This is a genomic window from Pseudomonas sp. HN2 (assembly GCF_020736465.1).
Taxonomy (GTDB): Bacteria; Pseudomonadota; Gammaproteobacteria; order Pseudomonadales; family Pseudomonadaceae; genus Aquipseudomonas; species Aquipseudomonas moraviensis_A.
Genome location: NZ_CP085885.1, coordinates 5,507,024 through 5,622,366 on the forward strand (window position 1 = coordinate 5,507,024; position 115,343 = coordinate 5,622,366).

Consider the following 115,343-nt stretch of genomic DNA (forward strand, 5'->3'; position numbering starts at 1 on the left):
CGCAGAAGGAATACGACGATGAAGATTTGCTGTGGAAACCGCTAAGCGAACCGCGGGTGCCCCTGAAAGTCGGCCTGGTGTGTCGCGATGTTCAACGCCAACAGGCTTCGTTGGCCCTTTTGCGGACATTGCTTGAAGAGGTCATCGACCGCGAAGTGCAACGGCCGCTGGATCCGCTGGGCTGAGAACTTTTCTTCAGGCAAAAGAAAACCCCGCCGAAGCGGGGCTTTGCAGACTGTTTCCCTGACATCCATTTCACTCCGCCACCCTGGCAGAATCCTACGTGTCCGTGTTGTTTACTTTGCGCTTCCTGCGCGACGTCCATGAAATGTAGATTAGCCGTGGATCCAATGTACGCATATGGGAGAACAGCAGCACGTCACGTAAGCAAATGCTTACATGACGCGCGCGGGATCAGAACTGTGCAGCATCGAGCAGGAAAAGCGACTCGCTACCGGCTTTGACCGACGCGCTCAGCGAGTGAATACGCGGCAAAAGGCGGGCGAAATAGAAGCGTGCGGTGCCCAGCTTGCTCGCATAGAAATCGTCCTGCGCTTCCTTGCCCAGCGAGGCTTTGGCCATCAACGCCCACATGTAGGCGTAAGCGGTGTAGCCGAACGCTTGCAAATATTCGACCGAGGCCGCGCCGATTTCGTTCGGATTGTTTTTCGCCCTGTCGAGCAGCCACGCGGTCAGCTCGTCGAGGGTGTCGACGGCATCGTTCAGTGGCTTGGTGAACTCGCCGAGATCGGCGCTGGCGGTTGCGGTGAAATGACGAATCTCGTCAGCGAACAGCTGGTAGAAAGCGCCGCCACTGCCGACGATCTTGCGCCCGACCAGATCCAGCGCCTGAATGCCGTTGGTGCCTTCGTAGATCTGGGTGATGCGCACATCACGCACCAGTTGCTCCTGGCCCCACTCGCGGATGTAACCGTGGCCGCCGAAGATCTGCTGGCCGTGAACGGTGGTTTCCAGACCCAGGTCGGTCAGGAAGGCTTTTGCCACCGGCGTCAGCAACGCCACCAGATCTTCCGCGCGCTTGCGGGTGGTCGCGTCTTCGCTGAACTTGGCGGTATCGAGTTGCATCGCCACGTAAGTGGAAAACGCACGGCCGCCTTCGTTCGAGGCTTTCATGGTCAGCAGCATGCGCCGCACGTCCGGGTGGACGATGATCGGATCAGCGACTTTGTCCTTGTTCTGCGCGCCGGTCGGCGAACGGCTCTGCAGACGATCGCGCGCGTATTCAACCGCGTTCTGATAGGAGCGCTCGCCCGTGGCCAGACCCTGGATGCCTACGCCCAGACGCTCGTAGTTCATCATGGTGAACATCGCCGCCAGGCCTTTGTTCGGCTCGCCGACCAGATAGCCGACGGCTTCGTCGAAGTTCATCACGCAGGTCGCCGAGGCCTGGATGCCCATCTTGTGTTCGATCGAACCGCAGTTCGCCGGATTGCGCGCGCCGAGGCTGCCGTCGGCATTGACCAGGAACTTCGGCACCAGAAACAGCGAAATGCCTTTCGGCCCCGCCGGGGCGTCCGGCAGTTTCGCCAGCACCAGGTGGATGATGTTTTCAGTGAGGTCGTGTTCGCCACCGGTGATGAAGATCTTGGTGCCGCTGACCTTGTAGGAACCGTCGGCCTGAGGTTCGGCCTTGGTGCGAATGATCCCCAGGTCGGTGCCGGCGTGCGGCTCGGTCAGGCACATGGAACCAGCCCAGATCCCGGCGTACATGTTCGGCAGGTACGCGGCTTTCAGCTCTTCGCTGGCATGGGCATTGATCGACAGGCAGGCGCCAGCGGTCAGCATCGGGTACAGACCGAACGCCAGGCTGGCGGAGTTGACCATCTCTTCGACCTGCGCCGACACGGCTTTGGGCATGCCCATGCCACCGTAGGCCGGATCACCGCCAACGCCGACCCAACCGCCCTCAGCATATGTCTGATAAGCCTGTGGGAAACCGGCCGGCGTGGTGACGGCACCATCCGCCCAATGGCAACCTTCCTCGTCAGCGGCACGGCTCAGTGGCGCGATGCTTTTGCTGGTGACCTTGCCGGCCTCTTCGAGAATCGCTTCAACGGTTTCGGCGTCGACGGTCTCGGCCAGCGCCGGCAGCTCGGCCCAGAGTTTGGCGACTTCGAACACTTCATTGAGGACGAAGCGCATATCGCGCAGCGGCGCTTTGTAGTCAGCCATGGCAAACCTCGCAAGATCTAAACAGGTGGTTCGTGGAATGATGTTTTCGTTGATCCGGAGTGTAACCCAACAACTTTTGCGACACATAGGGTCAACCGGTGACTGATTTGTTATTTTTAGTCACCACAAAAAAGATCGCAGCCTTTAGCGTGTCCTACAGATAAAACGCGATCCGGTGTAGGAGCTGCCGAAGGCTGCGATCTTTTGATCTGCACTACAGTGCAAACGCCTGCGCCGGCAGATTCATCAAACAATCACTCCCCGCCTCGATCGCCGCCTGATGCGCAGCCGTACGCGGCAACAGGCGCTTGAAGTAAAACTCGCACGTCGCCAGTTTGCCCTTGAGGAAATCAGACTCCCCCTCGCCTGCGTCCAGCTGTGCCTGCGCGACCAGCGCCATGCGCAGCCACAGGTAGCCAAGGATGATGTAGCCGCTGTACATCAGGTAATCCACGGACGCGGCGCCGACTTCATCCGGGTTTTTCATGGCGGCCATGCCGACCTTCATGGTCAGGTCGCCCCACTGTTGATTGAGCCCGTTGAGTTGCGCGACGAAGCTGCCCAACTGCGCATGGTCGGCGTTCGCTGCGCAGAACTTGTGGACGATTTTGGTGAAGCCGCGCAGCAACTTGCCCTGGCTTCCCAGCACTTTGCGCCCGAGCAGGTCGAGCGCCTGAATGCCGTTGGTGCCTTCGTAGATCGGCGCGATCCGGCAATCGCGTACCAGTTGCTCCATGCCCCACTCACGAATGAAACCGTGGCCGCCAAACACCTGCATGCCGTGGTTGGTCACTTCCAGCCCGGTGTCGGTCATGAACGCTTTGCAGATCGGCGTGAGGAACGCCAACAAGTCTTCGGCCTCCTGACGTGCCTGGACGTCGCTGCTCAGGTGCGCGGCATCGAGCAGCTGAGCGGTGAAGTAGGTCAGCGCCCGATTGCCTTCGTTGAAGGCTTTCATGGTCAGCAACATGCGCCGCACGTCCGGGTGGACGATGATCGGGTCGGCAGGTTTATCTGGAGCTTTGGCGCCGGTCAGCGCACGCATTTGCAGGCGGTCGTTGGCGTATTTGATCGCGCCCTGAAAACTCGCTTCGCCCAGACACAGGCCCTGCATGCCGGTGCCAAGCCGCGCGTGGTTCATCATGGTGAACATGCAGTTGAGGCCCTTGTTCGGCTCGCCGATCAAGTAACCCGTGGCAGAATCGAAATTCAGCACGCAGGTGGCCGAGGCCTTGATGCCCATCTTGTGCTCGATCGAGCCGCAGGAAACGCCATTGCGCTCCCCCGCTTCGCCAGCTGCATCGGGGAGGAACTTGGGCACGATAAACAGGGAAATGCCTTTGGTCCCGGCGGGTGCGTCCGGCAGCTTGGCCAATACCAGATGGATGATGTTGTCGCTCAGGTCATGCTCGCCGGCGGAGATGAAAATCTTGCTGCCGGTGATCGCGAAGCTGCCGTCAGCCCGAGGCACCGCACGGGTCTTGATGATGCCCAGATCGGTGCCGCAGTGGGCTTCGGTCAGGCACATGGTGCCAGTCCACTGGCCAGCGGTGAGTTTGCTCAGGTAAGTGTCTTTCTGCTCGGCGGTGCCGTGGGCGTGGATCGCCGACATCGCGCCGTGAGTCAGGCCCGGGTACATGCCCCACGACGTGTTGCTGGAGCCGACCATCTCGCTGATCACCAGCCCCAGCGAACTCGGCAGACCTTGGCCGCCGTAAGCTGGATCGGCCGCCAACCCGTGCCAGCCGCCCTCGACATATTGTGCGAAGGCCTGCTTGAAGCCTGTAGGCGTTGTCACCACGCCATTGTCGAAATGGCAGCCCTCTTCGTCGCCGCTGCGATTGAGCGGGGCCAGAACGTTCTCGCAGAACTTCGCGCCTTCTTCGAGGATCGCGCTGATCATGTCCGGGCTGGCGTCGTGCGCGCCGAGACTGGCGTAGGTGGTGTGGAAGTCGAAGACGTGATCGATCAGAAAGCGCATGTCGCGCAGGGGGGCTTTGTACTCGGGCATGGTGGCTTCTCCGTCAGCAGATTTCACCAACCTACTGCCGGCCATCCCACCCGACAATCACTGTGCGGGCGCTGAATGCGCCGTCATCACTCAACCCGCAGCGGTGTCCATGCGCACCGCGCCACGACGGTTCTGTCCGAATGCCATGACGCAGTTACGCCCGGCGCCCTTGGCGCTGTACAACGCCTGGTCGGCGGACTTGAGCACTTCTTCCGGAGTACGCTGCTCCACGCGTTCGGCGACGCCGATGCTTACCGTCACCGACACGGCCGAGGCCCCGGAACCACTGCGCCGCTGGCGACCTTGCTGGTCGTCCTGCGGGCGGTTTTCCTGGTTGCGCAGCTGAATGCTGTAAGAGGCGATCGATTCACGGATCACTTCCAGGTGCGGCATGCATTCCTCAAGGGTCTTGCCTGCGAACACCAGGGCAAATTCCTCACCGCCATAGCGATACGCCCTACCGCCACCGCTGATTTTCGACAGCTTACTGGCGACCAGCCGCAGCACCTGATCACCGACATCGTGGCCGTGGGTGTCGTTGAATTTCTTGAAATGATCGACGTCGCTCATCGCCAGCACATAATTGCGTCCGAGGCGTTGCATACGTTCGTTGAGCGCGCGTCGACCCGGCAGACCGGTGAGTTCGTCGCGGAAGGCCATTTGATAGGCCTCATGCGCAACCGCGGCCGCGATCATCAGCATTACCTGGCTGCACATGATGTTGAGGGTGAACGGCAGAATGAACGTCTTCGGCAGCATCCAGAATACCCCGAGCAAGCCGACCAGTTGCGCCGCGTGCAATGGACGCGGGTTGCGCCAGTATTGCCAGGCCAGCAACAGGAAGGCCGAGATGAACACCGGGTAGGACAACTGGATCAGGCTCATCCATGCGCCGTGCAGCGCCGGCCAGCGGATCTCCGACAGCCACAGCAGCAGCGCCTGTGGGTAACTTTGTTCCAGGCCCAGCGCCACGCTGCCAAATGCCAGCAGCACAGCGAACCGCGCGACCATGTCCTGAAACAGATGGGTACGTTCCTGCCATGCCGCGAATAGCCCGAACAACAACGGCAGCAACAGGCAGACCAGATGGAACACCACCGCAGCGTCTTCGCGCACCTTGCCGTTGTCGCGGTAAAAATCGGTCTGGGTGTCGAGCAGGAAGTAGGCGATGTACACCGTCAGCATCAGGAACAGTTCGCGCTGACGCCGGTACACCGCGCAATACGCCCCGCCAAGCAGAAGAACCAGGGTCGGCAAGACGTTGAACAGGGACGTGAAGAACACGCTGAGGTCTTTGACGTACGCAGCCGCCAGCCCCGCGAGCAATAACAGCAGTGATGGCAGGAAATGGCTGAAACGTACAGCGGAAGAACGCGGCAAGGGTAAGCTCCGACCCGTCATAGCAAAGAGATGGCATTGTGCCTGCAAAGTGCGGCCAAGCCCATACAATGTGATCCAGATCACACACGGTCTCTGTAACGGCCGGAAGCTCGACTATCTGAGCGATCCGCAAACAAAAAAACCGCTGCCCCCTAGCGGGAACAGCGGTTTTGGCAGACTGCGGTAGGGCTTAGTAACCCAGTGCGAAGTCTTCTTCCTTCATGTCCATCAGATTGCCAGCGCCCGACAGCATAGTGGCCACGTGCGTACGGGTACGCGGCAGGATGCGCTGGAAGTAGAAGCGCGCGGTTTGCAGCTTGGCGGTGTAGAACGCCTCGTCCGTGGTGCCGGCAGCCAGTTTTTCCGCAGCCAGACGCGCCATGTCCGCCCAGAAGTAGGCCAGGCAGGCATAACCGGAGTACATCAGGTAGTCCACGGAGGCCGCGCCGACTTCTTCGCGATCTTTCATGGCGGCCATACCGACCTTCATGGTCAGCTCGCCCCATTCCTTGTTCAGTGCAGCCAGCGGCGCGACGAATTCCTGAACGGCTTCGTTGCCTTCGTTGGTCTGGCAGAACTTGTGGACGATCTTGGTGAAGCCTTTCAAAGCCTCGCCTTGAGTCATCAGCACTTTACGGCCGAGCAGGTCGAGGGCCTGGATACCGGTGGTGCCTTCGTACAGCATCGAAATGCGACTGTCGCGAACGTTCTGCTCCATGCCCCACTCGGCGATGAAGCCGTGGCCGCCGTAGATCTGCACGCCGTGGTTAGCGGCTTCGAAGCCGACTTCGGTCATGAACGCTTTGGCGATCGGAGTCATGAAAGCCAGCAGTGCGTCGGCCTTCTTCTTCTCTTCTTCATCGACGCCGTACTTGACGATGTCGACCTGTTTGGCGGTGAAGTACACCATCGCGCGGTTGCCTTCGGCGAACGCCTTCATGGTCAACAGCATGCGGCGCACGTCTGGGTGAACGATGATCGGGTCAGCCGCTTTGTCCGGCGCTTTCGGGCCAGTCAGCGAGCGCATTTGCAGGCGATCGCGAGCGTATTTCAGACCGCCCTGGAAGCCGATTTCGGCGTGGGCCAAGCCTTGCAACGCAGTGCCCAGACGAGCGGTGTTCATAAAGGTGAACATGCAGTTCAGGCCTTTGTTCGCCGGGCCGATCAGGTAACCGGTGGCGCCGTCGAAGTTCATCACGCAGGTAGCGTTGCCGTGGATACCCATCTTGTGTTCCAGCGAACCGCAGCTCACTGCGTTGCGCGCGCCGATGGTGCCATCGGCGTTCGGCAGGAATTTCGGCACGATGAACAGCGAGATGCCTTTGGTGCCAGCCGGTGCATCCGGCAGGCGCGCCAAAACGATGTGGACGATGTTGTCGGCCATGTCGTGCTCACCGGCCGAGATGAAGATCTTGGTGCCGGAGACTTTGTAGGAACCGTCGGCCTGAGGCTCGGCCTTGGTGCGCAGCATGCCCAGGTCGGTGCCGCAGTGCGGTTCGGTCAGGCACATGGTGCCGGTCCATTCGCCGGACACCAGTTTGGTCAGATAGGCTTCCTGCTGTTCCGGAGTGCCGTGCTCGGAGATGGTGTTCATCGCGCCGTGCGACAGGCCCGGGTACATGCCCCACGACCAGTTGGCTTCGCCAACCATTTCGCTGACTGCCAGGCCCAACGACTCAGGCAGACCTTGGCCGCCATGCTCAACGTCGTGCGCCAGGCTCGGCCAGCCGCCTTCGACGAATTGCTTGTACGCCTCTTTGAAGCCAGTCGGGGTTTTCACGCCGGACTCGCTCCAGGTGCAGCCTTCCAGATCGCCCACGCGGTTCAGCGGTGCCAGTACCTGCTCACAAAACTTGGCGCCTTCCTCGAGGATGGCGTCAACCATGTCCGGCGTGGCATCTGCGCACGCTGGCAGGCTCTGATAGTGCGCTTCGTAGCCGAGCAGCTCGTCACGAACGAAGCGAATATCACGCAAGGGGGCCTTGTAGTCAGGCATAGCGATAAACCTCTGCTGATGTAACCGGGAATGAACGACCGTGTTGAGTTGTTGTGACGGTCAAACAGTTGTTTGAAACATACGTTTACGCCGAAATCTTGTCAAGCGTGGATCTTTTGCCGTTCGTCATCAGCTTTTCCAAACGCCGGAAACGCAAAATCGCCGCGACTTGAAATAAGCCACAGGCGTTGAAGAAAAGATTAGTTGAGCAAGAAGGACTTAAACGAAAAACGCCGCGACAGGGCGCGGCGTTTCGAGGTTTACAGCAGATTCAGTCAGGCGAAGGTATCGATGATCGTCCCCAACACTTCGTCGGACGCCTTGGCCACCTTCACACCCAGCTCAGCTTGGGTCTTGCCCTGCGACAGCTCGACGATATTGCTGGTCAGATCCGACTCCTGTGCGCGATCCACTCCGCGCAGGCGATTGACCTGCACTTCGGACGACTGGCTGGTCACCGAACGTTCGATGGTGGTGTTGGCGATCTGGCTGGCGGCCTGATCTACGCGGTTCTGCCCCGACTGAATCGAGCTCAGCCCTGCATAAAAAGCCGTGTTGCCGGAGATTTCCATAGTCGTGCCCGTCCCTGCAAAGGATCAATGGTCGCCATTGAAGCAGACGCGCCAGCAAAACACCCGTCAAAAACACTAATGGCACAGTGCCTGTTCATAGGCAAAAACTTAGTCGAGCAAATCCAGCTGTAAAAACTCGGCCACCGCTTCGGCGCTCAACGCCTTGAGTTTCGGCACGCGGCCCAGGCACGGCGCGGGGATGCGTTCGGCCAGGGTCGCAAGGTTTTCCTCCAGCCGCGAAGTTTTCGGATCGATGATGTTCGCCACCCACCCCGCCAATTGCAGGCCATCGCGAGCGATCGCCTCGGCGGTCAGCAACGCGTGACTGATGCAGCCCAGCCTCACGCCCACCACCAGAATCACCGGCAGCTTCAGTGCAATCGCCAGATCCGAAATATTGTCCTGATCGGCCAACGGCACCCGCCAGCCACCCGCACCTTCGATCAGGGTGAAATCGGCGTTCATCGCCAGAATCCCGCGCATCGGCACCAGCAGCGATTGCACCGTCAGCGCCACACCTGCTTCGCGCGCTGCCAGATGCGGCGCGATCGCTGGCTCGAACGCCACCGGGTTGACCTGTTGATAAGTCAGTGGCAACGAACATTCGGCCAACAGCGCCAACGCATCAGCGTTGCGCAAGCCTTTGGGCGTGACGTCGCACCCGGAAGCCACCGGTTTGCCCGCCGCTGTGCTCAATCCTGCCGATCGCGCCGCGTGGAGCAATCCGGCAGCAACCGTGGTCTTGCCGACATCGGTGTCGGTTCCGGTGATGAAATAGGCTGCGCTCATAGAGGTTTCTCCAACACGGCGTAGACCACCTGATAGGTTGCCGGCAGCCCTGACGACTGACGGAACCGCTCATACGCTTCGATCAGCCCGAGAATCCGCGCCCGCCCGGTCAAACCGCCCGGCCGGCCGGGATTCAGATTGTGCGCGCCCAGCGCTTTCAGCTCGTGAGTCAGGCTGCGCACATCCGGGTAATGCAACACGTGCGGCCGATTCTCCAGAGCCACGATGCGCATGCAACTGGCAGCACATAACTGTACATAGCGGGCGAATTCGCGGAAGCGGTTGACGTGCACCAGCCCGTCGACCTGCTGCCAACTCTCACGCAGCTCCGACAGCGTCCCTGTACACAGACTAGCAAACGCAAATATTCCACCCGGTTTCAGCGCACGGAAGGCTTCACCGAGCACCGCTTCGAAGTCGGCGCACCACTGCACCGCGAGGCTGGAGAAAATCAGCTCTAAACTCGCATCCTGCAACGGCAGCCGCTCGGCATCGCCCGCAATGAAATGCTCAGCGCCACCCAACGGCCGTGCGTGATTGAGCATGCCCTCGGCAATGTCCAGCGCGACCCCGCTGCTGCGGCTAAAACGCGAGGCCAGCGCTCGGGTGAAATAGCCAGTCCCGCAACCGAGATCGAGCCACCGCGAGGGCACGAAACCTGCCGGCAAACGCTCGAGCAACTGCGTGCCGACATCGCGCTGCAATTCGGCGACGCTGTCGTAACTGGCCGCTGCGCGAGAAAAAGACGCCGCCACCTGGCGCTTGTCAGGCAAACCACCAGGCAGGACAAGAGAGGGGTCAGTCATCAGCGCACTCATGTAGAAACGCCTGGATCGCGCCCGCGACTCCATGCGGGTCCTCCAGCAGAAAAGCATGGCTGGCCTGTTCGATCAGGCCAATTTCGATATCCGGCAGCAGCGCAAACAACGCGCCCGCCGCTTCTGCCGGGACCAGAGCGTCCTGCCCGCCGAACAGATGAAACTGCGGCCCGCCAAATGCCTGCAGCGCCTGACGCGTGTCCAGTTGCGCGAGCAGTTCCAGCCCCGCCATCAGCGCGGTGGGCGCGGTGGCCGGCGCGCCACCCAGCAGCAAGCGCGACAAGCCACGGGGGTCAGTTGAGCCTTGCGTACACAACAAAGCGAAACGCTTGAGGGTGGGACGCGGGTCGGCTTGGCAACCGGCAAGAAAGGCATCGAAAGTCTCGGCGGGCATCGCGTTCGGCCACTGTTCATGGGCGACAAACGCAGGGTTGCTCGCCAGCGTCAGCACACCGCAGCACGCCTCGCCGCGGCGTGCCGCCAACTCAGAGGCGAGCATGCCGCCCAGCGACCAGCCACCGAGCCAGACTTCCTGAGCAATGCTTGCATCGAGTTCGTCGAGCCAGTCTTCAACGTTGGCGGAATCCAGCTCCGGCAGCGGCTCGATTTCGACCTGCAAATGTTCGTCGAGGCCACGCAACGCTGCGGCCAGCGGCTCCAGTGGTGATACGCCGAGGCCCCAGCCGGGCAGCAGAATCAGGCGATTACGCATGGCTTGGCTCCAACGACAATCGGGCAAAACAATCCGCCAGTCCTTCCAGCAAGCGTTGAACCTGCGCCTCACTGTGGGCGGCGGTCAGCGTCACCCGCAGTCGCGCACTCCCAGCAGGCACGGTCGGCGGGCGGATCGCCGTGACCATCAGCCCGCGCTCGCGCAGCATCTGCGACAACCGCACGGCGCGCGCGGCATCGCCGATCAGGATCGGCTGGATCGGCGTGAAGCTGTCCATCAGCTCCAACCCGATCTGCTCGGCGCCGTGGCGGAACTGGCGGATCAAGGTCCGCAGGTGTTCACGGCGCCAGTGTTCACTGCGCAACAGCTCCAGACTTTTCAGCGTCGCGCAGGCCAGCGCCGGTGGTTGGCTGGTGGTGTAGATGTAGGGGCGGGCGAACTGGATCAGGCTTTCGATCAATTCTTCGCTGCCGGCGACAAATGCCCCAGCGGTGCCGAAAGCTTTGCCGAGGGTGCCGACCAGCACCGGCACATCGTCCTGGCTCAAGCCAAAGTGCTCGACGATCCCGCCGCCGTTGGCGCCCAACGGGCCGAAGCCATGAGCGTCATCAACCATCAGCCACGCGCCTTTGGCCTTGGCCTCGCGGGCCAGCGCCGGCAGGTCGGCGATGTCACCGTCCATGCTGAACACGCCGTCGGTGACCACCAAAGTGTTGCCAGTGGCTTTCTCCAGGCGCTTGCCCAGGCTTTCGGCGTCGTTGTGCAGATAACGATTGAAACGCGCGCCGGACAACAGGCCCGCGTCCAGCAATGAAGCGTGATTGAGCCGGTCTTCGAGCACCGTATCGCCCTGCCCGACGAGCGCAGTGACTGCGCCGAGGTTGGCCATGTAACCGGTGGTGAACAGCAGCGCACGCGGCCGGCCGGTCAGATCGGCGAGTGCTTCCTCCAGCGCGTGATGCGGGCCACTGTGGCCGATGACCAGATGCGACGCACCACCGCCGACGCCCCAACGCTCAGCGCCGGCGCGCCAGGCTTCGATCACCTGCGGATGATTGGCCAGGCCCAGATAGTCGTTGTTGCAGAACGCGAGCAGCGACTGGCCGTCGACCACCACGTGCGGGCCTTGCGGAGACTCGAGCAGCGGGCGCTGGCGGTAGAGGTTTTCGGCCCGGCGGGCAGCAAGGCGTGCGGCGAGATCGAAAGACATGCAGGCCTCGATTTTTCAAATGACACAGATCCTTGTAGGAGTGAGCCTGCTCGCGATAGCGGTCGAACATTCAGCATTGATGTCGACTGAAACACCGTCATCGCGAGCAGGCTCACTCCTACAGGTTTTGCATTTCAACAGCAGTCAGACGGCGGCGTTATAGAACTGCTCGCTACTCTTCTGCTCCACCAGCGCCTGCTCGATCGCCGCCTGGTGAACCTCATCGGAATGCTCTTCGCGGGCTTCCGGCTGGATACCGAGGCGTGCGAACAACTGCATGTCCTTGTCCGCCTGCGGATTGGCGGTGGTGAGCAGTTTGTCGCCGTAGAAAATCGAGTTGGCGCCGGCAAAAAAGGCCAGGGCCTGCATCTGCTCGTTCATTGCTTCGCGCCCAGCCGACAAGCGCACGTGGGATTGCGGCATGAGAATGCGCGCGACGGCGAGCATGCGGATGAAATCGAACGGGTCGATGTCTTCGGCATTTTCCAGCGGCGTGCCGGCGACCTTCACCAGCATGTTGATCGGCACTGATTCCGGATGTTCGGGCAGGTTGGCCAACTGGATCAGCAGATTGGCGCGATCGTCCAGCGATTCGCCCATGCCGAGAATGCCGCCGGAGCAGATTTTCATCCCCGACTCGCGCACGTAGGCCAGCGTTTGCAGGCGCTCGCTGTAAGTGCGGGTGGTGATGATGCTGCCGTAGAACTCCGGCGAGGTGTCGAGGTTGTGGTTGTAGTAATCGAGGCCGGCCTTGGCCAGCGCTTCGGTCTGCTCCTGATCGAGGCGCCCGAGGGTCATGCAGGTTTCCAGGCCGAGGGCTTTCACGCCTTCAACCATCTTCAACACATACGGCATGTCTTTGGCCGATGGATGTTTCCACGCTGCGCCCATGCAGAACCGCGTCGAACCAATGGCTTTGGCCCGGGCCGCCTCTTCGAGGACCTTCTGCACTTCCATCAGTTTTTCTTTTTCCAGACCGGTGTTGTAGTGCCCGGACTGCGGGCAGTACTTGCAGTCCTCCGGGCAGGCACCGGTCTTGATCGACAGCAGTGTCGAGACCTGCACACGGTTGGCGTTGAAATGTGCGCGGTGCACCGTTTGCGCCTGGAACAGCAAGTCGTTGAATGGCTGTACGAAGAGTGCTTTGACTTCGGCCAGAGACCAATCGTGACGCAGGGTGGCGGCAGTGCTCGCGCTCATGGGCAATTCCTTGGTTATGCTTGGCTGGCGCCGGGGAAAACCGAATACCCACAGGCGCTACACGGATGTTCGGCATATTTAAGGAAGAGCGATGCGCTGTCAACCGCAATACCAAGGACAGGTTTACATCTGTTTAAAAAACGTACAGACCTGCTTGCTGTGCGATGAGCCTGCAGAAGCACAAATGCCAATGTGCGAGGCTTGCGAAACCGAGCTGCCCTGGCTCGGCAGCCAGTGCCAGAGCTGCGCTTTGCCACTGGCTGGAGATGGCCTGACCTGCGGTGATTGCGTGCTAGAGCCGCCGGCGTTCGAACAAGTCGCCGTGCCGTGGGTTTATGGCTTCCCGGTGGACAGCCTGATCACGCGCTTTAAACACAACGCGAAATGGCCGTTTGGCCACCTGCTCGCCGACGTTCTCGGCCAATACCTGCAACATCGTTTCGACGAGGATTTGCTCAGGCCTGATGTGCTGCTGCCGGTGCCGCTGGCGAATAAACGTCTTCGGCGACGAGGTTTCAATCAGGCGTCGATGCTTGCGCGCTGGTTGAGTGTTTCGCTGGATTTGCCGTGTGAAGAACGGATACTGCGGCGAATCATGGATACCGATGCCCAGCAAGATCTCGACGCCAAGGCGCGTAAACGCAATCTGCGTAATGCCTTCGCGCTGGCGCCTGAGGCGCAGGTAAGCGGCCGCCATTTCGCGCTGGTTGACGACGTCCTGACCACCGGTGCCACCGCTCAGGCGCTGGCGCGGATGTTGATGAATGCAGGTGCGGCGCGGGTCGATGTGTACTGCCTGGCCCGTACGCCGAAACCTGGAACCTGAGCCCAACACCATCCTTCTGTAGGAGTGAGCCTGCTCGCGATAGCGGTCGAACATTCAACATTGATGCTGGCTGGTCCACCGCTATCGCGAGCAGGCTCACTCCTACAGGTTGTGTGTTCGGCTTGACTCATGCGCTGCAAGTGGCCAACGTCCATTTCATCGCCCGAGCCAGAAGCGTTCTGCCATGTCCCTGCCCTCCCTGCTCTCCCAACACATCGTTCGCCGTCCGCAACGCATCGCCCTGCTGCAACACATCGCCGAGCAGGGCTCGATCACCCGAGCGGCGAAGAGCGCAGGGCTCAGTTACAAGGCGGCGTGGGATGCGATCGATGAGCTGAACAATCTCGCGCAGAAACCCTTGGTCGAGCGCGTGGTAGGCGGCAAGGGTGGTGGTGGCGCCCGACTGTCCAGCGAGGGCGAACGGGTCCTGCGTCTGTATCAGAAATTGCAGGCCTTGCAGGCGCAGGTGCTGGAAGCGGCGGAAGACGTCAGCGATCTCGATCTGCTCGGCCGGCTGATGCTCAGGACCAGCGCGCGCAATCAGCTGCATGGCACCGTCATCGCGATTGAGGCGCAAGGTCGCAATGATTTGATCCGGCTGGAACTGGCCGAAGGTATTTGTCTGGAAGCGCAGATCACCCACGACAGCACCGTGCATCTGGAATTGCAGATCGGCAGCGAAGTGATGGCGCTGATCAAGGCTGGCTGGCTTGAATTGCTCGGCGACGATCAGTCGGCAACGCCCGGACACAATGTCCTGCGCGGCACCATCGAAGCGATCCTCGACGCCGAGGACGGTCCCAGCGAAGTACGGATTTCCCTGCCCAACGGCCACACCCTCTGCGCCCTGGCCGAACCGTTGCACCTGCGCCGCCAGAGCCTGGGCGTCGGCGCTCCGGTGCAGGTGCAATGCGCGCCGTCCAACGTGCTGATCGGCACGCCGCTCTGATTCGCCTCTGCAACGAAAGCGTCATCGACCCGCATTAAGGTGTTGGCCATAAACCAAGCAGGGAGCCTGATGTGAGCCTATTAGAAGAAAACCAATCCACTGATCTGGAAAAAATGGTCGGCCTCAGCCGTCGCGGTTTCATCAGCGCCGGTGCGTTGTGCGGCGCGGCGATGTTCCTTGGCGGCAACCTGTTGACCCGCAGCGTCATGGCCGCCAGCGTCAACGCCGGCAACAGCCGTCTGCTCGGTTTCGAGAGCATTCCGGCCGCGACCACCGACGCCATCAGCCTGCCCAAGGGTTACAAGTCCTCGGTGCTGATCAGTTGGGGCCAGCCGCTGCACAAGAACGGTCCGGCCTTCGATCCGAGCGGCAATGGCACCGCCGCCGCACAGGAAGTGCAGTTCGGCGACAACAACGACGGCATGAGCCTGTTCGCCTTCCCCGACGACAAGAATCGCGCGTTGATGGCGATCAACAACGAATACACCAACTACCGCTATCTGTATCCCCACGGCGGCATGCCGCAGTCGGCCGAAGACGTGCGCAAGGCGCTGGCCTGTGAAGGCGTGTCGGTGATCGAAGTGCAGCGCAGGAACGGCCAGTGGCAGTTCGTCCAGGGCTCGCGCTACAACCGGCGCATCCACGGTAACTCGCCGCTGCGCATCAGTGGTCCGGCCCGCGGCCACGACTTGATGAAAACCGCCGCCGACAAGCACGGCAAGAAAGTTCTCGGCACTTTCCAGAACTGCGCCAACGGCAAGACGCCGTGGGGCACCTATCTGACCTGCGAGGAAAACTTCACCGACTGCTTCGGCAGCAGCAACGCCCAGCAACAGTTCGATGCCGCGCAGAAGCGCTACGGCGTCGTTGCCAGCAGCAAAGACATCAACTGGCACCCCCACGACCCGCGCTTCGACATGGCCAAGAACCCGAACGAACTCAACCGCCACGGCTGGGTGGTCGAGATCGATCCGTTCGACCCGCAATCGACCCCGGTCAAACGCACCGCGCTGGGCCGCTTCAAACATGAAAACGCCGCCCTGGCCGAGACCGACGACGGTCGCGCTGTGGTGTACATGGGCGACGACGAGCGTGGCGAGTTCATCTACAAATTCGTCAGCCGCGACCGCATCAACCACCGCAATCAGAAGGCCAACCGCAACATCCTCGACCACGGCACCTTGTACGTGGCGAAGTTCGATGCCGGTGACGGCAACCCTGACCACCCCAAAGGCCAGGGCCAGTGGATCGAACTTACCCACGGCAAGAACGGCATCGACGCCAGCAGCGGGTTTGCCGATCAGGCCGAAGTGCTGATCCACGCGCGCCTCGCCGCCAGCGTGGTTGGCGCAACACGCATGGACCGCCCGGAGTGGATCGTCGTCAGCCCCAAGGACGGCCAGGTTTATTGCACCCTGACCAACAACGCCAAGCGCGGCGAAGACGGGCAACCGGTGGGCGGGCCGAACCCGCGCGAGAAGAACGTCTATGGGCAGATTCTGCGCTGGCGCACCCACCGCGACGATCACGCCTCCAAGACGTTCGCCTGGGATCTGTTCGTGGTCGCCGGCAACCCGGGCGTGCATGCCGGAACCCCCAAGGGTGGCTCATCCAACATCACCCCGCAGAACATGTTCAACAGCCCCGACGGCCTGGGTTTCGACAAGGCCGGACGCCTGTGGATTCTCACCGACGGCGATTCGAGCAATGCCGGCGACTTCGCCGGGATGGGCAACAACCAAATGCTCTGCGCCGATCCTGCGACCGGTGAGATTCGCCGTTTCATGGTCGGGCCGGTGGGTTGCGAAGTGACCGGGATCAGCTTCTCGCCGGATCAGAAAACCCTGTTTGTCGGGATTCAGCATCCGGGCGAGAACGGCGGTTCGACCTTCCCGGAGCACCTGCCCAATGGCAAGCCGCGGTCTTCGGTGATGGCGATTACCCGCGAGGATGGCGGGATCGTCGGCGCCTGATAAACCGCTTTCGCGAGCAGGCTCGCTCCCACAGAGGATCGCATTTCAATGTGGGAGCGAGCCTGCTCGCGAATAGGCCAGACCAGACACCAACCACCTTCGCGCTGCCATCTGCGCTACCATGCCGAGCCGGACGCAGCAGCCTGCTGCGCGCAGGAGTCAGCATGGCCCACCCGTTTGAAACCCTCACCCCCGATCTTGTCCTGGATGCCGTTGAAAGCATCGGTTTCCTCAGCGACGCGCGCATTCTGGCGCTCAACAGCTACGAAAACCGTGTCTATCAGGTCGGTATCGAAGACTCCGAGCCGCTGATCGCCAAGTTCTACCGTCCGCAGCGCTGGACCAACGAGGCCATCCTCGAGGAACACCAGTTCACCTTCGAACTGGCCGACATCGACATCCCTGTGGTGGCGCCGCTGATCCACAACGGCGAAACCCTGCATGAGCACGCGGGTTTCCGCTTCACCCTGTTTCCGCGCCGGGGTGGGCGCGCGCCGGAGCCGGGCAACCTTGATCAGCTGTATCGCCTCGGCCAGTTGCTCGGGCGCATGCATGCGGTGGGCGGCACCAAGCCGTTCAAGCACCGCGAAGCCCTCGCCGTGGAGAACTTCGGCCATGCTTCGCTGAACACCCTGCTCGAAGGCAACTTCATCCCCAAAAGTTTGCTGCCGGCGTACGAGTCGGTTGCCCGCGACCTGCTCAAACGCGTGGAAGATGTCTACGCCGCCACGCCGCATCAGAACATTCGCATGCACGGCGATTGTCACCCCGGCAACATGATGTGCCGCGACGAGATGTTCCACATCGTCGACCTCGACGACTGCCGCATGGGCCCGGCGGTGCAGGACATCTGGATGATGCTCGCCGGCGATCGCCAGGAGTGCCTGGGGCAGTTGTCGGAATTGATGGACGGCTACAACGAATTCCACGATTTCGACCCGCGCGAACTGGCACTGATCGAACCGCTGCGCGCCCTGCGCCTGATGCACTACAGCGCCTGGCTGGCCCGGCGCTGGGATGACCCGGCGTTCCCGCACAGCTTTCCGTGGTTTGGCACGGAGCGGTATTGGGGCGACCAGGTGCTGGCCTTGCGTGAACAGTCGTCGGCGCTCAATGAAGAGCCGCTGAAACTCTTCTGATTCACCCCGCCCCCTGTAGGAGTGAGCCTGCTCGCGATAGCGTCGGGTCAGCCAACATCAATGTTGAATGTCCGTTCGCTATCGCGAGCAGGCTCACTCCTACATTTGTCCGGTGTTCACAAATTCACAACTCACTTGCAGACAAATCTCCTTACAATCCCTCCTTTGTCAGTTGCCTGAGCAAGGATTCTGCATGCAAGCCGCCAACCCGCGTCGCGGGTACATTCTGGGCCTGAGCGCCTACATCATCTGGGGCCTGTTCCCGATCTATTTCAAAGCCATCGCCGAAGTCCCGGCCGTCGAGATCATCATCCATCGGGTGCTGTGGTCGGCGTTGTTCGGTGCGTTGCTGCTGATGGTGTGGAAACACCCGGGCTGGCTGCGCGAGCTGCTCGACAACCCCAAGCGCCTGGCCATTCTGGCCTTGAGCGGCACGCTGATCGCGGCCAACTGGCTGACCTACGTCTGGTCGGTGAACAACGGCCGCATGCTTGAGGCGAGTCTGGGTTACTACATCAATCCGCTGGTCAACGTGCTGCTGGGCATGGTGATTCTCGGTGAGCGGCTGCGGCGCATGCAGTGGGTCGCGGTCGGGCTGGCTGCCATCGGTGTTGCGCAGCAGGTATGGCAGGTGGGCAGTCTGCCGTGGGTGTCGCTGGCACTGGCGCTGACCTTCGGTTTTTACGGCTTGATCCGTAAACAGGCGCCGGTCAAGGCGTTGCCGGGGTTGGTCGTGGAAACCTGGATGCTGGTGCCGATCGCGATTGCCTGGTTGCTGTTCAACCAGACGGCGACCAGCGTGCAGCCTGCCTTCTGGACTACGTCCGAGGCGTGGTGGCTGGTGGCCGCCGGCCCGGTCACGCTGGTACCGCTGGTATGTTTCAACGCCGCCACCCGCCATCTGCCCTACACCACCATTGGCTTCCTGCAATACATCGCGCCGACCCTGGTGCTGCTGCAAGCGGTGCTGCTGTTTGGCGAGCATTTGTCGTCCAGCACGCTGGTCGCGTTCATGTTTATCTGGGCCGGTCTGGCGGTTTATAGCGTTGATGCGTGGATAAGTCTGCGCCGGCGCGCCTGATCAAAAAACGCACAAACCTCCACAGGCCACGGTTACCGTGGCCTGCATCGTTCCTTCCCAAGCTTATCCACAGCGTGATCCCCGCCGTTTGTGCGCAAGTCACTGAATGTTGGCGGTTTTTTGATCAAGGGGCGCAAAGCCACGCCCCACGTGGCGTGGCGGTCTGTCTCTACAGGTTATCCACAGGCAGGTGCACGTTAAACCTGAATAACCTTCGCAGCGCTTAAACCTCTGTGCGTAACACCAGTTCGACCATCAGATCGTCAGCCAGGGTTTCCAGGCGCGCCTGCAACACATCCAGCGACAGGGTCAGCGGCACCGCCAGAATTGCCTCGGCGTGAAACAGCGGCTCGCTGCTCATTGGCGCCGGGCGCACCTCCGTCACCAGCCGTTCCAGATTCACGCCCTGCTCGCTCAACAGCCGGGTGATATCGCGGACGATACCCGGGCGATCATTACCGACCAGTTCCATGGCGATCGGTTTCCACGTGCAGGACTGCTCAACACCGCTTTCGGCAATCAACACACGAATGCCATGCGCCGACAACGCTTGCAGGGCATCGACCAATTCGTCGTAAGCCTCCGCCGGCACACCCACGCGCAGGATCCCGGCGAACTGCCCGGCCATCCGTGACATGCGACTTTCCAGCCAGTTGCCGCCGTGCTCGGCGATGCATTGGGCGATGCGCTCGACCTGCCCGGGCTTGTCCCGAGCGAAAACGGTGAGTACGAGATGGTCCATGGCGCAGCCCTCTTGTCATGACTTTTGTTATCGAAGGGCAAGTATAGGCAAGAGGATTGGTTTGGATGGGCCAACCGCTGCGCAGAATCTGTGGCGAGGCAGCCTGAGCAGCACTTATGTGTACAACTTTCGATATTTAGCTGGAACAATCCAATGCTTTTTTGAGAACATCCCGTTCCGCGACGTGACCGCAATGCGTCATGAGGTCGCAGAACGACGTAATTAGTCTGATTTTCACAAGCGCAACTCATCATGTAGTATGCCGCAGCGCGCACTACATAACGCTGGATCGATGTCTGCCCAAGGCCCTTCGCAACCCTGAAAGCCCCGTCAGCAAGGCCTCCAAGCCGTTGATTGGTCCTAGCCCAGCCGCCAGCAATGGCATGTACTGGTCGGCAGGTTTGTGGTTTAAATGGCCAGAAGCTTCATTGTTAAATTGACGAGCTGAAAAGCGAAATAGCTGAGCAGAGTGAGGCAAGCAATGACTGAACACGTTCAAGTCGGTGGCCTGCAGGTCGCCAAAGTCCTGTTCGACTTCGTGAACAACGAAGCCATTCCCGGTACCGGCCTCACCGCCGAACAATTCTGGGAAGGTGCCGACAAGGTCATTCACGACCTGGCGCCGAAGAACAAAGCCCTACTCGCCAAACGCGATGACTTCCAGGCGCGCATCGATGCCTGGCATCAGCAGCATGCCGGCCAGGCGCACGACGCCGTGGCCTACAAAGCTTTCCTGCAAGAGATCGGTTATCTGCTGCCAGAAGCGGCTGATTTCCAGGCCACGACGCAAAACGTCGATGATGAAATCGCCCGTACCGCCGGACCGCAACTGGTCGTGCCGGTGATGAATGCGCGCTTCGCCCTCAACGCCTCGAACGCCCGCTGGGGTTCGCTGTACGACGCCCTCTACGGCACCGACGCGATCAGCGAAGACGGCGGCGCGGAAAAAGGCAAAGGCTACAACAAGGTACGTGGCGACAAAGTCATCGCCTTCGCCCGTGCCTTCCTCGACGAAGCCGCGCCACTTGCCGCTGGCTCCCACGTCGACTCGACCGGCTACAAGATCGCTGACGGCAAACTCGTCGTGACGCTGAAGGGCGGCAGCAACAGCGGCCTGCGCGATGATGCTCAACTGATCGGCTTCCAGGGCGACGCCAACGCGCCGATCGCGGTGCTGCTCAAGCACAACGGCCTGCACTTCGAAATCCAGATCGACGGCAGCACTCCGGTCGGCCAGACCGATGCCGCAGGCGTCAAAGACATCCTCATGGAAGCGGCGCTGACCACGATCATGGACTGCGAAGACTCCGTGGCCGCCGTCGATGCCGACGACAAAGTGGTGATCTACCGCAACTGGCTCGGCCTGATGAAGGGCGATCTGTCGGAAGAAGTCGCCAAGGGCGGCCAGACCTTCACCCGTACCATGAACCCCGATCGCACCTACACCGCGCCGAATGGCGGTGAAGTGACCCTGCACGGTCGTTCGCTGTTGTTCGTGCGCAACGTCGGCCATCTGATGACCATCGACGCGATCCTCGACAGTCAAGGCAACGAAGTACCGGAAGGTATCCTCGATGGTCTGGTGACTTGTCTTGCGGCAATGCACAACCTCAATGGCAACACCTCGCGGCGCAACACCCGCACCGGTTCGGTGTACATCGTCAAACCGAAGATGCACGGCCCGGAAGAAGCAGCGTTCACCAACGAGTTGTTCGGGCGTGTCGAAGATGTCCTGCGCCTGCCGCGCAACACCCTGAAAGTCGGGATCATGGACGAGGAGCGCCGCACCACGGTCAACCTCAAGGCCTGCATCAAGGCCGCCAGCGAACGCGTGGTGTTCATCAACACTGGTTTCCTCGACCGCACCGGCGACGAAATCCACACCTCCATGGAAGCCGGCCCTGTAGTGCGCAAGGCTGACATGAAGGCCGAGAAGTGGATCGGCGCCTACGAAAACTGGAACGTCGATATCGGTCTGAGCACTGGCCTGCAGGGTCGTGCGCAAATCGGTAAGGGCATGTGGGCGATGCCGGATCTGATGGCCGCGATGCTCGAACAGAAAATCGCTCACCCGCTGGCCGGCGCCAACACTGCCTGGGTGCCGTCGCCGACCGCCGCTGCGCTGCACGCGCTGCACTACCACAAGGTCGACGTGTTTGCGCGTCAGGCCGAACTGGCCAAACGTGCCCGCGCCTCGGTGGACGACATTCTGACCATCCCGCTGGCGGTCAACCCGAGCTGGACGCCGGAGCAGATCAAGAACGAACTGGACAACAACGCCCAGGGCATTCTCGGTTACGTGGTGCGCTGGATCGACCAGGGTGTCGGCTGCTCGAAAGTGCCGGACATCAACGACGTCGGCCTGATGGAAGACCGTGCGACGCTGCGTATCTCCAGCCAGCACATCGCCAACTGGCTGCGCCACGGTATCGTCACCCAAGAGCAAGTGATGGAAAGCCTCAAGCGGATGGCGCCGGTGGTCGACCGCCAGAACGCCAACGACCCGCTGTATCGCCCGCTGGCACCGGACTTCGACAGCAACATCGCCTTCCAGGCGGCGGTCGAACTGGTGATCGAAGGCACCAAACAGCCCAATGGCTACACCGAGCCGGTGCTGCACCGTCGTCGTCGCGAGTTCAAGGCCAAGAATGGTCTGTAACTTGGGTTGATGGCTGAAATGAAAAAGGCCCTGATCGAGAGATCAGGGCCTTTTTTGTTTATGTGCTCGGCGTCGGCTTGGCGGAGCTGCGCAGATCCAACCCCCTCACCCCAGCCCTCTCCCCCAAGGGGGCGAGGGGGAAAGGGAGCCGATCTTTGTGCTTTTCAGAACCGGAGTTCGGCTGAGGAGTCTCAGGTCGGTGTACCACGAATATTCACCGCGGTCAGTCCCCTCTCCCTCCGGGAGAGGGTTAGGGTGAGGGGCTTCTAGGGTTCTATACCCAATTCGTGTTTCACCAAACCCAACAACTTCCCTGTATCAATCGGCTTGAGCAGAAAATCCACCACGCTCAGATGCATCGCCTCGATCGCGTCTTTCACGTCGGCATCGCCGGAGACAATGATGATCGGCATCGCCGCGCGCACCGATTCGCGCACCTGGCGGATCAGGTCGAGGCCATCGACATTGCCCATGCGCAGATCGGTAATCACCAGCCCGATCGAGGGCTTTTGCTCAAGCATTTTCAGCGCGGTTTCACCGCTGGCTGCGGTCATGCAATGAATGCCATCGAGCGCGAGAATCTCCGACAACAGCTCGCGGGCATCCTTGTCGTCGTCGACGATCAGGACACGCTGCGGCGGCAGATCGGGTTCGAGCATTACTGCGCTGAGCGCTTCACGCTCGGCGTCGCTCAAAATATCGTGGTCGGACATGGCGCTCTCTAAATGTTCAATCAATCCCTGGCAAGTCGTCAGACATCGCCGGACAGCGCTTCAATGTGCACTTCGTCGGATTTTTTTCCAAGGGGCTACGACGAGCTTTTCCGAGCTTTTGCGTAGGTTATTTCCGAAAATCGGCCGTTGGTGGCAAAACCTAGACTTACGTCCAATGGGCACCCTGCCCGTCGGGGTCGACCATGGCCGCAACGATCCGACAACAACAATTCGAAAAAGACTGCGGTAATGGTTATGAGCAAAGCGGACGCCTTCACCCAGGCAGGGAAAACCGCGGTTTTGCAGAATATTCAGGGCACCCTGCAATTCCTTCAGCGCTTCCCGCCCTTCAATCAGATGGAACACGCCCACCTCGCCTATCTGGTGGAGCAATGTCAGCTGCGTTTTTTTGCCCAGGGCGAGAGCATCATCAAACCGGCCGACGGCCCGGTCGAACACTTTCATATCGTCAAACAGGGTCGGGTGGTCGGCGAACGCCAGCACATCACCAGGCCCGGCACCGAGACCACGTTCGAAATCACCACCGGCGAATGCTTTCCGCTGGCTGCGCTGCTCGGTGAGCGCGCCACCCGCACCGAACATCTGGCGGGCGAAGACACCTTTTGCCTGCAACTGAACAAACTGGCGTTCATCAAACTGTTCGCCCTCTCCAGCACCTTCCGCGACTTCGCCCTGCGCGGAGTCAGCAGCCTGCTCGATCAGGTCAACCAGCAAGTCCAGCAAAAAGCCGTGGAGACCCTCGGCACCCAGTACTCGCTGAACACCCGCCTCGGTGAACTGGCGATGCGTCATCCGGTGACCTGCAGCGCCGATACGCCACTGCGTGAAGCGGTGAAGCTGATGCACGAGCAACAGGTCGGCAGCATCGTCGCGGTGGATGAGCAGAAGGTGCCGCTGGGGATTTTTACCCTGCGCGATTTGCGCCATGTGGTGGCCGAAGGTGTCGGCGATTTCAGCGACGCCATCGAACAGCACATGACCCGATCGCCGTTTTATCTGTCGCCGGATCACAGCGCATTCGATGCGGCGATCGCCATGACCGAGCGGCATATCGCGCATGTGTGTCTGGTCAAGGATCAGCGCCTGTGCGGGGTGGTTTCCGAGCGTGATCTGTTCTCCCTGCAACGGGTCGATCTGGTGCACCTGGCGCGAACCATCCGCAGTGCTCAGCGGGTCGAGCAACTGGTGACCCTGCGCGGCGAGATCGGTCAACTGGTCGAACGCATGCTCGCTCACGGCGCGTCGTCGACGCAGATCACCCACATCATTACGTTGCTCAACGATCACACGGTGTGCCGGGTCATCGAACTGACCCTGGCCGAGAAAGGCGACCCCGGCGTGCCGTTCAGTTGGCTGTGTTTCGGCAGCGAAGGCCGGCGCGAGCAGACGCTGCACACCGATCAGGACAACGGCATTCTGTTTGATGCCCGCGATGCGGCGCACGCGGCGGAAATTCGCGGCAAGCTGCTGCCGATCGCCCAGCAGATCAATCAGAGCCTGGCGCAGTGCGGCTTCGCCCTGTGCAAGGGCAACATCATGGCCGGCAATCCCGAGCTGTGTCTGTCGCGGGCCGAGTGGGCGCGGCGCTTTGCGGCATTCATCCGCGAAGCCACGCCGGAGAATCTGCTCGGCTCGAGCATTTATTTCGACCTGCGGGTGGTCTGGGGCGATGAGCAAGGCTGCGAGCAATTGCGCCGGGGCATTCTCGATCAGGTCGGTGACAACCGTTTGTTCCAGCGCATGCTGGCCGAGAACGCGTTGCGTAATCGCCCTCCCGTTGGGCGTTTCCGGGAATTTGTGCTGGCACGCAAGAACGGCGAGAAGGCTACGCTGGATCTGAAAATCCAGGGCCTGACGCCATTCGTCGACGGCGCCCGTCTGCTGGCGCTGGCCAACGGCATCGACGCCAACAACACCCTCGAACGCTTCCGCCAATTGGTCGATAAAGAAGTCATCGAACCGCTCGACGGCGCGGCGTATGAAGAGGCCTATCACTTCATTCAGCAAACGCGGATGCAGCAGCACCAGCTCCAGACCCGGGAGAACCAGCCGTACTCCAACCGCGTCGATCCCGATAGCCTCAATCACCTCGACCGACGCATCCTGCGCGAATCCCTGCGGCAGGCGCAGCGACTGCAAAGCAGCCTGACCTTGCGGTATCAGCTATGAGCCTGTTTTCCTGGCTGCGCCCCGCCAGTCCCGTAGTGCCGGCCGCATTTGCGCCGCGACTGGCGCAATTGCCGAACATCACCGAGCTGAGCGAATGCAGCCTGCGCGAGCAGCGCTGGGTGGTGCTGGACCTGGAAACCACCGGCCTCAACCTCAACAAGGACCGGGTGTTGTCGATCGGCGCCGTGGCAATCGAGGATGGCGCAATCGATTTCCGCCAGCAGTTCGAAAGGACCCTGCAATGTCGGGAATTGAAGCTCAGCCCCAGCGTGCTGATTCATGGCCTCGGGCCAAATGCGATCGCCGCAGGCAGCGACCCGGCCGAAGCGTTGCTGGAGTTGCTGGAATTTGTCGGCGACAGCCCGGTGCTGGCGTTTCATGCGCCGTTCGATCAGCACATGCTCGGGCGTGCGCTCAAGGAGCATCTGGGGCACAAGCTGCAACATGTGTTTCTGGATGTGGCGGATCTCGCCCCGCTGCTGTGTCCGCAGGCGCAGATTCGCGAGGCGGGGCTGGATGAGTGGATCGAGTGGTTCCGGCTTGAAGTGTTCGAACGGCATAATGCGAGTGCCGATGCGCTGGCCACGGCGGAACTGGTATTGATTCTGTTCAGCAGGGCGCGGGCGCAGCAGATATACAGTCCATTGAATCTGCAACAGCGGTTGAGTCAGTGGAAGCGAAGGCAGCAGGCGCCTTCTTTTTAGAAGCACCCTCACCCCAGCCCTCTCCCAGAGGGAGAGGGAGCCGACCGAAGGGTCTCGGGCTTTTCATTTACCTGAGAAATCGAGTCGATTATGGATTCACTGAAGATCGCTCAGGCCGGTGTACCTCCAGAATATCCCCCAATCAGTCCCCTCTCCCTCCGGGAGAGGGCTAGGGTGAGGGTCTGCCCTTGATTCACCACCTGACCAGTGGCCAATTGCTAACCATTCCCACCTCTGCCAGAATCGCGAACTATTCTCGTTAGTTAACATTTCCCAATCGGTGATGTCCGGTGTCGTCAGTGCCCAACCCCCACAGTGAGCTCGTCGGTGCGATGTATCGCGACCATCGCGGTTGGCTGCTGGCGTGGTTGCGGCGCAATGTGGCGTGTCCGCAGCGCGCCGAAGACTTGAGTCAGGACACTTTTGTACGCCTGCTCAACCGCGGCGAATTGCTGACGCCGCGCGAGCCGCGAGCGTTTCTGGTGGCGATCGCCAAAGGCCTGTTGTTCGACTACTTCCGCCGCGCCGCACTGGAACAGGCCTATCTCACCGAACTGATGCTGATCCCCGAGGGCGAACAGCCATCGGTGGAAGAACAGCAAATGATCCTCGACGACCTCAAGGCCATCGATCGCCTGCTCGGCAAGCTGTCGACCAAGGCTCGCGCAGCGTTTCTGTATAACCGCCTCGACGGCCTCAGCCACGCCGAGATCGCAGGCAAACTCGGCGTCTCGGTGCCGCGCGTGCGGCAGTATCTGGCCCAAGGCCTGCGCCAGTGTTACATCGCGCTTTACGGTGAGCCGACATGACCGCGGCCAGTTCGCGCCCGGTGCCGGCCCATGTGCTGGACGCGGCGATTGCCTGGCAATTGACCCTCGACTCGAGCACCGCGCTGGAACGCGAGGAGTTCGCCAAATGGCACGCGGCCCATGAAGAACACGCCCGCGCCTGGCGCCAGTTGGGCATGCTCGATCAGCGTTTCAGCGTCGCCAAGGGCCCGGCGCGCAGTGCGTTGCTGCAATCGCGCGAAGGCATTCGCCGGCGCGTGCGCAAACTCGGCAGCGGGCTGGCCAGTGTCGTGGCGGTGATCGGTCTGGGCCTGTTCGTGAGTGAGCGCTATCTGCCGCTTGATTACTGGCTCGCCGATCAGCGCACCGCCACCGGCGAACAGCGCACCGTGCGCCTGTCCGACGGCACCCTGCTCAACCTCAATACTCACAGCGCGGTCGACGTACGCTTCGATGACCAGCGCCGTTTGATCGTGCTGCAGGAAGGCGAAATCCTCGTCGAAACCGGGCATGGCGATGCGCGGCCCTTTATCGTCGAAACCCGCGAAGGCAGCATGCGCGCGCTGGGCACGCGGTTTCTGGTCAAGCGCGAGGATGACGGCACGCGCCTGAGCGTATTGCAGTCGGCGGTCGCGGCCCATGCCCAGGCGAACCCGCAAGAACAGATTCTGCGCGAGGGCCAGCAGGTGCTGCTGCGCAGTGACGGGCTTAGCTCGATTGCCGCCCTCGCCCCCGGCGCCGATGCCTGGACGCGCGGCATGCTGGTGGTCGACAACGCGCGACTGGGCGATCTGGTGCATGAGCTGGGGCGCTACCGCCGCGGGCATCTCGGCGTGACGCCGGAGGTGGCCGATCTGCGCATTACCGGCAGCTTTCCGTTGCACGACACCGACAAGGCGCTGAGCGCATTGCTGCCGACCCTGCCGGTGCAGATCGAGCGGCATACGCCGTATTGGGTCACCGTGGCGAAGGCTGAGGTTAAACCTTAAAAATTCGCCGTCTGTGAAAGGGCTATCGCGAGCAGGCTCACTCCTACAATTGGAATGCGTTCCCTTGTAGGAGTGAGCCTGCTCGCGATGACGGCATCAGCCCCAACACCATTTCCAGCAAAAAAAGAATTTTCATCCCGCCCTATCACTTTTCGATTTTCATCCGGCACACAGGCAATTGAGAAATATTTCCATTCAGGAGCCGCCGTATGTCCCGTTCGCCAGACACCTTGTTGCGCCCCAGTCTGCTGGCTTTTGCCATCGCTTTCGGCACGCCGCTGATCAGCACTGCGTTGCTCGCCGCTGAGCAAACGTCCAGCGTGCGCGCCTACAACCTGCCGGCGGCGCCGCTGTCGACCACGCTGAACCAGATCGCCAGCCAGGGCGGCCTCGCCCTGTCGCTCGATCCGGCACTGGCAGCAGGCAAGACCTCGGCGCCGGTCAACGGCCAGTACGACGCCGCCGGCGCCCTGCGCGCGGCTCTGCGCGGCAGCGGTCTGCAACTGGAGCAAAGCAGCGCCGGCACCTACACCCTGGTGGCGGTGCCTGAGGGCACGCTGGCCCTGCCGGAAACCTCGGTCATCGGCGTGGAAAATCTGGAAAGTGCCTGGGGTCCGGTCGAAGGCTACACCGCGACCCGCACCGCCGCCGGCACCAAGACCGACACCGCACTGGTCGAAGCACCGCGTTCGATCTCGGTGGCGACCCGTCAGCAGATGGACGATCGCAGCGTGCACAGCCTCGATGACGCGGTGCGCTACATGCCGGGCATCACCGCCAGCAGCTACGGCAGCGACACCCGCGCCGACTGGCTGCGCGTACGCGGTTTCGAGCCGACCCAGTTCCTCGATGGCCTGCCGCTGCCAAAAGGCGTGTACGCCAACCCGAAACAGGAAACCTGGAACCTCGACCGCCTCGCCCTGCTTCGTGGCCCGGCCTCGTCGGTGTACGGCCAGACCCCGCCGGGCGGTTTGCTCGACATGGTCAGCCGCCGCCCGAGTGCCGAGGCCAGCAACGAAATCCAGCTGCAGTACGGCAGCGACAACCACCGCCAGATCAACTTCGCCAGCACCGGCAAGATCGATGACGCCGGGCAGTTTCTCTATGGCCTCAGCGGCGTGGTGCGCGACAGCGGCACGCAGGTCGACCACGTCGACAACAAGCGCTACAACATTGCGCCGAGCCTGACCTGGAACATCGACGACGACACCCGATTCACCCTGCTGAGCCAGTTCACCCGTGACGACACGGGCATCACCAGCCAGTTTCTGCCGATCCAGGGCACGAAGATCAATTCGCCGTTCGGCGACATTTCCCATCACAAGAATCTCGGCGATCCGGATTGGGAATACTACGACCGCACCTACTATGCGCTGGGGTACGCCTTCGAACATCGGCTGAACGATGTCTGGCAGTTCAAGCAGAACCTGCGCTATACCAAGTCGGACCTGTCGTTCCAGTCGCTGACGCCCGGCTCCTACCCGTTCACCATCGTGGATGAACAGGGCAACGTCGGCCGCACCAGCACCAGCGTCGATGAAGACATCAGCCAGTTTGCCGTGGACAACAACTTCCAGGCCGACTTCGCCACCGGCGATATCCGCCACACCTTGCTGCTGGGTCTGGATCACCAGCGCAACAACACCAACTACACCTCGATTTTCGGTGATGGCCTGCCGACCAACGTGATTACGCCAATCTACGGCCAGCCGATCGTACGTCCGGCGCGCTCCACTGCGTTTTACGACTACAACCAGAAGACCTATCAGACCGGCCTCTACGTGCAGGACCAGATGGCCCTCGATCAGTGGCGTCTGACTCTTGGCGGTCGTGAAGACTGGGTGCACACCAGCACCAAGTTCATCAACCAGAGCGATGCGACCAATACCCAGCGCGACAAAAAATTCAGCGGCAACGCGGCGCTCAGCTACGTCTTCGACAACGGCTTCGTGCCGTACCTGTCCTACGCCGAGTCATTCCAGCCGACCACTGGCGCCGATGTCACCTCAACCGGCTCGCTCAAGCCGACCGAAGGCAAGCAGTGGGAACTGGGCATCAAATACCAGCCGCCGGGCAGCAAGACCCTGCTGACCGCCGCCGTGTATGACCTGACCCAGAAGAATGTCGCGGTGAGCACCTTCGTCAACAACGTCTCGGTGACCAGTCAAACGGGTGAAGTGAAGGTCAAAGGTCTGGAACTCGAAGCCGTGTCCGATGTGACCGATAACCTCAAGGTCATCGCCGCCTACACCCTGGCCAAGTCCGAAGTGCAGAAAGGCGTCGACAAGGGCAACCGCCTGCAACTGATGCCCAACCAGCAAGCCTCGCTGTGGACCGACTACACCTGGCACAGCGGCGTGCTTGACGGTTTCGGCGTTGGCGCCGGCGTGCGTTACACCGGCAACACCTACGGCGACAAGGCCAACACCTGGCTGGGCAAGGCCGATGCCTATACCGTGTTCGACGCCAGCGTGCATTATGATCTGGGCCGTCTGGACAACAGCCTTAAAGGTGCGTCGCTGGCAGTGAACGCGACCAACCTGTTCGACAAGGACTACATTTCCACCTGCGACAGCTTCTACTGCTACTACGGCGACCAGCGCAGCGTCGTCGCCAGCGCCACTTACAAGTGGTAAGCCGGTGAGCTGAAACAGGCCCTGTTACCAGGCCGTCCGCACCGGGCGGCTTTGGTGTTTTTGAAGGTCATGCAATGAAAAGTAAAACCATCCGCCGCTGGTCGTTCATCCACACCTGGACCAGCCTGATCTGCACGATGTTTCTGCTGATGCTGGCACTGACCGGTCTGCCGCTGATTTTCAGCCACGAGATCGATCATCTGCTGGGCAACGCCCCGCAGCTGCGCGAGATGCCGGCCGACACGCCGCAACTCAACCTGCAGCAACTGGTCGACGCCGCGCAGAAACATCGCCCGGGCGAAGTCATGCAGTACTTCGGCTATGACGACGAGGACCCGAATGCGGCGTTCGCGATCATGGCGAAAACTGCCGACACCGAGCCGAACGCTTCGCACACCTTCATGCTCGATGCGCGCACAGGCGAAGCGCTGGAAACCCCGTCGGCCAACGGTGGTTTGATGCTGTTCATCCTGCGCCTGCACGTCGACATGTTTGCCGGGCTGCCGGGCAAGCTGCTGCTGGCGTTCATGGGGCTGCTGTTCGTCGTGGCCATCGTCTCCGGCACGGTGCTGTACCTGCCGTTCATGCGCCGCTTGAAATTCGGCACCGTGCGCCAGGACAAGTCGACCAGGCTGCGCTGGCTCGATCTGCACAATATGATTGGCGTCGTGACCCTGACCTGGTGCCTGGTGGTGGGCGTGACGGGAGTGATCAGCGCCTGCGCCGACCTGCTCATTGCCGCGTGGCGCAACGACGCACTGACCACCCTGATCGCACCGTATCGCGACGCACCGCCGCTGACGCAACTGGCCCCGGCCACGCGCTTGCTCGACATCGCCGAGCAAGTCGCCCCGGGGATGAAGCCGGATTTCATCGCCTTCCCCGGCACACGCTTTTCCAGCGAGCATCATTACTCGGTGTTCATGAAGGGCGGCACGCACCTGACTTCGCACCTGCTGACACCGGTGCTGATCGATGCCACGACCTTGCAGGTCACCGCCGTGGCCGAACGGCCGTGGTACATGGACGCCATGGGCATGTCGCAGCCACTGCATTTTGGTGACTACGGCGGCATGCCGATGAAGATTCTCTGGGCGACGCTGGATGTGCTGACGATCATCGTTCTGGCCAGTGGTGTGTATCTGTGGGTGGTGCGGCGCAAGGCGAGCAAGCCTGTGCTGGAAACGGCGGAGGCCTCGGCATGAAGCCGCGTCAGTCGAGTTTCTGGAAAGTCTTCAGCACACCGATCGTCATCGCCCTGCTCAGTGCGGCAGGGCTGTTTGCGGCATTGCTGGGGGACGGGATCTGGGATGCGTTGAGCTGGGTCGGCCTTGGTGTGCCCGCATTTCTGGCCATAAGAGGCTTTCTGCCGCGAAGCTGAAATCCTTGTAGGAGCTGCGGAACGCTGCGATCTTTTGCTTTCAAAAGCAGAATCAAGATCAAAAGATCGCAGCGTTCCGCAGCTCCTACGGCTAATCTCCTGCTCTTCGCCGACCACCGAGGTTCATCCATGTCCGCCCCCAGCATGACCCTGTACCACAACATCCTGTCGCCCTTCGTCCGCAAGGTCATGGTGCTGCTGCACGAAACCGGTCAACAGGATCGTGTCGCGCTGCAGGACTGTGTGCTCAGCCCGGTCAGCCCGAACACGGCGCTGATCGCCGACAACCCTTTGAGCAAAATCCCCGCCCTGCGCCTGGCCGACGGCAATGTCATCCATGACAGCCGCGTCATCCTTGAGTACCTCGACCAGCAGCATGTCGGCAATCCGCTGATCCCCCGCGAAGGCGCGGCGCGCTGGCGGCGGTTGACCCTGGCGTCGATGGCCGACGGGATCATGGATGCCTCGGTGATGGTGCGTTATGAAACCGTCCTGCGCCCGGTGGAAAAACACTGGGACGAATGGCTCGACGCCCAGCGCGACAAGATCCGCCGTGCCCTCGCCGTGCTGGAGAGCGAGGCGATTGCCGAGCTGACCAGCCATTTCGATGTTGCGGCGATCAGCGTGGCCTGCGCACTGGGCTATCTGGACCTGCGCTTCCCGGACATGGACTGGCGCGCGGCCAACCCGCTACTGGCCAACTGGTATTTCGAAGTGAGTCAGCGGCCGTCCATGCTGGCGACGATGCCCAAGTCCTGAATTGGTGGCGCCTGTTCGGCCCCCATCGCGAGCAGGCTCGCTCCTACAATTGACCGCATTCCCCTGTAGGAGTGAGCCTGCTCGCGATGGCCCCTCCTCGGTTTCACAGGCAAAAGCCCGATAAGCCGCATCAGCAATCCATCCCTCCAAAGCTGATCCTCGCGCAAGCCCAACCCGCTCATCGCATCGCCTCCACATCAAACTCCAGCGGCTTGGCCGACTTCGCGCCAATCCCGTACCAGTCGAGTTTGCGCGTCAGCACCATGAACACCCCGAGCAGACCGAACAGCATCAGCGAGCCCATCAGCAGCGCGTAATCCTCGGCGCTGAGCAAGCCGTACAGCAGGCCATACAACGCCGCCAGCCCGGCCGAAAAACTCAATCCATGCCGCGCACTGCGCAGGACGTGGCTGACATAGAAGCCGATCAACAACACGCAACCACTGGCCGACAACAGATACGCCAGAGCAAAACCGATGTGTTCCGACAGCGACAACAGCAGCAGGTAAAAGAACGCCAGTGCGACACCGACCAAGGCATATTGCACCGGGTGCACCGCCAGGCTCTTGAGCACTTCGAAGAGGAAGAAACCGGCGAAGGTCAGGACGATGAACAACAGCGCGTATTTGATCGCCCGATCGCTTTTGAGGTACTGATCCACGGGATCGATGAAACTGACGCCGAAGCTGCGTCCGTTGAGTGCGTCACAGTCGCCAGCGACACAACGCTCCATTGCCTCTTGCAGGTTGGTGGAGAAGAACGAGGTCTGCCAGTCGGCGCTGAACCCCTGATCGGTGATCTCGCGCTTGGCCGGCAGGAAGTTGCCGACGAAGCTGGGGTGCGGCCAATTGGCAGCGAGGCTGACGCTGCTGGTCTTGCCCACCGGCACCACGCGCAGCGAACCGGTGCCTTGCAGGCGCAGGTCGAAGCCGAATGTCAGCTGCGTGGCTTTACTGGCGTCGAGGGCCGGGAGGGTCACATGCACGCCCTCACCAATCCAGGCCACTTCGCTGCCAGGCACGAAATCCAGCTGCTGGCCAGCGAACTCGAGTTTCAGCGCGTTTTCGATGCCGCGAATGTCGCTGATACCGACGGCGAGAAACGGTGCGTCGAATTGATAATCGGCAAAATTCTCCTTGATGCCCAACTGTGCCGGCAGGGAAAAATGCCCGTCGATACGGTTGTCGGCGTGGAACAGCCGCGCCTCGTAAATCCCACGTTTGCGCAACTCGGTCTGCACCTGGCCGTCGAGTTCGAAGCGCTCCGGCAGAAAGTACAGACGCCCGCGCGCCTCGCTGATGTCCTCGTAGCGCTTGTTGGTTTTTTCGTTGGTCTTCCAGGTGCGCACAATCTTGCGATAGGGCACCACCATCACCGGCCCGGTCAGTTGCTGGCTGTAACTGGAACTGCGGGCGATGTCTTCGAGCACACCGTCGCGCAGTTGCTGACGCTCATCGATGATGCCGTCGATCATCAGCAACGGGATCAGCAACAGCAGGATCAGCAGGGCAATCGCGCCGAGCTTGATGGTCAGATTCTTGTTCATGGGACTCTCCCTGTTTGGATGGGAGGAGTCTGGTGATGCGGTGTGGAGGGAATGTGTGGGGAATATGGAGATTGTGTGGAAACACATGCCCTGTGGCGAGGGAGCTTGCTCCCGCTCGGCGACGCAGTCGTCGCAACCGGTGTCGGTAATACACCGGAATAAACCGAGGTGTATGGATTGGGGGCTGCTTCGCAGCCCAGCGGGAGCAAGCTCCCTCGCCACATCGATCACTTCAAGGCAGGCGCAACGCTACCTCAACGCCATTTTCGACATTGCCAATGCGCATCGCCCCGCCATGCAACTTGACTACTTCCTCAACGAAGTTCAGCCCCAACCCGGTGCTCTTGCGCCCACTGTCCGGCCGCGGCAATGAGTAGAAGCGCTCGGTCAATCGCGGCAAGGCGTAATCGGGAATCGCCGTGGTCTGGTTGAACAGGCGAAACTCGACCTGCTCGCCAACCCGCTCGGCACTCAAGCGCAACAGGCCCTGCGCCGGGGTGAAATCCAGTGCGTTTTCCAGCAGGTTGCCCAAGGCCTGACGCAGCAGAAACGGCTCGCCAATCAGCAGCAGTTCCTCGCCGATCGTTTGCTCGATACGCAGGTGCCTGCCCTCGATTCGCGCCGCCTGCGCCTTGAGCAGTTCTGCGACCAACAGCGCCAGCGGCACTGCCACCCGTTCCTCCAGCCCTTGGCGCTGTTCGACCTGCGCCAGATTGAGCAGGCGCTCGATCAACTGCTGCATCCGCGCGCTTTCGCTGTCAATGTTGGCGACAAAACGCAAACGCTGGACGGGCGGCATATCACTTTGCAGCAACTCCGCCGCACCTCGAATCGCCGCCAGCGGACTTTTCAATTCATGGGTCAGGGTGTGCACATAGCGCTCGACGTAGGCCTTGCCTTCGAGCTGCGTGCGCATCTGCTCGACCGCCATCGCCAATTGCTCCAGTTCGCCGCCGCGATAGTGCGGCACTTCCACGCGTCGGCCTTCGCTCACCGCCTGGGCATAACCGGTCAACCGGTGCAGCGCACGACTCAGCCACCACGACAGCAACGCACCGAACAGCAGACCGAGGCCGATCAGCCCGGCGCCGTAAAACAACAAGCGCCGCTCGGTGCGATCGACATAGGGCTGCAGCGAGCTGTTGGGCTTGGCCACGGTAACCACGCCGATGATCTTGCCGTTGTCACGGATCGGCGCGCCGACGTGCATCACCGAGGAATTCGCGTCGTCAGGATCGCTACGGCTGGAGCGCGCGCCGTACTCGCCGCGCAGGGTCAGGTAGACGTCGTTCCAGCGCGAATAATCCTGGCCGACGGCGACGCCGCTGGAGTCGAGCACGACGATGCCCTTGGCGTCGGTAACGTAGATGCGATGGTTGACCTGATTCTTCGGCAAGCCCCAGATCATCGCTTGCGGCTGCCGCTCGCCATAGGCGCGGAGCAATTGCGGCCAGCGGTTCTCGCTGAGGGTGCCGGCCTTGAAATCGTCACGGAGGATTTCCGCCATCAGGTTGGCGGTATCCACCAGCGTCTCTTCGGTGGACTGACGTACGCCGGGGCGGATTTCTTCCATCACGGTGTTAAGGACGAAATAACCGGTCAGGCCGACAAACAGCACGTACACCAGAAAGATCCGCAGGCCCAACGACATCAGCTGTGCACCGGGCTGTAGCTGTAACCGAGGCCGCGATGGGTCTGGATCGGCTCAGCCTCGGCACGTACCAGACGCAACTTGGCACGAACGCTTTTGATGTGGCTGTCGATGCTGCGCTCGTAACCGGCATCAGCAGCCACGCCCAGTGCATCGAGCAATTGCTCGCGGCTGAACACGCGTTCGGGTTGTTCGAGCAGGCATTGCAGCAGACGGAATTCATGGCGGGTCAGGCTCAGCGGCTGGCCGCGATAGCTGATCTGCACGCGTTCGGGATCGATGCGAAACAGCGTTGCGCCTGCTTCCGGGGTCGGGCGCGGCGCCATGCGCTTGAGGATGGCTTTGACCCGCGCCGCCACTTCACGCGGGCTGAACGGTTTGACGACGTAATCGTCGGCGCCGATCTCGAGGCCGACCACACGGTCGATCTCGGCATCGCGGGCGCTGAGAAACAGCACCGGCACTTCAGTGAAGCGCCGCAGCTGCTTGCAGGTTTCGAAGCCGCTGATGTCCGGCAGGCCGATATCGAGAATGATCAGGTCGGCCGGGGTCTGCCGCTGATGCTCCAGCGCCGCCGCGCCGAGGCTCAGCCACGTGGTAGTGAAGCCCTCGCCCTGCAAGGCAAAAATCAGCGTGTCGGCAATCGCCGCTTCGTCTTCGACAATCAGGATGTGCGGCATGGCGTCCGAGCCCGTGGCAGTTGGTGCGCGAACGGTGCCCCAAGCCCGGGGTTACGTCAATCAGACCACTTAGCAGTCAGGCTTGTCGGCGGTGTAACGCCGCGCCGGATTGACCGCCGCGCCGAACTCGCGCAAGGCCTTGGCGCCGATCAGCAGCGGGTAGTTGAAGTGGCTGCGGTCGGTCAGGTTGACCTCCACGGTGCGCTTGACGTTGCCCAGGCACAGTTCCAGATCGACCACCGGGCGCTTGGCGACATCGCTGGCGTCGCGCTCGTCATCGTCCTCGTCGGAACGGCTTTTGATCTTGCTGATGCGCGCGACCTTGTGTTCGAAAACCTTGTTGCTGGCGTCCTTGGTGGCGAGGCGGAAACGCACCCAGTCTTCGCCATCGCGGGTGAAGGTCTCGATGTCCTTGGCCGACAGCGAGGCGGTCAGCGCACCGGTGTCCATCTTGGCCTTGAGCACTTCGCCGCCGATTTCCGGCAGCGCGATGTATTCGTAGCGACCGTACAGCGTCGGCTCGGCGGCCATGACCGGCAGCGCTACGAGGGCAAACAGAGCAAGGAGGGATTTCACGTAAGGGGCTTCCTGAAAGAGTGGGCTCAGCGCCAGATTCTAGACCGCGCAAATGTGCGGAAGTTGGAGTAGCGCCAACCTCTGTGGCGAGGGAGCTTGCTCCCGCTCGGCGACGCAGTCGTCGTAAAGCCTGATTTGCGACTCTACTGGCACACCGAAGCGCATGTGCCTGGGGCTGCTTCGCAGCCCAGCGGGAGCAAGCTCCCTCGCCACAGGGTTGCGCATCAGCGCTGAAGACTACGCTTTAAAAGTGAAACATTCGTCAGCGCCGATTTGGCCTGTCGCGCGAAGCTGCTTATCATGGCCCGCCCCTGCCACTTCATAGAGTTGCTTATGCGCCGCCTGCTCACCGGCTGTTTGGTCACCCTGCTGTTGTTGCTCAACACCCTGATTCTGATCGGGCCGTTGATGGTGTTTGCCCTGCTCAAGCTGATCGCGCCCGGGCGCTGGCGTGATTACGCATCGTGGGCGGTGATGTGGATTGCCGAGACCTGGGCCGAGATCGACAAGCTGATCTTCCGGCTGTGCATCCCGACCCAGTGGGACATTCGCGGCGGCGACGATCTGCGCCGCGACACGTCATATCTGGTGGTCAGCAACCATCAATCCTGGGTCGACATTCCGGCGCTGATCCAGACCCTCAACCGGCGCACGCCGTTTTTCAAGTTCTTCCTCAAGAAAGAGCTGATCTGGGTGCCGTTTCTTGGCCTGGCGTGGTGGGCGCTGGATTACCCGTTCATGAAGCGCTACACCAAGGCCTTTCTGGCGAAGAACCCGGAACTGGCGGGCAAGGATCTGGAAATCACCAAAGCCGCTTGCGAGCTGTTCAAGCGCCAGCCAGTGACGGTGGTGAATTATCTGGAAGGCACCCGCTACACCCTGGCGAAAAGCACCCAGCAGGACTCACCGTTCAGCCACCTGCTCAAACCCAAGGCCGGCGGTGTGGCGTTCGTGCTGGCGGCGATGGGCGAACAGCTCGACGCGATGCTCGACGTGACGGTGGTGTATCCGCAGGAGAAGATTCCGGGCTTCTGGGACCTGATCAGCGGCAACGTGCCGCGGGTGATCATCGACATCAAGACCCGCGAACTCGACCCGGGGCTGTGGCAGGGCGATTACGAGAAAGATCCGGCGTTCCGCCAGCGCGTCCAGAACTGGGTCAACCAGCTCTGGACCGAGAAGGATCAGCGCATCGTCGCGTTGCGCAACGAGCGCCGCTGACTCAACTGCCGGTGCCGGTGCCCCAGATGTTGCCGAGGCTGCTCAACAGCGAACCGCCGACGCCCTGCTGACCGAGGTATTGCAGGAGCACCGGGGCAAACTGGCCGATCATGCCGCTGTCCATGCCCAGCGCGCTGAACGCGTTGTTCAGGTCGTTGCTGTCTTTGACATTGCCCAGCGCATTCTCAAGGCCAGCGGACTTGCCGGACGAACCGAGCAACGCCCCGAGCGCCGCCAGATTGCCGCTGCCACCGGACAATTTGTCGATGCCCGGCACTTCCTTGGCCAGTTGCGAATAGTCGGTGCTGCTCAACTGATTCTTCGCCAGCCCGAGCATCGCGCTGGTGCCGCCTACGGCCTGCTCCGGCGTGACATCCAGCGCACTGAGGGCGCTGAGCAAACCGGCGGTCTCCGAGGTCGGCGCCGCAGCGGCCGCCTTGTCACCGCCCTGCATCCCCGAAACCGCACCAGCGACGTCGTTCAGACTGAAACCGGCAAACACCGGCCCGGCGGCCAGGGTCAGGAGCGATGCCAAAGCAAAACCGCGTGAAATCTTCATTCAGACATCCTCTTGGGAAAAGCTGCCACCGGACAACGGCGACGAAACTGCCGGTTTGACCGGGGATCCGGTGGCATGTTCCGGGCTGCAGGTCCATTCTCAGCCACGGCTCGTCGAGAAAATGTGAAACGCGCGACCATAAAAAAACGGCGACCCTGAGGTCGCCGTTTTACGTTTCGGAAAAACCCTACGCCGCACTAAACAACTTGTGCGGGTCGATCACAAACTTCTTCGGCACACCCGCATCGAACTCGCCATAACCTTCCGGCGCCTGGTCGAGGCTGATCACTTGCACGCCCACCACTTCGGCGATATTGATGCGATCCCACATGATCGCCTGCATCAGTTGGCGGTTGTACTTCATCACTGGGGTCTGACCGGTGTGGAAGCTGTGCGACTTGGCCCAGCCCAGGCCGAAGCGAATGCTCAGGCTGCCCATTTTCGCAGCAGCGTCGACGGCGCCCGGATCTTCGGTGACGTACAGGCCCGGGATGCCGATCTTGCCGGCAACGCGCACCACGCCCATCAGTGAGTTGAGCACCGTAGCCGGGGCTTCGGCCTTGACGCCATCGTGGCCGTGGCCGCGGGCTTCGAAACCGACGCAGTCCACTGCGCAGTCGACTTCAGGTTCGCCCAGCAGTGCGGCGATCTGTTCGTGCAGCGGGGTGTCCTTGGACAGGTCGACGACTTCAAAGCCCTGGGCCTTGGCGTGGGCCAGGCGGATGGTGTTGACGTCGCCGACGATCACCACCGCCGCACCGAGCAAACGTGCAGACGCCGCAGCGGCCAGACCGACCGGACCGGCGCCGGCGATGTAAACGCTGCTGCCCGGGCCGACGCCGGCAGTGACCGCGCCGTGGTAACCGGTCGGGAGGATGTCGGAGAGGCAGGTCAGGTCACGGATTTTCTCCATGGCCTTATCGCGGTCCGGCAGTTTCAGCAGATTGAAGTCGGCGTACGGCACCAGCACGTATTCAGCCTGGCCGCCGGTCCAGTCGCCCATGTCGACGTAGCCGTATGCGCCGCCGGCACGGGCCGGGTTGACGGTCAGGCAGACGCCGGTATGTTGCTCTTTGCAGGAACGGCAGCGCCCGCAAGCCACGTTGAACGGAACGGAGACCAGATCGCCGATCTTCAGGTTCTCGACGTCAGAGCCCTTTTCGATCACCTCACCGGTGATCTCGTGGCCCAGCACCAGACCGGTCTGCGCCGTGGTCCGGCCGCGCACCATGTGCTGGTCGGAGCCGCAGATGTTGGTGGAAACCACTTTGAGAATGACCCCGTGCTCGATCTTGCGACCGCGCGGGTCCTGCATTTTCGGGTAGTCGATTTTCTGTACTTCGACCTTGCCAGCGCCGAGATACACCACACCACGATTGCCAGACATGCTTTCACCTCACTGTTGTTTTTATGGAACTGCGCTGCCCAGGCAGGCAGCGCGTTAAGTGCTCGGGTTACTGCTTGTTGGTTTTGCGTTGTTTGTTATGGCCCTATCGCGAGCAGGCTCACTCCTACATTGGAATGCGTACCCCTTGTAGGAGTGAGCCTGCTCGCGATAGCTATCTAAAGAACGACCGTACGATTGGCGTTGAGAAACACCCTCCGCTCAATGTGATACCCAACGGCCCGCGCCAGCGTCAGGCCTTCGATATCGCGCCCCTTGGCGATCAGATCCTCGGGATAATGACTGTGGTCCACCGCCTCGACGCCCTGGGCAATGATCGGCCCTTCATCGAGGTCGTTGTTGATGTAGTGCGCCGTTGCGCCAACCAGTTTCACGCCCTTGTTGTAAGCCTGGTGATAAGGCTTGGCGCCCTTGAAGCCCGGCAGCAGCGAGTGATGAATGTTGATCGCCTTGCCGTCGAGCTTGCGGCACAGCTCCGGCGACAGCACCTGCATGTAGCGGGCGAGGATCACCAGTTCGGCACCGGCCTCTTCGATCACCTGCCAGACCTGACGCTCCTGCGCCGGTTTGTCATTGGGGTCGAGAGGGAAATGGTAGTAGGGAATCTGGTGCCAGTCGGCCAGCGGTTTCAGATCCGGATGGTTGGACACCACCGCCGCCACGTCCATCGACAACTGGCCGATGCGCTGGCGGTAGAGCAAGTCATTGAGGCAGTGATCGGCCTTGGAGACCATGATCACCACTTTCGGCCGGTAGTTCGGCGCGGTCAGCTCGAAGAGCATGCCGAACGCCTGCCCGCGCTCGGCAAGGCCTGCGCGGAAAGATTGCTCGTCAAAACCGTCTGGCTGGCGGAATTCCACGCGAATGAAGAAACGCCCGGAGAGGCGGTCATCGAACGAGTGGTGCTCGGTCACATAACAGCCCTGCTCGAACAGAAAACGCGTCACCGCGTCCACCGTGCCGAGGACGCTGGGGCAGTCGGCGGTCAGAATCCATGTGTCTGGGGCGCGGCTCATGGTGCGGTGACTCCTGTTTTTTGTGCGGGGTGTCAGGGTTTTCCCCTCACCCTAGCCCTCTCCCAGAGGGAGAGGGGACTGACCGTGGTGCTCTTTCGAGCTACGCCGACCTGAAATATCGCGGGTGAATATAGATCACAAAAACACCCGAGATCGGCTCCCTTTCCCCCTCGCCCCGTTGGGGGCGGTCCGACGTTTCGGGAGGGCTGGGGTGAGGGGGTAGCTCTTGATCTTTCAGGCCTGGACGCTAAGGCCGTACTCAGCCGACGCATCCTGCAACCACAACCACCAGTAATCCGAGAAGCTGCGACGAATCAGCAATTCCCAAGTGTCTTCGGCGGTATGACGAATCATCAGCTGCGACTTGGCGAACACCGTGCCCACCGCTTTACCGACCGGGAAGTTGTTCGGGTGCACGTCGTAGCTGGTGGATTTCATCAGCACCTGACGCACGTTCGGCCCGCTCAGTTCGAGGATCTGCTGGCCGCCGCTGACGTTGACGATAGCAATGTGCAGATCGCCCAGCGCTTCGCGCAGTTTCTGCTCCGCAGCGAATTCTTCCCCGCTCGGGACGATCAGCAGCCACTCGTCCGGGCCCATCCATTGCAGGCTGGTTTCGCCTTTGACGATCACGCTCAGAGCGCCGGGCAATTCAATGCCCAGCGCCTTGTGCACACCGGCAGCGAACGCTGCATCGTGACCATCGCCACGAATGGTCAGGTGGCCGAGGAGTTTCTTTTCCCGCACGATCACCCCGGCGTTCTTGCGGCCCTTGCCGACCAGGCTGGCGAGGTCGGCATGGTGCAGCGACGACTCGGCACGGGCACCGGTGGTCGGGCGTTGTTGGTACACGTTGGCTGTGGTCATAAAGCACCTTTGCTGAATTCTGACTTGAGCCCTGTGTAGGCAGATCTACCGCTATCGCGAGCAGGCTCACTCCTACAAGGGGTACGCGATCACCTGTAGGAGTGAGCCTGCTCGCGATGAAGTCACCGCGGTGCGACTGCACTCCCCAGGAGCCGAACCATCAAATATTCTGGCGATCACCCTTCGGATCGAAGAACACCGAAGAAACGATTTCCGCCTCGATCACGCTGCCATCGGCCAGCGGTGCGAACACCCGCTCGCCCATGCGCTTGAGACCGCCCTTGACCACACCCATGGCAAACGAATAACCGAGGGAGTTGTGCGCGTAGCTCGAGGTGACGTGGCCGACCATGGTCATCGGGATCGCCTGCTTGGTGTTGAACACCAGCTGCGCACCTTCCGGCAGCCATTTGGTCGGATCGACCGGCTTTAGGCCCACCAGCTGCTTGCGCTGATCCTTGACGCAATCTTCGCGGTTCATGCCGCGCTGGCCGATCCACGAGAACGGTTTGGTGCGACCGACACACCAGCCCATGTTCAGGTCGTCCGGGGTCATCGAACCGTCGGTGTCTTGACCGACGATGATGAAACCCTTCTCGGCCCGCAGCACGTGCATGGTTTCGGTGCCGTACGGGGTCAGGTTGTACTGCTTGCCGGCCTCGACGATTTTCTCCAGCACGCCCATCGCGTAGTCGGCCTGCACGTTGACTTCGTACGACAGCTCACCGGTAAACGAGATACGAAACACCCGTGCCGGCACGTCGCCGACCAGACCTTCTTTCCAGGTCATGAACGGGAACGCTTCGTTGCTCAGATCAATGTCAGTCACGGCGCTGAGCAGCTTGCGGCTGTTCGGCCCGGACAAAGTCATGGTCGCCCAGTGGTCGGTGACCGAAGTGAAGTACACCTTCAGGTCCGGCCATTCGGTCTGGTGATACAGCTCCAGCCACTGCAGTACGCGCGCGGCGCCGCCGGTGGTGGTGGTCATGACGAAATGGTTGTCGGCCAGACACGCGGTCACACCGTCGTCGAAGACCATGCCGTCTTCCTTGCACATCAGACCGTAGCGAGCCTTGCCCACGTCGAGCTTGGTCCAGGCGTTGGTGTACACGCGGTTGAGGAACTCACGGGCATCCGGGCCTTGAATGTCGATCTTGCCGAGGGTCGACGCGTCGAGCAGGCCGACGCTGTCGCGCACGGCTTTGCATTCACGCTTGACCGCCGCGTGCAGGTCTTCGCCGTTTTTCGGGAAGTACCACGGACGCTTCCATTGACCGACGTCTTCGAATTCGGCGCCGTTCTTCACATGCCAGGCATGCAGCGCGGTGTAGCGCACCGGTTCGAAGATGTGCCCACAGTGCCGACCGGCCACGGCGCCGAAGGTCACCGGCGTGTAGTTCGGGCGGAACATGGTGGTGCCCATCTGCGGGATGGTCACGTTCAGCGAACGGGCGGCAATGGCCAGGCCGTTGACGTTGCCGAGCTTGCCCTGATCGGTGCCGAAGCCCAGCGCGGTGTAGCGCTTGACGTGCTCGACCGACTCGAAACCTTCGCGAGTTGCCAGTTCGATGCCACCGGCGGTGACGTCGTTCTGGAAGTCGACGAATTGCTTCGGTGCACGCGCAGAGTTCTTCTCGTGCGGCACCTGGAACAGTGCCAGGGTTGGTTCTTCGAGACGGCTCAGGGCTTTCGGCAACACGCCTTCGACGGTCTGGAAACCGGCTTCAGCGGCCGCGCGCACGCCACCTTCGAAACCGTCGGCCAGCGAATCGCCGAGCGCGTAGACGCCGTTGATACCACCGACGCACACGCGTTTCTGCGGTGCTTCACCCGGTACGAAACCGAGAATGTCTTCACGCCAGACCGGTTTGCCGCCGAGATGCGAGGCCAGGTGGACCACCGGGCTGTAACCGCCGGAACTGGCAACCAGGTCGCAGTCGAGCCATTCGCCCGGGCTGGTCACGGCGTGTGCCTTGACGTCAATCGCGGCGACGCGGGCAGCGGTCACACGCTTGCTGCCACGCACTTCGATGACGGCGCTGCCGGTGAGGATGCGAATGCCTTTGGCGCGCGCCTCTTCGACCAATGCACCGCGCGGATTGCTGCGTGCATCAGCGATGGCGACCACTTGCAGACTGGCATCGAGCCAATCCAGAGCGACGCGATAGGCGTGGTCGTTGTTGGTGCTGAGGACAAGTTTTTTGCCCGGTGCGACGCCGTAGCGACGCACGTAAGTCGACACCGCGCCGGCGAGCATGTTGCCCGGCACATCGTTGTTGCCATAGACCAGCGGACGCTCGTGGGCGCCGGTCGCCAGTACCACACGCTTGGCGCGGACGCGGTGGATGCGCTGACGCACCTGACCGATCGGCGCGCGGTCGCCGAGGTGATCGGTGAGGCGTTCGTGAATGGTCAGGAAGTTGTGGTCGTGGTAACCGTTGACCGTGGCGCGCGGCAACAGCAGCACGTCCGGGGTGTTCTTCAATTCAGCGATGACACTGGCGACCCACTCCATCGCCGGTTTGCCGTCGAGGCTTTCGCGGGAATCGAGCAGGCTGCCGCCGAACTCTTCCTGCTCATCGGCAAGAATCACGCGGGCACCGCTGCGCGCAGCGGCCAGGGCAGCGGCGAGACCGGCCGGGCCGGCGCCGACAATCAGCACGTCGCAGTGCTGGTTCATGTAGTCGTAGGTGTCCGGATCGTTCTCGGTCGGCGAACGGCCGAGACCGGCAGCCTTGCGGATGTACTTCTCGTAAGTCATCCAGAACGACTGGGGATACATAAAGGTTTTGTAGTAGAAACCCGGCGGCATCAGCTTGCCGCCGACCTTGCCGAGAATGCCCATCATGTCGTTGTTGACGCTCGGCCAGCCGTTGGTGCTGCTGGCGACCAGGCCCTGATACAACGCCTGTTGCGTGGCGCGCACGTTGGGAATCTGCGTGGCTTCAGTGGCACCGATCTGCAGCACCGCGTTCGGCTCTTCGGAACCGGCGGCGAAGATGCCGCGAGGACGCGAATACTTGAAGCTGCGGCCGATGATGTCGACGCCGTTGGCGATCAGGGCAGCGGCCAGCGAGTCGCCTTCATAGCCTTTGTAGGTCTGGCCGTTGAAGGTGAAGCTCAGCACTTTGTTGCGGTCGATCCGTCCACCGTTGGACAGGCGATTGGTCTGGCTCATACCTTCTCTCCCAGCGCCGTCGTGGCTGTTTTCGCAGTGCCAGCCTTGTCGGTGAATTGCGGCTTCTCGCCGATCTTGTAGCTCTCGAGAATCTCGTAGGTCACGGTATCGCGAGTGACGTTGAAGTACTGGCGGCAACCGGCAACGTGGTCCCACAGCTCATGGTGCAGACCGCGCGGGTTATCGCGGAAGAACATGTAGTCGCCCCACTCTTCATCGGTGCAGGCGTTCGGATCCAGCGGCCGCGGAATATGCGCCTGTCCGGATGCGTGGAATTCCTCTTCGGAGCGCAGTTCGCCGCAGTGAGGACAGAAGATGTGCAACATAGGGATTTCTCCTGTTAGTGGGCGACGGCAGCAGCGCCGTGTTCGTCGATGAGCGCGCCGTTGTGGAAACGGTCGATGGAAAACGGTGCGGCCAGCGGGTGCATTTCACCCTTGGCCAGACTCGCGGCAAACACGTTGCCCGAACCCGGTGTGGCCTTGAAGCCACCGGTGCCCCAACCGCAGTTGAAGAACATGTTCGGCACCGGCGTTTTCGAGATGATCGGGCAGGCGTCCGGGGTGGTGTCGACGATGCCGCCCCACTGGCGGTTCATGCGTACCCGGGACAACACCGGGAACATCTCGACGATGGCCTGAATGGTGTGTTCGATCACCGGATACGAACCACGCTGGCCGTAACCGTTGTAGCCGTCGATACCGGCGCCGATCACTAGGTCGCCCTTGTCGGACTGACTGATGTAACCGTGCACGGCGTTGGACATGATCACGCTGTCGATAATCGGCTTGATCGGCTCGGACACCAGCGCTTGCAGCGGGTGGGATTCGATCGGCAGGCGGAAACCGGCAAGCTTGGCCATGTGCCCGGAGTTACCGGCAGTGACCACACCGACGCGCTTGGCGCCAATGAAACCCTTGTTGGTCTCAACGCCGATGCACACGCCGTTTTCCTTGCGGAAACCGATCACTTCGGTCTGCTGGATCAGGTCCACACCGAGGGCATCGGCGGCACGCGCGAAGCCCCAGGCCACGGCATCGTGACGGGCGACGCCGCCGCGACGCTGAACAGTTGCACCCATGATCGGATAGCGGGTGTTTTTCGAGCAGTCCAGGTACGGAATTTCGTCAGCGACCTGCTTGGCGTCGAGCAGTTCGCCGTCGACGCCGTTGAGGCGGTTGGCGCTGACCCGACGTTCGGAATCACGGATGTCCTGCAGGGTGTGGCACAGGTTGTAGACGCCGCGCTGGGAGAACATCACGTTGTAGTTGAGATCCTGCGACAGGCCTTCCCACAATTTCATCGCGTGTTCGTAGAGGTGCGCCGACTCGTCCCACAGGTAGTTGGAACGCACGATGGTGGTGTTGCGCGCGGTGTTACCGCCGCCCAGCCAGCCCTTCTCGACCACGGCGACATTGGTGATGCCGTGCTCCTTGGCCAGGTAGTAGGCCGTCGCCAGGCCGTGCCCGCCGCCGCCGACGATGACCACGTCATAGACTTTTTTCGGCGTGGGCGTGCGCCACATGCGCTGCCAGTTTTCGTGGTGGCTGAGCGAGTGTTTGAACAGGCCGAAGCCGGAATAGCGTTGCATAGTCATTACTCCAGAACCGACTCAGCGATAAACCGGGAAGTCTGCGCACAGGGCCGAGACCTGCTGGGCGACATTGGCCTCGACATCGGCGTCGCCGAGGTTGTCGAGGATGTCGCAGATCCAGCCGGCGAGGGTTTCGCACTGGCTGACCTTGAAGCCGCGAGTAGTCACCGCCGGGGTGCCGATGCGCAGGCCCGAGGTGACGAACGGCGACTGCGGGTCGTTCGGCACGGCATTCTTGTTGACGGTGATGTGCGCGCGGCCCAGTGCAGCGTCGGCGTCTTTGCCGGTCAGGCCCTGACGGATCAGGCTGACCAGGAACAGATGGTTGTCGGTGCCGCCGGAGACCACATCGTAGCCGCGCTTGATGAACACGCTGGCCATCGCCTGGGCGTTGTCGATCACTTGTTGCTGATACGCCTTGAAGCCAGGCTCCAGCGCTTCCTTGAAGCACACCGCTTTACCGGCGATGACGTGCATCAGCGGGCCGCCCTGGGCGCCGGGGAATACCGCGGCGTTGAGCTTCTTCTCGATCTCTTCGTTGGACTTGGCCAGGATCAGCCCGCCACGCGGACCGCGCAGGGTCTTGTGGGTGGTGGTGGTGACCACATCGGCGTACGGCAGCGGATTCGGGTACAGACCGGCGGCAACCAGACCGGCCACGTGGGCCATGTCGACGAACAGCAGCGCACCGACCTTGTCGGCGATCTGGCGGAAGCGCGGGAAGTCCAGCGTCTTCGAGTAAGCCGAGAAACCGGCAACGATCATTTTCGGTTTGCACTCGACGGCCAGACGCTCGACTTCGTCGTAGTCGATCAGCCCGGTGTCGGTGTTGATGCCGTACTGCACGGCGTTATAGAGCTTGCCCGAGGACGACACTTTCGCGCCGTGGGTCAGGTGACCACCGTGAGCCAGGCTCATGCCGAGAATGGTGTCGCCTGGCTGGATCAGCGCCAGGTACACGGCGCTGTTGGCCGAGGAGCCGGAGTGCGGCTGGACGTTGGCGTAATCGGCGCCGAACAGTTGCTTGGCGCGCTCGATGGCCAGTGCTTCGACTTTATCGACGTGCTCGCAGCCACCGTAGTAGCGCTTGCCCGGATAGCCTTCGGCGTATTTGTTGGTCAGGCCGCTGCCTTGCGCTTCCATCACGCGCTTGCTGGTGTAGTTCTCCGACGCGATCAGCTCGATGTGATCTTCCTGACGTTGCTCCTCGGCATTCATCGCCGCCAGCAGTGCATCGTCGTAACCCTGGATCTGGTCTTGCTTGCTGAACATCGCGTCTCTCCCAGCGGCATCTGTGCGCCATTCGTCTCGGTAAGGCACCGGCAGTGATGGCAGTGCCCTTTGATGCGATGGTATGACCGGCGCAGACAGCTCAAATGCCTGCGGACGCCACGCAAAGGTGCGTTTACGACATGGCTGGAAATGACTGCAGAATGCGTTCCCCCTGTAGGAGCTGCCGAAGGCTGCGATCTTATGACTTTGACTTTGAAGATCAAAAGATCGCAGCCTTCGGCTGCTCCTACAGGGGTTATGCGATCAACTGGCGGGCGGCGAGCAGCAATAGAAAATGCGCGGGATAGAGTGCGTAAGCCCAGCGCCGCATCGGTGGTGGCCGGACATGTCGCCCATGTCGCAACAGGAACATTCCAAGCATCGGCGCAAACAGACACGTCGCCAGACCGAGCATCGCCACGCTGTTGCCGAACCGCGCCGATTCGAGCAGCACTTGCCATTGGTTCGCAGCCAGACAAACCAGCCCGGGCAACAGACTGAGATACCACGGCCGGCGAAAGACCAGCAGCATCGCCAACGGCAGCAGCACGCCGAAGAAACCGAACATCAGTCGCTCTGAAAAAACCATCGCGACCACCAGCGCGGCCAGTGCGAGCAATCGCGCCACCGACGCAGAGTCCTGCCAAGCGCGGGCCACCAGCAGGCCCAGTGCCAGCGTCGGCATCACGTTCAAGGTGTCAGGTTCGGGTATGTACAAGCGATAAGGAATTTCGCTGACGGCGCTGAACAGCAAGAGCCAGCCCAGATAGCGCCACTCCATCCTCCGCGAGCCGTCGCGTGCCAGGTTCGCCGCCATCGCCAGGCAAAACCAAGGAAACGCCAGGCGCCCGGGCACATACAGCCAGTCGACGGAGAAGCCGACATATCGCAGGTGATCGAGCAACATGCTCAGCAGCGCCAGCCACTTGAGCAGATCCAGGGCACCGTCGCGTGGGCTTAGGTGCATAATCGGCCCATAAACTGGTAATTTTCTGCACCCGACATCACATGTGCTCCCCGGAAGATCTTCGGTAAAGTGCGCATCCTCATTGACCACGAGCCTTCACAAGAGTCTCGATTACGGAAGCCGGCCATGACCGACAAGAGCCAACAATTCGCCAGCGACAACTATTCCGGTATCTGCCCTGAAGCCTGGGCCGCCATGGAGCAGGCCAACCACGGCCACCAGCGCGCTTACGGCGACGATGAATGGACCGCGCGCGCGGCCGATCATTTCCGCAAACTGTTCGAAACCGACTGCGAAGTGTTCTTCGCCTTCAACGGCACCGCCGCCAACTCGCTGGCCCTGTCGTCGCTGTGCCAGAGTTACCACAGCGTGATCTGCTCGGAAACCGCCCACGTTGAAACCGACGAATGCGGCGCTCCGGAATTCTTCTCCAACGGCTCGAAGCTGCTGATCGCCGGCACTGAAAACGGCAAGATCACCCCGCAATCGATCCGCGAAGTGGCGCTCAAGCGCCAGGACATCCACTACCCGAAACCGCGCGTGGTAACCCTGACCCAGGCCACCGAAGTCGGCAGCGTCTACACCCCGGAAGAAGTCCGCGCGATCAGCGTCACCTGCAAGGAGCTCGGCCTGCACCTGCACATGGACGGCGCACGCTTCTCCAACGCCTGCGCATTCCTCGGCTGCTCGCCTGCCGACCTGACCTGGAAGGCCGGCGTCGACGTGCTGTGTTTCGGCGGCACCAAGAATGGCATGGCAGTCGGTGAAGCGATCCTGTTCTTCAACCACAAACTCGCCGAAGACTTCGACTACCGTTGCAAGCAGGCCGGGCAACTGGCATCGAAAATGCGCTTCCTTTCGGCACCGTGGGTCGGCATTCTGGAAAACGACGCATGGCTCAAATACGCCCGCCACGCCAACCACTGCGCGCAACTGCTGGCAGAGCTGGTCAGCGACATTCCCGGCGTCGAGCTGATGTTCCCGGTGCAGGCCAACGGCGTGTTCCTGCAACTGTCCGAGCCGGCAATCGCCGCCCTGACCGCGAGGAACTGGCGCTTCTACACCTTCATCGGCAAAGGCGGCGCACGCTTCATGTGCTCGTGGGACACCGAAGAGGAGCGCGTGCGCGAACTGGCGCGCGATATTCGCGAAGTGATGTCGGCCTGATCCCAAACCGGCGGATTGATCGCAAAAGCGATGCCCCTCACCCTAGCCCTCTCCCGAGTGTTCTGGTCAAACGATACTGGACACGGTTATAGGGTTTGGTCATTTCTCATGCTGCCAAGGCTTCCATTGCTACCGGAGTCCGATATCCGTTGTGACTGTGCAGCCTGATCCGATTGTAATAATGGGTCAGGTAGCGCAACACATCGGTACTAGCCTCATCTTCGTTTCGGTAGCCAGCCTTGGGTATCCATTCAGATTTCAAACTGCCAAAGAAACGCTCCATCGGGGCGTTATCCCAGCAGTTTCCTCGTCGACTCATGCTTTGTTTTATGCGCATGTCCGCCAGCATTTCACGAAATACTTTACTGCTGTAATGACAGCCCTGATCCGAATGGAACATTAGGTTTTCAGGGCGTCCTCGCGACTCGAAAGCCATCTTTAACGCTCGACAGGTCAGAGCTGAATCCGGACTTCTGGACATCGCCCAGCCGACGATGCGCCGGGCATGCAGATCAAGTACAGCAGCCAGATAAACCCAGTAAGTACCGGCCCAAATGTAAGTCACGTCGCCACACCACACTCGATTGGGGACCTCGACATTGAATTTACGCTCCAAATGATTGGGGGCGTATTGCGCCTCCGCACCGCTGGGTTTGTAACGATGCCTGCGCCGTTGCTGACTCTTCAACCCGAGCTCGCGCATCAGGCTACGAGCCATGTAACGACCCACCGACTCTTTTTCGTTACATAGCGCCTTTGACAGGCTGCGCGCGCCCATTGAGCCGCGACTTTGCTCATGTAATTCAGCAGCTTTGATCTTTAGGCGATTGCGCCCGTCATCTACTTTCGCCCGCTGTTTCAGACGCTCGTAATAACTGCTGCGGTTGATTCCAAATACAACGCACAACTCGGATCTTGAATATTGCTCGCTTAACTCCTCGACCAGCCTTACCGATCGAGGGAATCCGACATCAAGAGAGCTGTAGCCTTTTTTAAAATTTCCTTCTCGCGCTCAATCCGTCGAATTGTTGCTTCCAGTTCCTGGATGCGTTGTTGGTCAACGGTCATGGCCTTGGACTTCTCAGGCGTCTTGCCGCTGCGCTCCGCACGCAGTTGCTCAACCCAGCGACGCAGAGCTGTAGGGCCCACGCCCATTGCTTCGCAGGCTTCACTCACCGAATAGTCTTTATCCAAAACCAGGCAAGCCGCATCCCGTTTGAAATCTGTCGAAAAATATCGTCTGGTCAAATCACACCTCGTCTATGGGCGTAGATTACCGCCCTTTAGGGGTGTCCAGAATCATTAAGCCAGATCAGAGGGAGAGGGGACTGATTGGGGGATGCTCCAGAATTACGCCGACCTGAACGTGAAGTGTTGAATCCATAATCGACTCGGTGTCTCAGGTCGATGCAAAGCGACAGACACTTCGGTCAGCTCCCTCTCCTTGGGGAAAGGGTACTGATTGGGGGATGCTCCAGAATTACGCCGACCTGAACGTGAAGTGTTGAATCCATAATCGACTCGGTGTCTCAGGTCGATGTATAGCGACAGACACTTCGGTCAGCTCCTTCTCCTTGGGGAGAGGGTACTGATTGGGGGATGCTCCAGAATTACGCCGACCTGAACGTGAAGTGTTGAATCCATAATCGACTCGGTGTCTCAGGTCGATGCAAAGCGACAGACACCTCGGTCAGCTCCCTCTCCTTGGGGAGAGGGTACTGATTGGGGGATGCTCCAGAACCACGCCGACCTGAACGTGAAGTGTTGAATCCATAATCGACTCGGTGTCTCAGGTCGATGCAAAGCGACAGACACCTCGGTCAGCTCCCTCTCCTTGGGGAGAGGGCTGGGGTGAGGGGCGAGCCGGACGCAGCCCCTTCGCCTCACTCAGAACTCGATCCGCACGTCGCCCTTGGGCACGCTGCAGCACGACAGGATGAACCCCTCGGCCTCATCCTCCTCGGTAATCCCGCCGTTGTGCTCCATCTCCACTTCGCCGCCCAGTTTCATCACTTTGCACGTGCCGCAAATACCCATGCCGCAGGCTTTGGGGATCATCAGACCGAGCTTGGCGGCTGCTGCGTGCACGGTTTCACCCGGGCCGACGCGGATGCTTTTGCCGGACGCGATGAATTCGACCTGATGCAGATCCGCCGCGTCGACTTGCGGTGCATCGGCGGCTTGTTCGGCTTGCTCCACTGCGTCGGCACGCGCTTCCGGTGGCGTGGCGCCGAAGGATTCTTCGTGGTAGCGCGACATGTCGTAGCCAGCCGCTTCCAGCAGGCGTTTGACTGCGGTCATGTACGGCGTCGGGCCGCAGCAGAACACTTCGCGCTCGAGGAAGTCCGGAACCATCAGTTCGAGCATCTTGTGATTCAGGTAACCGCGATAACCGGCCCAGGGCTCACCGAGGCCATGCTTTTCACAGATCAGGTGCAGGCTGAAGTTGTCGATCCGCGACGCCATGTGCTCGAGTTCGCGGTGATAAATGATGTCTTTCGGCGAGCGTGCGCTGTGCACGAAGGTCATGTCGACGTTGGCGTTGGTGTCGTAGAACCAGCGCGCCATCGACATGCACGGGGTGATACCGACGCCGCCGCTCAGATACAGGACTTTCGGACTCGGGAAGTCGATGGCGTTGAACAGCCCGACCGGGCCGTGCACTGCCAGCTCCTGACCTTCATGCAGGGTGTCGTGCAACCAGTTCGAGACCTTGCCGCCCGGCACGCGCTTGATCGTTACCGAGAAGCTGTACGGCACCGACGGCGAGCTGGAAATCGTGTACGAGCGCATGATCGGCTGGCCTTCGATTTCAAGTTCGAGGGTGACGAACTGCCCCGGTTTGAAGAAGAACAGGATCGGCTGGTCGGCCATGAAGCAGAACGTGCGCACATCCCAGGTTTCCTGGATGACTTTGACGCAACGGACAATGTGTCGGCCATTGGCCCAGGTCTGGGTGGTGACCGGATTCAGGAAGCTGTTGGACATGCTGTTCTCCACGGCCGACTGTCGGCCTCATGTCGGCGATTCTGCGTATAGCGCAGAGCGCGCGTTTACCTATCCGCGACATTGACATACTTATCGCGACCAGCCCTTGAACACCGGGGCTTGCGCGTCGGGAACAGATTGCACCATGTCGCGCATGGATAAGGTTCCGCCCAGCGCCGGCCCCACACTCGCCCCAACACAAGACGACTTCTTTACACCTTGCGTAGCAACCGTTTTTGCAGCACACCTGATCAGCCACTTTCGCCGGCCACGCAGAGGGCCATGAGGATTACATCGATGGACGTCACCGCAAAAATCAGCCTGGGCGATCCGCTGGAACCCGCACGCAAGGCCACCGCGCAAATGCTCCAGGAGCGCGAGCGCACCTTTTCCCTGCCGCAGCCGTTCTACAGCGACGAGCGGCTGTTCGATATCGACATGCAGGAGATCTTCCAGAAGGAATGGTTGATCGCCGGCATGACCTGCGAGATCCCGGCCAAAGGCAATTACCTGACCCTGCAGATCGGCAAGAACCCGATCATTGTCATTCGTGGCGCCGAGGGTGTGGTGCATGCGTTCCACAACGTCTGCCGCCACCGTGGCTCGCGCCTGTGCACCAGTGAAAAAGGCAAGGTCGCCAAACTGGTCTGCCACTACCACCAGTGGACCTACGAGCTGGACGGTCGCCTGCTGTTCGCCGGCACCGAAATGGGCGCCGACTTCGACATGAAGCAGTACGGCCTGAAGCCGGTGAACGTGAAAACCGCTGGCGGCTACATCTTCATCAGCCTGGCGGAAAACCCGCCGGCCATCGATGATTTCCTGTCGACGCTCAACCATTACATGGAACCGTACGACATGGAGAACACCAAGGTGGCGATCACCACCACCTTGATGGAGAAGGCCAACTGGAAACTGGTGCTGGAAAACAACCGCGAGTGCTACCACTGCAACGCGTCGCACCCGGAACTGTTGAAAACCCTGCTGGAATGGGACGACGTCACCGACCCGCGCGCCGATCAGGCGTTCAAGGACCACGTCGCCGCGTCCGCCGCTGCCTGGGAAGCGGAAAAGATCCCTTACGCCCACGCCAGTTTCGGCTTGCGCAACCGCATCGTGCGCATGCCGCTGCTCAAGGGCACCGTGTCGATGACCCTCGACGGCAAACAGGGCTGCGCGAAGTTGATGGGCCGGATCAAGAACCCGGATCTGGGCTCGATGCGCATCCTGCACCTGCCGCACTCGTGGAACCACTGCATGGGCGATCACATCATCGTCTTCACCGTGTGGCCGATCAGCGCCCAGGAAACCATGGTCACCACCAAATGGCTGGTGCACAAGGATGCGGTGGAAGGTGTCGATTACGACGTCGAGCGCATGCGCCAGGTGTGGGACGCGACCAACGATCAGGACCGGCGTCTGGCTGAGGAAAACCAGCGCGGGATCAACTCCACCGCTTACCAGCCGGGGCCTTACTCGAAGACGTATGAGTTTGGCGTGGTCAACTTCGTCGACTGGTACAGCGAGCGGATGCTGAACAACCTCGGCGCTGAGCCTGCACCGTACCTCAAAGGCGTCCCGGTCCAGGGCTGATCAAGATCAAAAGATCGCAGCCTTCGGCAGCTCCTACAGGTGGAATGCATTCCAACTGTAGGAGTGAGCCTGCTCGCGATGGCGCCCTCACATTCACCCAATTATTTGGATGACCACCTCACACTGCCATCCTCGCCAATAAACTCCTCGAAAATCTCCTCCCCCACCAACCTGATTTTCGCGTACCCATTCAACACCCGCAGCGGATACGCCGGGTCGTTGGCGTCCTGAGTCTCCGACCACAACACCCGCGAATGCCCGTTCAGTTCGCTGGCATTGCCATAGGGAATCGCCCCGTGCCCGGCACAGCGTGCATGCAGACCGCCCAACTGCGCATAGACGATGCCGTTGTGCAGATGCCCCCAATACCAATAATCCGGCTCGCGCCCCAGCGCATCGCACACCGGTTGATACAGCGCGGTCTTGTGGTGCCCGGAAATATCGAAGCCCTGATGATGGCTGAGCACCATGAGTTTTTTGCGTTTCGGCAGGTTTTTCATCCACTGGATCTGCGGCTCGTTCAGGGTGCCGTCCATGTACAGGTTCATCGCGTCGGAGGCGTAGGCGGAATCGAGTCCGACCACCAGCCAGTCATCATTGATCAGAGCAAAATAACTGGTGCCCTGTTGCCCGGGAAATTGCCTGGCCAGTTCCTTGAAGTAGCCATGGCCGCCGCTGTACATCTCGTGGTTGGAGTTGAGGGTGAACGAGCCGTGTGAGCCCATCGGCCAACCCGCCATGTCGACGTCTTCCTGGGAATGACTGCCGGCGTAATACACATCGCCCAAATGAATGGTGAAATCGGCCTGGGCCAGTTGCATCTGGTTGGCCACCGACACCGCCGGCGCATGGCTGTCGAACGGTCCGGTGCCCCAGTCGCCGGCAATCGCCAGAGTCACGTCGCGATCCATCTGCACCACCGCCGGGTCAGCGCCGAACGTTGCGTGATGGCGCAGGTTTTCGATCCACTTCAACAGCGCCTCGCTCCACAGCAGATCGAGCAGTTCCCACTTGCGACACCCGAGCAGGCTGCCGTCCTTGAGCACCCGGGTCGCCAGTTGATCGGTGGACTGCGGCAACGGCGTGGCATTGCCGATACGCAGGATCGACAGACCATGGGCCAACTCCCACGGCACCGCCGGCTCGTCAGTCGGCAATTCGCCGTTTTTCAGCACGTAATGCGCCTGATCGTGGCCGCGCTGCAACAGCTTGATGATTGCCTGAAATTCTTGCGGCTCCAGCTCGCTGATGAGCTTCATCCAGGCCATTTCCATGCGCGTGAACAAGCCGTGAATACGCAATTTGACCTTGTCATATTCGTGTTCCAGATGACTGACCAGTGACATGGCGTAATCCTCTCTCCGTAGGGGTTCACAGGGTTTTCATGAATTCGATCAATGCGCGCTTGTCGTCGTCCGACAAGGTCGTGCCGTACAGGTGACCGCTGTTGTGGTTGCCCTCCAGGCGCGTGTCGTATTTGAAGTCCGCCGAGGCTTTGGCCTGGGCGCCGCTGGTGACGAAACCGACGTTGACCGGGTCGTAGATGTCCGAACCGGTGATGAACACTTGCGGACGTTTTTCCGGCGGTTGCAGCAAGTCCCACAACGTCGGTACCGAACCGTTGTGCAGGTAGGGCGCACGCAACCAGATGCCGTCGGTGGGCGTGTTGCTGTAGCTCTGGGTCTTGCGATACGCGCCGAAATCGAACGGCGGCTTCTTGAAGGTGTGGAATGCCGTCACCAGACCGGTGGTGAACGAGTCGAGCCGGTGCGGATCGGTGCCGAGCTGGTCGATATTGGTGGTGACCTGCCCGGTATCGGCACGACCAAAATCATGACAAGCCGCGCAGTTGGCCTCCCAGATCGGCTTGCCCTGGGCAACCCTGGCCTGATCCAGCGCCCAGGGCCACGCTGGTGCCTTGTGCCCGAGCAACCAGTTGGTCACGCGGTTGAAGCTGGGCGGCAGCACCGATTCCGGCGTCGCACCCACAGCCATCGCGGCGGCGTAATTGCGTTCGTGGATCTTGTTGTTATTGCCGTCCCAGTGCAGGTACATCGATTCCCTGGGTTTCTGGTTCCACACTTGTGGCAGGTCGACGGTGCCGATGGTCGAGTCATCCGGGAAGCCGAACACCACCATTTTCGTCGGATTGAAGGTGTCGGTGCGGCCTGGGCCCTGTTGCGGACGCAGCTTCTGCCAGGCGTAGGCCTGCTTCTGCTTGAGCAAGGCGCTTTTGGCCATCGGCATGATCAGGTAGCGGTTGTAGAGTTGCTCGAAGAAACCCAGCTGGAATTTTCCGTTGATCGCCGCCATCACCGCGTCGGTGGTGAATTTCGGATCACTGGCGCAATCGTAGGCAAACCACTGGAAGGCTTGCAGTTGCAGAGTGTTGGCCGGCGCGCTCGGCACGTTGACGGCGACGTCGCTGGCATTGGCGCGGTAGGAACCGGTGTGGCACAGCGCACAGTTCGGCTCGACGGTCGGGTAGCCGATCTGCCGCTTGGCCATGCCGATCGGCAGGTCCTTGCCGTTTTCGAACAGGAAGCCGAACACCTCCCAGCCACCGGGTCTGGGCATTTTCTCCGGGCACATCTGCGGCAGCACGGCGAACAGGTAATAGGGGATGCGCGCTTCGATGCCCAAACCAATAGCGGCATATTTGTAGTGGTCTTCGTCCGACGCGTATTGCTGTTCAGGTACGACGCGGAGCATCTGATACCAGGTTTCATAACCAATGAAGCCCAGCACCGCGACCACGATCAGCGTGCCAACCTTGAAGGCGTGACTCTGCCATTGCCGCTGCCACGCCGCGCGCCACTCGCGCCAGCCATCGCACAGCAGCGCCCATGGTCGGTTCGCCGGCGTGGTGCCGAGGTAGAGCAAAATGCCGAGGATCAGAAAGAAACTCAGATCGCCCATCAACATCGGCACGAACAGCGAGCCCTGGGTGCTGGTGTTGATCAGGTAAATCCAGAAGATCACGGCGATCAACCGCGTCAGCACGCACAGCCAGGAATGCACCACGTAGCGCGGCGCGTTGAAGCCCGACGGCATGTAGAACACGCTGATGCCGACCAGCAGCATCCCGGCGTTCTCCAGCCACGGGTCAGAGAGTTGCGGCGGCAGTCCGACCACCGATGTCAGCAAGCCCGGCGCGAACAGCGCGGGGATGGCGAACACCATGTTCATCGCAATGCCGATCCAGATGAAGCGTTGAAACCAGCGGATGTAGCTGTCCATGTCATCCATTTCCTTGTGCAGACCCTAGAAAGAAATACACAGCCTGATCGGCCACTGCGGCGAGGGAGCTTGCTCCCGCTGGGCTGCGAAGCGGCCCCAAAACCTGAGAGTGCGGTATTCCTGAAACACCGCATCTGCCGGGTTTACGACTGCTGCGCAGCCGAGCGGGAGCAAGCTCCCTCGCCACAGGGACTTCATCAGCCGAGGGCCGTTTTCTCCAGGTGTTCAAGGATGATCGGGTAGACATCGACCACCGCGTTCTTGCCGAACATGCAGTCGATATGGCCGTAGCCCGGCACCACCTGCCGGCTGTAGCGCTCCGGCCCGTTGACTTCGCACACTCGCTGGTAGGTCTTGAGCGTACTTTCCGGCAGATAACACTGGTTGTCGGCGCCGCTGATAAAGCAGATCGGCATGGTCAGCCGATCAAAGTGCGGCATGTACACATCGTTGCCTTTGAAATCCACCAGATGTCCTTTGCGCACGATCAGCGCCAGATGTTCGAAGGTCTCGATGTTCGATTCGCCGAACAATTCATGCAGGTTGTCGTGCAAGGTTTCGTTGAGGGTGTCGTGGCGATACAGCGACGCGTACATGAAGGTGATGCGGTGACACACCGGGTTGGTGCAGTAACCCTGCGCCTCGATCCTCGCGTAGCCGTTGAGGGCCTTGTCGTAGAGTTTGTTGAACCAGTTTTCCTTGCTGTCGGCGTAAGCGGTCATCGACTTGATGCCGATCGCATCGAGCATGCCCGGCAGGTGCAATCCGGCTTTCAAACCCGTCGCGGTGGCGACCACGGTGTCTGCGGCAATTTGTGAGCAGACCACCGAACGCACGCCCTGCAAACCGGCGAGCAGCGACATGAAGAAGGTCGTTGCGCCGTAGCAATGCACCACGCATTGCACATCACGGGCGTGGGTTTGCTGCTGTATCTGCGCGATGGCCGCCTTGAAGTCGTATCGGGCGATCTGATCGCCGTTCCACTCCTTCTTGCTCGCCGGCAGCAAAATGCTCACGCGAAAATCCAGCAACCACACGTCGTAATCGTGCTTGCACAGGTACTCCAGCAGGTTGGTCTGGATGGTATCGGTGGAAAAGATGTTCGACCCCACACCCAAGCCATGCACCAGCATCACCGGTCCCTTGCTCCCGGCCTGATAACGGGTCAGGCGCAGTTCGACGCCATCCTCGGTGGGGAAGAAATGCACTGCCGGGACGGGGGCATCCAATGGTCGTTTCAGCCGTGGCGGCGCGTCGGGGTTGAAGTAGATATCGCCGGCAAACACCCCGCCGTAACTTTCCCAGAGAATCCCGGCGAAGAACTTGCCGAACCGTGCCAGGCCTTCGATGCGCTCGCGCTCATTGCGTGCATTGAGCACTTTCATGGTGGTCATCTGCTTGGCGAAATCGGTCGGGTGAATGTGCATCACTCCCGAGCCGATCACTTCGCCCGACTTGTCCGGCCCGCGATACAGCGTCACGTACAGGGTGCTGGTGTCGTGCCAGATATTCAGCACGCCGTTATCTTCCGGTACGGTTTTGAAGGCGCTGAAGAAATAGTCGTTGCCGTCCTCGGCGGTCAGTTTCATGTCGTACTTCATGTGACGCGTATCCACCTGTTGCTCGAATTGCTCGAACAGGTTGAACACGCCGTTGCTGGCGGTCAGCGGCTGCGGTGACAGTGCCGGAGCGTTCACTGTGCCGACGATGGTCGCCGCGTGTTCCGGCTCCCTGATCATCCGGTTCATGTCGCTGGCGGTGATCGTCAGGGTGAAATCGATCGGCGAGTTGTCCGCCTCTCCGCGCTTGGCCGCTGCTTCATAAACTTTCAGGTCGGTGCTCTGCGCCGCCGTGAAGGCGCGGGAGAAATAGCCCTTCATGGTTTCCGTAAACTGCACGCCGAGGGTGGGCGGCGCCACCGGTTTGCGCGGCGCAGAAGGCAACGTGTAGTCGATCTGCCAGCCACGGTCGGCGGCGAGCAGGACCATGTTGCGCTCACTCACCGCAGAGATGGTCAGCAGCGGATTGACCGCCAGCGAGGTCGGAATCACCGCGCCATCGGTGACGTAGAGATTGGCGTAAACATCAGTGCCGCTGGCACCGCTGAACACCTGGCCCTTGTGATTGACCACGCCTTGCGCCGCGTCTTCACCCATCACGCAACCGCCCAGCGGGTGTACCGAAACGATGCTGTGCTTGAGCAGTTTGGTCCAGATCGGGTTCTCCACCCAGACCCCGCCCAATGCCTTGGTGCTCTGGCGCAGACGTTCGTTGCCGAGTTTGAAGTTCTCCTGCTCGCCAACACCTGGCCAATCGATGCGCAACTGATCCTTGCTGTCGAGGACCATCCGCCCCTGCCCGCTGTCATGGCTCATGATCAGGTAGGTCTGCATGTTGTGCAGTGCGCCGTAATAAGGGCCGCGCAGGAAGCTTTCGGCTTCACGTTCCTTGTACTTCAACTTGCCACTGAAGCTCTCGTCAGTGGCCACGCCGATCATCTCGGCAAACCCGGCCATCGCCGGCACCATCGGCCGCCCGAGGGCGCCGGGAATCGAGCCTTCCTCGATGACCATGCGGCTGCGCCAGTCGCCTTCGGTGCGCATGTCGATGACCGAAGTGATGCACGGGCCAACCGGGTGAAGTTCCTTGGCCGGGTGCGCACCGAAACCGATGCCGTTGATGGTCTGCTCGCAGTTGTGGCCGAAGCCGAGGATGTCGCCGTTGCCGCTCATGTTCTCGCCGAGCTGGCCGGACATCACCACGCCTTTGTCCCGGGAACGCAGGAGGATTTCGGTTGAACCGAGCGTGCCGGCAGAGACCACAACGATGTCGGCCTTCACGAACAGGGTCGGTGCACTGAACATCTCGCGACCACTGTCCAGGTACTGGAAATGCACGATCCAGCCGTCGCCATCACGCTCCAGATGCCGCACTTCGGCCTGACAGAAAATCTCCGCGCCGTGGTTCCAGGCGTCCGGCAGATAGTTCATCAGCGCGGTGTTCTTGGCTTTGTTGTTACAGCCCGAAACGCAGTCGCCGCACTGGTTGCACGGCAGCTGCTCGACGCCGACATGGTTGAGGTTGTTCGGCAGCTTGTCGAAAGTCACGTTGATAGGCGGCTTGTAGAAATGCGCGCCCTGCTGGAGGTAGTCGGCGGATTTCCTGTTGGCGTCGAGTTTCGGCAGGTTCGGTGCAGTGCTCGGGTAAGGGTTGGGCTTGAGCATCTCCCGGGCGCGGGCGTAACCGTCCTTGAGCAACGTATCACGGTGTTCCCGCACCGCTTGCGGCCAACGCGGATCGTCGAATACGCCGGGCTCCGGCTCGAGGGCAACGTTGGCATTGATCAGCGACGTGCCGCCGAGGCCGCAACCGACCACGACGTTTTGCTGGGCGTTCACGTGCAAATCGAACATACCGGTACGCGAACCGATATGCCCGTCCGGGTCATGCACCTGCAGTTCCTCGGTGGCGGCGATCATGGTGTTTGGGTATTCGCCGGGCTGGATTTCCCGACCGCGTTCAAGCAGGCACACACGCTTGCCGGCACGGGACAGGCGCGAGGCAGCAATACCGCCGCCGTAGCCTGAACCAATGACAATCACATCGTAGTGTTCCTTGAGCTCGCTGATAGGCGTTGCGATCCGTGTCATGAAGTGATTCCTCTAATCAGGCAGATGGGGCAACTCTGCGGTTGCCTGCAATCAATGGGCGAACGGGTACCTGGCCACCGGAGAAATTCCGGCGACAGCACAGCGGTCTGGCGGGTGTGGCGCGCTACAGGCGAGCGTGCTGATTGGCAGCGCGTCGGAGCGTGCGCTTGCGTGACGAGGGCGGGGGGCGGTGCGGCTGGCTATCCATCATGCGTTCTCCCAGAACCTGATGTGGATAAATGACGGCTGTCCTTGTGCCATTGCAGTGAAGACAGCACAGGAATCGAAGTCAAGGCAACTTCTTAGAACTGTATGAAATGTAATCAATTGCCATTTGGACTAAGCCGGCCGGGGCTTGCAGGGTTTGGCGAACAAGTTATCCACATAGCCACCCACAGCTAATGGGGGTAACTGTCCATGAGCCGAAAATTATCGTGCTGATTTACAAAGAAAAATCGTGACTTATGCAGAACAGGCGGTTGCGGGGGACATTGGTTGTTTTTTAATCATATCTTTGCAAGCCATGATTTTAATGGCCTGTGGAGGACAGCGAACATGTTATCCACAGAAGCGCCAACAGAGTTCGGGGGTAACTTTGCGGCGCCTGTGGAAAAATGCTCGAACGTGCGAATAACCAGGGCTTACAAATGAATTCGAGGCTGAAAAGCGTAAAGCGATCAAATATTGACCAATGCAGTGAAGGGCTTGGTTTATAAGGCTCCCAGCGGGCAACGAACATCTTATCCACAGAAGCACCAACAGAGTTTGGGGGCAACTTGCGGCGTTATCCCGCAGAAAAACCTCATAAAAACCGTAAGTTAGGCTGGTTGGTTTTTGATCTGCGGGCTGCAGGCCACGGCTTACTTGACCTGTGATGAAGGGCCAACACGTTATCCACAGACTGACCAACAGGGATTGTGCGTAACCGCTGTCCGGTGGATAACCCAACGCTAAGCGCGGTGCATCAGATAGGCTTCTCCGGTTACCCGAATCAGCGGATGCGGCGTGACCTGGCAAGTCTTGATGATGCGGAAGCCATGGCGCTCATAAAATCGCCGCGCACCGGTGTTGGCTGCGTAGTCAATCAGGCTCAGGCCGTTTAGCGCCATCTGATCAGCGCGCGCCTGAGCATGCTCGAGGAACTGCACACCCAGGCCCCGATTGCGCCAGCCTTCATGCAGCGCCAGGCTGGAGATGTACAACGAATCGGGCACTTCCATATCGGCGTACGGTGCCAGCACCGGATCAGTGGACGGCGTGTGCTCGGGATCCTCGCGCATCGCATAACTGTGCATCATGCCAACGACCCGGTCTTCGGCCTCAGCGACCATGCAGTTCTGCCAGGAGAAATCCACATCGTCGCGGGCATAACGGCGCTCGCCGACATCCAGCAGCGCCTCCCCAGGCTCCGCCAACTGGCTCCAGATGTAATCCGAGGCGCCTTCCGAGGAAATCTGAAACAGACGCGCAATGTCGCGCGCATCCGAGCGCCGGGCAGGGCGAAACTTGACGGTCATTCAGTTGACTCCTTGTGGGGTGAGTGGCTTTTTACCCTGCGTTTGAAACCGGCCGCAAACAGAAGCGCCAGGTTTTTCGTGTCAACCAATGACAGCTGTCGGCGCGCCCCTACGAGCATTGGTTGCGGGGGTCAGCGGACCACGCCTTCCTCGATCAGCAACTTGAGGATCGCTTCGGCACCGGCCTGTGGGGTGATGCCCTTGAGCACTTGCCCGCCGCCGCCACTGGCTTTGGCGGTCGCAGCCTTCATGCGGTCGGCGCCGCTTTTGGCTTTGATCACTTTCAGGCGTTTGGGCCGTGGTTTGGCCGGTTGCAGAGTGGCGACAGACAAGAGCTCATCGTCGACGACTTCAACCTCATCAGCCTCCAGAATCCCTCGCTGTGCCGGGCCATATGCACTCTGCCGAGGTTTCGGCGCGGCGTTATCCACAGTGGCCAGAAACGGCAATTTGACCTTCAGGCGCCGCCGCTGCCCACGCGGCAACGCTTGCAGAACCAGCGCCGAGCCATCATTGATCGATTCGACCTGCGCCAGGCCGACCACCAGTGGCCAGCCCAGACCTTCCGCCAGCAGGAACGGCAACATCCCCGAGCCTTCACCGGTTTCCGCCTGACTGCCGGTCAGCACCACTTGCGCCCCGGCATCGCGCAGGTACGCGGTCAGCGCCGGCAAAGCGTCGGCGCCAACGGGTTGTTCCAGCACATGCAGCTGTTCCAGGCCCATGCCCAGATAGGCACGCAGTGCCGGTTCGGCGATGTCGCCGGCGTGCAGCACTTGCAGGTTATCCCCAGCCAGTTGCAGACCCAGTTCCACTGCGCGGGCATCCTGATCGGCGCGGCGCGGGCGGCCCGAAGTGGGGTGGGCGCCGATGGAGACGAGGCTGATCACGTTGGTGCTCATAACTGTTTTCCTTATGCCGCGTCGCGTCGGCCGTCGTTGCGGTAGGCCTCTACCGCCTCGATCAGGGCCTGCAGAATCTCTGCGCTTTCGCCAATCACCGAGAGGTCGGCGCGTTTGATCATGTCGCAACCCGGATCAAGATTGATCGCCACCACCTTGTCGCAGGCACCGATGCCTTGCAGGTGCTGGATCGCCCCGGAAATACCCACCGCGACGTAGACTCGGGCGGTGACCCAGGTGCCGGAGGCGCCGACCTGGCGATCGCGGGCCATGAAGCCATCGTCCACCGCCACCCGCGAAGCGCCTTCGGTAGCGCCGAGGGCTGCCGCCGTTTCATGAAACAGCGCCCAGTCCTTCACGCCATTGCCGCCGGAGAAAATGAACTCGGCCTCGGCCATCGGGATCGCCGCCGGATCCACCGCCACCGCGCCGAGATCTTCGATTCGCGACAGGCTGCGCGCGACGCTTGTGGATAACTCCACTGGCAACGCTTCGTGACGGGTTTCGCTGACCGGTTCTGCGCATTCGGCAGCGGCGAGAATCAACCGCGCCACTGGACGCGCCAGGTCTTGCAATCCGGCGCCGGCGCGGCCGATGCACTCCTGATCCTTGACCTGCCAGACCCGCGTGGCCGGGCGCTCGCCCAGCGCTGCAGCAAAGCGTCGGCCGAGTTCGCCGCCACCGCTGCGACTGTCCGGCAGCAACCAGTGACGCGGGTTGAACTGGTTATCCACAGCGCGCAAGCCCTGCACCCGTTGTTCCGGTGCATAACCGCTGAACTGCTCGCCTTCGAGCACCAGCAGCCGATCGACGCCGGCGGTTTCGAACGTGCTTTCCTTGTGCTCGCCAAAAACTACCGCCAGCACCGCACCGTCCGTGCCGGCCAGCTGATGAGCGAGGCCGAGCAGATCGCGATCGTGGCTGCTCAGGCGGCCGCCGACCATATCCGGCACCACGCTGATGTAGAACGCCGGAGCCGGTACCTGATGCAGCGGCAATTGCACTTCCACCGTGGCCGAGCGTTTGACCGCCCCACCCTGTTGCGCGCCGCTGCGGTCGATCCGCTTAAAGCCGTTGGGGCCGATAAAACCCATGCCGTGGGGGTTCTTGCGGATGACGCCATTGGGCCCCATCCAGCTGTGTTGCGCCGGTTGCATCGCCGCGTGCAGCGGATGCAGACGGTTACGCGCGATCCATTCGGCGCGCGGGTCGCGGCGGATAATGTCGCTCATCAATGCACCTCCGCAGGTTCACGTTTGGCCGGCGTGGCAGGCTTGCCTGGCGCGGCGTCTTCGAGCAGCGCGTCGGCCACCAGTTCGGCGATGTCCTTGATCAGCGGACGCGGTTCGACCACGCCTTCGAGCATCGCCGTGCACTGTGGACAACCCACCGCCACCAGCTCGGCGCCGGTTTCGCGGATGTCTTCCATGCGCATGTCGGGGATGCGCTGTTTGCCCGGAATGTCGGTGATCGGCGCGCCACCACCGCCGCCGCAGCAGCGCGAGCGGAAACCGGACCGTTGCATCTCTTTGACTTCGATGCCGAGCGCACGCAGCACTTCACGCGGTGCTTCGTACTCGCCGTTGTAGCGGCCCAGGTAGCACGGATCGTGATAGGTCACGCTGTTGCCTTTGTGCTGCCCGAGGTTGAGCGCGCCGGCCTGAATGATCTCGGCCATGTAGGTGCTGTGGTGCTGCACCAGGTAGTTGCCATCGAAAGCGCCGTACTCGTTTTTCAGCACATGGAAACTGTGCGGATCGCAGGTGACGATGCGGTTGAAGCTGTATTTGGCCAACGTCTGGATATTGCGTTTGGCGAGCAACTGGAAGGTCGCTTCATCGCCCAGACGCCGGGCGACGTCGCCGCTGTCACGCTCTTCGAGACCGAGCACGGCGAAGTCGATTTTTGCCGCTTTCAACACTTTGACGAAGGCGCGCAAGGTGCGCTGGTTGCGCATATCGAAGGCGCCGTCGCCGACCCAGAACAGCACGTCGGTGGATTTCTTTTCGCTGAGCATATTGAGGTTCAGATCCGCCGCCCAGTTCATCCGCCCGCCCGGGGCGAAACCGCCGGGGTTGTCGGTGGCGATCAGGTTTTCGAGGACTTCGGCGCCCTTGTTCGGCGTCGCGCCTTTTTCCAGGGTCAGGTGACGGCGCATGTCGACGATCGCGTCGACGTGCTCGATCATCATCGGGCATTCCTCGACGCAGGCACGGCAGGTGGTGCACGACCAGAGGGTTTCGGCGTCGACCAGACCGTTGACGATCGGTTGATGCGGATTGCCGCCATGCTCGCCAATCGGTTTGCCTGGATACGGGCTGCCGGCGAATTTGGCGTCGGTGCCGCCAGCGAGGCCGACGACCATGTCCTGAATCAGTTTTTTCGGATTCAGCGGCTGGCCGGCAGCGAAAGCCGGACAGGCCGCTTCGCACTTGCCGCACTGCACGCAGGCGTCGAAACCGAGCAACTGGTTCCAGGTGAAATCCTTGGGTTTTTCCACGCCCAGCGGCGCATCGGGATTGTTCAGGTCCAGCGGTTTCAAACCGGTCGAGCGACCGCCGCCAAAGCGTTCCGGACGGCGATGCCAGGCCAGGTGCAACGCACCGGCAAAGGCGTGTTTCATCGGCCCGCCCCAGGTCATGCCGAAGAACAGTTCCGTCACGCCCCACAACACGCCAACGCCGAGAATGGCTGCAAGCACCCAACCACCGAAGTTCGCCGGCAGGATCCCGGCCACTGGCAGGGTCACCAGGAAAAACGACGCCGAGAACGCCAGCAGGCTTTTCGGCAGGCGCATCCACGGGCCTTTCGACAGACGCGCAGGCGGATTGACCCGACGCAGGTACATGAAGATCGCGCCGACGAACATCACCGCCGACATCAGCAGCAAGGCGTAGCCGAGGATGCGGTTATGCAGACCGAAACCGTGCACCAGCAGCGCCAGCACAATCGACGCCACCGCACCGCCCGCTGTAGCGACGTGGGTGTTGGCGATGTATTTGTCCCGCGCCACGACGTGGTGCAGGTCGACCATGTAGCGCTTGGGCATGGCCAGCAGACCGCCAAGCAGATCGACCTTCGCCGCCCGCCCCCGGCGCCACATGTTCATCCGCCGCAACGCGCCGAGGACAGCGAGGCCCAGAGCAGCGAACAACAAAATTGGAAGAAGGGTGTTCAACATGGTGAAGCTCCCAAAGACCTCGGGGTCATTTGTGCGCTGGCAAGAGCAACGCACCTACCTGTGGCGAGGGAGCTTGCTCCCGCTGGAGTGCGAAGCGCTCCCACTACCGTCGCCGGTATATGCCTGATACACCGTGACTACAGATTTGGGGCCGCTTCGCAGCCCAGCGGGAGCAAGCTCCCTCGCCACAGGTGATCGTGGTGATGTCGTCAGAAATCCTTGCACAGTCGCAGGGCGTCATAGATCGCGGCGTGGGTATTACGCTGCGCCACGCAGTCGCCGATGCGGAACAGCAAGTAGCCGTCACCCGCCTCGCTCAGCGAAGGCTGCGGCTGGATCGCGAACAGCGCTTCGACGTCGATCTGGCCCTTGTTGCGCGAGCCGTCCTTGAGGGCGTAGTAGATTTCCTCGTCCGGGCGCACGCCGTTTTCGACGACCACCTGATCGACCACCCGCTCCTCTTTCGCGCCGGTGTATTCGTTCTCCAGTACCGCGATCAGCTTGTCGCCTTCGCGGTAGACCTTTTCCAGCATCATGTCGCCGGTCATGATCACTTCTTTCGGGTACATGCTGCGGTAGTAGGTCGGGAACGACGTACCGCCGATGGCCACGCCCGGCTTGATGTCGTCGGTGACGATCTCGACCTGGCTGCCCTTGTCGGCGAGGAAGTCGGCGACCGACATCCCGGTGAACTCGCAAATGGTGTCGTAGACCAACACGTTCTTGCCCGGCGCGACTTTGCCGTCGAGCACGTCCCAGCTGCTCACCACCAGCCCTTCGGCCGCGCCCCAGTGTTCGTTCTGCTCGAGATACGGATGACCACCGACCGCCAGCACCACGACATCCGGACGCAGGTCCATGATCGTATCGGCGTCCGCCGCCGTGCCGAGGCGCAGATCGACTTTCAGCCGCGCCAGTTCCAGCTGGAACCAGCGGGTGATGCCGGCGATCTGATCGCGCTGCGGCGCTTTCGATGCAGTAGTGATCTGCCCACCGATGAATTCTTTCTTCTCGAACAAGGTCACGTCGTGGCCACGTTCGGCCGCCACACGCGCAGCTTCCATCCCGGCCGGGCCGGCACCGACCACTACGACTTTGCGTTTCGGCCCAGTGGATTTCTCGATGATGTGCGGCACGCCCATGTATTCACGGGACGTCGCGGCGTTCTGGATGCACAACACATCGAGACCTTGATACTGGCGGTCGATGCAATAGTTGGCGCCGACGCACTGTTTGATCTGGTCGATCTGGCCCATCTTGATCTTGGCGATCAGGTGCGGGTCAGCGATGTGCGCGCGGGTCATGCCGACCATGTCGACGTAACCGCCCTCGAGAATCCGCGTAGCCTGGTTCGGGTCCTTGATGTTCTGTGCGTGCAGCACCGGCACCTTGACCACTTCCTTGATTCCGGCGGCCAGATGCAGGAACGGCTCCGGTGGATAACTCATGTTCGGAATCACGTTGGCCAGGGTGTTGTGCGTATCGCAACCCGAGCCGACCACGCCGATGAAATCGAGCATGCCGGTGTCGTCGTAATACTTGGCGATCTGCTTCATGTCCTCGTGGGACAAGCCGTCCGGGTGGAACTCGTCACCGCACAGGCGCATGCCGACGCAGAAATCGTCACCAACCTCGGCGCGCACGGCTTTGAGCACTTCCAGACCGAACTTCATCCGCCCTTCGAAGCTGCCGCCCCACTCGTCGGTGCGCTTGTTGACGCGCGGGCTCCAGAACTGGTCGATCATGTGCTGGTGCACGGCCGACAGCTCGACGCCGTCGAGGCCACCGGCCTTGGCCCGGCGCGCAGCCTGGGCATAGTTGCCGATCACCCGCCAGATCTCTTCCGGCTCGATGGTCTTGCAGGTTGCGCGGTGCACCGGTTCACGGATGCCCGACGGCGACATCAGGGTCGGCCAGTTGAAGCCGTCCCAGCGCGAGCGCCGGCCCATGTGGGTAATCTGAATCATGATCTTGGCGCCATGCTTGTGCATGGCGTCGGCCAGATTCTGGAAGTGCGGAATGATCCGGTCGGTGGACAGATTGACCGAACTCCACCATTCCTGCGGGCTGTCGATCGCCACGACGGACGAACCGCCGCAGATGGCCAGGCCGATGCCGCCCTTGGCCTTCTCTTCGTAATACTTGACGTAACGGTCGGTGGTCATGCCACCGTCAGTCGCGTAGACCTCGGCGTGCGCGGTGCTGAGCACGCGGTTGCGGATGGTCAGTTTGCCGATCTGGATCGGCTGGAACATTGCTTCGAAAGCCATGGGACGGTCCTCGGCTTACAACGGCTTGACGATGAACAAGCCGTCATCGTGGCCCTCTTCGGAGCCTCCGTAGACTTGCTCGGCCACAGTACGGATCTTGCTGCCACGGGCTTCGAGAATCTGGTCCATGGCACCGGCAAACCAGCCGGTGAACATGTAATCGACCTTGCGCCCGACCTTGCCGTAGACATAGACGAATGCCGAGTGCTCGAGCTTGACGCTGGCGGTGCCCTTGTCGAGGTCGATGTCCTGGATCTTGAACAGGCCCCAGCCGCGTTGCGACAGGCGCTTCATGTAGTGCTCGAACACCGCGACGCCTTCCAGGCCGTGGCATTCGGCTTCCTTTTCACACCAGTGCCAGGCGGATTTGTAGCCGGCCTTGTAGAGGATTTCCGCATAGGCTTCGGCGCCCAGCACTTCCTCGATGCCCATGTGGTTGTTGACGAAGAAATGCCGCGGCACATAGAGCATGGGCAAGGCGTCGGAGGTCCAGACACCGGTCTCGCTGTCGACTTCGATAGGCAATTGCGGGGCGATCTTGGCCATGGAAACTTAACTCCAGAAAAATTATGGTTCAGTGGTGGCCGCGGCCCTCACCCCAGCCCTCTCCCGCAGGAGAGGGGGCAGTTCGGCGGCGGTCGTGAAAGCGTTATTCGCCCCAGACGTCTTTGAGGACGTTCACCCAGTTCTCACCCATGATCTTGCGCACCACACGTTCGGAATGACCGCGCTTGAGCAGGGTTTCGGTTAGGTTGGGGAATTCGCCGACGGTGCGGATGCCCAGCGGGTTGATGATCTTGCCGAAGCTGGTCAGGCGGCGGGCGTAGCCCTTGTCGTGGGTCAGGTATTCGAAGAAATCCTGGCCGTGACCCTGAGTGAAATCGGTGCCGATGCCGATGGCGTCTTCGCCAACGATGTTCATGGTGTATTCGATGGCTTCGGCGTAATCGTCGATGGTCGAATCGATGCCCTTGGCGAGGAACGGCGCGAACATGGTCACGCCGACAAAACCGCCGTGGTCGGCGATGAACTTCAGCTCTTCATCGGACTTGTTGCGCGGGTGCTCTTTGAGACCCGACGGCAGACAGTGGGAATAGCAGACCGGTTTTTTCGATTCGAGGATGACCTCTTCGGAAGTCTTGGAACCGACGTGGGACAGGTCGCACATGACGCCGACGCGGTTCATCTCGGCGACGATCTCGCGACCGAAACCCGACAGGCCGCCGTCGCGTTCGTAGCAACCGGTGCCGACCAGATTCTGGGTGTTGTAGCACATCTGCACGATGCCCACGCCGAGCTGCTTGAACACCTCGACATAGCCGATCTGGTCTTCGAAAGCGTGGGCATTCTGGAAGCCGAAGAGGATGCCGGTCTTGCCCTGTTCCTTGGCGCGACGGATGTCGGCGGTGGTGCGCACCGGCATCACCAGGTCGCTGTTTTCACGGATCAGTTTCTGGCTGGCAGCGATGTTGTTCACGGTCGCCTGAAAGCCTTCCCACACCGACACAGTGCAGTTGGCTGCCGTCAGACCGCCCTTGCGCATGTCTTCGAACAGCTCGCGGTTCCATTTGGCAATGATCAGACCGTCGATAACGATGCTGTCGGCGTGTAATTCGGCTGGGCTCATCAGGCGTCCCCTTATTGGCGATTCGTGCGCCGAATCGTCTGCCGGCGCTTTGGGGCCAGCATATGCCTCGGTGCCGGGGCGACCGGGTGCAAAAACGACAGGGGAATTGCCGAAAGCGTCAATCCGCGACAAAGGGTCGTCAGCCGCCCTCCTCGGCCGGCTGTTCAAGCCCGCGCGCTTGCGCCAGAATCTGCCGCAGCCTGCACCTACCCACGGATTAGAGCGACCCCAATGAAATCGATCTTCCTCGCCCTGGCACTGATTGCGACCGGCGCCCACGCCGCCGAAGAATCCGAGAACAACCCGTGCGACGCGGTGGAAAACGACATCCAGACCCTGGAATGCTCCGCCTACAGCCGCACCACCGCCGAAGACCTGCTTAAAGACAACTACGCCAGCCTCAACGAACGCATGCAGACCGCGTACGGCAAGAACCCGACGCAACTGGCCGACATCACCGCCAAACTGAAAACCGCCCAGCAGCAATGGCTGAAAACCCGCGATGCCGATTGCGCGGTGGAAGCCTTCCCGGCGACGGCGGGGAGCAAAGCGTTCACCATTGCGCAGAATGATTGTGTCGCGCGGATGAGTGACGAGCGGTCGGAGTTTTTGGAGTCGATTGGGCAGGAGTGATCGAAATTTTAGAAGGCTACCGCGGCCTCATCAACGGAACTTCTTGCTGAACCATTGCGATCGGGCCGACACCCTTCGCTTTGATAGCGAAGAATGAGGCGCCCACGCAATATGCCGACACGCCTTGTTTATTGGTCACTGGAAAAATATAAGCAAAGATTAGCGAATCTTATAAAAGACTTATATTCTTCTATGAACAGCATCCACTGGACTCGCAAAGCTGTTAAGCAGCTTTTGAAATTGCATTCCGTGCACCAAGGGAAGGTTCGCGACGCCGTCACGGCGCTTGCCGACATGCCCGATGTTGGCAACGTAAAAGCATTGGTTGGTCATGACTACGCTTACCGGCTGCGTGTCGGCAATTATCGAATCATGTTCGACTGGGATGGCGCAATCAAAGTGGTCAGTATTCAAGAGGTCAAAAAACGTGATGAACGCACCTACTGACGTTCAAATAATCAATGACGCTGAGGGTAACCCTGCATTCGTGGTTATCCCCTACGCTCAATACGTCGCGCAGAAAATACAGCCCGATCTGATTCCCCATGAGGTGGTCAGTCGTATCGTTGACGGCGCAACACCGATCCGCGCATGGCGCGAACATCTCAACCTGACTCAGGAAGAAGTGGCGAAGCGCATGGGCATATCGCAACCGGCGTTTGCCCAGCAGGAGACAGTCGCCAAGCCGCGCAAGGCCACCCGCGAGAAAATTGCCGCCGCGTTCGGCATCACCGCCAGTCAGCTTGAGCTGTAGGCTGCCCTCTTTTTCCAAAGGAATTCCCATGAACATCTGCGGCATTGAAATCAAAGGCAGCGAAGCGATCATCGCCGTGGCTGCGCTCGACGGTTCGACGTTGAGCCACGTCCCTCTCGCCACGAAAAAGATCGCTCTCGATGATGATGACGAGGCGGCGAACGTGCGGCGGTTCGCGGCGCAGGTGGCGTCGTTCGTGCGGGAGAACTCGGTGGACCGGATTGCGATCAAGAAGCGCAGCAAGAAGGGTGAGTTTGCCGGTGGGCCGACGACGTTCAAGATTGAGGGGGTGTTTCAGCTGCTCGATGGTTGTGAGGTGACGCTGTTGTCGCCGCAGACGATCAATGCACAGGCCAAGAAGCACAATTTCGAGCTGCCGGGGACGTTGAACAAGTATCAGCATGAGGCTTACAAGGCGGCGTGCTCGGCGTTGGTGAAGAAATAATGTCGATCGAATTGTAGGAGTGAGCCTGCTCGCGATAGCGGTGGGTCAGTCCCACACATGTGAGCCGATAGACCGCTATCGCGAGCAGGCTCACTCCTACAGGGGTTTTGTGTGCATCACTCAGGCCTGCGCGGTACGCCGATCCTCGCGCGGGCAACGGGCAAATTTGGCGCGATAGCTGCGGGTGAAGTACGACGGTGATTCAAACCCGCAGGCAATGCTGACCTCAAGCACGCTCATGTCGGTCTGACGCAACAGCTGCCGGGCCTTTTCCAACCTCAACCGCAGATAGAAATTGCTCGGCGTGTCGTTCAGGTGCAGGCGAAACAAGCGCTCCAGCTGCCGTCGCGTCACCTTGATCGACTCCGCCAGTTGCAGCGTGCTCAGCGGCGGTTCGCTGTGCTGCTCCATTTCGCCGATCACCTGCACCAGTTTCTTGTTGCTGATGCCGTAGCGTGTGGCGACTTCCATGCGCTGGTGGTCTTTGCGCGGGCGGATGCGCCCGAGCACAAACTGCTCGCTGACCTGAATCGCCAGTTGCGGGCCGTGGGCCTGGGCGATCAGATCGAGCATCAGATCAATCGACGCCGTGCCACCCGCCGAAGTGATCCGCCGCCGGTCGATCTCGAACAGTTCCTGGGTGACGCTGAGCTGTGGATAAGACTCCTTGAACGCATCGATCGCCTCCCAGTGCAGGGTCAGGCGATGGCCATCAAGCAGACCCGCTTCGGCGAGAACGAAGCTACCGGTGTCGATCGCGCCGAGGGTCACGCCGTCCTTGTCCAGCCTGCGCAACCAGTGCTCCAGCGTCGGCGTGATGGATTTCAGTGGTTCGAATCCGGCCACCACCAGTAACGTCGCGCCTTTTTTCAGCGGCTCCAGAGCCGCATCGGCGTTGACCGACATGCCGTTGCTTGCCAGTACCGCGCCGCCATCGGCGCTGAGCACATGCCAGCGGTACAGCTCGCCACGAAAGCGGTTGGCCACCCGCAGCGGTTCGATCGCGGAGATAAAGCCGATGGCGGAGAACCCCGGCATCAGCAAAAAGTAGAAATCCTGGGACATGGGCGCACTCGGTTGGCGGACGCGTGGCTCGTTGATACGCCGATTGTCGGCGGCGTTCAAGCGTGCAGGTCGCTACAGTGCAAATGCCAGTCGCCGCAGTGCGCTTTCACGGGCGTATAGCTGCGTAACTTGGCATCACCGGCGCGCAGATGCCGGGAACCACAATAATCGAACTGCCGAGGAACCCGACATGAAACGACTGATCAGCAGCTGCGTTCTTGCACTCAGCGGTACCGCTTTCTTCAGCACCGGCGTGATGGCGGCCGAACCGGCCTCCTGCAAGAACGTACGCATGGGTGTGGTCAACTGGACTGACGTGATCGCCACCAGTGCCATGACCCAGGTCCTGCTCGACGGCCTCGGCTACAACACCAAACAGACCAGCGCCTCCCAGCAGATCATCTTCGCCGGGATCCGTGATCAGCGCCTGGACCTGTTCCTCGGCTATTGGAACCCGTTGATGACGCAGACCATCACACCGTTCGTCGAGGCCAACCAGGTGAAAGTGCTCGAGGCACCGAGCCTGAAAGATGCCCGCGCTACCCTCGCCGTGCCGACGTATCTGGCCGACAAAGGCCTGAAAACCTTCGCTGACATCGCCAGGTTCGAGAAAGAACTGGGCGGCAAGATCTACGGCATCGAGCCTGGCTCGGGCGCCAATACCCAGATCAAAGCGATGATCGCCAAGAACCAGTTCGGCCTCGGCAAATTCCAGCTCGTCGAGTCGAGCGAAGCCGGCATGCTTGCCGCCGTCGATCGCGCCGTGCGCCGCAAGGAAGCCGTGGTGTTCTTCGGCTGGGCGCCGCACCCGATGAACGTCAACATTCAGATGACCTATCTGACCGGCAGCGAAGATGCCCTTGGCCCGAACGAAGGCATGGCTACGGTGTGGACTGTCACTTCACCGAAATACGCCGAGCAGTGCCCGAACATCGGCCGCCTGCTGACCAACCTGACCTTCACCGCCGAAGCCGAGAGCCGAATGATGCAGCCGCTGCTCGATCACAAGGATGCCTTCGAGTCGGCCAAGCAATGGCTCAAGGATCACCCCGAAGACAAGCAGCGCTGGCTCGAAGGTGTGACGACTTTCGATGGCAAACCGGCCGCTGAAAATCTGCAACTGACCAGCAAATAACCCCTCACCCTGACCCTCTCCCAAGGGATAGGGAATTTAACGACGCTTCGCAGCCCCGCCACGGGCTGCGGACAGACCCATCACGCCTGAAGGAAACGCACCATGAACCACGACGTCATCATCACCTGCGCACTCACCGGTGCTGGCGACACGACCGCCAAGAGCCCGCATGTGCCGGTCACCCCGAAACAGATCGCCGCTGCGGCAGTGGAAGCGGCCAAGGCTGGCGCCACCGTGGTGCACTGCCATGTGCGCGATCCGCAGACCGGCAAGTTCAGCCGCGACGTGGCGCTGTACCGCGAGGTGATGGAGCGCATCCGCGAGGCGGACGTCGACATCATCGTCAACCTCACCGCCGGGATGGGCGGCGACCTGGAAATCGGCGCTGGCGAGCAGCCGATGGAATTCGGCCCGAACACCGATCTCGTCGGCCCGTTGACCCGTCTCGCCCACGTTGAAGAGCTGCTGCCGGAAATCTGCACCCTCGATTGCGGCACGCTGAATTTCGGCGACGGCGACACCATTTACGTCTCGACGCCGGCACAACTGCGCGCCGGCGCCAAGCGCATCACCGAACTGGGCGTGAAAGCCGAGCTGGAGATTTTCGACACCGGGCATCTGTGGTTCGCCAAGCAGATGATCAAGGAAGGCTTGCTCGACAACCCGCTGTTCCAGCTGTGCCTGGGCATCCCGTGGGGCGCGCCGGCCGATACCACCACCATGAAAGCCATGGTCGACAACCTGCCCGCCGATGCGGTGTGGGCGGGCTTCGGCATTGGCCGCATGCAGATGCCGATGGCCGCGCAAGCGGTGCTGCTCGGCGGCAACGTGCGGGTCGGGCTGGAAGACAACCTGTGGCTGGACAAGGGTGTGCTGGCGACCAATGGCCAATTGGTTGAGCGCGCCACGGAGATCCTCAGCCGCCTCGGTGCCCGCGTGCTCACGCCGGCGGAAGGCCGGAAGAAAATGGGCCTGACCCAGCGCGGCTAACGAGCGCACCTCAAAACCCTGTGGGAGCGAGCCTGCTCGCGAAGAGGCCGGTACATCCGAAGCATCTTCATCCGCAGAGCCAGCGCATTCGCGAGCAGGCTCGCTCCCACAGTTGATCGCCGAACTATTCAGGAATGTCGCCATGCGCTTTATCACCGAAATCAAAACCTTCGCCGCCCTCGGCAGCGGTGTCATCGGCAGTGGCTGGGTCGCCCGCGCCCTCGCTCATGGCCTCGACGTGGTGGCCTGGGATCCGGCGCCCGGCGCCGAAGCGGCGTTGCGCCAGCGCGTGGCCAATGCCTGGGGCGCGCTGGAGAAGAACGGCCTGGCGCCGGGCGCTTCGCAGGATCGCCTGCGCTTTGTCGCCACCATCGAGGAATGCGTGCGCGACGCCGATTTCATTCAGGAGAGCGCCCCCGAGCGGCTGGAACTGAAACTCGATCTGCACAGCAAAATCAGTGCCGCCGCCAAGCCCGACGCCTTGATTGGCTCGAGCACTTCAGGCCTGTTGCCCACCGAGTTCTACGAGAGTTCGACGCACCCTGAACGCTGCGTGGTCGGGCATCCGTTCAACCCGGTCTATCTGTTACCGCTGGTGGAAGTGGTCGGCGGCAAGCACACCGCGCCTGAGGCGGTTCAAGCGGCGATGCAAGTCTACGAATCTCTTGGCATGCGTCCGTTGCATGTGCGCAAGGAAGTACCGGGGTTCATCGCCGATCGCTTGCTTGAAGCGCTGTGGCGCGAGGCGCTGCACCTGGTCAATGACGGTGTGGCGACGACCGGCGAGATCGACGATGCGATTCGTTTTGGCGCCGGCCTGCGTTGGTCATTCATGGGTACATTCCTGACTTACACCCTGGCCGGCGGCGATGCCGGCATGCGCCACTTCATGTCGCAATTCGGCCCGGCGTTGCAATTGCCGTGGACGTATCTGCCAGCGCCGGAGCTGACCGACAAGCTGATCGATGATGTGGTCGATGGCACCAGTGAACAGTTAGGCCGCCACAGCATCTCGGCGCTGGAGCGCTACCGTGATGACTGCCTGCTGGCGGTGCTTGAGGCGGTGAAGACCACCAAAGAGAAGCATGGGATGAGTTTCAGCGAGTAATGCGTATGGCATGACACTGCTGCCCTCACCCTAACCCTCTCCCTGAGGGAGAGGGGACTGACCGAGGTGTTTTTGCAAGCTACGCCGACTTGCACCTCTGAGTCGAACTCTGGACTTGAAAAGCTCGAAAATCGGCTCCCTTTCCCCCTCGCCCCCTTGGGGGAGAGGGCTGGGGTGAGGGGGTAGCTCTTGATCTTAAAAACCCGCCCAATGCCCGGAACCCAAACCATGCCCCACCTCACCACTTACCAAACCAGGATCATCCCCGACTGGGTCGACTACAACGGCCACCTGCGCGATGCCTTCTACCTGCTGATCTTCAGCTACGCCACCGACGCGCTGATGGATCGCCTGGGCATGGACAGCAACAACCGCGAAGCCAGCGGCCATTCGCTGTTCACCCTCGAGCTGCACCTCAATTACCTGCACGAAGTGAAGCTCGATACCGAGGTCGAAGTGCGCACGCAAATCATCGGCCACGACAGCAAGCGTCTGCACCTCTACCACAGCCTGCACAAAATCGGCGAGGAACAGGAACTGGCCGGCAATGAACAGATGCTCCTGCACGTCGACCTCGCCGGCCCGCGCGCGGCGCCGTTCAGCCCCGACACGCTGCATCACCTGCAAGCGATCGTCGCTGAGCAAACCGACCTGCCCGCTCCCGCTTACATCGGCCGCGTGATCGCGCTGCCACCTGCCCGGTAAATCCCTCCATCGTCAAGGAGCCGCCATGAACACCGCCGTCGCTGTTGCCGATTTTCGTACTTATCCGTTGATCAGCGCGCTACGCGGCGTGCAAGGGCTGGCGGATCGCGTTGTCATCGAATGGGCTGACGGTCGTGTCAGCCCGTTTCACCATGTTTGGTTGCGGGACAACTGTCCGTGTGATCGCTGCGTCTACAGCGTCACCCGCGAGCAGGTCTTCGAGAGCGTCGATGCCGCCGAGGATCTGCAACCACTGGCCACGCGCATCGACACCGAAGGCTGCCTGCGCATCGACTGGCAGGATGGTCACCTCAGCCGCTTCGATCCGGGCTGGTTGCGCGCTCACGCCTATGACGACGAGTCCCGCGCCGAACGCCTGGCCGGCAAACCGCAGAGCCGTTTGTGGCATAGCGATCTGCAGTTGCCGGTGTTCGAGTACGCCGCACTGATGAACGACAACGCTGCGCTGCTGCAATGGTTGCTCGCCGTGCGTGACATCGGCCTGACTCAAGTGCGCGGCGTGCCCACCGAGCCGGGCTCGCTGAAGCTCATTGCGCAGCGGATTTCCTTCATCCGCGAAAGCAATTTCGGCGTGCTGTTCAATGTGCAGTCCAAAGCCGACGCCGACAGCAACGCCTACACCGCCTTCAACCTGCCATTGCACACGGATTTGCCGACTCGCGAGCTGCAACCTGGGCTGCAATTTCTGCACTGCCTGGTGAACGATGCCGAGGGTGGCGAAAGCATTTTCGTCGATGGTTTCGCGATCGCCGACGCCTTGCGTCGAGAGGATCCGCAGCTGTTTCAGGCCCTGTGTGAAATCCCCGTGGAGTTTCGCAACAAGGACCGCCACAGCGACTATCGCTGCCTGGCGCCAATCATTGCTGTGGATGCGTTGGGGCATGTGGCGGAAATTCGCATGGCGAACTTTTTGCGCGGCGCGTTCGATACATCCGTGGCGCAGATGCCGTTGCTGTATCGAGCCTATCGACGTTTTATCGCGATGACCCGCGAGCCGCGGTTTCGGCTGGTGCAGCGGCTCAATCCGGGAGAGTTGTGGTGCTTTGACAACCGCCGCACGCTGCATGCGCGCAATGCCTTTGACCCAGCCACCGGGGCGCGGCATTTTCAGGGCTGCTATGTCGACCGGGATGAGTTGTTGTCGCGGATTCTGGTGTTGCAACGTTAGCCCGCTACAAGATCGCAGCCTTCGGCAGCTCCTACAGGGCAACGCATTCCACCTGTGGGAGCGAGCCTGCTCGCGAAAGCGTCAGCGGGAACAACCAATCTCTGACTGATTCACAGACAAAAAAAACTCCGATCAAGCCGTGACAGGATCGGAGCTGAGGAGGGTACTGTTGAGGAGCTGCCAGGCGAGGGTGACCAAACCTTCGTGAAGCGAGCTGGGGCCAGTTTGCCTACTCGCCAATCCATTCGGTTAGCCGAAAACGACCTGTTCATAGTCGTCCCGGCCACCGCGACAAAACGCCCTTGCCGCGTCCGGTCGGGGCCACCAGAATCGAGCCAAGACCTCCGTTGCCACAGAAGGATTTGCGTAATGATGTACGCCGATTTGATTGACCAGGAAGATCTGTTGGGCCAGCTCAAGGCCTTGGGTATTCAGGTGCCGAGCGGTACCACCGCCGAGCAGGCCTGTGAGTGCGCGGTGCGTGGCCTGGATAATGTTCGCGCATTCGAACTGCGCAAGATGGTCAAGGACATGTACACCAGCGGCGCCAGCATTCAGCCGGCGGTGCGTCAGGCGATCGACAAACAGTTGTTGCCGGCCCTTGCGGATTACCAGCAGTCCCACAGCGCCTGAGAAACCCCTTCGCGAGCAGGCTCGCTCCCACCTGATCGTTCCCACGCTCTGCGTGGGAACGATCAGACTCGGTCTACAGCCTTACGCTGGCAAACGTCGATTCATTGCGCGCCTGACTCAGCGCTGACATCGGCCCCGACAGCGGCGACATCACGATCGCTTGCGGCAGTGGCAGCATGGCCACTTGCTGGGTGGTGTTGGAGCCGACGCGCTCGTCACGCGGCGGAATGCCGAAGTACTCGCGGTAGCACTTGGAGAAGTGCGGCGTGGAGACGAAACCACACACCGATGCCACTTCGATGATCGACATCGGCGTCTGCTTGAGCAGTTGCCGGGCGCGGATCAGCCGCAGCTTCAGGTAATAGCGCGACGGTGAGCAGTGCAGGTATTTCTGGAACAACCGCTCCAGCTGTCGACGCGACACCGCGACATACACCGCCAGCTCATCAAGATCGATCGGCTCTTCCAGATTGGCCTCCATCAGCGCGACGATTTCCTGCAGCTTCGGCTGATTGGTGCCGAGCATGTGCTTGAGCGGCACACGCTGGTGATCCTGTTCGTTGCGGATACGCTCGTAGACGAACATTTCCGAAATCGCTGCGGACAGTTCGCGACCGTGATCGCGGCTGATCAGGTGCAGCATCATGTCCAGCGGCGCAGTGCCGCCGGAGCTGGTGAAGCGGTTACGGTCGAGGGTGAACAGGCGTGTGCTCATGGCCACGCGCGGGAAAGCTTCCTGCATCGCCGCCAGGCATTCCCAGTGCACGCTGCAATCGAAGCCGTCGAGCAGACCGGCGCAGGCCAGCGCCCAACTGCCAGTGCACACCGCGCCAAGACGCTTGGACTGACGCGCCTGGCTTTGCAGCCAGGACACGTGCTCACGGGTCACGGTGCGTTGAATGCCGATGCCGCCGCAGACAATCACGGTGTCCAGTGGCGGGGCTTTGTGCATGGAAGCGTCGGGGGTGATCTGCAGACCGTCACTGGCCCAGACCTGGCCGCCATCGACAGTGAGGGTGCTCCAGCGATACAGCTCACGACCGGACAATTGGTTGGCCATGCGCAGTGGCTCAACGGCGGACGCCAGGGAAATCAGCGTGAAATTGTCCAGCAGCAGAAAGCCGATGGATTGAGGCGCACGGTTCTGGGGTTGGGCCCCGGAGTTGAACGACGTCATCGCGGTATCTCCTCACACAAAGCGGGTGGTGGCCTCAGGCGGAGGCTCTTGTTATTGCCGGCATTCTCACGAGGGAAGCAGGCTTTGTTATGACAGAGCAATTGCCATGCCTGAAATTGGATGGCCATTCAATAACTCCTGAAAACGACCTCGCGACGCGTCTATACGAGACCTCGGATCACGGCATTTCGAAGTGCCATCAAGCGCCTTGACCGCCCTGCCGCGCAGCCTGTGAGCAGATCGGTAGCACTTGTGGGAACGGGCCTGCAGAGGATTTGCACAGAGTGTCACCGCAAGCACGGGCGACCAGCGGTCAAGTAACGACTGATAAGTCACGGCTGATAAAGACGCTTGTCTGATTGCGACGCGCCAAAAGGTGGCGTGATTGAAATGAGGTGTTCATTTGGTGAGCAGTTTTGACTGGTCTGGCCTCATCACACTGAATGCCGGTCGTGGACCATTGTGGCGAGGGAGCTTGCTCCCGCTGGACCGCGAAGCAGGCCCGAAACCAGACTCGCGGTTCTGCAATTGAAATGCATCAAGCTGATTGCGACTGCTGCGCAGCCGAGCGGGAGCAAGCTCCCTCGCCACAATAAATATGCGTCAGCACTCCACGGCACTGACCGCCAGGCCACCGCGCGACGTTTCTTTATATTTGTCATGCATATCGGCGCCGGTATCGCGCATGGTGCGGATCACCCGGTCCAGGGAAATGAAGTGTTGACCGTCGCCACGCAGGGCCATTTGCGCGGCGTTGATCGCCTTCACCGCCGCAATCGCATTGCGCTCGATGCACGGCACCTGCACCAGCCCACCAACCGGGTCGCAGGTCAGGCCAAGGTTGTGCTCCAGACCGATTTCCGCTGCGTTGCACAACTGTTCAGGCGTGGCGCCGAGAATCTCCGCCAGCCCCGCCGCCGCCATCGCGCAAGCCGAACCGACCTCACCCTGGCAACCGACTTCGGCGCCAGAGATCGAAGCATTCTTCTTGCACAGAATGCCGACCGCCGCCGCGCCGAGGAAATAGTCAACGACGTTGGCGTCGGTCACCGCCTCGCTGAACTTCATAAAGTAGTGCAACACCGCCGGGATGATCCCCGCCGCGCCGTTGGTCGGTGCGGTGACCATACGCCCGCCGGCAGCATTCTCTTCATTGACGGCCAGGGCGAACAGGTTGACCCACTCCATCGCGCTCAGGGTCGAGCCGATGACGTTGGGTTTGTTCAGTTCCTGCAGGCTGCGGTGCAACTTCGCCGCGCGCCGGCGCACGTTCAAGCCGCCGGGCAGAATGCCTTCGTGCTTGAGGCCCTGCTCGACGCAATCCTGCATCGCCCGCCACAGCTTCATCAGGCCGGCGCGGATTTCTTCTTCGCTGCGCCAGACCTTTTCGTTGGCCATCATCAGTTCGGCAACGCGCAGATTGTGCGTCTTGCACAGTTCCAGAAGCTCGACCGCACTGGAGAAGTCGTAGGGCAATTCGGTGCGATCCAGATCAACCACACCGCTGGCCGCTTGCGCCTCATCAACGACAAAGCCGCCGCCGATTGAATAGTAGGTGTCACGGTGCAGCTCACCGAACTCGCCTTCGGCAACCAGGGTCATGGCGTTGGGATGGAATGGCAGGTTTTCATCGATCAGGCGCATGTCCCGGGCCCAGACAAACGGCACCGACAGACGACCATCCAATAACAGCGTATGGGTTTCGCGCAGCGCCTGAATGCGCGGGCCGATCTGCGACGGGTCGATTGCGTCCGGCCACTCGCCCATCAGGCCCATGATCACCGCGTTATCGCTGCCGTGACCGACGCCGGTGGCCGACAGCGAACCGAACAATTGCACCTCGATGCGCCGCACCTGTTCCAGCTGATGCTTGCCGCGCAGCGACTCGACGAACAGCGCGGCGGCGCGCATCGGGCCGACGGTGTGGGAACTGGAAGGGCCGATGCCGATTTTGAACAGGTCGAAAACGCTGATAGCCATTGCTGCAGAGCTCCTGAGAATACCGGTCCGGGCGGCAAAAGCGCCCGCTGGCGGAGCTGCTACGCTCAAGCTGCGATCCGCCGAATGCCGGCATCATCGGGCTTTTGTCGGCGCGCACGGCGTCTGACACCGACGCACTCATGTCCAGCAGCGTCGTTACGTTTTCGCCCCGCAAATACGCCGCTTTTATGCAGTTGTGCAGGTCATCGGAGGCGGAAAAAAGCTGTAAGCGACGTCACCGACACTGGAAGCGACCATCCCTGTACTGGATACGACCCTCCCTGTAGGCGTCAGATTTTCACTGGTACATGATCGGGATGACTCGATTGCCAGGCGCTGCGGTAGAGCTGTCTTACGAACGCCACCAACCGCAACCCATAAGTGCGGTGGTCCACAGTCGGAACACTGCCAAAAAAAACACCAAGGAGTCCATCCATGAAAGGTTCCCCGTCGTTGTTGTTGGCCGCCCTGCTGAGTCTGCCGTTACTGGCGCAAGCCGCAGAACCGGCACAGTGCAGCCTCGTTAACTTCTCCGATGTCGGCTGGACCGACATCACCGCGACCACCGCCACCACTTCCGTCGTTCTCAACGCCCTCGGCTACAAGACCAAGACCACCATGATCTCCGTGCCCGTGACCTACAAGTCGCTGGCCGACGGCAAGAACATGGACGTGTTTCTCGGTAACTGGATGCCGACCATGGAGAACGACATCAAGCCGTACCGCGATGCCGGCACTGTCGACACCGTGCGCACCAACCTCAAGGGCGCCAAGTACACCCTCGCCGTGCCGCAAGCCCTTTACGACAAAGGCCTGCATGACTTCGCCGACATCGCCAAATTCAAGAAAGAGCTCGACGGCAAGATCTACGGCATCGAGCCGGGCAACGACGGCAACCGGCTGATCCAGAGCATGATCGACAAGGACGCCTTCGGCCTGAAAACCGCCGGCTTCAAGGTCGTCGAATCGTCCGAGGCCGGCATGCTCTCGCAAGTCGACCGGGCGCAGAAACGCGACACCGCCGTGGTCTTCCTAGGCTGGGCCCCGCACCCGATGAACAAGCGCTTCAAGATTCAATACCTGACCGGCGGCGACGACTTCTTCGGCCCCGATTTCGGTGCGGCGACCGTGGCGACCAACACCCGCAAGGGTTACGCCACGGAATGCAGCAACGTCGGTCAGCTGTTGAAGAACCTGGAGTTCACCGTCGACATGGAAAGCGAACTGATGGGCAACATCCTCGACGACAAGATGAAGCCTGACGCGGCCGCCAAGGCCTGGCTAAAAAAGAATCCACAGGTGCTCGAAACCTGGCTCGCTGGCGTGACCACCATTGACGGTAAACCAGGCCTGGAGGCCGTGAAAGCCAAGCTCGCGCCTTGATTCGAGGGGCATCGCTTATGCCGGGCAGGCGTGCCTGCCCGGGCTGTTAATTTCCTTGCATGCGGACGTTCACTACCATGCTGATTGATCAGAAAATACCTCTAGGCCAGTACATCGCGGGCTTCGTCGAATGGTTGACGCAACACGGCGCCAACACCTTCGACGCAATCGCCGTGACACTGGAAACGATGATCCACGGCGTGACGTTTGCGCTGACCTGGTTCAACCCACTGGTGCTGATTGGCCTGATTGCCATCATCGCCCACCTGATTCAACGCAAGTGGGGCCTGACCGCGTTCGTGGTCGCCTCGTTCCTGCTGATCCTCAATCTGGGCTACTGGCAGGAAACCATGGAAACCCTCGCCCAGGTGCTGTTCGCCACCCTGGTCTGCGTGTTGATCGGCGTGCCGCTGGGCATCGTCGCCGCGCACAAACCGATGTTCTACACCATGATGCGGCCGGTGCTCGATCTGATGCAGACCGTGCCGACCTTCGTTTACCTCATTCCTACCCTGACCCTCTTCGGGCTGGGTGTGGTACCGGGCCTGATCTCCACGGTGGTCTTCGCCATTGCGGCGCCGATCCGCCTGACCTACCTGGGCATCCGCGATGTCCCGCAAGAACTGATGGACGCCGGCAAGGCCTTCGGCTGCTCGCGTCGCCAATTGCTCTCAAGGATCGAACTGCCGCACGCCATGCCAAGCATCGCGGCCGGCATCACCCAGTGCATCATGCTGTCGCTGTCGATGGTGGTGATCGCGGCACTGGTCGGCGCCGATGGACTCGGCAAACCGGTGGTCAACGCACTGAACACTGCTGATATTGCGCTGGGCTTCGAAGCAGGCCTGGCAATCGTACTGCTGGCGATCATGCTCGACCGTATCTGCAAACAACCCGACGCCAAAGTAGGGGGTGACGCATGAGCATAATTCGCTTCGAAGACGTCGACGTGATCTTCTCCAAAGACCCGCGCGAGGCACTCAAGCTGCTCGATCAGGGCATGACCCGCAACGAGATCCTCAAGAAGACCGGGCAGATCGTCGGCGTGGAAAAGGCCACGCTGGACATCAACAAGGGCGAGATCTGCGTGCTGATGGGCCTGTCCGGTTCGGGCAAGTCGAGCCTGCTGCGCTGCATCAACGGCCTTAACACCGTGAGCCGCGGCAAGTTGTTCGTCGAGCACGAAAACCGCCAGATCGACATCGCCTCCTGCACCCCGGCCGAGCTGAAAATGATGCGCACCAAGCGCATTGCCATGGTGTTCCAGAAATTCGCCCTGATGCCCTGGCTGACGGTGCGCGAGAACATCAGTTTCGGCCTGGAAATGCAGGGCCGACCGGAGAAGGAACGCAAAAAACTGGTCGATGAGAAACTTGAACTGGTTGGCCTGACCCAGTGGCGCAACAAGAAGCCGGACGAACTCTCCGGCGGCATGCAGCAGCGCGTCGGCCTCGCCCGCGCGCTGGCGATGGACGCCGATATCCTGCTGATGGACGAACCGTTCTCGGCGCTCGACCCGCTGATCCGCCAGGGTCTGCAGGACGAATTGCTGGAACTGCAACGCAAGTTGAGCAAGACCATCGTGTTTGTGAGCCACGACCTCGATGAAGCCCTCAAACTGGGCAGCCGCATCGCGATCATGAAGGACGGCCGGATCATCCAGTACAGCGTCCCCGAAGAAATCGTCCTCAACCCGGCGGACGACTACGTGCGGACCTTTGTTGCCCACACCAATCCGCTCAACGTGCTTTGCGGCCGCAGCCTGATGCGCACGCTGGACAAGTGCAAACGCATCAACGGCTCGGTGTGCCTCGATCCGGGCGGCGATTCGTGGCTGGACCTGGCCGAAGGCAACACCATAAAAGGCGCCCGGCAGAACGGTTCAGTACTGAACCTGCAGAACTGGGCACCTGGCCAAGCGGTGGAAGGCCTGGAGCGCAAGCCGACGCTGGTGGACTCGAACATCGGCATGCGTGACGCGCTGCAGATCCGTTATCAGACCGGCAACAAGCTGGTGCTGCACGATAACAATCATGTGGTGGGGATCCTCGGCGACAGCGAGCTGTATCACGCGTTGTTGGGCAAGAATCTGGGGTAATGCGCCAGATGGGATAAAAAAAGGGATCGCGGTGAGCGATCCCTTTTTTGTTGGGTCAGGGAAAACCCCCTCACCCTAGCCCTCTCCCAGAGGGAGAGGGGACCGACCGGGGGATGCTGCAGATCTGCACCGACCTGATCTTGCTTTACCGAATCCATAATCGACTCGATCTTTCAGGTCGATGTACAACGCCAGACACCTCAGTCGGCTCCCTCTCCCTCAGGGAGAGGGCTGGGGTGAGGGCAAGCTTTTGACTTTAGCTATACACCCGGCCAAGAAGCTGCCGATGGCTCTCGAACTGATCGAGCACATCCCGGGTAATCTGCTCCGGCGTAAAGCCCATCAAGTCGTAATCCTGACTGCCATTGTGCAGATACACCTCGGCCCGGTAATAACGCTGGCGCGCTTCATCCGCTTGCGCCGATTCGGTCGGAGTCGCCAGATAGCCGTCCAGGCTCACTTCATAAACGAAAGGGTTGCCCTCTTCCATTTCGACCCGCACACCCATGCAACGCTTGGCCTTGCCCAACAGCGTCTGCACTTCAATCCCCTGATTGCGCAGTTGTGCGGCCGCATCTTCCAGCGCCGGGGTGACGTGTTTGTCCATGAAGCGCTGCACCACCGATTGGCTCGGCTGTAGATCCAGCTGAGTCAGGCGCTCGCTGAAACCACGGCGTCCGCGCTCGGCCAGTTGCGCTTGCTCCTGTTCGATCTGCACGTCCTGGCGCATCGCCTTGTGCAGGCCGAACATGAAGCAGATCAGCACCACCGAGAACGGCAGGCCGGCCAGCACGACCATGGTCTGCATGGCTTCGAAGTTGCCGGCGAACAGCAGGCCAATGGTCACCAGCGTGATCACCACCGACCAGAAGATCCGCAGCCAGTGCGGCGCGTCTTCATCGACGTTACCGCCCTTGCACGACAGGTTCGCCATCATCACGGCGCCGGAGTCGGCCGGGGTCAGGAACAGCACGAAGCCGACGAAGATCGACACACCGATGACGACTTTCGACGCCGGGTAATGCTCAAGCAACTGATAAATCGCCATCGACGGCTGTTCCAGCGCCGTCTTGCCCAACTCCACCGCGCCCTGATTCATCACCAGATCCAGCGCCGAGTTACCGAAGATCGACAGCCACGCCAAGGTGAAGCCCAGCGGAATCAGCAGCACGCCAGCGACCAGTTCCCGCACGCTGCGGCCACGGGAAATCCGCGCGATGAACATGCCCACGAATGGCGCCCAGGAAATCCACCATGCCCAGTAGAACAGGGTCCACAGGCCGAGCCAGCGGTCGGACTTGGCGTTGTCGCCTTCATAGACGTACAGGTCGAAAGTCTTCAACACGACGCCGTTGAGGTAGTCACCGATGTTCTGCACAAAGCCGTTGAGCAAGTGCAGGGTCGGGCCGAACAACAGGACGAAAATCAGCAGGCCGCTGAACAGCACGATGTTCAGGTTGGACAGGCGACGAATGCCATTTTCCACACCCGACACGGCAGCGATGGTCGCCACGGTGCTCATGACGATGATGACGATCAGCAGGTTGGTGTTGCTGTGCTCCATGCCGAACAGGTTCTCCAGCCCGGACGACACTTGCAGCGAGCCAATCCCCAGGTTGGTCACCAGACCCAGCAGCGTTACGAACATGCCGAAGCCGTCTACCGCGTGCCCGGCCGCGCCCTTGACCCAGCGCTCGCCGACCAGCGGATACAGTGCCGAACGCAGCGCCAGCGGCTGGTTATGCCGATAGGCAAAATACGCCACGGCCAGACCGACCAGTGCGTAGATCGCCCAGCCGTGCAGGCCCCAGTGCAGGAACGTCAGTTGCACTGCCTGCCGCGCGGCCAGGTTGCTGGCCGACGTGCCTTCCGGCGGATTGAAATAGTGATCCAGCGGCTCGGACGCGCCGAAGTACAACAGCGAAATGCCGATGCCTGACGAGAACAGCATCCCCGCCCAGGCGCCGTAACTGAAATCCGGGGTGTCGTCCTTGCTGCCCAGTTTGAGTTTGCCGTACGAGGAAAACGCCAGACCGACCACGAACACCAGGTAGGCGGCGATCACCACCATGTAGTACCAGCCGAAGCTGCGCGACAACCAGGCCTGGGCCATCCCCAACATTCTGCCGGCCTCTTGCGGGGCGATGATCAGAATGGCGGTCAACAACAGAATCAGCGCGGTCGAGGTGTAGAACACCCAACCGTTGACCGTCACCTTCTCGGGCGGGGTCTTTATTAGCGAGGCAGAACTCATGGCACAAATGCTCCAGGCAGTGCGAGAGAAGAACACAAGGCATCACGGCACCCGACCAATCGGTTAGTTGGCAGCCGACCGGCGGGTGATATAAAGACACTCCGAAAAAAGCCCGAACCTGCCGAAATGGCGTTGCGTATTCGCTTTCGTGGCCAGAGGTGCCGGACGTTCATCCGAAACCTGGCCCCGAGCGTCTTGCCCTTTCAACACGTCCTTCGAATCACGAACCGCGCCATGCCCCACGCAGGTTTCGAGCCGTTTCAGGTGTCGGTTTTTATCGTCATCACGCGTAGGAATTTTCTGTAGGCAGCGACGAATTGTCGCAGATCTTATTCTTTGTTGATTGAACGTTCAATCAAAACAAAATAGACTGGCCCTCAATCCGATCGGCGTCATTCGCCCCTCGGAAGGCCTAAGGAGATGTGCAAGATGCCCAAGGTCGGTATGCAACCCATCCGCCGCCAACAACTGATCGAAGCCACTTTGCAGGCCGTCGATCAGGTCGGAATGGGGGACGCCAGCATTGCGCTGATCGCCCGTTTGGCCGGTGTCTCGAATGGCATCATCAGTCATTACTTTCAGGACAAGAACGGCCTGATCGCCGCCACGATGCGGTACCTGATGACCGCCCTCAGCGAGAGCGTCACCGCGCGCCGTCAGGCGCTGGCAGATGACAGCCCACGGGCGCATCTGCAGGTGATCATCGAAGGCAACTTCGACGCCAGCCAGGTCAATGGCCCGGCAATGAAAACCTGGCTGGCCTTCTGGGCCACCAGCATGCACCAGCCGTCTTTGCACAGGTTGCAGCGGATCAACGATCACCGTCTGTATTCCAACCTGTGCTGCCAGTTCCGCCGTGTGCTGCCGCTCGAAGATGCGCGCAGTGCGGCCCGGGGTCTGGCAGCGTTGATTGACGGCTTGTGGTTGCGCGGCGCGCTGTCGGGAGACGCTTTCGACACGGCGCAGGCGCAACAGATCGCTTACGAATACATGGATTTCCAATTGGCCAAGCAGGTGAGCTAGAGCACACAGAAACGCTCAGCCCCTGAACTCCACCGCAGCGTCATCGCGGTGGTCAACGCCAACCACCAATGCACTTGCGAGGACACTATGGCCCGTTTCGAACTGCAAAAACTCTACATCGATGGCGCGTATACCGATGCCGGCAGCGACGCCACCTTCGAAGCCATCAACCCGGCGAACGGTGAAGTCCTCGCACTGGTGCAGCGTGCGACCAAGGACGACGTCGAGCGCGCCGTGGTCAGCGCCGAAAAGGGCCAGAAAATCTGGGCCGCGATGACCGCCATGGAGCGTTCGCGCATCCTGCGTCGCGCCGTCGACATCCTGCGCGAGCGCAACGATGAACTGGCCGCGCTGGAAACCCTGGACACCGGCAAATCCTTCTCCGAAACCAAATACGTCGACATCGTCACCGGCGCCGACGTGCTGGAATACTACGCAGGCCTGGTGCCCGCCATCGAAGGCGAGCAGATCCCGCTGCGTGACACCTCTTTCGTTTACACCCGTCGCGAGCCGCTGGGTGTGGTCGCCGGTATCGGCGCGTGGAACTACCCGATCCAGATCGCGCTGTGGAAATCCGCTCCAGCCCTGGCGGCCGGTAACGCGATGATCTTCAAGCCAAGCGAAGTCACCTCGTTGACCACCCTGAAACTGGCCGAGATCTACACCGAAGCCGGCGTGCCGAACGGCGTGTTCAACGTCCTGACCGGCAGCGGCCGCGAAGTCGGCACCTGGCTGACCGAGCACCCGCGCATCGAGAAAATCTCCTTCACCGGCGGCACCGACACCGGCAAGAAAGTCATGGCCAGCGCCTCGGCTTCGTCGTTGAAAGACGTGACCATGGAACTGGGCGGCAAGTCGCCGCTGATCATCTTTGACGACGCCGACCTCGATCGCGCCGCCGACACTGCGATGATGGCCAACTTCTACAGCTCCGGTCAGGTCTGCACCAACGGCACTCGCGTATTCGTACCGGCGCACCTGAAAGCTGCGTTCGAAGCCAAGATCGTTGAACGCGTTGCACGCATCCGCATCGGCAACCCGGAAGACGAAAACACCAACTTCGGCCCGCTGGTCAGCTTCGCCCATATGGAAAGCGTGCTGGCCTATATCGAAAAAGGTAAGGAACAAGGCGCGCGCGTCCTGTGCGGCGGCGGTCGTCTGACCGACGGCGAATTCGCCAAAGGCGCGTTCGTTGCACCGACCGTGTTCACCGATTGCAGCGACGACATGACCATCGTCCGCGAAGAAATCTTCGGCCCGGTCATGGCGATCCTCTCCTACGAAACCGAAGAAGAAGTGATCCGCCGCGCAAACGACACCGACTTCGGCCTGGCTGCCGGTATCGTCACCAAAGACCTGAACCGCGCCCACCGCGTGATTCATCAACTGGAAGCCGGTATCTGCTGGATCAACGCCTGGGGCGAGTCCGACGCGAAAATGCCAGTCGGCGGCTACAAGCAGTCGGGCGTGGGCCGTGAGAACGGGATCAGCTCGCTGAATAACTTCACCCGGATCAAATCGGTACAGGTCGAGCTGGGCGATTACGTCTCGGTGTTCTGATCTGCCGCAACGCTGAAGTCGGGGCCCTTGTGGCGAGGGAGCTTGCTCCCGCCGGGCTGCGAAGCGGCCCCGACTGCAGACACCGCAGTTATCCAGACAGAACTCAGTTGCAGGCTTTGCGACTGCTGCGCAGCCGAGCGGGAGCAAGCTCCCTCGCCACAGCAAGTGGCCACTCGGCAGCCTGACCACATTTAAAGAGGGTGCATTCAATGTCCCAAGAATTCGATTACATCATCATAGGTGCCGGCTCGGCCGGTAACACCCTGGCGACCCGTCTGACTGAAGACGAAGGCGTCACCGTTCTGCTGCTCGAAGCCGGGGGCCCGGATTACCGCCTCGACTTCCGCACGCAGATGCCCGCCGCGCTGGCGTTCCCGCTGCAAGGGCGTCGCTACAACTGGGCCTATGAAACCGATCCAGAGCCACATATGGACGGTCGCCGGATGGAATGCGGTCGCGGCAAGGGCCTCGGCGGCTCTTCGCTGATCAACGGCATGTGCTACATCCGTGGCAACGCCATGGACTACGACGGCTGGGCGAAACTGCCGGGTCTGGAAGACTGGTCGTACCTCGATTGCCTGCCGTACTTCCGCAAAGCCGAAACCCGTGACATCGGCCCGAACGATTACCACGGTGGCGAAGGTCCGGTCAGCGTGACCACGCCAAAGGCCGGCAACAACCCGCTGTTCCACGCGATGGTGGAAGCTGGCGTGCAGGCCGGTTACCCGCGCACCGAAGACCTCAACGGCTACCAGCAGGAAGGCTTCGGCCCGATGGACCGCACCGTGACGCCGAATGGCCGCCGTGCTTCCACCGCCCGTGGCTACCTCGACATTGCCAAGAAGCGTTCGACCCTGACCATCGTCACCCACGCCCTGACCGACAAGATTCTGTTTGAAGGCAAGCGTGCGGTCGGCGTGCGTTACCTGATCGGCGACGCGCAAGAGCGCGTTGAAGCCAAGGCGCGCAAGGAAGTCCTGCTGTGCTCCGGCGCCATCGCATCGCCGCAGATTCTGCAGCGCTCTGGCGTCGGCCCGGCGAAACTGCTGGAAAGCCTCGACATCCCGGTGGTTCACGACCTGCCGGGCGTCGGTGAAAACCTGCAGGATCACCTTGAGCTGTACCTGCAATACGCCTGCACCCAACCGGTCTCGCTGTACCCGTCGCTGCTCTGGTACAACCAGCCGGCGATCGGTGCCGAGTGGCTGTTCAACGGCACCGGCATCGGTGCCAGCAACCAGTTCGAGGCCGGCGGTTTCATTCGTTCGCGTCCGGAATTCGAGTGGCCGAACATCCAGTACCACTTCCTGCCGGTGGCGATTAACTACAACGGCAGCAACGGTGTGAAAGAGCACGGTTTCCAGGCGCACATGGGTTCCATGCGCTCGCCGAGCCGTGGCCGCGTCCAGGTCAAATCCAAGGACCCGCGCCAGCACCCGAGCATCCTGTTCAACTACATGGCTACCGAGCAGGACTGGCAGGAATTCCGCGACGGCATCCGCCTGACCCGCGAAATCATGCAGCAGCCGGCACTGGACGCGTTCCGTGGCCGCGAAATCAGCCCGGGCATCGACGTGCAAACCGATGAGCAGTTGGACAAGTTCATCCGCGAGCACGCCGAAACCGCGTTCCACCCGTCCTGCTCGTGCAAGATGGGCACCGACGAGATGGCCGTGGTCGATGGCGAAGGTCGTGTGCACGGCATGCAGAGCCTGCGCGTGGTCGATGCCTCGATCATGCCGATCATCACCACCGGCAACCTCAACGCACCGACGATCATGATGGCGGAGAAAATCGCCGACAAGATCCGTGGTCGCAAACCGCTGCCGCGCAGCAACGCTGCGTACTACGTCGCGAACGGCGCGCCGGTCAAAGGCAAGCCGATGCGGGATATCACCCCGGTTACCCAGTAAGTCGTAAGACCGAGGCGCGACCTTCGCGAGCAGGCTCGCTCCCACATTGGAATGCATTTCAACTGTGGGAGCGAGCCTGCTCGCGAAGGGGCCCTCAGATTCAGCACAAATTCCCCCGCTGCACAGTAAAACCTCCTACACCCCCTCTTCACTTGATCCTACCCCCACGCGGGCCTACTCTAGACCTCGCGCAACCGTTTCACCCCTCCCCGCTGTCGCCATGCCGCTACTCCATTACAAGGAGGTTCCCAAATGTTCGATTTCCACCCCCAGCTCAAGCAGCGCTTCGCTGCCTTGCGCACGGGCGCTGAATTCTTTTCCCTGCGGTATGTGCGCGAGTCCGGGCAGTATCTGTCGGTGCGCAAGAACGTCGCCGAACCGCCGAGCCTGCGCCGCGACGAAGGGGCGATGCTCACCGTGCGGGTCAATGGCGTCGAAGCCTACGCGGCGACCAACGATCTTTCGCAACAGGGCCTGCAAGCTGCCGTCGAACGCGCCGAGCAACAGGCCCGGCGGCTCAAGCCGCACGCCTTGCTCGATCTGCGCGAGCAGCCGGTTTCCAGCGATCGCGCCGATTATTTTTCGCCTAACCTCGAACAGCCCTTCCCGTCCCTGAGCGAATGCTTCGAGCTGCTCGGCGCGGAATCCGCCTCGGTGCCCAAGGATGAGCGCCTGGTCAATTGGCAAGTGAGCATCGGCATCACTCACGTCGAGCAGATTTACCTGAGCAGCGCCGGCGCCGAATTGCGTCAGGCCCAGCGCTTCGTCTATCCAGGCCTCGACGTCACGGCCTACGACGGCAACGACAGCCAGACCCGTAGCCTGGGCCGGGAGAATTTTGGCCAACAGGGTGGCGCCGATGTCATCAGCCGTTGCGGACTGGTCGGTGCCGGCCCGCAAGTGGCCGATCAGGCCCTGCAACTGCTGCTCGCGCCGAACACCCCGCAAGGCCCGCGCGATCTGCTGCTGATGCCCGATCAGATGATGCTGCAGATCCACGAGTCCATCGGCCACCCGCTGGAGCTCGACCGGATCCTGGGTGATGAGCGCAATTACGCCGGCACCAGTTTCGTCAAAACCAGCGATTTCGGCAGCCTGCAATACGGCTCCAGGCTGCTCAACGTAACCTTCGATCCGGACATTCCCGAAGAACTCGCCAGCTACGGCCATGACGACGACGGCACTGCGGCCAGCAAGCAATTCCTGATTCGCGACGGCCTGCTGCTGCGGCCACTGGGCGGAGCGCTGTCGCAATATCGCGCCGGCCTCGATGGCGTCGCCAACAGCCGCGCCTGCGGCTGGAACCGCCCGCCGATCGACCGCATGGCCAACCTCAATATCGAGCCCGGCGATCAGACGCTGGAGCAGATGATCAGCGGTATCGAGCACGGCATCTTGATGAGCACCAACCGCTCGTGGTCGATCGACGATGCGCGCAACAAATTCCAGTTCGGCTGCGAATGGGGCCAGTTGATCGAGAACGGTGAACTTAAAGGCGTGGTGAAAAATCCCAACTACCGGGCGATTTCCGCGCACTTCTGGAAGAGCCTGCGCGCCGTCGGCGATGCCAGCACCGTCAAGGTGCTGGGCACGCCGAACTGCGGCAAGGGCGAACCGAACCAGGTGATTCGCGTCGGCCACGCTTCGCCGGCCTGCGTATTCAGCAACATTGATGTGTTTGGGGGAGACGCCTGATGAGCATTTCGAAGCGTCAGTCCGACGCCTTCAAGGTCATGGTCAACTGGCTGCGCGACAGCGTGCGCGAGCCGGAACAGTTCACGCTCAGCTACGCCGCCGAAGCCTCGGCGTTCGTGCGCTTCAATCACGCCAAGGTGCGCCAGGCCGGGCAGGTGCAACAGGCCAACGTCGGCCTGAAACTGATCAACGACGGTCGCCACGCCGACCTGCAGATCACCTTGTCCGGGGATCAGGAAGCCGATTTGCAACGGCTCGCCGAGGGCCTGCAGCAATTGCGCGAAACCCTGCCGCTGCTGCCGCAGGATCCGTATCTGCTGCTCAATCACAACAGTTGGCAGAGCACGCACGTACAAGCGCATCCGCTGCCGGACACCGAAGATGTCGTCGGGCAAATCTGCGCCGCCGCTGAAGGTCTCGACCTGGTCGGTTTTTATGCTGCCGGTCCGATCAGCCGCGGTTTCGCCAGTTCCGCCGGCGCGTTCGGCTGGCATGAAGCCAACAGCTTCAATTTCGACTTCAGCCTGTTCCATGAAAATGGCGAAGCGGTGAAGGCCAGTTACGCCGGGCACGACTGGAGCGACGAGGGTTTCGCCAGGCGTTTCGCCCAAGCCCGCGAACAGCTTGAGTTTCTCGGCCGACCGTTACGCACCCTGGCGCCTGGTCAGTACCGTGCCTATCTGGCGCCGGCGGCGCTGGAAGAAATCATGGGCATGCTCAGTTGGGGCGGCTTTTCGGCGCAATCGATCGCCAGCAAGAGCAGTCCGTTGCAGAAGCTCTACGTCGGCGATCAGGCATTCAGCCCGTTGCTGTCGCTGGATGAGAAAGTCAGTGAGTCGCTGAGCCCGGCGTTCTCCGCCGAAGGCTATCCGCGCAGCGATCTGCGTCTGATCATCGAGGGCAAGGCCGGGGATCAACTGGTCGGCTCGCGCAGCGCTGCCGAATATGGTCTGGCGGCGAACGGTGCGGGCGGCGGCGAGATGCCCAGCGCGTTGAACATGGCGGCAGGTGATTTGTCGCAGCAAGAGATCCTCAAGCAGTTGGGCACCGGGCTGTACATCAGCAACCTGTGGTACCTGAACTACTCGGACCAACCGGCGGCGCGTATGACCGGCATGACCCGTTTCGCGACTTTCTGGGTCGAGAACGGCGAGATCCAGGCGCCGGTCAGCACCATGCGTTTCGATGACAGCGCCTACAACCTGCTCGGTTCGCAGCTGGAAGCGTTGACCACCGAGCGCGAACTGCTGCTGTCGGCGAGCACCTACAGCCAGCGCAATACCTCGTCGGCGTTGTTGCCGGGAGCGTTGGTCAGCCGACTGACCTTGACCCTGTAAATCGCCCCCCGGTGAGGGGGGGCACACTCAACTGTGGCGAGGGAGCTTGCTCCCGCTGGGTTGCGAAGCGACCCCAAAACCGGAGCTCACGGTGTTCCAGTAATACCGCGCTGGCCGGATTCACGACGGCTGCGCCGCCGAGCGGGAGCAAGCTCCCTCGCCACAGAGTTCCATTCAGACCGACAAGCCGGATTAACCACCTTCAGAGGTTCCATGCCCAACCGCCCGCCTCTCGACGCCATCACCGCACGCTGGTTGCCGTGGGTCGTCGCCATTGCGTTCTTCATGCAGTCCCTCGACGGGACCATCCTCAACACCGCGCTGCCGGCCATGGCCAGCGATCTCGCTGAAGACCCGTTGCGCATGCAGGGCGTGATCATCGCCTACATGCTCACCGTCGCCCTGTTGATCCCGGCGTCAGGCTGGATCGCCGACCGCTTCGGCACCAAGAAAATCTTCTTCGGTGCGATCCTGCTGTTCAGTTTCGGCTCGCTGCTCTGCGCCTTGTCCAGCAGCCTGAGCATGCTCATCGGGGCGCGGGTGATCCAGGGCCTCGGCGGTGCGCTGATGTTGCCGGTCGGACGGCTGGTGGTGCTGCGCGCCTATCCGCGTTCGGAACTGGTGCGGATCATGGGTTTCATCACCATTCCCGGCCTGCTCGGCCCGCTGATCGGCCCGACCATGGGCGGCTGGATGGTGGAATACGTAACGTGGCACTGGATCTTCCTGATCAACCTGCCCGTCGGGGTCATCGGTTGTTATGCGGTGTGGAAATTCATTCCTGACCTGCGCGGTACTGAGCGCACGCGTTTCGATAGCCTCGGTTTTCTACTGTTCGGCGCGGCGATGATCCTCATCACCATTGCCATGGAAGGCCTTGGCGAATTGCACTTGCCGCACCTGCGGGTGATGTTGCTGCTGTTCGCCGGCATGGCCTGTCTGGCGGCGTACTGGCTGCGCGCCGGGCATATCGAGAATCCGCTGTTCGCGCCGTCACTGTTCAAGACCCGCACCTTCGCCGTCGGCATTCTCGGCAACCTGTTCGCACGACTGGGCAGCGGTGCCCTGCCGTTTCTTGTGCCGTTGTTGCTGCAAGTGGCGTTAGGCTATTCGCCCTCGCAAGCCGGGATGAGCATGTTGCCGCTGGCCGCTGCGGCGATGATCGCCAAGTGGGTCGCCCGACCGCTGATCGAACGCCTCGGCTATCGCATCGTCCTCACCGGCAACACGCTGGCACTGGGGATCATGCTGGCGAGCATGGGCCTGGTCAGCGAGCAGACGCCGTACTGGCTGCTGCTCTGCCTGCTGGCGGTGCTGGGGGCGATCAACTCGCTGCAATTCACCGCGATGAACACCGTGACCCTGATCGACCTCGACGATGCCAGCGCCAGCAGCGGCAACAGTTTGCTGTCGGTGGTCGCGCAATTGTCGCTGAGCCTCGGGGTCGCCTGCGCCGGTGCGCTGCTCGGCGGCTTCACTGCCAAGGTCGGCAACGATGGTGTGGAAACCGTGCTCGGCGCTTTCCAGCTGACCTTCGTTACGGTCGGCGTGATGGCGATGCTGGCGGCAACGATCTTCTCGCAGCTGTCGAAAGAGGACGGACGCCGGGCGAAACGGCCGCAGGAACACATCGAACACTGATGTGTGATGAAGGGCTTGTGTGGCGAGGGAGCTTGCTCCCGCTGGACTGCGCAGCAGGCCCTGCTTTTTGAGTAGAAAAGCGGGGGCCGCTTCGCGCCCCAGCGGGAGCAAGCTCCCTCGCCACAGGTTTAACGCCACTTGGATAAACGTGGCTGTTCGTCCAGAACTGTCGAGGAAACTGGCACGGGGCTGCTACACTGCGCGACATTTTGTTTTGCAGGCCAGTCCCGTGACCACCATCGCCACCGCTTTTAATACTCTGCCGCTGTCCGCCGCCATGCTGGCTAACCTCGAATCACTCGGTTATGCCCAGATGACGCCGATCCAGGCGCAGAGCTTGCCGGTGATCCTCAAGGGGATGGACCTGATCGCCCAGGCCAAGACCGGCAGCGGCAAGACCGCCGCGTTCGGCATCGGCCTGCTCAACCCGATCAATCCGCGCTACTTCGGTTGCCAGGCGCTGGTGATCTGCCCGACCCGTGAGCTGGCTGACCAGGTCGCCAAGGAAGTCCGTCGTCTGGCCCGCGCCGAAGACAACATCAAGGTCCTGACCCTCTGCGGTGGCGTGTCGTTCGGCCCGCAGATCGCTTCGCTGGAGCATGGCGCGCACATCATCGTCGGCACCCCGGGGCGCATTCAGCAGCACCTGCGCAAGGGTTCGCTGGTGCTTGATGGTCTGAACACGCTGATCCTCGACGAAGCCGACCGCATGCTCGACATGGGCTTCTACGACGCCATCGAAGACATCATCATCAAGACCCCGGAGCGTCGCCAGACCCTGCTGTTCTCCGCGACCTACCCGGTGGGCATCAAGCAACTGGCCTCGAAATTCATGCGCGATCCGCAGACCGTCAAGGCTGAAGCCTTCCACGACGACACGCAGATCGAACAGCGCTTCTACGAAATTTCCCCGGAAGAGCGCATGAGCGCAGTGACCAAGGTCCTGCACCACTTCCGTCCGGCGTCCTGCGTGGCGTTCTGCTTCACCAAGCAGCAAGTGCAGGAAACCGTTGATCACCTGACCGCCAAAGGCATTTCCGCCGTCGGCCTGCACGGCGATCTGGAACAGCGTGACCGCGATCAGGTGCTGGCGATGTTCGCCAACCGCAGCACCTCGGTGCTGGTTGCCACCGACGTCGCCGCCCGTGGTCTGGATATCGATGCGCTGGACATGGTGATCAACGTCGAGCTGGCGCGGGATTCGGAAATCCACATCCACCGCGTCGGCCGTACCGGTCGTGCGGGCGAGAAAGGCATTGCCATCAGCCTCGTCGCGCCGTCTGAAGCTCATCGTGCGCAAGCCATCGAACAATTGCAGAAAGCGCCACTGAACTGGGATCAGATCGACAACCTCAAGTCTCAGGGCCTGGCACCGCTGCAACCACCGATGACCACCCTGTGCATCGGCGCTGGCCGTAAAGACAAGGTGCGTCCAGGCGACATTCTTGGCGCATTGACTGGCGAAGCGGGCATTCCCGGTGCGCAGGTTGGCAAGATTGCGATCTTCGATTTCCAGGCCTATGTCGCTGTCGAGCGCACCGTGGCCATGCAGGCCTTGCAGCGCCTGAACGACGGCAAGATCAAGGGCCGCTCGTTGCGCGTACGCATTCTCTAAGCGATTTTCCATCCAAAGGAGATCCCCTGTGGGAGCGAGCCTGCTCGCGAATGCAATCGGTCAGTCGACATCATTGTTGAATGACACAGCGCTTTCGCGAGCAGGCTCGCTCCCAAAGTTTGTGTTGTAGCGACCCACCAAGAGGACACCGTTTTGCGCTCTACCGAAGTCGTGATCATTGGCGCTGGCGCCGCCGGCTTGATGTGTGCCCTGACTGCCGCCGGGCGCGGGCGTCAGGTGTTGCTGCTTGACCACGCGAACAAGGCGGGGAAGAAAATCCTCATGTCCGGCGGTGGCCGCTGCAATTTCACCAACATGTACACCGAACCGAGCAATTTTCTCTCGCAGAATCCGCATTTCTGCAAATCCGCGCTGGCGCGTTACACCCAGTGGGATTTCATCGGTCTGGTCGGCAAACACGGCGTGCCGTACCACGAGAAGAAACTCGGCCAGCTGTTCTGCGATAACAAATCCAGCGACATCCTCGAAATGCTCCTGACCGAGTGCGATCAGGCCGGTGTCGAACTGCACCTCGACACGTCGATCCAGACTATCGAGAAGGTCGAAAGCGGTTACTTGCTCGACACCACCCTCGGTCAGGTTCAATGCCAGTCGCTGGTGATCGCCACGGGCGGCTTGTCGATCCCGACGCTGGGCGCCACCGGGTTCGGTTATCAGGTCGCTAAACAGTTCGGCCATGAACTGCTGCCGACCCGCGCCGGACTGGTGCCGTTCACCATCACCGACCAGCTCAAGGATTTGTGCACAGAGCTGTCCGGCACCTCGGTGGATTGCCTGGTCAGCTGCAACGAGCAGAGCTTTCGCGAAAACATCCTGTTCACTCACCGCGGCCTCAGCGGCCCGGCGATCCTGCAGATTTCCTCGTTCTGGGAACCCGGCGACACAGTGAAGATCAATCTGCTGCCGGACCACGACGCGGCGACGTGGCTGCAAGAGCAAGTCGCCGAACGCCCGAACACCGAGTTGAAAACCTTGCTTGGCGAAATCTTCACCAAGAAGATGGCCAATCTGCTGGCGGACAACTGGTTTGTCTCCAAACCGATGAAGCAGTACACCCACGCTGAACTGGCGGAGATTGCCGAGAAGCTTGGCAGCTGGAAAGTTGCGCCGGCGGGAACTGAAGGCTATCGCACGGCTGAGGTGACTCTGGGTGGCGTCGATACCCGCGAAGTGTCCTCGAAGACCATGGAATCGCTGAAAAGCCCGGGCCTGTATTTCATTGGCGAAGTGCTCGACGTCACCGGGCATCTGGGCGGCTTCAACTTTCAGTGGGCCTGGGCCTCCGGCTACGCGGCGGCGCAGTACGTCTGATCCAACACAAATCACAGCTGTGGGAGCGAGCCTGCTCGCGAATGCGGTATATCAGTCGACATATCTGTTGAATGACACTCCGCTTTCGCGACCAGGCTCGCTCCCACAGGGGTTTGTGGTGTAAGTAAAAGGAACACTTTTTGCTGTCAGATGTGCTCGGCGCCATTGCGTCGGCGTCATTACTGGCTCAATTTAGCGGCATCGCCTCGGAAGGCCTTCGCACTTCATGTCCTCGACCTCGTTTCGTCAGTCTTTGCGGCGCCTGTGGGCGCTGGATAAATTCAGCTATAGCGTGCGGGTATTCATCGCCCTGACCGGCAGCATGGCGCTGTGCTGGTATCAGGATGAAATGGGCCTGCTGATCCCGTTGTTCCTCGGCATCATCGCCAGCGCCCTGGCCGAAACCGACGACAGTTGGCAGGGCCGCCTCAACGCCCTCGCCGTGACGCTGGTATGTTTCAGCATCGCCGCGCTGTCGGTGGAGCTGCTTTTCCCCTACCCGATCATTTTCGCCGTGGCCCTGGCGCTGGCCAGTTTCGGCCTGACCATGCTCGGTGCGCTGGGCGAGCGTTACGGCGCGATCGCCTCGGCGACGCTGATTCTGTCGGTGTACACGATGATCGGCGTCGATCAGCGCGGGGGCGCGGTCACCGATTTCTGGCACGAACCGATGCTGCTGGTCGCTGGCGCGGCGTGGTACGGCCTGCTGTCGGTACTGTGGCAGGCGCTGTTTTCCAATCAACCGGTGCAGCAGAGTCTGGCGCGGCTATTCCGCGAGCTGGGCCTTTACCTGAAGCTGAAATCCTCGTTGTTCGAGCCGATCCGGCAGATGGACGTCGAAGCCCGCCGCCTCGAACTGGCGCAACAGAATGGCCGGGTGGTCGCCGCACTGAACACCGCCAAGGAAATCATCCTGCACCGGGTCGGCAACGGTCGACCGGGCTCGAAAGTCAGCCGATATCTGAAGCTGTACTTCCTCGCGCAGGACATCCACGAACGCGCCAGTTCGTCGCACTACCCTTACAACGCGCTGGCCGAGGCGTTCTTCCACAGCGACGTGCTGTTCCGCTGCCAGCGCCTGCTGCGTCAGCAAGGCAAGGCTTGCCGGGCATTGGCGGAGTCGATCCAGATGCGCCAGCCGTTCATTTATGACGCCAGTTTCGCCGAAGCCCTGAACGACCTGCATGCCTCCCTCGAGCACTTGCGCATCCAGAGCAACCCGGCATGGCGCGGCCTGTTGCGCTCGTTGCGCGCCCTGGCGGCCAACCTCGGCACCCTCGACCGCTTGCTCAGCGATGCCAGCAACCCAGACGCCCTGGCCGATGCTACCGACAGCAGCCTGCTCGACCGCTCACCGCGCAATCTCAAGGACGTTTGGATTCGCCTGCGCACGCAACTGACGCCCACCTCGCTGCTGTTCCGCCATGCCCTGCGCCTGCCGCTGGCACTGAGCATCGGCTACGGCATGGTGCACCTGATTCACCCGTCGCAAGGCTACTGGATCATCCTCACCACGCTGTTCGTCTGCCAGCCGAACTACGGCGCCACCCGGCGCAAACTCGGCCAGCGGATCATCGGCACGGCCATTGGCCTGACGGTGGCGTGGGCGCTGTTCGATCTGTTCCCCAACCCAGTGGTGCAATCGTGCTTCGCCATCGCTGCCGGGGTGGTGTTCTTCACCAACCGCACCACCCGCTACACCCTGGCGACGGCGGCGATCACCATCATGGTGCTGTTCTGCTTCAATCAGGTCGGCGATGGCTACGGGCTGTTTCTGCCACGGTTGTTCGATACCCTGCTGGGCAGTCTGATTGCCGGGCTGGCGGTGTTTCTGTTCCTGCCGGACTGGCAGGGCCGGCGCCTGAACAAAGTGCTGGCCAACACCCTGACCTGCAACAGCATCTACCTGCGCCAGATCATGCAGCAATACGCCGCGGGCAAGAGCGACGACCTCGCCTATCGCCTCGCCCGACGCAACGCGCACAACGCCGATGCGGCGCTGTCGACGACGCTGGCGAACATGCTGATGGAGCCGGGGCATTTCCGAAAGGAAGCCGATGTCGGTTTCCGTTTCCTGGTGCTCTCGCACACCCTGCTCAGTTACCTGTCCGGGCTCGGCGCACACCGCGAAACGCAGCTGCCAGCCGAAGTGCGTGAGCATTTGATCGAGGGCGCCGGGGTGAAACTGGCGAGCAGCATCGACGAAATCGCCCAAGGCCTCGCGAGCAAGCAGCCGATTGCGATTCAGAGTGATGAAGAGGAAGCACTGGCCAATGAACTGGAGCAGATGCCGGAGGAGATCGATGAAGGCCAGCGACTGGTACAGACGCAACTGGCGCTGATCTGCCGGCAGTTGGGGCCGCTTCGGACGTTGGCGGCGCATTTGATCAAAGACACTGCCGAAATTGGCGGCGCCTGAGACGACGCCTTCGCGAGCAGGCTCACTCCTACAGGGGAACGCATTCCAACTGTAGGAGTGAGCCTGCTCGCGATAGGGCCATCAGCCCCACAATAAATTCCAGCTCAGCCCTCACATTCCATGCCGCCGCAATAACTTCTCGTAAGTCCCGTCAGCCTTCATCGCTGCAATCGCCCGATCAAACCCGGCGACAATCTGTTCATGCTGCGGATTCTTCAGGGTGACCAATATGTGCAGGCTGTTCTCACTCAGCGGCTTGGGTAAAAACTCCACCGAATTGCGCACCTTGGCCGATTCCCGCGCCAGGTAATACTTCGCGACGTATTCGTCTTCCAGCGTCAGCTTGACCCGATCGGCCGAGAGCATGCGCACGCCCATGGCGAAATTGTGCACAGGGACTTTCTGCATCGCCGTGTCGGCATCGAACGGTGCGGAATAGGCATACCCGCGCACCACCGCAATCGGGTAGGTGTGCAGTTGCTCGAGGTTGCTGTAGTCGATGGGCGCATCCTTGCGCTTGAGGAAGCGAATGCGGTTGATCAGGTACTCGCCGGAAAACTGGCCGATCTGCGTGCGCTCGTCGTTGTACCAGGCGTTGACCAGCACGTCGTAACGCCCTTCGCCAATCCCCAGCAACGCCCGCGCCCACGGCACTTGCTCGTAACCGCTGGCATAACCGGCGCGCGCCAGTGCGGTGCTGACAATGTCAGTGGCCAGGCCACCGTTGATCAGCGCATCATCGGTAAACGGCGGCCAGTTATCGAACACCAGCCGCAGCTTTTGCGCTGCAGCATCCTGGCCGAGCAACAGCAGTCCGATCAAAGCAACGGCTTGAAGCAATCGCAGCATGCTTGAACATCCTCAGCGGGCATCCGCCCGACGTGGTTTCACGTCAAAATCCAAGGCCCCTTACCGGCAAAACCCAAGCATTGAACATTAGCTCATGGGAGCCAGTGCGCAGTGCTCTTGAGCAGATTACACAAAGTCGCAGGCGCCGCGAGAAAGGAATAATGGCATTTTGACCTTTATCACAGACTGTTGCGCCATACAGACATACGGCGCCGCTGCGCTTAGTATCGGGCGACGTATTCAAGGAATCGAAAGATGACAATCGAGTGGATCTGCAAACATCACAGCGATCTGGGCAAAGAGCAGTTGTACGCGCTATTGAAACTGCGCTCGGACGTGTTCGTGGTCGAACAGAAATGCGCCTACCCGGATCTCGACGGCCAGGATCTGGAAGGCGATACCTACCATCTGATGGGTTGGGAGGACGATCAGTTGATGGCTTACCTGCGCCTGCTCGATCCGGAATCCCAGGGTGGTCACGTGGTGATTGGCCGGGTGATCACCGCCCCTGCCGGTCGCGGCAAAGGGCTGGGCCACGCGATGATGGAACAGGCGCTGAAACAGGCCGGGAAGCACTGGCCGCAGGTGCCGATCTATCTGTCGGCACAGGCGCATTTGCAAGGGTATTACGGCAAATACGGGTTTGAAGTGGCGGGTGAGGAATATCTGGAGGATGGCATTCCTCACATCGGGATGCGTCGCGCCTGAACAGCCCCTCACCCTAACCCTCTCCCAGAGGGAGAGGGGACTGACCTTGGTGTCTTGGGCCATGCGGCGACTTGAAAAACAGTGTCGATTATGGATTCAACAGCATTCGCTCACGTCGGTGAAATTCTACAATTTCCCCCGATCGGCTCCCTCTCCCTCTGGGAGAGGGCTGGGGTGAGGGGCTTTTTCAGGGATACTCAAGAACAGCCTTGATCTGCCGCAAATTGCGTTCGATCCACCCGCGATCAATCGCCCCCCACTCGCGAATCCGATAGCGTCCGGCATGGTTGCGCGCGCCCTCTTCCTGCTCGAATTCACAGATGATATCCAGATCGGCCAGCGCGGCGATGGTGTCCTGCGCCGTGCGCCGGGGCATGCCGGTGACTTCGGTCAGCGCCGGCACGCTGGGCGCCAGACCGCTGTCGATCAGATAGGCCACGTAGAGACGGCGGTAGAAACTGCTTTTGGTCTTGCTGACGTCCATCCAAACACTCCCAACGTTAGAAGATCGCAGCCTTCGCCAGCCTGCAAAAGATCGCATTCCAACTGTAGGAGCTGCCGGAGGCTGCGAACTTTTGATTTTTATTGCATATCCCGCCACGTCAGGTACACGCGCAGATCGAATTCGATCTGGTGATACCCCGGCAGCATGTGCTCGCACAGTTTATAGAACGCCTTGTTGTGGTCCGATTCCTTGAAGTGCGCCAGCTCGTGCACCACGATCATCTTCAGAAAGTCCGGCGCGGCGTCCTTGAACAGCGAGGCGATGCGGATTTCCTTGTTGGCCCTGAGCTTGCCGCCCTGCACCCGCGAGACCGTGGTGTGCAGACCGAGGGCGCGGTGGGTCAGGTCGAGGCGATTGTCGAACAGCACCTTGTCGATGGCCGGCGCGTTGCGCATGTACTGCTGCTTGAGATCCAGCGCGTAGCTGTACAACGCCTTGTCGCTCTGCACGTCATGGCGTCCCGAGTAGCGCTGATGCAGGTAATCACCCAGCCGCCCTTCGGCGATCAGTTGGCGCACCTGATCCTGCAAACGCTCGGGATAGGCCTGGAGGTACTTCAAGACAGTCATGGACGGGCAGCACGGCTCGGAAAAAGGTGCGCCAGTGTAGCGAATTCAACCGGCCAGCGCGCTCCAGTCGAACGGCTCGGCAAAGCGGACTGCGTCCTCGGCGACCAAGGGTCGCGCCACCAGGAAACCTTGCACGTACTCGCAGCCATGGGCTTGCAGCCACCGGTATTGCTCGACGGTTTCCACCCCTTCGGCGATCACCAGCAGGCCGTATTGCTTGCACAGGTCGATGACCATGCGCACCAGCGCAGCATCACGTGGCGAGTCCGGCAGGCGCGCGATGAGGTGGCGGTCGAGCTTCAGCGTGTCCAGCTCCAGATCACGCAGATGCGCCAGCGAGCATGATCCGGAACCGAAATCATCCAGCGCCACGCGCACCCCGAGATGACGCAGCAGCCGCAGTTGCTTGCGCGTCTCGTCCGGGTTTTGCATCAACGCTTCCTCGGTGACCTCGACTTCCAGTTGCCGTGGCTGCAGCCCATGGCGCTCCATGACCTGACGCAACTCGGTGACCAGATTCGGCAAGCCGAACTGGGTGTTGCTCAGGCTCACGCCGAGCACCAGATCCTCGGCGAACAGTGCTTCCCAGGCTTTGCGCTGGCCGGCGCCACGGTGATAGATCCAGCTGCCGAGGCGGCTGATCAACCGCGCTTCTTCCAGCAACGGCAGAAACAGTCCCGGCGGCACATCGCCGACGCTCGGATGCTGCCAGCGCAGCAACGCTTCGAACCCCCGAGTCTGCCCGCTACCGATCGCTACCTGCGGCTGATAGACCAGATTGAAATCGCGGTTTTCGATGGCCTCGCGCACGCTGTCTTCCAGCATCAGGCGCGAGCGTGCGCGGCCGTTCATCTCATGATCATAAAAGCGATATTGCTGACGCCCGGCCCGCTTGGCTTCGTACATGGCAATGTCCGAGGCGCGCAGCAAACCGTCGAGGTTGCGGCCACAGTCGGGATAGGTGGCGATGCCGATGCTGGCGCCAAGGACAATATCCAGACCTTCGATCTGCTGACAGACCGACACCCGCTCGATGAGCTTCTCGGCAATCTTCGCCGCTTGTTCGGGGAATTCCAGATCCAGCAGCGCAGTGAACTCATCGCCGCCCATGCGCGCCAGGATATCGAACGGCCGCAGGCACGCCTTCAACTGTTCGGAGACCCAGCGCAACACGCGGTCGCCGGCGTCATGGCCGAGGGAATCGTTGACCCGCTTGAAGCCGTCGAGATCGAGGTAGAGCAACACCCAGCTACTGTCGCTGCGTTCGCCGCGCAACAGCAGGTTTTCCACGGTCTGGTAGAAACCCCGCCGGTTGAGCAGGCCGGTCAGAGGGTCGGTCACTGCCTGGAATTCCAGTTGCTGGTGCAAGTGACGCACCACCGACATGTCCAGCACGGTCACCACCATCGCGTGCTGCTCCGAGGACAGCGGTGCGCAGGACAATGCCACCGGCACTTGCTGCCCGGGCGCAGTGCGCAGCAACGCATCGTGCAGGCGCAGAGTTTCGCCGCGCTGGTAGCCGGCGTAGAACTCGGAATCGGCCCACAGCGGAATGTGCGGCTTCTGCAGGAAGTCGAGAAACTCCTTGCCCTCAAGCTCCTTGACCGGCGCGTTGAGCAGCCGCGAAATCGCCGGGTTGGCAAAGCGAATCACGCCGTCCTCGCTCAACACCAGAATGCCTTCGGCGGCGTTATCCAGCACCGAGGCATTGAAGGCGCGCGCCACTTCCAGATCATGACTCAGGCGTTGCAGGGCACGGCGATTGCGCTGGTGTTCAAGCAGTGCCTGAACCTTGGGCTTGAGGATTTGCGGATCGAACGGTTTGAACAGGTAATCCACCGCGCCGCTGGCATAGCCCTTGATCACGGCGTCTTGGGATTGCTCGTTGGCGGTAAGGAAAATGATCGGCGTCAACCGCGTGCGCTGGCTGCCGCGCATGAGCCGTGCGACCTCAAAACCGTCCATGCCGGGCATCTGCACATCGAGCAGGACCAGGTCGATGTCGTGTTCGAGCAGAAGATTGAGCGCCTCGAAACCGGAGGCGGCGGTCATCACATGCCAATCCTGGCGCTGCAACAACGCGCGCATGCTGATCAGATTTTCGGGGTAATCATCGACGATCAAAAGGACCGAGTTGCCTTCACCTGGCTGGGGTTGCGCGCATTCCATGCTGCTTCTCTTATCGGGACCGGTTGCCGGCAAAACCATAGACGTACTGAGCCTTCACTCTAGTCGCGGAAGCCACAAAGCAGAAGCAGCCGCCACGCCATCATTTGGCCAATGTTCCATCGAGCCGACTAACGGTCGCCGCTACAGCCCCCTAAAACCGGGCAGGATGGCATTTCGACAGGATGTTGACGCCAATCAACTGCCGGACGGGCATTAACAAAAATAGCCGCTACGCTTATAAAGGCGCCCCGAAAAGGCGCGGGCTAGAGCTTCTGGCACCCGCGTTCAGGATGAATCGAGTGGAAGAACCGACATGATCGATCTCGCAACCTGGAATCTCAGCGTTCCCGTTGGCAGCCCGCCGTACACCGTCGAAACCGAAAAACTGGTGAAAGGCTTCAAGGATCAATACTTCCATTCCGACACCGGAACCTTGTTTTTCTGGTCCCCGGTTACCGGGTCAAAAACCGAAAACGCCGTCTACCCGCGCACCGAACTGCGCGAGACCTTCAGCAACGGCACCCTGCGCAACTGGTATTACCCGGACGCGGACAACCTGCTGCGTGCAACCCTCGCCGTGAACAAGGTGCCCAGTTCGGGCAAGATCGTTATTGGTCAGATTCACGCTTATGAAAGCCAGAAGCCGATGCTCAAACTTGAGTATCAGTACAAGACAAAGACCGAGACGGGCAACCTGGTCATCAAGGTGCGCATGCGCCCCGATGACGAAGAAAGCCGCGTCATAACCCTCGCCACCGGCGTCAAGCTCGATCGCGAATTCAACTACCTCATCCACTTGAGCCCTGGCGGTGCGCTGGGCGTGAGTGCGGCGGGGTATCAGTGGGATTCACAGATCAGCGCGACCTGGCGCGACAAGCCGTTGTACTTCAAGGCTGGGGTTTATGTGCAGGACAACACCGGGTACACCAGTGAGGGTGGGCAGGTGACGTTTACCAAACTGGATATTGATCACGACAAGTAACCCATTTCGACATCGCAATCCCTTGTAGGAGCTGCCGAAGGCTGCGATCTTTTGATCTTGATGTTTGGCGCCTCTTGGGAACGCCGGAATCAAAGTCAAAAGATCGCCGCCTTCGGCAGCTCCTACCTTTAAAACAGCGTTGTTTAGATCTGTCGGCGGTTACCTCCGGATGCCTACAACAGCTTGCGTCGTTGCCTACGGGTACGCCTGAATCCGCCGGCTTGTGCGCCTGGCGGGCCATCGGGAACTTGATTCGCGTCACTGATTTCCAGTGATCGGGTTTAGTAGCCCGTGGTTTCAAGCGTGATGCACAAGCATCTGTAAGTCGGGAATTTTGATTCCTGCGCTTGATGGTAGCTGTGCGCAGGGCACCTTCGGGTGCGCCGGCTTGCTCGAAACCCCGGTCTACTAACCTGCGTACAGTTGCCTCCACTTTGATTAGTAGCCAGAGCGGGGGCACTCCAATCAGGTTTCGAGCAAATGACTAAATCAACGCCACACCCGCCGGTCACCGACCCGGCCTCGCCATACGAATCCCTCGACTCGAAAAAACTCAACGACGCCGCCGAACGCGCCCTCGACCACTACCTCAACCCCGCCGCCCTGATCACGGCGAGCAACAATGAACCCGAGCCCATGTATTTCGCCAACTCGAAATACAACACCGAATCCCTGCTGGCCAACGCCAGCGAAACCTTGCGCTCAGCCAGCGTCATGCTCAACAACTTCGACGCGATGCTCGACAACTCCCATCGCAAAACCGCGCTGGGGATCGCGCAGGTCGTCATGCTCGGTGAACTGGCAGTGAATCAGGCACTGGATCATGTCGAGCTGAAGGAATAACCGACCACAAAAAAACCCGCCTCACGGCGGGTTTCTTTAAAGCGGTCTAACGCTCAGGCTTAGTTAACCTTAGCGTTCAACTCACCCTTCAGATAACGCTGGTACATCGCTTCCAGCGAGATCGGTTTGATCTTCGAAGCATTGCCCGCAGTGCCAAACGCTTCATAACGAGCAATACACACGTCACGCATTGCAGTCACGGTGGCGCCGAAGAATTTACGTGGGTCGAATTCGCTCGGGTTGGTGGCCATCAGGCGACGCATGGCGCCGGTGGATGCCAGACGCAGGTCGGTGTCGATGTTGACCTTGCGCACGCCGTGCTTGATGCCTTCGACAATTTCTTCAACCGGTACGCCGTAGGTTTCTTTGATGTCGCCGCCGTACTGGTTGATGATCGCCAGCCACTCTTGTGGCACGGAGGACGAACCGTGCATCACCAGGTGAGTGTTGGGGATGCGCTTGTGGATTTCCTTGATGCGATCGATCGCCAGCACATCACCGGTCGGTGGCTTGGTGAACTTGTAGGCGCCGTGGCTGGTGCCGATGGCGATGGCCAGGGCATCGACCTGGGTACGCTTGACGAAGTCAGCGGCTTCTTCCGGGTCAGTCAGCATTTGGCTGTGATCCAGAACGCCTTCGGCGCCGATGCCGTCTTCTTCACCGGCCATACCGGTTTCCAGCGAACCCAGGCAGCCCAGCTCGCCTTCTACCGAAACGCCGCAGGCGTGGGCCATAGCGACGGTCTGTTGGGTGACGCGAACGTTGTAGTCGTAGTCGGTCGGGGTCTTGCCGTCTTCGCCCAGCGAGCCGTCCATCATTACCGAGCTGAAGCCCAGTTGAATCGAACGCTGGCAGACGTCAGGGCTGGTGCCGTGGTCCTGGTGCATGCACACCGGGATGTGCGGGAATTCTTCGATCGCGGCCAGGATCAAGTGACGCAGGAATGGCGCGCCGGCGTATTTGCGGGCGCCGGCCGAAGCCTGGACGATCACCGGGGAGTCAGTCTTGTCAGCGGCTTCCATGATGGCGCGCATCTGCTCAAGGTTGTTGACGTTGAAAGCTGGAACGCCGTAGCCGAACTCGGCTGCGTGGTCCAGCATCTGGCGCATGCTGATAAGTGCCATTGTGTGTGTCTCTCCCGGTTGAGGGTCGTTGATCGTGCCAGCCTGCCGGAGCGGCGGCGGCTATTCAAGTTAATGCAGATCGGGGTTGAGGCCCGGTCTGGTGATTCGATAAAGCATAATCCTGAGAACTACACTGATCCCCTGTAGGAGTGAGCCTGCTCGCGATAGCTATCTTGCAGTCAATATTGCAGCGACTGTCATACCGCTATCGCGAGCAGGCTCACTCCTACAATGGGCCTGCGGTGTTGCAATTACTCGGCTTTGCATCCACGGCCTATCAGGTCATTGGTGGCGACCCAGTACACCAGGCCTTCTTCACCCTTGACGTGAAACGCCAGCATGCCATCGCTATACAGCGTGCCCGAGGCGCCCGGCTCTTCTTTCAGGCGATAGACCTGATCACCGCCGCCGAGGCGCACGTCGACTTCCTGCTGGCCGGCATCGGCGTAACGCCACAACACCTTGGCCTGGCTGTCGCAGGTCCAGGTCGTCCAGTTGTCTGCCGGGGCGGACGACTGAAACAGGTTCAACTGCGCGCAACCGCCCAACAATGCCAACGCCGCAACGGCGATCAAGCCTTTCATCCGTGTTCCTCGACTGGCGACGCTTGCCGCCAGCCCTGAGTTAAAGAGTCAGACCCGTCAAGGACAACCATGTTCCTTGACCGGGGTTTGCGTCTCGTATTTGTCCAGGCCGTCCGGACCCGAGCGCTTGTTCAGCACCGGGTTGGTTTCGGCCTGCCAGTCGGCCTGATAACAGCCCTTCTGCGGCTCGCTCGGTGCTGGCGTCGCGTCGGCCTTCGGGGTACTCCCGCAGGCCGCCAGCGTACCGCTCAGCAACAACAGCGCTAACGACTTGACCATGAAAACACTCCTTTGCCTGGCCAAACGGGCGGCCTCAGGCCTTGGCCCGGCTTTCCAGGACTTCAACGGCTGGCAGCACCTTGCCCTCGACGAATTCGAGGAACGCGCCACCGCCGGTGGAAATGTAGGAGATCTGTTCAGCCACGCCATATTTATCGATCGCCGCCAGGGTGTCGCCACCGCCAGCAATGGAGAATGCCGAGCTCTCGGCGATGGCCTGGGCCAGTACTTTGGTGCCGTTGCCGAACTGATCGAACTCGAACACGCCAACCGGACCGTTCCACAGAATGGTTTTCGACGATTTCAGCAGCTCGGCGAAGTTGGCCGCGGTTTGCGGGCCGATGTCGAGAATCATGTCGTCAGCCGCAACGTCGGCGATCAGTTTCACAGTCGCTTCAGCGCTTTCCGCAAATTCCTTGGCGACCACAACGTCAACCGGCAGCGGCACGCTGACTTTCGCAGCGATTTCACGGGCGGTGTCGAGCAGATCCGGTTCGTACAGCGACTTGCCGACCGGGTGACCGGCCGCCGCGAGGAAGGTGTTGGCGATGCCGCCGCCGACGATCAGTTGATCGCAGATCTGGCTCAGGCTGTTCAGCACATCGAGTTTGGTCGACACCTTGGAGCCGGCAACGATCGCCGCCATTGGCTTGGCCGGTGCGCCGAGAGCTTTGCCCAGTGCGTCCAGCTCAGCGGCCAGCAACGGGCCAGCGGCAGCGACTTTGGCAAACTTGGCTACACCATGGGTCGAACCTTCGGCGCGGTGAGCGGTACCGAAAGCGTCCATCACGAACACGTCGCACAGGGCCGCGTATTGCTGGGCCAGGTCGTCGGCGTTCTTTTTCTCGCCCTTGTTGAAGCGCACGTTTTCGAACAGCACGATGTCGCCCGCCTTGACCTCGACGCCACCGAGGTAATCAGCCACCAGCGGCACTTCGCGGCCGAGCGCCTTGCTCAGGTAGTCGGCGACAGGTTTCAGGCTGTTTTCGGCAGAGAATTCGCCTTCGGTAGGACGGCCCAGGTGCGAGCAGACCATCACCGCCGCGCCTTTTTCCAGGGCCAGCTTGATGGTCGGCAGCGAAGCCAGGATGCGCGCGTCGCTGGTGACAACACCGTCCTTGACGGGGACGTTGAGGTCTTCGCGGATCAATACACGCTTACCTTGCAGATCGAGGTCGGACATCTTCAACACGGTCATGGGTCGCACTTCCTACGGTTTTTTTGAAGTTGCTGTTTGCAGATAGTGATCTGCAACGTCCAGCATTCGGTTGGCAAAACCCCACTCGTTGTCGAACCAGGCCAGGATGTTCACCAGTTTGGGGCCGGAAACACGGGTCTGACTGGCATCGACGATGGCCGAATGTGGGTCATGGTTGAAATCACAGCTGGCGTGCGGCAACTCGGTGTAGGCCAGAAGGCCTTTGAGCGGGCCGCTGGTGGCGGCTTCGCGCAGGATCCGGTTGACCTCGTTGGCGTCAGTCGCGGTGGCGGTCTGCATCGTGATGTCGAGGCAGGACACGTTGACTGTCGGCACGCGCACGGCTTTGGCCTGAATTCGTCCGGCAAGTTCCGGCAGCAGGCGCTCGATACCGCGCGCCAGACCAGTGGACACCGGGATCACCGACTGGAACGCCGAACGGGTGCGGCGCAGGTCTTCATGGTGATAGGCGTCGATCACCGGCTGATCGTTCATCGCCGAGTGGATCGTGGTGATCGACACGTAATCCAGACCGATCGCCTGATCGAGCAGGCGCAGCAGCGGCACGCCGCAGTTGGTGGTGCAGGAGGCGTTGGACACCAGCAGTTCGTCGCCCGTCAGGCAGTCCTGATTGACGCCGTAGACGATGGTGGCGTCGACATCCGCCTCGCTGGCCATCGGCTGCGAGAACAGCACGCGCGGCGCGCCGGCGTCGAGAAAACGCTGACCGTCGGCACGGGTGTGGTAAGCGCCGGAGCACTCCAGCACCAGATCGACGCCCAGCGACGCCCAATCGATGCCTTCCGGGGTGGCACTGCGCAGGACCTTCACGCAGTCGCCATTGATATGCAGACAATCGCCCTCGACCCGCACTTCGCCGGGGAAACGGCCGTGGGTGGAGTCGAAGCGTGTCAGGTATTCGATGCTGGCCATATCGGCCAGATCGTTGATCGCGACAATTTCAAACCCGGCCTTCGCGCCGCGCTCGAACAACGCCCGCAAGACGCAACGACCAATGCGGCCGTAGCCGTTGAGTGCAACTTTGTAAGGACGCGGTTGAGGCATGGGGTTCTCGATAGAATTCGCTAACAACACAACCCCTGTAGGAGCTGACGAGTGAAACGAGGCTGCGATCTCTTGATCTTGTTTTTAAGATCAAGATCAAGAGATCGCAGCCTTCGGCAGCTCCTACAGGGGAACGCGGCGGCCAGGGCCACCGCATTCGTACTGCTTAGTCCTCCAGCAGCTCTTCAGCCTGACCCAGGATGTTTTCCAGGGTAAAGCCGAACTCTTCGAACAATGCCGAAGCCGGCGCCGACTCACCGTAGGTGGTCATGCCGATCACGCGACCTTCCAGACCCACGTACTTGAACCAGAAGTCGGCGTGGGCCGCTTCGATGGCGATACGCGCGCTGACTTGCAGCGGCAGAACCGACTGCTTGTACTCCGCATCCTGTGCATCGAAAGCGCTGGTGCAAGGCATGGAAACCACGCGGACCTTGCGGCCCTGCTCGGTCAGTTTGTCGAAGGCCTGAACGGCCAGACCAACTTCCGAACCGGTGGCGATCAGGATCAGCTCAGGCTCGCCTGCGCAGTCCTTGAGCACATAACCACCACGGCTGATGTTGGCGATCTGGCCAGCGTCGCGTTCCTGATGCTGCAGGTTCTGCCGCGAGAAGATCAGCGCCGACGGGCCGTCCTTGCGCTCCAGAGCGTTTTTCCAGGCCACCGCCGATTCCACGGCGTCGGCTGGACGCCAGGTGTCGAGGTTCGGCGTGCTGCGCAGGCTGGTCAGTTGCTCGATCGGCTGGTGGGTCGGGCCGTCTTCGCCCAGACCGATGGAGTCGTGGGTGTAGACGTGAATCACGCGCTTCTTCATCAGTGCCGACATGCGTACGGCGTTGCGCGCGTATTCCATGAACATCAGGAAGGTCGCGCCGTAAGGCACCAGACCGCCGTGCAGGGTGACGCCGTTCATGATCGCGGTCATGCCGAATTCGCGCACGCCGTAGTACATGTAGTTGCCGCTGGCGTCTTCAGCGTTGACGCCCTTGCAGCCTTTCCACAGGGTCAGGTTGGAACCGGCGAGGTCAGCCGAGCCGCCAAGCAGTTCCGGCAGCAGCGGACCAAAGGCGTTGAGGGTGTTCTGGCTGGCTTTGCGGCTGGCGATGGTCTCGCCCTTGGCCGCGACTTCGGCGATATAGGCCGAGGCTTTCTCCGAGAAGTCGGCCGGCAATTCGCCGCTCAGACGACGGATCAGCTCGTTGGCTTCGGTAGGGAACGCAGCGGAGTAGGCGGCGAAACGCTGATCCCATTCGGCTTCGACCGCGCGGCCAGCTTCCTTGGCGTCCCACTCGGCATAGATCTCGGCCGGGATTTCGAACGGGCCGTAGTTCCAGTTCAGCGCCTGA

General features: G+C 61.1%; 94 protein-coding genes (2 of these 94 running past the window's edge). 43 read left to right on the forward strand and 51 right to left on the reverse strand.

What is annotated here, in order from left to right:
* A protein-coding gene (locus LIS66_RS24525; protein WP_064365285.1) for a LysR family transcriptional regulator crosses the window boundary here: on the forward strand, positions 1-185 show its end. Its footprint begins 730 nt before the window's first position; 185 of the gene's 915 nt are visible here — the last part of the coding sequence; the start codon falls outside the window, past its left edge; the stop codon is at positions 183-185.
* A 229-nt stretch (positions 186-414) separates the two neighbouring features.
* Here LIS66_RS24525 and LIS66_RS24530 read toward each other — a convergent pair whose 3' ends face one another.
* The 10 genes from LIS66_RS24530 to bioB form a co-directional block, all read right to left on the reverse strand.
* Entirely contained in the window at positions 415-2,193 is a 1,779-nt protein-coding gene (locus LIS66_RS24530; RefSeq protein ID WP_083353702.1) for an acyl-CoA dehydrogenase C-terminal domain-containing protein, read from the reverse strand.
* 214 nt (positions 2,194-2,407) lie between these two features.
* Positions 2,408-4,204, reverse strand: a complete 1,797-nt coding sequence (locus LIS66_RS24535) for an acyl-CoA dehydrogenase C-terminal domain-containing protein (protein ID WP_227973196.1) — start codon at positions 4,202-4,204, stop codon at positions 2,408-2,410.
* A gap of 90 nt (positions 4,205-4,294) precedes the next feature.
* Positions 4,295-5,584 (reverse strand): GGDEF domain-containing protein, encoded by a 1,290-nt coding sequence (locus LIS66_RS24540; RefSeq protein WP_041476719.1) that lies wholly within the window; start codon positions 5,582-5,584, stop codon positions 4,295-4,297.
* A gap of 190 nt (positions 5,585-5,774) precedes the next feature.
* Positions 5,775-7,580, reverse strand: coding sequence for a phenylacyl-CoA dehydrogenase (locus LIS66_RS24545; RefSeq protein WP_042606676.1), 1,806 nt, complete (start codon positions 7,578-7,580; stop codon positions 5,775-5,777).
* A 275-nt stretch (positions 7,581-7,855) separates the two neighbouring features.
* The gene (locus LIS66_RS24550) at positions 7,856-8,152 is read right to left on the reverse strand and encodes a hypothetical protein (protein WP_042606675.1); all 297 of its coding nucleotides are present in this window, start codon (positions 8,150-8,152) and stop codon (positions 7,856-7,858) included.
* A 108-nt stretch (positions 8,153-8,260) separates the two neighbouring features.
* Positions 8,261-8,941, reverse strand: a complete 681-nt coding sequence (gene bioD / locus LIS66_RS24555; protein ID WP_064365287.1) for a dethiobiotin synthase — start codon at positions 8,939-8,941, stop codon at positions 8,261-8,263.
* Positions 8,938-9,747 (reverse strand): malonyl-ACP O-methyltransferase BioC, encoded by an 810-nt coding sequence (gene bioC / locus LIS66_RS24560; protein ID WP_227973197.1) that lies wholly within the window; start codon positions 9,745-9,747, stop codon positions 8,938-8,940. The genes bioD and bioC overlap by 4 nt, the downstream gene beginning before the upstream one ends.
* Positions 9,740-10,471: an alpha/beta fold hydrolase gene (locus LIS66_RS24565; protein ID WP_227973198.1), complete on the reverse strand. Its 732-nt coding sequence runs from the start codon at positions 10,469-10,471 to the stop codon at positions 9,740-9,742. Before LIS66_RS24565 ends, bioC begins: the two co-directional genes overlap by 8 nt.
* Positions 10,464-11,642, reverse strand: a complete 1,179-nt coding sequence (gene bioF, locus LIS66_RS24570) for an 8-amino-7-oxononanoate synthase (protein WP_227973199.1) — start codon at positions 11,640-11,642, stop codon at positions 10,464-10,466. Before bioF ends, LIS66_RS24565 begins: the two co-directional genes overlap by 8 nt.
* A 144-nt stretch (positions 11,643-11,786) precedes the next feature.
* Positions 11,787-12,842 (reverse strand): biotin synthase BioB, encoded by a 1,056-nt coding sequence (gene bioB, locus LIS66_RS24575; protein ID WP_042606670.1) that lies wholly within the window; start codon positions 12,840-12,842, stop codon positions 11,787-11,789.
* Between the two features lie 91 nt (positions 12,843-12,933).
* Here bioB and LIS66_RS24580 point away from each other — a divergent pair, with 91 nt between their 5' ends.
* From LIS66_RS24580 to rarD, 5 genes are all read left to right on the forward strand, one after another.
* Complete coding sequence (locus tag LIS66_RS24580; RefSeq protein WP_227973200.1) at positions 12,934-13,668, forward strand: ComF family protein; 735 nt, start codon at positions 12,934-12,936, stop codon at positions 13,666-13,668.
* 184 nt (positions 13,669-13,852) lie between these two features.
* Positions 13,853-14,617, forward strand: coding sequence for a TOBE domain-containing protein (locus tag LIS66_RS24585; protein WP_123417877.1), 765 nt, complete (start codon positions 13,853-13,855; stop codon positions 14,615-14,617).
* Positions 14,618-14,688: 71 nt separating this feature from the next.
* Positions 14,689-16,590 carry a PhoX family protein gene (locus tag LIS66_RS24590; protein WP_227973201.1) on the forward strand — a complete coding sequence of 634 codons (1,902 nt, stop codon included), beginning with the start codon at positions 14,689-14,691 and terminating at the stop codon, positions 16,588-16,590.
* A 164-nt stretch (positions 16,591-16,754) separates the two neighbouring features.
* Positions 16,755-17,729: a serine/threonine protein kinase gene (locus tag LIS66_RS24595; protein WP_227973202.1), complete on the forward strand. Its 975-nt coding sequence runs from the start codon at positions 16,755-16,757 to the stop codon at positions 17,727-17,729.
* A gap of 193 nt (positions 17,730-17,922) precedes the next feature.
* A complete protein-coding gene (gene rarD, locus LIS66_RS24600) occupies positions 17,923-18,810 on the forward strand; it encodes an EamA family transporter RarD (protein ID WP_041476730.1) in 888 nt (295 codons plus the stop codon).
* A 223-nt stretch (positions 18,811-19,033) separates the two neighbouring features.
* Here the strand turns inward: rarD and LIS66_RS24605 are convergent, their stop codons facing one another.
* Positions 19,034-19,552, reverse strand: a complete 519-nt coding sequence (locus LIS66_RS24605; RefSeq protein ID WP_227973203.1) for a glycine cleavage system protein R — start codon at positions 19,550-19,552, stop codon at positions 19,034-19,036.
* 481 nt (positions 19,553-20,033) lie between these two features.
* Between LIS66_RS24605 and LIS66_RS24610 the strand changes: the two genes are divergently transcribed.
* Positions 20,034-22,211 carry a malate synthase G gene (locus LIS66_RS24610; protein ID WP_227973204.1) on the forward strand — a complete coding sequence of 726 codons (2,178 nt, stop codon included), beginning with the start codon at positions 20,034-20,036 and terminating at the stop codon, positions 22,209-22,211.
* 266 nt (positions 22,212-22,477) lie between these two features.
* Here LIS66_RS24610 and LIS66_RS24615 read toward each other — a convergent pair whose 3' ends face one another.
* Entirely contained in the window at positions 22,478-22,924 is a 447-nt protein-coding gene (locus LIS66_RS24615; RefSeq protein ID WP_064365296.1) for a response regulator, read from the reverse strand.
* Positions 22,925-23,179: 255 nt separating this feature from the next.
* Here LIS66_RS24615 and LIS66_RS24620 point away from each other — a divergent pair, with 255 nt between their 5' ends.
* The 8 genes from LIS66_RS24620 (at position 23,180) to LIS66_RS24655 (ending at position 32,371) form a co-directional block, all read left to right on the forward strand.
* Positions 23,180-25,114, forward strand: a complete 1,935-nt coding sequence (locus LIS66_RS24620) for a putative nucleotidyltransferase substrate binding domain-containing protein (protein ID WP_309298211.1) — start codon at positions 23,180-23,182, stop codon at positions 25,112-25,114.
* Positions 25,111-25,818, forward strand: coding sequence for a PolC-type DNA polymerase III (locus LIS66_RS24625; protein WP_227973206.1), 708 nt, complete (start codon positions 25,111-25,113; stop codon positions 25,816-25,818). The genes LIS66_RS24620 and LIS66_RS24625 overlap by 4 nt, the downstream gene beginning before the upstream one ends.
* 332 nt (positions 25,819-26,150) lie before the next feature.
* Positions 26,151-26,627 carry an RNA polymerase sigma factor gene (locus LIS66_RS24630; RefSeq protein ID WP_231982541.1) on the forward strand — a complete coding sequence of 159 codons (477 nt, stop codon included), beginning with the start codon at positions 26,151-26,153 and terminating at the stop codon, positions 26,625-26,627.
* Positions 26,624-27,595, forward strand: a complete 972-nt coding sequence (locus LIS66_RS24635; RefSeq protein ID WP_227973207.1) for a FecR domain-containing protein — start codon at positions 26,624-26,626, stop codon at positions 27,593-27,595. The genes LIS66_RS24630 and LIS66_RS24635 overlap by 4 nt, the downstream gene beginning before the upstream one ends.
* A 209-nt stretch (positions 27,596-27,804) precedes the next feature.
* A complete protein-coding gene (locus tag LIS66_RS24640) occupies positions 27,805-30,231 on the forward strand; it encodes a TonB-dependent siderophore receptor (protein WP_227973208.1) in 2,427 nt (808 codons plus the stop codon).
* 74 nt (positions 30,232-30,305) lie between these two features.
* A complete protein-coding gene (locus tag LIS66_RS24645) occupies positions 30,306-31,436 on the forward strand; it encodes a PepSY-associated TM helix domain-containing protein (RefSeq protein WP_227973209.1) in 1,131 nt (376 codons plus the stop codon).
* Positions 31,433-31,612: a hypothetical protein gene (locus LIS66_RS24650; RefSeq protein WP_016772844.1), complete on the forward strand. Its 180-nt coding sequence runs from the start codon at positions 31,433-31,435 to the stop codon at positions 31,610-31,612. The genes LIS66_RS24645 and LIS66_RS24650 overlap by 4 nt, the downstream gene beginning before the upstream one ends.
* A 129-nt stretch (positions 31,613-31,741) precedes the next feature.
* Positions 31,742-32,371 (forward strand): glutathione S-transferase, encoded by a 630-nt coding sequence (locus LIS66_RS24655; protein ID WP_227973210.1) that lies wholly within the window; start codon positions 31,742-31,744, stop codon positions 32,369-32,371.
* A gap of 178 nt (positions 32,372-32,549) precedes the next feature.
* Here the strand turns inward: LIS66_RS24655 and creD are convergent, their stop codons facing one another.
* From creD to LIS66_RS24675, 4 genes are all read right to left on the reverse strand, one after another.
* Entirely contained in the window at positions 32,550-33,917 is a 1,368-nt protein-coding gene (gene creD / locus LIS66_RS24660; protein WP_227973211.1) for a cell envelope integrity protein CreD, read from the reverse strand.
* Positions 33,918-34,149: 232 nt separating this feature from the next.
* Positions 34,150-35,568, reverse strand: a complete 1,419-nt coding sequence (gene creC, locus LIS66_RS24665) for a two-component system sensor histidine kinase CreC (RefSeq protein WP_227973212.1) — start codon at positions 35,566-35,568, stop codon at positions 34,150-34,152.
* On the reverse strand, positions 35,568-36,248 hold the full coding sequence (creB, locus tag LIS66_RS24670; RefSeq protein ID WP_064365307.1) for a two-component system response regulator CreB: 681 nt from the start codon (positions 36,246-36,248) through the stop codon (positions 35,568-35,570). The genes creC and creB overlap by 1 nt, the downstream gene beginning before the upstream one ends.
* Positions 36,249-36,317: 69 nt before the next feature.
* Positions 36,318-36,824, reverse strand: a complete 507-nt coding sequence (locus LIS66_RS24675; RefSeq protein WP_065616526.1) for an ATP-dependent zinc protease — start codon at positions 36,822-36,824, stop codon at positions 36,318-36,320.
* A 333-nt stretch (positions 36,825-37,157) separates the two neighbouring features.
* Here LIS66_RS24675 and LIS66_RS24680 point away from each other — a divergent pair, with 333 nt between their 5' ends.
* Positions 37,158-38,045 carry an acyltransferase gene (locus LIS66_RS24680; RefSeq protein ID WP_064365309.1) on the forward strand — a complete coding sequence of 296 codons (888 nt, stop codon included), beginning with the start codon at positions 37,158-37,160 and terminating at the stop codon, positions 38,043-38,045.
* A 1-nt stretch (position 38,046) separates the two neighbouring features.
* Here LIS66_RS24680 and LIS66_RS24685 read toward each other — a convergent pair whose 3' ends face one another.
* The 9 genes from LIS66_RS24685 to LIS66_RS24725 all read right to left on the reverse strand — a co-directional run bounded on the left by LIS66_RS24685 (position 38,047) and on the right by LIS66_RS24725 (position 48,903).
* The gene (locus tag LIS66_RS24685) at positions 38,047-38,604 is read right to left on the reverse strand and encodes a DUF2780 domain-containing protein (protein ID WP_090286962.1); all 558 of its coding nucleotides are present in this window, start codon (positions 38,602-38,604) and stop codon (positions 38,047-38,049) included.
* Positions 38,605-38,791: 187 nt separating this feature from the next.
* Positions 38,792-39,991, reverse strand: coding sequence for a formaldehyde dehydrogenase, glutathione-independent (gene fdhA / locus LIS66_RS24690; protein ID WP_016772834.1), 1,200 nt, complete (start codon positions 39,989-39,991; stop codon positions 38,792-38,794).
* Between the two features lie 176 nt (positions 39,992-40,167).
* Entirely contained in the window at positions 40,168-41,025 is an 858-nt protein-coding gene (purU, locus tag LIS66_RS24695) for a formyltetrahydrofolate deformylase (RefSeq protein WP_039757644.1), read from the reverse strand.
* A 234-nt stretch (positions 41,026-41,259) separates the two neighbouring features.
* Entirely contained in the window at positions 41,260-41,892 is a 633-nt protein-coding gene (locus LIS66_RS24700) for a sarcosine oxidase subunit gamma (protein ID WP_016772832.1), read from the reverse strand.
* A gap of 160 nt (positions 41,893-42,052) precedes the next feature.
* Positions 42,053-45,070, reverse strand: a complete 3,018-nt coding sequence (locus tag LIS66_RS24705; protein WP_227973213.1) for a sarcosine oxidase subunit alpha — start codon at positions 45,068-45,070, stop codon at positions 42,053-42,055.
* A complete protein-coding gene (locus LIS66_RS24710) occupies positions 45,067-45,396 on the reverse strand; it encodes a sarcosine oxidase subunit delta (protein ID WP_016772830.1) in 330 nt (109 codons plus the stop codon). The genes LIS66_RS24705 and LIS66_RS24710 overlap by 4 nt, the downstream gene beginning before the upstream one ends.
* A gap of 14 nt (positions 45,397-45,410) precedes the next feature.
* Positions 45,411-46,661, reverse strand: a complete 1,251-nt coding sequence (locus LIS66_RS24715; protein ID WP_016772829.1) for a sarcosine oxidase subunit beta — start codon at positions 46,659-46,661, stop codon at positions 45,411-45,413.
* Positions 46,662-46,682: 21 nt separating this feature from the next.
* Complete coding sequence (glyA, locus tag LIS66_RS24720) at positions 46,683-47,936, reverse strand: serine hydroxymethyltransferase (protein ID WP_042606644.1); 1,254 nt, start codon at positions 47,934-47,936, stop codon at positions 46,683-46,685.
* 256 nt (positions 47,937-48,192) lie between these two features.
* A complete protein-coding gene (locus tag LIS66_RS24725; protein ID WP_227973214.1) occupies positions 48,193-48,903 on the reverse strand; it encodes a TraX family protein in 711 nt (236 codons plus the stop codon).
* Between the two features lie 126 nt (positions 48,904-49,029).
* Here LIS66_RS24725 and LIS66_RS24730 point away from each other — a divergent pair, with 126 nt between their 5' ends.
* Positions 49,030-50,070 carry a low specificity L-threonine aldolase gene (locus LIS66_RS24730; protein ID WP_227973215.1) on the forward strand — a complete coding sequence of 347 codons (1,041 nt, stop codon included), beginning with the start codon at positions 49,030-49,032 and terminating at the stop codon, positions 50,068-50,070.
* A 106-nt stretch (positions 50,071-50,176) separates the two neighbouring features.
* Here LIS66_RS24730 and LIS66_RS24735 read toward each other — a convergent pair.
* Positions 50,177-51,318 (reverse strand): IS3 family transposase gene (locus tag LIS66_RS24735; protein ID WP_371919907.1). Its coding sequence is split into 2 segments (ribosomal slippage): positions 50,177-51,057 and positions 51,057-51,318, totalling 1,143 coding nucleotides; the frame shifts between segments, so codons are not numbered across the junction.
* 639 nt (positions 51,319-51,957) lie between these two features.
* Positions 51,958-53,058 (reverse strand): glycine-betaine demethylase subunit GbcB, encoded by a 1,101-nt coding sequence (gene gbcB / locus LIS66_RS24740; RefSeq protein ID WP_064365314.1) that lies wholly within the window; start codon positions 53,056-53,058, stop codon positions 51,958-51,960.
* Positions 53,059-53,355: 297 nt separating this feature from the next.
* Between gbcB and gbcA the strand changes: the two genes are divergently transcribed.
* Complete coding sequence (gene gbcA, locus LIS66_RS24745) at positions 53,356-54,651, forward strand: glycine-betaine demethylase subunit GbcA (protein ID WP_039757637.1); 1,296 nt, start codon at positions 53,356-53,358, stop codon at positions 54,649-54,651.
* A 101-nt stretch (positions 54,652-54,752) separates the two neighbouring features.
* Here gbcA and LIS66_RS24750 read toward each other — a convergent pair whose 3' ends face one another.
* The 10 genes from LIS66_RS24750 to LIS66_RS24795 all read right to left on the reverse strand — a co-directional run bounded on the left by LIS66_RS24750 (position 54,753) and on the right by LIS66_RS24795 (position 71,038).
* Positions 54,753-55,997, reverse strand: coding sequence for a metallophosphoesterase family protein (locus tag LIS66_RS24750; RefSeq protein WP_227973216.1), 1,245 nt, complete (start codon positions 55,995-55,997; stop codon positions 54,753-54,755).
* Between the two features lie 25 nt (positions 55,998-56,022).
* A complete protein-coding gene (locus LIS66_RS24755; protein WP_227973217.1) occupies positions 56,023-57,891 on the reverse strand; it encodes a hypothetical protein in 1,869 nt (622 codons plus the stop codon).
* Positions 57,892-58,088: 197 nt separating this feature from the next.
* A complete protein-coding gene (locus LIS66_RS24760; RefSeq protein ID WP_227973218.1) occupies positions 58,089-61,541 on the reverse strand; it encodes a GMC oxidoreductase in 3,453 nt (1,150 codons plus the stop codon).
* A gap of 950 nt (positions 61,542-62,491) precedes the next feature.
* Complete coding sequence (locus LIS66_RS24765; protein ID WP_064365318.1) at positions 62,492-63,058, reverse strand: GNAT family N-acetyltransferase; 567 nt, start codon at positions 63,056-63,058, stop codon at positions 62,492-62,494.
* A gap of 131 nt (positions 63,059-63,189) precedes the next feature.
* Entirely contained in the window at positions 63,190-63,960 is a 771-nt protein-coding gene (locus LIS66_RS24770) for an electron transfer flavoprotein subunit beta (protein WP_042606636.1), read from the reverse strand.
* 11 nt (positions 63,961-63,971) lie between these two features.
* Positions 63,972-65,192, reverse strand: coding sequence for an electron transfer flavoprotein subunit alpha/FixB family protein (locus LIS66_RS24775; protein ID WP_042606635.1), 1,221 nt, complete (start codon positions 65,190-65,192; stop codon positions 63,972-63,974).
* The gene (gene dgcB, locus LIS66_RS24780; protein ID WP_042606634.1) at positions 65,192-67,141 is read right to left on the reverse strand and encodes a dimethylglycine demethylation protein DgcB; all 1,950 of its coding nucleotides are present in this window, start codon (positions 67,139-67,141) and stop codon (positions 65,192-65,194) included. The genes LIS66_RS24775 and dgcB overlap by 1 nt, the downstream gene beginning before the upstream one ends.
* A 209-nt stretch (positions 67,142-67,350) precedes the next feature.
* On the reverse strand, positions 67,351-69,411 hold the full coding sequence (dgcA, locus tag LIS66_RS24785) for a dimethylglycine demethylation protein DgcA (protein ID WP_042606633.1): 2,061 nt from the start codon (positions 69,409-69,411) through the stop codon (positions 67,351-67,353).
* Positions 69,412-69,426: 15 nt separating this feature from the next.
* Positions 69,427-69,957 carry a 4-vinyl reductase gene (locus LIS66_RS24790; protein WP_039757633.1) on the reverse strand — a complete coding sequence of 177 codons (531 nt, stop codon included), beginning with the start codon at positions 69,955-69,957 and terminating at the stop codon, positions 69,427-69,429.
* 103 nt (positions 69,958-70,060) lie between these two features.
* Positions 70,061-71,038, reverse strand: a complete 978-nt coding sequence (locus tag LIS66_RS24795; RefSeq protein ID WP_027610650.1) for a dipeptidase — start codon at positions 71,036-71,038, stop codon at positions 70,061-70,063.
* 231 nt (positions 71,039-71,269) lie between these two features.
* Between LIS66_RS24795 and LIS66_RS24800 the strand changes: the two genes are divergently transcribed.
* The 4 genes from LIS66_RS24800 (at position 71,270) to LIS66_RS24815 (ending at position 72,870) form a co-directional block, all read left to right on the forward strand.
* Complete coding sequence (locus LIS66_RS24800; protein WP_042606632.1) at positions 71,270-71,671, forward strand: lysozyme inhibitor LprI family protein; 402 nt, start codon at positions 71,270-71,272, stop codon at positions 71,669-71,671.
* 192 nt (positions 71,672-71,863) lie between these two features.
* Positions 71,864-72,118, forward strand: a complete 255-nt coding sequence (locus LIS66_RS24805) for a type II toxin-antitoxin system RelE family toxin (protein WP_042606631.1) — start codon at positions 71,864-71,866, stop codon at positions 72,116-72,118.
* Positions 72,102-72,425 (forward strand): helix-turn-helix domain-containing protein, encoded by a 324-nt coding sequence (locus LIS66_RS24810; RefSeq protein ID WP_042606630.1) that lies wholly within the window; start codon positions 72,102-72,104, stop codon positions 72,423-72,425. Before LIS66_RS24805 ends, LIS66_RS24810 begins: the two co-directional genes overlap by 17 nt.
* A gap of 28 nt (positions 72,426-72,453) precedes the next feature.
* Complete coding sequence (locus LIS66_RS24815; RefSeq protein ID WP_016772815.1) at positions 72,454-72,870, forward strand: DUF3010 family protein; 417 nt, start codon at positions 72,454-72,456, stop codon at positions 72,868-72,870.
* A 120-nt stretch (positions 72,871-72,990) separates the two neighbouring features.
* Here the strand turns inward: LIS66_RS24815 and LIS66_RS24820 are convergent, their stop codons facing one another.
* Complete coding sequence (locus LIS66_RS24820) at positions 72,991-73,935, reverse strand: GlxA family transcriptional regulator (protein WP_227973219.1); 945 nt, start codon at positions 73,933-73,935, stop codon at positions 72,991-72,993.
* A gap of 190 nt (positions 73,936-74,125) precedes the next feature.
* Between LIS66_RS24820 and LIS66_RS24825 the strand changes: the two genes are divergently transcribed.
* From LIS66_RS24825 to LIS66_RS24850, 6 genes are all read left to right on the forward strand, one after another.
* Positions 74,126-75,070: a choline ABC transporter substrate-binding protein gene (locus LIS66_RS24825; protein WP_227973220.1), complete on the forward strand. Its 945-nt coding sequence runs from the start codon at positions 74,126-74,128 to the stop codon at positions 75,068-75,070.
* Between the two features lie 102 nt (positions 75,071-75,172).
* Positions 75,173-76,060, forward strand: coding sequence for a 3-keto-5-aminohexanoate cleavage protein (locus tag LIS66_RS24830; RefSeq protein ID WP_064365326.1), 888 nt, complete (start codon positions 75,173-75,175; stop codon positions 76,058-76,060).
* Positions 76,061-76,202: 142 nt separating this feature from the next.
* Entirely contained in the window at positions 76,203-77,168 is a 966-nt protein-coding gene (locus LIS66_RS24835; RefSeq protein ID WP_227973221.1) for an L-carnitine dehydrogenase, read from the forward strand.
* A 228-nt stretch (positions 77,169-77,396) separates the two neighbouring features.
* Positions 77,397-77,873 carry a thioesterase family protein gene (locus tag LIS66_RS24840; protein WP_227973222.1) on the forward strand — a complete coding sequence of 159 codons (477 nt, stop codon included), beginning with the start codon at positions 77,397-77,399 and terminating at the stop codon, positions 77,871-77,873.
* A 25-nt stretch (positions 77,874-77,898) separates the two neighbouring features.
* Positions 77,899-79,062 (forward strand): gamma-butyrobetaine dioxygenase, encoded by a 1,164-nt coding sequence (locus LIS66_RS24845; RefSeq protein WP_227973223.1) that lies wholly within the window; start codon positions 77,899-77,901, stop codon positions 79,060-79,062.
* A gap of 369 nt (positions 79,063-79,431) precedes the next feature.
* Positions 79,432-79,695, forward strand: a complete 264-nt coding sequence (locus tag LIS66_RS24850) for a hypothetical protein (RefSeq protein ID WP_008083190.1) — start codon at positions 79,432-79,434, stop codon at positions 79,693-79,695.
* Between the two features lie 73 nt (positions 79,696-79,768).
* On the opposite strand, the gene LIS66_RS24855 is transcribed toward LIS66_RS24850, so the two are convergent.
* Both LIS66_RS24855 and LIS66_RS24860 read right to left on the reverse strand, forming a co-directional pair.
* Positions 79,769-80,872, reverse strand: a complete 1,104-nt coding sequence (locus LIS66_RS24855) for a GlxA family transcriptional regulator (protein WP_007949927.1) — start codon at positions 80,870-80,872, stop codon at positions 79,769-79,771.
* A gap of 603 nt (positions 80,873-81,475) precedes the next feature.
* Entirely contained in the window at positions 81,476-82,852 is a 1,377-nt protein-coding gene (locus LIS66_RS24860; RefSeq protein WP_042606623.1) for an L-serine ammonia-lyase, read from the reverse strand.
* A 435-nt stretch (positions 82,853-83,287) separates the two neighbouring features.
* On the opposite strand from LIS66_RS24860, the gene LIS66_RS24865 reads away from it, so the two are divergent.
* The 3 genes from LIS66_RS24865 (at position 83,288) to choV (ending at position 86,333) form a co-directional block, all read left to right on the forward strand.
* Positions 83,288-84,235, forward strand: coding sequence for a choline ABC transporter substrate-binding protein (locus LIS66_RS24865; protein WP_042606622.1), 948 nt, complete (start codon positions 83,288-83,290; stop codon positions 84,233-84,235).
* A 77-nt stretch (positions 84,236-84,312) separates the two neighbouring features.
* Positions 84,313-85,158: a choline ABC transporter permease subunit gene (choW, locus tag LIS66_RS24870; protein WP_016772805.1), complete on the forward strand. Its 846-nt coding sequence runs from the start codon at positions 84,313-84,315 to the stop codon at positions 85,156-85,158.
* Positions 85,155-86,333 carry a choline ABC transporter ATP-binding protein gene (choV, locus tag LIS66_RS24875; protein ID WP_016772804.1) on the forward strand — a complete coding sequence of 393 codons (1,179 nt, stop codon included), beginning with the start codon at positions 85,155-85,157 and terminating at the stop codon, positions 86,331-86,333. The genes choW and choV overlap by 4 nt, the downstream gene beginning before the upstream one ends.
* Before the next feature lie 256 nt (positions 86,334-86,589).
* Here the strand turns inward: choV and LIS66_RS24880 are convergent, their stop codons facing one another.
* The gene (locus LIS66_RS24880; RefSeq protein ID WP_227974546.1) at positions 86,590-88,530 is read right to left on the reverse strand and encodes a BCCT family transporter; all 1,941 of its coding nucleotides are present in this window, start codon (positions 88,528-88,530) and stop codon (positions 86,590-86,592) included.
* 486 nt (positions 88,531-89,016) lie between these two features.
* Between LIS66_RS24880 and betI the strand changes: the two genes are divergently transcribed.
* From betI to yccS, 9 genes are all read left to right on the forward strand, one after another.
* Positions 89,017-89,610 carry a transcriptional regulator BetI gene (gene betI / locus LIS66_RS24885; protein WP_042561476.1) on the forward strand — a complete coding sequence of 198 codons (594 nt, stop codon included), beginning with the start codon at positions 89,017-89,019 and terminating at the stop codon, positions 89,608-89,610.
* An 87-nt stretch (positions 89,611-89,697) separates the two neighbouring features.
* Positions 89,698-91,170 carry a betaine-aldehyde dehydrogenase gene (gene betB, locus LIS66_RS24890; RefSeq protein WP_227973224.1) on the forward strand — a complete coding sequence of 491 codons (1,473 nt, stop codon included), beginning with the start codon at positions 89,698-89,700 and terminating at the stop codon, positions 91,168-91,170.
* A 209-nt stretch (positions 91,171-91,379) separates the two neighbouring features.
* The gene (gene betA / locus LIS66_RS24895; RefSeq protein WP_227973225.1) at positions 91,380-93,083 is read left to right on the forward strand and encodes a choline dehydrogenase; all 1,704 of its coding nucleotides are present in this window, start codon (positions 91,380-91,382) and stop codon (positions 93,081-93,083) included.
* A gap of 252 nt (positions 93,084-93,335) precedes the next feature.
* The gene (locus tag LIS66_RS24900) at positions 93,336-94,778 is read left to right on the forward strand and encodes a TldD/PmbA family protein (RefSeq protein ID WP_042606619.1); all 1,443 of its coding nucleotides are present in this window, start codon (positions 93,336-93,338) and stop codon (positions 94,776-94,778) included.
* Positions 94,778-96,115 (forward strand): TldD/PmbA family protein, encoded by a 1,338-nt coding sequence (locus LIS66_RS24905; protein ID WP_042606618.1) that lies wholly within the window; start codon positions 94,778-94,780, stop codon positions 96,113-96,115. Before LIS66_RS24900 ends, LIS66_RS24905 begins: the two co-directional genes overlap by 1 nt.
* 213 nt (positions 96,116-96,328) lie before the next feature.
* Complete coding sequence (gene mdtD, locus LIS66_RS24910; RefSeq protein ID WP_042606617.1) at positions 96,329-97,756, forward strand: multidrug transporter subunit MdtD; 1,428 nt, start codon at positions 96,329-96,331, stop codon at positions 97,754-97,756.
* Positions 97,757-97,985: 229 nt separating this feature from the next.
* Entirely contained in the window at positions 97,986-99,371 is a 1,386-nt protein-coding gene (gene dbpA, locus LIS66_RS24915; RefSeq protein ID WP_024014613.1) for an ATP-dependent RNA helicase DbpA, read from the forward strand.
* 153 nt (positions 99,372-99,524) lie between these two features.
* A complete protein-coding gene (locus tag LIS66_RS24920) occupies positions 99,525-100,703 on the forward strand; it encodes an NAD(P)/FAD-dependent oxidoreductase (RefSeq protein ID WP_227973226.1) in 1,179 nt (392 codons plus the stop codon).
* A gap of 226 nt (positions 100,704-100,929) precedes the next feature.
* Entirely contained in the window at positions 100,930-103,122 is a 2,193-nt protein-coding gene (gene yccS, locus LIS66_RS24925) for a YccS family putative transporter (protein WP_227973227.1), read from the forward strand.
* A gap of 111 nt (positions 103,123-103,233) precedes the next feature.
* Here the strand turns inward: yccS and LIS66_RS24930 are convergent, their stop codons facing one another.
* Positions 103,234-103,971: a substrate-binding periplasmic protein gene (locus tag LIS66_RS24930; protein ID WP_227973228.1), complete on the reverse strand. Its 738-nt coding sequence runs from the start codon at positions 103,969-103,971 to the stop codon at positions 103,234-103,236.
* Between the two features lie 255 nt (positions 103,972-104,226).
* Here LIS66_RS24930 and LIS66_RS24935 point away from each other — a divergent pair, with 255 nt between their 5' ends.
* A complete protein-coding gene (locus tag LIS66_RS24935) occupies positions 104,227-104,679 on the forward strand; it encodes a GNAT family N-acetyltransferase (RefSeq protein ID WP_227973229.1) in 453 nt (150 codons plus the stop codon).
* Between the two features lie 187 nt (positions 104,680-104,866).
* Here LIS66_RS24935 and LIS66_RS24940 read toward each other — a convergent pair whose 3' ends face one another.
* The 3 genes from LIS66_RS24940 to LIS66_RS24950 form a co-directional block, all read right to left on the reverse strand.
* Complete coding sequence (locus LIS66_RS24940) at positions 104,867-105,163, reverse strand: winged helix-turn-helix domain-containing protein (protein WP_027610630.1); 297 nt, start codon at positions 105,161-105,163, stop codon at positions 104,867-104,869.
* Between the two features lie 98 nt (positions 105,164-105,261).
* A complete protein-coding gene (locus LIS66_RS24945; RefSeq protein ID WP_227973230.1) occupies positions 105,262-105,753 on the reverse strand; it encodes a M48 family metallopeptidase in 492 nt (163 codons plus the stop codon).
* A 45-nt stretch (positions 105,754-105,798) separates the two neighbouring features.
* Entirely contained in the window at positions 105,799-107,922 is a 2,124-nt protein-coding gene (locus LIS66_RS24950; protein WP_123417838.1) for a putative bifunctional diguanylate cyclase/phosphodiesterase, read from the reverse strand.
* 313 nt (positions 107,923-108,235) lie between these two features.
* On the opposite strand from LIS66_RS24950, the gene LIS66_RS24955 reads away from it, so the two are divergent.
* Positions 108,236-108,904: a polysaccharide lyase family 7 protein gene (locus LIS66_RS24955; protein WP_042606610.1), complete on the forward strand. Its 669-nt coding sequence runs from the start codon at positions 108,236-108,238 to the stop codon at positions 108,902-108,904.
* Positions 108,905-109,384: 480 nt separating this feature from the next.
* On the forward strand, positions 109,385-109,747 hold the full coding sequence (locus LIS66_RS24960) for a DUF6124 family protein (protein WP_227973231.1): 363 nt from the start codon (positions 109,385-109,387) through the stop codon (positions 109,745-109,747).
* A 59-nt stretch (positions 109,748-109,806) separates the two neighbouring features.
* On the opposite strand, the gene fba is transcribed toward LIS66_RS24960, so the two are convergent.
* The 6 genes from fba to tkt all read right to left on the reverse strand — a co-directional run.
* Complete coding sequence (gene fba / locus LIS66_RS24965) at positions 109,807-110,871, reverse strand: class II fructose-bisphosphate aldolase (protein WP_008081027.1); 1,065 nt, start codon at positions 110,869-110,871, stop codon at positions 109,807-109,809.
* A 251-nt stretch (positions 110,872-111,122) separates the two neighbouring features.
* Positions 111,123-111,455, reverse strand: a complete 333-nt coding sequence (locus LIS66_RS24970; protein WP_042606607.1) for an MliC family protein — start codon at positions 111,453-111,455, stop codon at positions 111,123-111,125.
* Positions 111,456-111,512: 57 nt separating this feature from the next.
* Positions 111,513-111,734: a hypothetical protein gene (locus tag LIS66_RS24975; protein ID WP_042606606.1), complete on the reverse strand. Its 222-nt coding sequence runs from the start codon at positions 111,732-111,734 to the stop codon at positions 111,513-111,515.
* Between the two features lie 34 nt (positions 111,735-111,768).
* A complete protein-coding gene (locus LIS66_RS24980) occupies positions 111,769-112,932 on the reverse strand; it encodes a phosphoglycerate kinase (protein ID WP_016772785.1) in 1,164 nt (387 codons plus the stop codon).
* Positions 112,933-112,944: 12 nt separating this feature from the next.
* A complete protein-coding gene (gene epd / locus LIS66_RS24985) occupies positions 112,945-113,997 on the reverse strand; it encodes an erythrose-4-phosphate dehydrogenase (RefSeq protein ID WP_042606605.1) in 1,053 nt (350 codons plus the stop codon).
* Between the two features lie 166 nt (positions 113,998-114,163).
* Positions 114,164-115,343 carry the 3' portion of a transketolase gene (tkt, locus tag LIS66_RS24990; RefSeq protein WP_083353740.1) on the reverse strand. 818 nt of this gene lie beyond the right edge of the window, so only the last 1,180 of its 1,998 coding nucleotides appear in the window; its start codon lies off the right edge, out of view; it ends in the stop codon at positions 114,164-114,166.

What these genes read in the sequence shown, in the direction of transcription:
- LIS66_RS24800 (WP_042606632.1), top strand. Translation starts at nt 71,270, where the DNA reads ATGAAATCGATCTTCCTCGCCCTGGCACTGATTGCGACCGGCGCCCAC.
- LIS66_RS24730 (WP_227973215.1), top strand. Translation starts at nt 49,030, where the DNA reads ATGACCGACAAGAGCCAACAATTCGCCAGCGACAACTATTCCGGTATC.
- LIS66_RS24535 (WP_227973196.1), bottom strand. Translation starts at nt 4,204, where the DNA reads ATGCCCGAGTACAAAGCCCCCCTGCGCGACATGCGCTTTCTGATCGAT.
- LIS66_RS24845 (WP_227973223.1), top strand. Translation starts at nt 77,899, where the DNA reads ATGAACACCGCCGTCGCTGTTGCCGATTTTCGTACTTATCCGTTGATC.
- LIS66_RS24980 (WP_016772785.1), bottom strand. Translation starts at nt 112,932, where the DNA reads ATGACCGTGTTGAAGATGTCCGACCTCGATCTGCAAGGTAAGCGTGTA.
- LIS66_RS24970 (WP_042606607.1), bottom strand. Translation starts at nt 111,455, where the DNA reads ATGAAAGGCTTGATCGCCGTTGCGGCGTTGGCATTGTTGGGCGGTTGC.
- LIS66_RS24545 (WP_042606676.1), bottom strand. Translation starts at nt 7,580, where the DNA reads ATGCCTGACTACAAGGCCCCCTTGCGTGATATTCGCTTCGTTCGTGAC.
- LIS66_RS24550 (WP_042606675.1), bottom strand. Translation starts at nt 8,152, where the DNA reads ATGGAAATCTCCGGCAACACGGCTTTTTATGCAGGGCTGAGCTCGATT.
- LIS66_RS24795 (WP_027610650.1), bottom strand. Translation starts at nt 71,038, where the DNA reads ATGAGCCCAGCCGAATTACACGCCGACAGCATCGTTATCGACGGTCTG.
- LIS66_RS24820 (WP_227973219.1), bottom strand. Translation starts at nt 73,935, where the DNA reads ATGTCCCAGGATTTCTACTTTTTGCTGATGCCGGGGTTCTCCGCCATC.
- LIS66_RS24950 (WP_123417838.1), bottom strand. Translation starts at nt 107,922, where the DNA reads ATGGAATGCGCGCAACCCCAGCCAGGTGAAGGCAACTCGGTCCTTTTG.
- LIS66_RS24905 (WP_042606618.1), top strand. Translation starts at nt 94,778, where the DNA reads ATGAGCATTTCGAAGCGTCAGTCCGACGCCTTCAAGGTCATGGTCAAC.
- choV (WP_016772804.1), top strand. Translation starts at nt 85,155, where the DNA reads ATGAGCATAATTCGCTTCGAAGACGTCGACGTGATCTTCTCCAAAGAC.
- LIS66_RS24810 (WP_042606630.1), top strand. Translation starts at nt 72,102, where the DNA reads ATGAACGCACCTACTGACGTTCAAATAATCAATGACGCTGAGGGTAAC.
- LIS66_RS24835 (WP_227973221.1), top strand. Translation starts at nt 76,203, where the DNA reads ATGCGCTTTATCACCGAAATCAAAACCTTCGCCGCCCTCGGCAGCGGT.
- LIS66_RS24710 (WP_016772830.1), bottom strand. Translation starts at nt 45,396, where the DNA reads ATGTTGCACATCTTCTGTCCTCACTGCGGCGAACTGCGCTCCGAAGAG.
- fba (WP_008081027.1), bottom strand. Translation starts at nt 110,871, where the DNA reads ATGGCACTTATCAGCATGCGCCAGATGCTGGACCACGCAGCCGAGTTC.
- bioD (WP_064365287.1), bottom strand. Translation starts at nt 8,941, where the DNA reads ATGAGCGCAGCCTATTTCATCACCGGAACCGACACCGATGTCGGCAAG.
- LIS66_RS24645 (WP_227973209.1), top strand. Translation starts at nt 30,306, where the DNA reads ATGAAAAGTAAAACCATCCGCCGCTGGTCGTTCATCCACACCTGGACC.
- LIS66_RS24830 (WP_064365326.1), top strand. Translation starts at nt 75,173, where the DNA reads ATGAACCACGACGTCATCATCACCTGCGCACTCACCGGTGCTGGCGAC.
- LIS66_RS24605 (WP_227973203.1), bottom strand. Translation starts at nt 19,552, where the DNA reads ATGGACCATCTCGTACTCACCGTTTTCGCTCGGGACAAGCCCGGGCAG.
- LIS66_RS24725 (WP_227973214.1), bottom strand. Translation starts at nt 48,903, where the DNA reads ATGCACCTAAGCCCACGCGACGGTGCCCTGGATCTGCTCAAGTGGCTG.
- LIS66_RS24635 (WP_227973207.1), top strand. Translation starts at nt 26,624, where the DNA reads ATGACCGCGGCCAGTTCGCGCCCGGTGCCGGCCCATGTGCTGGACGCG.
- creD (WP_227973211.1), bottom strand. Translation starts at nt 33,917, where the DNA reads ATGAACAAGAATCTGACCATCAAGCTCGGCGCGATTGCCCTGCTGATC.
- LIS66_RS24955 (WP_042606610.1), top strand. Translation starts at nt 108,236, where the DNA reads ATGATCGATCTCGCAACCTGGAATCTCAGCGTTCCCGTTGGCAGCCCG.
- LIS66_RS24760 (WP_227973218.1), bottom strand. Translation starts at nt 61,541, where the DNA reads ATGACACGGATCGCAACGCCTATCAGCGAGCTCAAGGAACACTACGAT.
- LIS66_RS24625 (WP_227973206.1), top strand. Translation starts at nt 25,111, where the DNA reads ATGAGCCTGTTTTCCTGGCTGCGCCCCGCCAGTCCCGTAGTGCCGGCC.
- LIS66_RS24975 (WP_042606606.1), bottom strand. Translation starts at nt 111,734, where the DNA reads ATGGTCAAGTCGTTAGCGCTGTTGTTGCTGAGCGGTACGCTGGCGGCC.
- LIS66_RS24825 (WP_227973220.1), top strand. Translation starts at nt 74,126, where the DNA reads ATGAAACGACTGATCAGCAGCTGCGTTCTTGCACTCAGCGGTACCGCT.
- fdhA (WP_016772834.1), bottom strand. Translation starts at nt 39,991, where the DNA reads ATGTCTGGCAATCGTGGTGTGGTGTATCTCGGCGCTGGCAAGGTCGAA.
- LIS66_RS24595 (WP_227973202.1), top strand. Translation starts at nt 16,755, where the DNA reads ATGGCCCACCCGTTTGAAACCCTCACCCCCGATCTTGTCCTGGATGCC.
- LIS66_RS24615 (WP_064365296.1), bottom strand. Translation starts at nt 22,924, where the DNA reads ATGTCCGACCACGATATTTTGAGCGACGCCGAGCGTGAAGCGCTCAGC.
- LIS66_RS24775 (WP_042606635.1), bottom strand. Translation starts at nt 65,192, where the DNA reads ATGAGCGACATTATCCGCCGCGACCCGCGCGCCGAATGGATCGCGCGT.
- LIS66_RS24630 (WP_231982541.1), top strand. Translation starts at nt 26,151, where the DNA reads ATGTATCGCGACCATCGCGGTTGGCTGCTGGCGTGGTTGCGGCGCAAT.
- LIS66_RS24935 (WP_227973229.1), top strand. Translation starts at nt 104,227, where the DNA reads ATGACAATCGAGTGGATCTGCAAACATCACAGCGATCTGGGCAAAGAG.
- creB (WP_064365307.1), bottom strand. Translation starts at nt 36,248, where the DNA reads ATGCCGCACATCCTGATTGTCGAAGACGAAGCGGCGATTGCCGACACG.
- LIS66_RS24655 (WP_227973210.1), top strand. Translation starts at nt 31,742, where the DNA reads ATGTCCGCCCCCAGCATGACCCTGTACCACAACATCCTGTCGCCCTTC.
- LIS66_RS24715 (WP_016772829.1), bottom strand. Translation starts at nt 46,661, where the DNA reads ATGCAACGCTATTCCGGCTTCGGCCTGTTCAAACACTCGCTCAGCCAC.
- LIS66_RS24790 (WP_039757633.1), bottom strand. Translation starts at nt 69,957, where the DNA reads ATGGCCAAGATCGCCCCGCAATTGCCTATCGAAGTCGACAGCGAGACC.
- LIS66_RS24815 (WP_016772815.1), top strand. Translation starts at nt 72,454, where the DNA reads ATGAACATCTGCGGCATTGAAATCAAAGGCAGCGAAGCGATCATCGCC.
- epd (WP_042606605.1), bottom strand. Translation starts at nt 113,997, where the DNA reads ATGCCTCAACCGCGTCCTTACAAAGTTGCACTCAACGGCTACGGCCGC.
- gbcA (WP_039757637.1), top strand. Translation starts at nt 53,356, where the DNA reads ATGGACGTCACCGCAAAAATCAGCCTGGGCGATCCGCTGGAACCCGCA.
- dgcB (WP_042606634.1), bottom strand. Translation starts at nt 67,141, where the DNA reads ATGTTGAACACCCTTCTTCCAATTTTGTTGTTCGCTGCTCTGGGCCTC.
- gbcB (WP_064365314.1), bottom strand. Translation starts at nt 53,058, where the DNA reads ATGTCCAACAGCTTCCTGAATCCGGTCACCACCCAGACCTGGGCCAAT.
- LIS66_RS24585 (WP_123417877.1), top strand. Translation starts at nt 13,853, where the DNA reads ATGTCCCTGCCCTCCCTGCTCTCCCAACACATCGTTCGCCGTCCGCAA.
- dgcA (WP_042606633.1), bottom strand. Translation starts at nt 69,411, where the DNA reads ATGGCTTTCGAAGCAATGTTCCAGCCGATCCAGATCGGCAAACTGACC.
- LIS66_RS24945 (WP_227973230.1), bottom strand. Translation starts at nt 105,753, where the DNA reads ATGACTGTCTTGAAGTACCTCCAGGCCTATCCCGAGCGTTTGCAGGAT.
- LIS66_RS24860 (WP_042606623.1), bottom strand. Translation starts at nt 82,852, where the DNA reads ATGGCTATCAGCGTTTTCGACCTGTTCAAAATCGGCATCGGCCCTTCC.
- bioF (WP_227973199.1), bottom strand. Translation starts at nt 11,642, where the DNA reads ATGTCTTTCGATCTCGCCGCACGCCTTGCTGCCCGCCGGGCCGAAAAC.
- yccS (WP_227973227.1), top strand. Translation starts at nt 100,930, where the DNA reads ATGTCCTCGACCTCGTTTCGTCAGTCTTTGCGGCGCCTGTGGGCGCTG.
- LIS66_RS24610 (WP_227973204.1), top strand. Translation starts at nt 20,034, where the DNA reads ATGACTGAACACGTTCAAGTCGGTGGCCTGCAGGTCGCCAAAGTCCTG.
- LIS66_RS24765 (WP_064365318.1), bottom strand. Translation starts at nt 63,058, where the DNA reads ATGACCGTCAAGTTTCGCCCTGCCCGGCGCTCGGATGCGCGCGACATT.
- LIS66_RS24700 (WP_016772832.1), bottom strand. Translation starts at nt 41,892, where the DNA reads ATGACCACAGCCAACGTGTACCAACAACGCCCGACCACCGGTGCCCGT.
- LIS66_RS24620 (WP_309298211.1), top strand. Translation starts at nt 23,180, where the DNA reads ATGAGCAAAGCGGACGCCTTCACCCAGGCAGGGAAAACCGCGGTTTTG.
- bioC (WP_227973197.1), bottom strand. Translation starts at nt 9,747, where the DNA reads ATGACTGACCCCTCTCTTGTCCTGCCTGGTGGTTTGCCTGACAAGCGC.
- creC (WP_227973212.1), bottom strand. Translation starts at nt 35,568, where the DNA reads ATGTCGTTGGGCCTGCGGATCTTTCTGGTGTACGTGCTGTTTGTCGGC.
- LIS66_RS24565 (WP_227973198.1), bottom strand. Translation starts at nt 10,471, where the DNA reads ATGCGTAATCGCCTGATTCTGCTGCCCGGCTGGGGCCTCGGCGTATCA.
- glyA (WP_042606644.1), bottom strand. Translation starts at nt 47,936, where the DNA reads ATGTTCAGCAAGCAAGACCAGATCCAGGGTTACGACGATGCACTGCTG.
- LIS66_RS24900 (WP_042606619.1), top strand. Translation starts at nt 93,336, where the DNA reads ATGTTCGATTTCCACCCCCAGCTCAAGCAGCGCTTCGCTGCCTTGCGC.
- LIS66_RS24640 (WP_227973208.1), top strand. Translation starts at nt 27,805, where the DNA reads ATGTCCCGTTCGCCAGACACCTTGTTGCGCCCCAGTCTGCTGGCTTTT.
- LIS66_RS24960 (WP_227973231.1), top strand. Translation starts at nt 109,385, where the DNA reads ATGACTAAATCAACGCCACACCCGCCGGTCACCGACCCGGCCTCGCCA.
- LIS66_RS24805 (WP_042606631.1), top strand. Translation starts at nt 71,864, where the DNA reads ATGAACAGCATCCACTGGACTCGCAAAGCTGTTAAGCAGCTTTTGAAA.
- choW (WP_016772805.1), top strand. Translation starts at nt 84,313, where the DNA reads ATGCTGATTGATCAGAAAATACCTCTAGGCCAGTACATCGCGGGCTTC.
- rarD (WP_041476730.1), top strand. Translation starts at nt 17,923, where the DNA reads ATGCAAGCCGCCAACCCGCGTCGCGGGTACATTCTGGGCCTGAGCGCC.
- LIS66_RS24855 (WP_007949927.1), bottom strand. Translation starts at nt 80,872, where the DNA reads ATGACGTCGTTCAACTCCGGGGCCCAACCCCAGAACCGTGCGCCTCAA.
- LIS66_RS24940 (WP_027610630.1), bottom strand. Translation starts at nt 105,163, where the DNA reads ATGGACGTCAGCAAGACCAAAAGCAGTTTCTACCGCCGTCTCTACGTG.
- betB (WP_227973224.1), top strand. Translation starts at nt 89,698, where the DNA reads ATGGCCCGTTTCGAACTGCAAAAACTCTACATCGATGGCGCGTATACC.
- LIS66_RS24580 (WP_227973200.1), top strand. Translation starts at nt 12,934, where the DNA reads ATGCGCTGTCAACCGCAATACCAAGGACAGGTTTACATCTGTTTAAAA.
- LIS66_RS24865 (WP_042606622.1), top strand. Translation starts at nt 83,288, where the DNA reads ATGAAAGGTTCCCCGTCGTTGTTGTTGGCCGCCCTGCTGAGTCTGCCG.
- LIS66_RS24750 (WP_227973216.1), bottom strand. Translation starts at nt 55,997, where the DNA reads ATGTCACTGGTCAGTCATCTGGAACACGAATATGACAAGGTCAAATTG.
- LIS66_RS24930 (WP_227973228.1), bottom strand. Translation starts at nt 103,971, where the DNA reads ATGCTGCGATTGCTTCAAGCCGTTGCTTTGATCGGACTGCTGTTGCTC.
- LIS66_RS24840 (WP_227973222.1), top strand. Translation starts at nt 77,397, where the DNA reads ATGCCCCACCTCACCACTTACCAAACCAGGATCATCCCCGACTGGGTC.
- purU (WP_039757644.1), bottom strand. Translation starts at nt 41,025, where the DNA reads ATGAGCCGCGCCCCAGACACATGGATTCTGACCGCCGACTGCCCCAGC.
- LIS66_RS24530 (WP_083353702.1), bottom strand. Translation starts at nt 2,193, where the DNA reads ATGGCTGACTACAAAGCGCCGCTGCGCGATATGCGCTTCGTCCTCAAT.
- LIS66_RS24685 (WP_090286962.1), bottom strand. Translation starts at nt 38,604, where the DNA reads ATGAAGATTTCACGCGGTTTTGCTTTGGCATCGCTCCTGACCCTGGCC.
- LIS66_RS24755 (WP_227973217.1), bottom strand. Translation starts at nt 57,891, where the DNA reads ATGGACAGCTACATCCGCTGGTTTCAACGCTTCATCTGGATCGGCATT.
- LIS66_RS24680 (WP_064365309.1), top strand. Translation starts at nt 37,158, where the DNA reads ATGCGCCGCCTGCTCACCGGCTGTTTGGTCACCCTGCTGTTGTTGCTC.
- LIS66_RS24650 (WP_016772844.1), top strand. Translation starts at nt 31,433, where the DNA reads ATGAAGCCGCGTCAGTCGAGTTTCTGGAAAGTCTTCAGCACACCGATC.
- mdtD (WP_042606617.1), top strand. Translation starts at nt 96,329, where the DNA reads ATGCCCAACCGCCCGCCTCTCGACGCCATCACCGCACGCTGGTTGCCG.
- LIS66_RS24850 (WP_008083190.1), top strand. Translation starts at nt 79,432, where the DNA reads ATGATGTACGCCGATTTGATTGACCAGGAAGATCTGTTGGGCCAGCTC.
- LIS66_RS24705 (WP_227973213.1), bottom strand. Translation starts at nt 45,070, where the DNA reads ATGAGCCAGACCAATCGCCTGTCCAACGGTGGACGGATCGACCGCAAC.
- LIS66_RS24770 (WP_042606636.1), bottom strand. Translation starts at nt 63,960, where the DNA reads ATGAGCACCAACGTGATCAGCCTCGTCTCCATCGGCGCCCACCCCACT.
- betA (WP_227973225.1), top strand. Translation starts at nt 91,380, where the DNA reads ATGTCCCAAGAATTCGATTACATCATCATAGGTGCCGGCTCGGCCGGT.
- betI (WP_042561476.1), top strand. Translation starts at nt 89,017, where the DNA reads ATGCCCAAGGTCGGTATGCAACCCATCCGCCGCCAACAACTGATCGAA.
- bioB (WP_042606670.1), bottom strand. Translation starts at nt 12,842, where the DNA reads ATGAGCGCGAGCACTGCCGCCACCCTGCGTCACGATTGGTCTCTGGCC.